This window comes from Ruegeria sp. AF3 (genome assembly GCF_056536285.1).
This window is the reverse complement of the sequence record NZ_JBQFJM010000001.1, coordinates 227,561-340,557: the sequence shown is the minus strand read 5'-3', so window position 1 is coordinate 340,557 and position 112,997 is coordinate 227,561. Positions and strand designations below refer to the sequence as shown.

Genomic DNA, 112,997 nt, shown 5'->3' with positions numbered 1-112,997 from the left:
AGTTCGCCACCTACAGTGCCACATATGCGGGTTTGGCCGGGGCAATGGCCGCGCTGATTTTCCTGTATCTGTGTTCTGCGATGCTGATCCTTGGCGCTGAATACAACGGCGCATTAATCGACCTTCGGAACGCCGCTGAAGGAGATATGGCATGAGATTTGCCATTCTGGCGGCTTGTTTAACCCTCGCAAGTGAAGGGCAGGCGCAGTCACTGGAATATGTGGGCTCAGATCAGTGTTCAGACTGCCATCAGCACGAGGCCGAGGCATGGGCTTCGTCTCATCATGCCTTGGCCTGGACAGAAGTTGGCGACGGCCATCTGGTCGCCGATTTCGATGGAACCCGGTTCGTGCAGAACGGGATGACGGTTGAATTTACAAGACAGTCAGACAGGTTCACAGCTCGTGTAACGGAAAAAGACGGTGCGACGACGGCATATGATGTGCATTCCGTCGTTGGAATCGCACCTCTGCAACAATTTCTGTTTGAAACCGAACCGGGGCGGTTGCAAAGCTTTGATGTGGTTTGGGATACCGAGCAGAAGCGCTGGTATTACTTATACCCCGATCAGGATCTGCCACCAGAAGACGGGCTGCACTGGACGGGCCCTTACAAGAACTGGAACGCGCGCTGCGCCGAATGTCACGCCACAGGGTTTGAAAAGAACTACGACGCGCAATCCAGAACATACTCTTCCCGACAGGCCGAGATTGGTGTTGGCTGCGAAGCCTGCCATGGACCGGGGTCAGCTCATATCGATTGGACCAAAGGGCAGAGCGTTACTGAGGGGCTGAGTGATACAGGCTTTTCGATGAGCTGGGGAAAAGGTCAGACCGAGGCCGAGATCCAGCAATGCGCCGGGTGTCATTCGCGGCGCGAGGCACATGGCAACGGAAACCCTTTGCCGGGAACCTCGTATCATGATGCCTATAACCTGGCTGTGTTGCGGCCCGGTTCGTATCATCCGGACGGGCAGATACTGGATGAGGTCTACGTTTACGGCTCATTCCTGCAATCCAAAATGTATGCCCGAGGGGTCGGGTGCATGAACTGCCACGAGCCACACAGTGCGCAGTTGAAGGCCGAAGGCAACGGTATTTGTACCCAATGTCATTCCACGGCCGGAAACCCTGATTTCCCGACGCTGGCGAAACAGGAATACGATACACCCAATCACCATCATCACGTTACGGATAGCGCGGGTGCCCAGTGCAAAAGCTGCCACATGATCGAACGTACATATATGGGCGTGGACGGTCGCCGGGATCACAGCTTTCGCGTGCCGCGACCGGATTTGGGATTGGGGGCTGATGCCTGCACTGATTGCCACCAGAAAAAGGATCAGGTCTGGGCTGCCAGCCGGATCAAAGGCTGGTTTCCTGACACAGCCAATCGGGCCCCGCATTATGGCACGGTGTTCAAAGCTGCTGCCGATGGCCATTTGAACACGCCAGAGGGTTTGATTGCTGTCGCAACGGACCCCTCGCAACCCGCTATCGTGCGGGCAACAGCAGCGTATCTGCTGCAACCTTTTGGCTCGCTTGAGGTTGCCGCGTATACAGCGCCACTGTTGCAGGAAGACGATCCGCTGATACGCGCAAATGCAGCAGCCTTGCAGCGTCAGGCGAGCGCTACGGATCGTGCCCAAAGGTTAGAACCCCTTTTGTCTGATCCGTTTCGCAACGTTCGCATTGCCGCCGCCAAGGAGTATCTGAGTATCCCTCCTCAATCCCTGACACCTCAGCAACAGGATCTGACCGAGCAGGGGATGGCCGAGTGGCAGGCGGCGATCTCGAACAGGCTGGATGCCCCGGAAACACATCTGGTTCTGGGGGGGATGGCCTTGACGCTGCGCAACGCCCCGGCTGCCGAACGAGCATTTCGCGAGGTTGTAGCGCTGGATCCTCAGCGCGCCGAAGCGTGGCCCATGGTGGTGCAGCTGGCACAGATCAATCGCGGCCCGGAAGCCGCACGTATCGCCCTGCGAGAAGCCTTGGGCAGATTGCCCGATGACCCGGCCTTGCTGCAATTGCTGCAACAACTGGGGCCCTGATCCGGCACAGGTTTGCCCGATTTGTTCCAACTTCACGGCAAAATTTCACGCTAACAGCATTTCAGATTTGCTGTTTTGAGGTGATGTATGTCCGCGGATTCAACAAGACAGAAAGCAACCGGGACGAACCCCGCTACGCTGGCGCAGCGCATTGAAGAGCTGCGCAATCGCGAGCCTGTATATGTTTCGCACGGGGATACACTGATGTTGCAGGGTATGGCCGCGACGTCGCTGCGCGAACAACGGCTGACCGGGAACCGTATCCGATTGGAAGATTAAGTTCAGCCGCGAAACCCGGTTGCCACAACAAATTTTTCTGAACTGTCCGAACGTGATGCGGGCGGTTTCACATGCGCCACTTTCTGAAATTTCTGCTTCAGAAGTTTTTGCAAATCGCCCTCGGCACCGCCGGCAAGAACCTTGGCTACGAATGTGCCACCTTCTTCCAGCACGTCAAACGCGAAATGGGCCGCAGTTTCACACAGTGCGATGATCCGAAGATGGTCGGTCTGCTTGTGACCCGAGGACGCCGCTGCCATGTCTGACATCACCACATCCGCTTTGCCACCCAGCCAGTCCTTGACCTTCTGGTCGGCGTCATCCTCCATGAAGTCCAGCACATGGGTATCGGCACCCGCAACCGGTTCCACTTCCTGCAAGTCGATGCCCAGCACCGTTCCGATCCGTTTTCCTGACTTTTCGCCAAGCGCGTTTACCCGTTTGACTGCGACCTGGCACCAGCCACCGGGCGCGCACCCCAAGTCAACAACCCGTGCTCCGGGTACGAGAAAGCGGAACTTGTCGTCAAGCTCCATAATCTTGTACGCCGCCCGCCCCCGGTATCCTTCGGTCTGGGCGCGCTTGACATAGGGATCGTTCAGCTGTCGTTCGAGCCAGCGGGTCGAACTCAGCTTGCGACCACGTGCGGTTTTTACCTTTACCTTCAGGTCACGCTGACCACGCCCCGAGTTGTTTTTGCCAGTTGGTGTCTTCGCCATCAGAACGGTCCGTCTTCCAGTACCCCGTCCGCGCTCATCTGTGCATAAAGCAGGCCCTCGCGTAGCCCCCGATCTGCCACGGAAAGGCGATCAGTGGGCCAGCAGCGCAACAATGCCTGCAAAATGGCTGAGCCGGACATGATCAGTGCCTGCCGGTCTTCACCAATCCGAGGATCCCGGCGGCGCCCATGAGGGCCGAGTTCTAAATACCCGCGTATCACTTTGTCAATCTGATCACTGGTCATGCGCAGCCCGTCAACCTTGGTCCGGTCATAGCGCTTCAGGCCAAGATGCGATGCCGCAACCGTTGTGACAGTTCCGCTGGTGCCGACGATCTGAAAACCTTCGCGGGTCTGTTCATCTTTGTAAGGTGCGAAATCGGCCAGGTTTTCTTCGAAAAACCAGCTCATCAATGCAAAGCGAGCGGCGTCGTTTTCGACGTCATTGAACTGATCCCGCAACGTGGCAACACCCAGCGGTACGCTGATCCAGTCTACAACTTTTGCAGCCGGAAAAGGGCTGTCGACCGTGTGAAACCCGTTGTGCAAACGCATGATCGCAGCCGGGCGGTCACGGCGAGGGACGGACGAAATGTCGATCCAGACCAGCTCGGTCGAACCGCCGCCAATATCGACAACCAACAGCTGTTCGGTCTTGGTGGACACCAGCGGGGCGCATGAAATCACCGCCAAACGGGCTTCTTCTTCGGGTTGGATGATTTCAAGCGTCAGCCCGGTTTCGCGTTTGACCTGTCGGATGAATTCGCGGGAATTCTTAGCGCGGCGGCAGGCCTCGGTTGCGATCAGACGCATCCGTTTTACTTTGTTCCGCTTCAGCTTTTGTTGACAGATTCTCAGCGCCTGGACGGTGCGTGCCATCGACGCCCGCGACAGACGTCCGGTGCGTTCCAGACCCGCGCCCAATTGCACGGACTTGGAGAAGCTGTCAACCACATGAAACCCGCTGCCCTTGGGCTGGGCTATTAACATGCGGCAACTATTTGTTCCCAAATCCAGAGCCGCATACAGGGCATCCGGATCGGGTCTTGCCGGCGCGGGGCTTTCGACCGCTTTCGGGAACGCGCCCGCACCTTTGGGACGCTTGGGCGCCATCGTAACGCCCTCCGATTTTCGAGTTGATTTGACCCTAGGCGGGGCGTCGTCGACGTGCAAGCGATTTCCATTTCAAATTTGGCTTGGATGTCACACGCCGTTCATACTGAGGTGCGATTTGATCTTTGATCCCGGTTGAGGGATTCTTGATCGCAATCAGCCGCAGACGGAGCCTGCCATGAAAGATAAACGTGTCCTGACCTTTGACGAATTCGATGAAATGGTGAACCCGCGCCCAGAGGAATGTGAGTTTGACCGCGTCGTTGAACGTGCCCTGTCACGTCGTGGATTTCTGGGCGGCGTATTGGCGGTGGGAAGTTTCACGGCTTTGGGCGGGTCGCTGCTTCCGACTGGTGCGCGCGCAGCCGCAGATCGATTTGCGTTTGAGGCGATTCCGGCGTCAACTGCCGATGACGTCATCGTGCCGCCGGGCTACAAGGCCGAGGTGATGGTGCGCTGGGGCGACCCGCTTTGGTCTGATGTGCCCGAATTTGATCCGGCCACCCGTGGAACCGCTGCCAGCCAAGAGCGCGCATTTGGTGATAACACCGACGGTCAGGATGTGTTTTTGCACGAGGGTCACGTTCTACTGGTCGTGAACAACGAATACACCAATCGCGATATCCTTTGGGGCAACAACCCGGACGCCAAAGCCGCCTCGGATGACGATGTCGCCAAAGGCATGATGGCGCATGGTGTGACGGTGGTCGAGATTGCGGTTACCGACGGCAAATGGGGCATCGTCAAGGATAGCTCGTATAACCGCCGCATCACGCCGCAGACAGACATGTCATTGACGGGGCCTGCCGCTGGCCATGATCTGCTGAAAACTGCCGCCGATCCGACAGGCACCATCTGTAAAGGCACCTGGAACAACTGTGGTAATGGCATGACCCCATGGGGGACGTATTTGGCCTGTGAAGAGAATTTCAATGGTTACTTCTCGACTGAGGACGAAAACCATGAGGTCAGCGCCGAACTTCAGCGCTACGGCGTTTCGTCCAAGGACTGGGGATACGGATGGGCCGGAATTGACGAGCGTTTCGACGTCTCGAAAAACCCTAACGAACCGAACCGCGCAGGCTATGTTGTCGAAATCAATCCGACCGAGCCAACCTCGACCCCTCGTAAGCTGACCGCGCTCGGTCGGTTCAAGCACGAAAACGCCGAGGCCATTGTGAACAATGACGGTCGTGTCGTTGTCTACATGGGTGATGATGAACGGGGCGAGTTCCTGTACCGCTTTGTCTCGGAAGGTTTTTATGCCGCTGGGGTGGACACGCATGCGCTGCTTGAGAACGGTACGTTGTCGGTTGCAAAGTTCAACGACGACGGGACTGGTGAGTGGCTGGACCTGACCCCCGAAACAACTGGTATGACGTCGCAGGCCGAAATCTGCATCCATACGCGGCAAGCAGCATCGGCTGTTGGCGCGACCACCATGGACCGCCCGGAATGGGTTGCGGCCAACCCGAACGCGCCCGAGGTCTATTGCTGCCTGACCAACAACAAGAACCGCGGTGTGAAACCGAATGCCGGTGGCGACGACACTTCGGTCAACGGGCCGAATCCGCGCGAGGCGAACAAATACGGTCAGATCGTGCGCTGGCGCCCTGAAGGCGGAGACCATGGCGCATCGGGTTTCGAATGGGACCTGTTTGTACTGGCCGGAAACCCGACCGTGCATCAGGATGCGTATGGCGGTTCGGACAATGTCAACGCCGACAACATGTTCAACTCGCCCGACGGTCTGAAGTTTGACAGCAACGGCCTGCTGTGGATCCAGACCGACGGCAAATACAGCAACGAGGGCGACTTCGAAGGGCAGGGGAACAACCAGATGCTGGCAGGCGACCCGGTTACCGGTGAAATCCGTCGTTTTCTGGTTGGCCCGAACGAGTGTGAGATCACTGGGCTCAGCTGGTCGCCGGATCGCCGCACCATGTTTGTTGGTATTCAACACCCCGGTGAAGACGGTAATAGCCACTGGCCCGACGGTGGTAACTCGGTTCCACGTTCAGCCATCATTGCGGTTACTCGTGAAGACGGTGGGTTGGTCGGTTAACCTTGGCAAGACGCGTTGAAACAAGCCTCGGGCGGGTCATGCCGTCCGGGGCTTTTTGTTCATTATGCAATGCTCTCATAGTGACAATGAGAATTTTGGTATGCGTTTTTGCCGCGAGACGGGTTAAAACCCCGCCACGCCACCGTGGGCGAAAACGTCGCTTGAAAAGCGCCGGGTGTCGAAAACCGACCGACCAATCCCCACATTGAAGTTTAGAACCGGCCCATCGGGTTAGGAGGAATCACAGTAATGCCTGACGTCACCATCGTGTACTGGCGCGACATTCCCGCTCAGGTCATCGTCGGCAAAGGCCGTCGCGGCGCGAAGCGGCAACTGGAAGAACGGTTCGAGCAAGCCATCGACCGCGCCGCCATGAAGGTAAACGCAAAGGATAGTGATGCCTATCTGGCTGAATGGCGCAAAGCCGAGCCTTTTGCGGTCGAAGGCGATCCGGCAGAAGTAGCCGAGGCCGAGGCCCTGCGTCTGGAAAAGGAATACGATCAGGACCGCATTAAGGCGCTGATCGCAAATGACGGTTGGGCATAAGCCCGGATCTTAATGGGAGGCCTCAATGGCTTTGCTGAACTTCAAGAAACGTGATGTGGTCGAAAACAGCCCTGTGAACCCGACTGTCGAAGCCTTCCTGCAAGGCTATTCGATCGAGGTCATGCCGCGGACTGCCGAAAAGGTCGAGGATTTCCGCGCGCTGCTGCCCGAGGGCACACGCGTCTACATTGCCCATATCGAGGGCACCCCGATTGAAGATATGGTCAAGACAGCCAAGCGGATTGCAGCCGAAGGCTATCCTGTCATGCCCCACTTTCCGGCGCGGATCATCAAGGATGCGGCGACGTTGGAAAACTGGATCTCGATGTACCAGGGCGAGGCGGGCGTCGAGCAGGCGCTGTTGCTGGCCGGTGGTGTGACAAAACCGCATGGCGATTTCGACAGTTCCATGCAGCTGATGGAAACCGGTCTGTTTGACAAGGCAGGGTTCAAGCGTCTTCATGTTGCCGGTCACCCCGAGGGTAACAGGGACATCGATCCCGATGGGTCCACCAAGAACGTCGATGACGCCCTGCGCTGGAAACAGAAATTCAACGAAACCACGGATGCCGAGATGGCCCTGGCAACTCAGTTTGCCTTCGATGCCAAGCCGATCATCGCCTGGGCGGATGGTCTGAAAGAGGCAGGTATCGACCTGCCCATCCACATTGGTATCGCCGGTCCGGCCAAACTGCAGACCCTGATCAAGTTCGCAATTGCTTGCGGCGTCGGCCCGTCGCTGAAAGTTCTGCAAAAACGCGCCATGGATGTGTCGAAGCTTCTCTTGCCCTATGAACCGAACGATGTTGTGACTGAATTGGCCAACCACAAAGCGGCCAACCCGGATTTCAACATCACCAACGTGCACTTCTTCCCGCTGGGCGGGATCAAAACCAACGCCAACTGGGCGATCAATAATGGCGGTGCCTCGGCGCAGCCTGCAAACTCCTAAGGAACGGACATGACCCGTACAGTCTTAGAATCAAAAACAAAAACTGCCGTTCTGGGCTTTGATGAACCGTTCTGCGTGATCGGAGAGCGGATCAACCCGACCGGTCGGAAAAAGCTGGCGGCCGAACTGGAGGCAGGCGATTTCTCGACCGTCGAGAAGGATGCGCTGGCGCAGGTGATGGCGGGCGCGACCGTTCTGGATATCAACGCGGGCGTCGTCTACAACTCGAACCCCAACCCGAACGAGACCGAACCGCCACTGATGCGCAAGATCGTTGAGCTGGTACAGGGTCTGGTCGAAGTTCCGCTGTGTATCGACTCGTCGGTACCCGGTGCTCTGGAGGCGGGTCTTGAGGCGGCGGAAGGTCGCCCGCTGCTGAACTCGGTCACCGGTGAGGAAGAGCGCCTGGAACTGGTTCTGCCGCTGGTCAAAAAATACAATGTTCCTGTTGTGGCAATCTCGAACGACGACACAGGTATTTCGGAAGACCCCGATGTCCGTTTCGAAGTGGCCAAAAAGATCGTTCAGCGTGCTGCCGATTTTGGAATCCCCGCGCATGACATCGTTGTTGACCCGCTGGTCATGCCGATTGGCGCGATGGCAACAGCTGGTCAGCAGGTGTTTGCTTTGGTTCGCCGCCTGCGCGAGGAACTGGGTGTGAACACCACCTGTGGCGCATCCAACATCTCGTTCGGCTTGCCGAACCGCCACGGCATCAACAATGCCTTCCTGCCGATGGCAATGGGTGCCGGCATGACCTCGGCGATTATGAACCCGGTGGCTCTGCCAGTGACGCAGGCAAAAATTGCCGAGAAAAAAGAAGCCCTTGCCGCAGCTGGCATCATTCTGCCAGAAGGTATGGATGACGAGGCGTTCGTTCAGATGTTCGGCCTGGGCTCCACCAAGCCGCGCGCCGGAAAAGAGATGGAGGCCATCCGCGCTGCCAACCTGCTGACCAACAACGACCCGCATGGTGGTGAGTGGATCCGGTTCAACAAATCACCTGACGAGGCTGGTGGCGCAGCCAGTGGTCGTCGCGGCGGTGGCCGTCGTCGCCGCGCCTGATTGCATCAACAAAGACAGCTAAGGCCGGGCACTGCGCCCGGCCTTTTCGTTTGACCCTGATCAATGTCGATTTTGCGTAATGGTTCAGGATATCCTGATCCGGGACGCAACGATCAGGTGGCACGATGAGCAAACATCACCCCCCGAAACTCTCAGAAGCGGATCTGACCAAGCGGTTGGGCAAAAAGGAGTATTTCGAGCAACTGATTGATCTTCAGGCCAAACTGGCCAGGATTCAGCAAGCTTATCTGTTTCACGGGCTAAAGGGTGTGCTGGTGTTCGAGGGTTGGGATGCGGCAGGCAAGGGGGGAACCATTCGCAGGATCAGCCAAGCTCTGGACCCGCGCAGCTTTAAGGTCTGGCCAATTGGGGCACCCCGGAACTACTACCTCAACCGGCATTACCTGCTGCGGTTTTGGGAACGTTTGCCACCGTCCGGTGCGATATCAGCATTTGACCGCAGCTGGTACGGGCGCGTGTTGGTTGAGCGGATCGAGAACCTGACCCCGGAAACGCGCTGGCGCGCTGCCTATCAGGAAATCAATGATTTCGAACGCATGCTGGTCGACGATGGTGCCCGGATCGTCAAGCTGTTCTTCCACATCTCTGAAGATGAACAGATGCAGCGGTTTACAGAACGGCTCAGAAACCCGTTGAAGCGCTGGAAGCTGACATACGAGGATTTCCGGAATCGCGAGAAATGGGATGTTACCGAGGTCGCCGTGGATGAAATGCTGGCCCGGACGTCAACCGATCTGGCGCCGTGGCACGTAATACCGGCCAATAACAAAAGATATGCGCGCATCAGCGCCATGAAGGCCATTGTCAAAGCGTTTTCAGCAGGGGTCGATCTGAACCCGCAACATCTGGACAGCCGTACGCTTGAGGCGGCCATCCAGGCTTTGGATGTTGAAGACTCGCTGATCGACAGTCTTCGTGCGCGGACTGAGTGATGTTTTCCGGGCGAGCTGAAACGATCCGGCTTGCGCGTCAGGGAACTCTGGTTATATCTCAGAGGTGCGGCGGGTATGATGTAATGGTAGCCTGTCAGCTTCCCAAGCTGAACGCGCGGGTTCGATTCCCGCTACCCGCTCCAGAACTCTCAGGTCAGACGGCGATTTCCGGTGAAGGCCTGCTCTGGCAGGCATGGGGGTCTTTTCGGGACGTTCCACCAAATTGATTTATGCCTGTAGATAGTCCCGGTTTGGGGCATCCCCCTTGCGATTGGTAGGATTCCGGGCGTCTTATGATAGAGTGACCCCATCACTGTTGAGCAGAGCCCAACTATGCGGGAAATTGATCAGACCGGCACGAGAACACCCCAAGAGCCTTGCGCAGGTGATGTTCATGCCTTTCTGGAGAGCCTGACCGGCCCGTCCCGTGGAACGGTTTCCTGGCTTGTCGACAGCGCATTGACTGTTTCTGTTGGCGAAGGCCGTGCGCTAGGCCTACGCCTGAAAGACAACACACCGCCCCATGACGAAGATATCGCAACGCTTCAGTGGACCGAGGGGGGCTATGTGCTCAACGCGCTGGCAGGGCAAGACATCTGGGTCAATGGCCACAAGATTGTGTCGGCAACGCTGAAACACGGCGACATGATCGAGTTTGGCGAATTGGGCCCGATCTCCCGATACCGCATATGTACTCAGAGGTTTCCCATTCGTCATACGGTCGAGGATATCCTGAGCGACGCCTATGCCTATGCGCGGTCAAGTCGCCGACCCTTTGCCCAAAGAATGTCGGGTGCGCTGCGTGAGAGTGGGCGAAGGCTTGTTTCTCAAACCACTATGTTCTTCAGGATTACGGTGGTTGCAGCGATTGCGCTGATCGCAGGTCTGCTGTTCCTGCTTTATCAAAACGACCGGAGACTGGCCGACAGCCTGCAACAGGAAGCTCGCAAGATTGAAGCTGTGGCGACCATGCTTAGCCAGACGCGGGAAGATGTTCTAACCCCCGAAGACCTTGTGGCGTTGAGGGAAGCCTTTCAGAACCAGCTGATATCAACCGAGCAGCGGTTGGGTACCCTTGAACAACGCGCGGGGGCGTCTACGCGGGTCATCACCGCCTCTACTCAATCCGTGGCTTTCATTCAGGGCGCCTACGGATTGCGTCATATCGAAAGCGGTAAACTGCTGCGCCACGTGTTGGGGCCGAACGGAGAGAAGTTGCAAACACCCTTCGGACAACCCTGGATCGAACCGGACGCAACAGGCGAGCCCGCGGAGTTCCAGTTCACTGGCACCGGATTTCTGCTGGAGGGTACGCCGCTGATGGCCACCAACCGCCACGTTGCCTTGCCCTGGACATCCGGCGACCAAGCTCAGGCACTGAAAAACGCAGGTCTTGAGGCCGAGATGCTTCGGTTGCTGGCCTATCTGCCAGGTCAGACCGATCCGATCGAGGCTACTTTGGACCGGTTCAGTGAAACCGCTGATCTGGCACTTTTGTCGGTTGATCCAAACCGTATCGAGGGGCTGGGATTGCCACTGGCGGAAGATCTTCCACGAAGCGGTGACGAAGTCTTTCTGCTGGGGTATCCTACTGGCCTGAAAGCGTTAATTGCGCAGGCGGGGCCGGAATTTCTGAAAACGCTCGAGAAAGACGGGTCCGTCAATTTCTGGACGATCGCCGCACGGTTATCTGCGCAAAACCAGGTTCAACCTCTCGCCAGCCGAGGAATCGTGGCGCAGACAAGCCCGGGTGCAGTCGTTTATGACGCGGAAACAACGTCAGGAGGAAGCGGAGGGCCGGCCCTGAACCGCAAGGGAGAGGTGGTCGCGATTAACGCCGCGATCCTGCCAGAGTTCGGGGGCTCGAACATCGGGGTTCCGGTTTTGCACCTGAAAACCTTGCTGAGAGAAACTGTCAGCCAGTAATCAGTCGTTGGTCTGGAACGGCGATTTTTGAACAAGGAATACGACCACCAACGGAACGATCACAGAAATCAGGCCCACGGCGATCAACAGGTGCCCAAGTTGGCCGTAATCGGCAATCGATGTGACGACACCGGTTTCCGGGTCGGTTACCGCGCGCGACACCACGAAAATCTGGTTCAGGTATTTCGTTGCCAAACTGCTGGCCGACAAGGCCATGTTGGTGAATGACGCCATGACGGCAAAGAAAGTTGCCTTCAGATGCACAGGAGCATTACGTGCGATCCAGGCCAGCATCGGAACCATCGCGATTTGTCCCAGCGGAGATTCAACTGCGGTGTCAAGGACTGCGATGAACCTTGCGTCTACGATCCCGCCGGTATGCGCAGATGTCCATTCATGCACGCCGTAATACAGCGCAAGGTTGGGCAGGGCGAGGACCCCCGACGCGATGGTCAGAATGATGACGACCTGAGCAATCGAGCGGTTGGCCATAAACGGTCTCAGGACGATGAGCCCCACCAATGCAAGCAGGGACGTCAGAAGCGCCAGGATTGCCAGGAACTGCTCGTCAAACCCCAACTCGTCGATTTCGAACCAGGTCAACCCCGGCCCGGGCAGAGGAACCGCACGAAACACGAAAATGATTATCGCCGTACCAATCAGGGCCTTTGCCTGATTTGGGTTCAGTTCCTTCACCAAGCGTGACATCAGGTACAAGATCACACTCAGAGAGACTGCAAAAATAGTTTCCTGGGCGAGTTGGAATTTCGATGTTCCCAACACAATGCTCAATACAACAAAGGCGAGACCGCCCAGCAGGATCGGCCATTTGACCTCGGTGGTTTCGTCATGAGTATGAGGGGGATGACCTTGGCAAAGACGTTGACGCTGTATCAAACTATGCAAAACCACACCGCTGACGGACAGCAGTGGAATGACAAGCGCGATCAGGTAGACGTTGCCATACAATGCAAGGCGGTCTGATTTCTGCATGCCCTCGGTTCCCGAGAACACCCAGATATTGACCGCGGCAACGGCTGCAAAACCGGAGAAAATGGCGATCCTGCCCAGTGTTTGCATAGTTGTATGCTGTGCACGGGTTTCCTCGGGCGAAAACGGCTGCCCGTCGGGATTGATCTTTGGAACGGCTTCGACTGTCATCGCGTCGGCGACAACATCCTGAATGGCATAGCCGGAAGGCGCCAAGAGCAGGGCAATGATGTACCAGTGTTCCAGCGGCATGACATCAGCCATATGTCCGGGAAAGGCTACAAGCCCATACATGGTGAGCAGGGACAAGGTGATCAGGGTTGCCCCCAATAGGATCAGCAATGACTTCCACCGCCAAAACAGATCAACAATATGACCCAGCGGCATCTTCAGGATCCAGGGAAGCCCGGCCCAAAACGCCAGCCCGGCAACAAAGGATGCGGATAGGTTAAGGTAGTCCTTAAGAAAGAAGGCACCGACGACCGATGTCAGACCAGAAACACCGGCGGCAAAATAGACCATGAGCGGTGGCAGGTAGGACCATTGCATCTGTCGGGCCAGATCAACAAAGGTTCTATGCCACCATGCAGAAAGCCGCACTCTTGTAGAAGGCTGGTCAGTGGTCATGTTCACGTAAATCGCATCGCAGGATTTCCTTGACCTAATGACACAGGGTTACAGAAATGCGGACGCAAAAAGCAACAAACTGGTCACCACCCCAAAGAGGGGAACAACAAGAGGCACGCGGAACTGCGGTTCATCGGTTTCAGCCCGGGTCTTCAAAAGGATCAGTGACAGATTGACCAGCACAAAGACTCCCAGAACAATTTGCGACGTCCGCTCGGCCAGAATGGCGATTGGAAGCGTTTGGGTCAGCAACAGGATTATCGCCGTGACCATGATTGTCGCTACCGTTGGCGTCTGAGTGACCTGAGACACCTTAGCCAGAAACTTTGGCAAATGATCCCGATCCGCGAGCCCGTAAATCACGCGGGATGCCATGATCATCTGGATCAGAACACCATTGATCGTCGCAACGATGGCAATGGCTGAAAACCCCTGCTGGATAACATCGGGCGCGTCTGTAAAAATCAGGGCCAGCGGCGCGGCGGACGTCGAAAGGACATCGATCGGCACCACATACAGAACAGTCATGGACGTACCAAGATACAAGACCGTGGCCAGAATAAGCGTCAACAGGATCGCTTTCGGGATTGTTCCGGCGGGGTCTTTAACTTCTTCAGCGACATTCGCCATGTCCTCGAAACCCACAAAGGCGAAAAACGCCAGAAGCGAAGCGGCAAAAATCCCTCTCCAGGCGTTTGGGTCCAGCCCGGGAACCATCTGGGTGAGCGCATAGCCCTGAGGCTCAGGAAGGGACAGGCCCCAACCAATAACGACGAGTAGCCCGCTTATTTCTATGACAGTAATAACCGCCGCCACCATTACCGACTGCGTGATCCCCCATAGGGCGATCAGCCCCATGACCAGAACTACACCGATTGTCAGACTTGAAATGCCTAAACCTGTAAGCGTTTGAAGGTACGACGCGGCCCCGATAGCCACGGCCGAGGCCGAGATGATGCCCGAGGCGGCCACGGCGAGACCGACCAGCACGGCCATCCAGCTTTTCTGAAACCCTGCTTCGACATAAGCGGCTTCACCCGCACTCACAGGATATCGGGTTGCCAGTTCTGCGTAGGACAGGGCAGTCAGCGCAACAACAAGCGCGGCAATCAGGAACGAAACAGCGGCAAATGGGCCCGCAATCCCGGCCGTCGCACCAACAAGCACGTATATTCCAGCGCCGACGGTTACCCCAAGCCCATAGAGCGTGAGCAGCGGGGTCGTCAGCGCCCGTCGCAGCTTTGGTGTATTTTGTTCAACGATGGACATCATCTATCCGCCAATTGGAATGCGTTGCGTGTCTTGGGTTGGCATTAAAGTTTCTCTGCTTGGTCCCGTTGCCTCGATCATATGAGTGACTGACGTGCGTTTTGTCCCGAGAAGCCAGAGCGTAGTCGGCAGAAGAGCGCGCCTCGCATTTGCCGCGCCCGTGGAGTGAAACCTTCGCGCCGTTGAAATACTGATCACCGGTAAATTTGCTTGGGGTCAGGCAGGTGAGCGTCGGGCCCGTTGATATATTCGTACTTCACTATGTGGTCACTTTGCGTGCTTTGATTCAGGTCAATGAAAGCGGATCGTCACACTGAATCGTAGACCGGTGCGCCTTTTACACGCAATGAACCGCCGAACTTTCTGAGCCTTAAGGAATGCGGTCAAGCAGGGAGTCTCGGGTGACCAAATAGGTCGAAAGCTCCAAAGACTGGCCCGCAGAGTTCGTTTCGATCATCCGTATCAACTCCTGCGCAGCTTTTTGACCCATTTCACGGTGGGGTACGTGAACCGTTGTCAGGGCAGGGCTGACAATGCGCGCGATTTCGATGTCGTCAAAGCCGGTAATCGACACGTCTTCGGGCACTCGGAGCCCCATTTTTTGCGCCTGTCTCAATGCGCCGACAGCCAGAACATCGTTTCCGCACAAAACGGCGGTCGGCGGCGTGTCAGTCGCCATGAGATCCCTGAACGCCGTCGCGCCATTTTCGAATTCATACGTGGTTTCGATCACCATTAGGTCATCCGGCTGCAAGCCGTGGTCAGCCATGGCGCTTTTTATCCCTGCGATCCTGAGCCGCGCCCGATCATTGCCCGAACTGATACCCGATATCGTCGCAAGACGCGTATGCCCCTGTCTGATGATCTGGTCTGCCAGCGCTTTCATGGCTTTGCGGTTGTCAAACCCAACGGACGGCACAGGTTTGTCCGGCAGAAAGGACCAGGCAACCAGCGCGGGCACTTTCCGTCTATCCAGGTAATCATAGATATCTGCGTCCCTGTCATGACCGATCAGCAACAGCCCGTCTGCACCCCGTGCAACCAATGTTCGGATCTGATCCTTTTCCGCTTCGGGCTCATAGGCTGAACTGGAGACCAGCAATGTGTAGCCACGCTGATGTATCGCTTCCTGAAACGCTTGCAACCCCCTTGCGAATATAGCGTTTTCCATGGTTGGGATGATGGCGCCAATGGTAAATGACCGCTTGGCCGCCATCACGCGGGCCGCGAAATTTGGCGTGTACCCCAATTCTTCGACCGTCGACAGGACACGCTTGCGCGTTGCTTCAACAACTTGCTGCGGGTTGTTCAGACACCGGGACACTGTCGCGGTCGAAACGCCCGCGGCCTTGGCAACGTCATCCAGTGTCGGAGCAGACCGATGTTTTGACATTCTCGAACTCTCAATTCTGGTTGGCTTAAGTTAATCGCATTTTTCAGATGATGAAAGGGTCAATGTAAGCGCTTGCAATATTGATGTAAGCGCTTACAAAGGTGTTGAGCCGATTCTGAAAGGGAGTCCCGGAAATGGTCCTTGCTGCATCTATCGTCGTTTTCGCGATCTATTTCGCCAACGTTGCTTTGGGTGCTTTCGCAGGCCGCGCGTTTCTTGGCGACGTAGGAGAGATGTTGGTTCTGTTCGCGGCGTCGATTTTGTTCGTTGTCGCAATTCTGAAAAAGGAAGCTGACCGAAACGCAACGAACGGCAGCTGAACTTTTGCTTGGGAGGGCAATTCATGAACAACGACAAGATTGAACTGGCGTCAGCAGAGCGTCGCAACTTTCTGAAGCTGAGCGCAAGTGGCGCGTTCACAGCCGCATTGGTTGCCGGGGCTGGGGGTGTTTTGTGGTCTTCAGAGGCCGCCGCGCAAACCGCAAAAGAAGAGAGTGAGCGTGAGAAGGCCGCTGACCATGTTATGACGGTGGCGACAGCCTATGTGCTGGGCGCGTCGCGCAGCTATCCCATCATGCAGTTGGACCTGAAGGAAAACATCCAGAATGCCACCAACGGCAAGGTCTATGTCAAATTGGCCCCCGGTGGCCAGCTAGGCGCGGGCGGCGCGCTGGTGCAGAAAGTACAGGGTGGAACGATTCAGGCCGCGCAGCATTCTCTGTCGAATTTTGCGCCTTTTGCGTCCACGGTCGACCTGATCAACATGCCGTATCTGTGCGGGTCGAACCAGCGCTTCACCAACCTTGTCCATTCAGACACGTGGAAAAGCGAAGTCCACCCCAAGGTCGAGGCGGCTGGCTTCAAAGCCTTGTTCTACGTGAATATCGATCCGCGTGTTGTCGCAGTCCGGCAGGGTGGCAATGCGGTCATAACACCGGGGGACATGGGCGGGATCAAGTTCCGCGTTCCCGGTTCGAAGATGCTGCAACAATACTATCGCATGGTTGGTGCCAACCCGACGCCTGTGGCATGGGGTGAAACACCTTCGGCGATCAAGCAGGGTGTTGCCGACGCGCTCGACCCGTCAGTTGGAGCACTGTATGTCTTTGGTTTCAAGGACATCCTCAGCCATGTGACCTTCACGCAGGCCGTTCCGGACAGTCAGGTTTATTCCTGTAATCTGGAGTGGTTCAACTCGATGCCTGCAGACGTGCAGGAAGGCATCATGTGGGGTGCCGAGATGACCGGGCATCAGAACCTGTCCAAAGTTCCGTCGGCCCGCGCCTATGCCATGGCCGAGTTGAACAAAGCTGGTGTTGAATTCCATTCGCTCAGCGATGATCAGCTGGCGGAATGGCAGGATGCCGGTGGGTATCAGCGTTCGGAATGGGATCCGTTCAAGACGGAACTGGCCGGTTCGATGGACAACTTTGAGAAGCTGGTCGAAGCGGCTGGTACGCAGGGCAAATACTACGTCCACGACGCCTAAGGTGAAACCCGTGGGCGCCTGTCGGCGTCCACGATTCTTGTACCGCGCGGCCGACAGTGGCCCGTCAAGGCAGGTACGGACTGGGCTGTCCCATCGCCGGAGGATCAGATGACCGTTCTTCAGAACATTGACCGAAACGCCGAACGCTGGTTGCTGCTGGTGTTCTACGTGATGCTGGTGATCACCATGGCCATCGAGGTGCTGCGGCGCGAGATATTCGCCTATTCCTCGATCTGGGGCGAGGAAATCGTGCGGTATTCCTTTATCTATCTGGCTTGGATCGGTGCTGCTGCCGCGGTGAAAGAGCGCGCTCATATCCGGATCGATGTGATCATGCACTATGTCGGGCCGCGCCCCAAGGCACTGCTTTATATCTTCGGCGATCTGGTGATGTTCCTGGTGGCGATCATCGCACTCTATTGGTCGTATGAAGCCGTGCACGTTTCAGCCAAGTTTGGTTCCGTTACGGACGGATTGCGGATTTCCAAGGTTTGGTTCCTGATGGCCGTGCCGACCGGGTTTGCCCTGATGATCTGGCGGCTGATCCAATCCCTGTTGCGCGATCTGAAATGTCTTCGCGACGGCACGCCCGTCTTCGAAGGCGACAAACTGTTTGACTGAGGAGAGACCGGATGCTTTGGAACTCCCTCAATCAAACCGTTGAACTGGGCTGGGATTTTTATCTGCCGGTGATCCTGTTTGTTGCCCTGATCGCTTTGGCCGTACCGGTTTGGGCGGCCATTGGAATGGCTGCGATCGTAATGCTGATCATGTCCGGTGACCTTCCTCTCAGCCTTGTCGGAGAGAGCCTGTTTACCGGCATCGACGCTTTTGCCCTGACTGCCGTGCCCCTGTTTATCCTGACCGGGGATGTTCTGGTTCGGACGGGGTTGTCACGCAAGTTTCTGGATGTTGCCGAGGCTTTGACATGCTTCGCCAAGGGCGGCTTCGGATCGGCCACGGTGCTGGTCTGCGGAATGTTTGCCGCGATTTCGGGATCGGACGCCGCCGGGGCTGCTGCGGTTGGCAGGATGACCATCAACCGGTTGGTGGAAAGCGGGTATCCGCGCCCCTACGCCTGTGCTCTGGTCGCGGCCGGTGCCTGCACCGGCATCCTGATACCGCCCTCGATTGCCTATATCATCATCGGCCTTGTGCTGGGTATTTCCGCATCGACTCTTTTTCTGGCCGCCCTGATCCCGGGTCTGGCTATCCTGGTGTCGATCCTGATCACCAATATCATCATGAACCGCCTTTATGCATACGAAGGCGGCGGCATGATGACCATGGGGGAGTGGTTGGCCAATCTGGGCAAGGCGCTCAGGTCTGGCTGGTATGCCTTTATCGTGCCGGGGATTATCTTTTATGGCATCTTTTCGGGCCGACTTACGCCGACTGAGGCTGGTGCCACGGCTGTTGTTGTCACCATCATCATGGGCTTCATCTTGCGTACGCTGACATTGGCGGATTTTCCGTCGATGCTGGTCAGCTCTGCAAAGGTGAACGGGGTGATCCTGCCGATCATCGCGTTTTCAGCTCCGCTGGCCGAGGCGCTGGCGATCATGGGTGTTCCTCAGGGGTTTGTCACTTCGGTGACCTCGCTGACAGACGACCCATATCTGCTGATCCTGTTGATGATCGGCATCCTGATCGCAGCGGGCTGCGTCATGGAGACGACGCCGAATATCGTCATCCTGGCACCTATCCTGAAACCACTGGCGGACAATATCGGCATGAACGAGATACAGTTCTGCATCATGATGATCACCGCGCTGGGAGTGGGTTTTATCACCCCGCCGCTGGGGCTGAACCTGTTCGTCGTATCTGGCATTACCGGTGAATCCATTCTGAAGATTGCCGCCCGAGCCGTGCCTTTCGTATTGACCATGCTGATCGTGGTGATCCTGATCGCCTACGTGCCAGCCGTGTCGACAACATTGCTCCCTGAAATCTACCAATAGGACCTGCTGAACATGCCTCGTGAATATCTGAAAAAGGCAACTTTAACGGCTCAATCACACGCCTCAGAGGTGCATGATACGGTGAAGACAATTCTGACCGATATCGAGGCGGGCGGTGATGCAAAGGCAAGAGAATACGCCGCCAAGTTCGACAAGTACGAAGGGAATGTCTTGCTGACCCCGGCTGAGATTGAGGCCGCCTGTGCAAAAGTTTCCGAAAAGTTGAAAGCCGACATCCGTTTCGCTCACGACAATGTTCGGCGCTTTGCCGAGACGCAGAAAGCGACCGTTTCGGACGTCCAGACCGAGATTGTGCCAGGCTTCGTTGCTGGGCAGAAGGCAATCCCAGTGGACGCTGCGGGGTGTTACGTGCCGGGGGGGCGATACAGCCACATCGCCAGTGCGATTATGACAGTGACCACCGCGAAAGTTGCGGGATGTCGCCACATCACGGCCTGTTCGCCCCCGCGTCCCGGCGAAGGGGTCGCGCCTGCCATCGTTTATGCGGCGCATATCTGCGGGGCCGACAGCATTCTGGCCATGGGGGGCGTGCAGGGCGTTGCCGCCATGACCTACGGCCTGTTTGGTCTACCGCGCGCCAACATCCTTGTGGGTCCCGGCAATCAGTTCGTGGCCGAAGCCAAGCGCATCCTTTACGGCAAGGTCGGTATCGACATGATCGCAGGTCCGACCGACAGTTTGATCCTTGCCGATCAGTCTGCCGATGCGCATGTCGTCGCCACCGATTTGGTCAGTCAGGCCGAGCACGGATACAACTCGCCGGTCTGGCTGGTCACCGATGATCGCGACCTTGCGCAAAAGGTGATGGAACTGGTACCTGCGCTCATCGCCGATCTGCCGGAACTGAACCGCGAGAACGCCTCGGCCGCATGGCGCGATTATGCCGAGGTTATCGTCTGTTCCAACCGCGAAGAGATGGCCGCCTGTTCCGACGAATATGCACCTGAGCATCTGACGGTTCAGGCTGAGGAACTGGATTGGTGGCTGGAACGACTGACCTGTTATGGATCGCTGTTTCTGGGCGAGGAAACAACCGTGTCGTACGGAGATAAGGCGACCGGTACGAACCATGTTCTGCCAACCTCGGGCGCGGCCAGCTATACTGGCGGGCTGAGTGTCCATAAATACATGAAGATCGTGACGTGGCAGAGGGCCACCCGCGAAGGGTCAAAGCCCATCGCCGAAGCGACCGCGCGGATATCGCGGTTGGAAGGAATGGAAGGTCACGCCCGCGCCGCAGATGTGCGTCTTGCGAAGTATTTCCCGGACGAGCAGTTCGACTTGACCGCCGATGGATGACCCGCGCTCATTGTTTGACCTGACTGGCCGGGTGGCGTGTATCACCGGTGCCAGCTCGGGACTTGGGCGGCAAGTGGCACGGACTCTTGCCGCGGCAGGTGCGCGTGTTGTCGGCGTGGCCCGGCGCGGCGAGGCATTGGCGCAGATGCAGGCAGAGATTGGCACGCGCGCTGCAACGGTTGTTGCAGACGTTGCAGATCGCGATGGGGCAGATGCGTTGACACAGGCCGTCGCTTCCAAGTTTGGCCCCCCCGACATTCTGGTCCATGCGGCTGGGCTGAACACGCGTGAGGCCGCCGATGATGTTACTCCTGAGGGGTGGGATGCCACGCTTGCCCTGAACCTGAGCGCGCCGTTCTTCCTTAGCCAAGCCATGGTGCCGACAATGAAGGAAAAGGGGTGGGGGCGAATTGTAAATTTCGCCTCGCTGCAAACAACACGGGCATTTCCAGGTGGTATCGCCTATGGCGCGTCCAAGGCGGGGATCGGGCAGTTGACACGCGCCATGGCCGAGGCGTGGTCGCCCTTTGGCATAAACGCCAACGCCATCGGACCGGGGTTCTTTCCCACCGAACTGACGCAGGCTGTGTTCGACGACCCCAAGCGCGCGGAACGGAACGCCGCGCAAACCTGTATCGGACGCAATGGGCGGATGCAGGATATCGACGGGCCGATCCTGTTCTTATGCTCTCGGGCGTCTGACTATGTCACGGGACAGGTTCTGATGGTTGACGGAGGGTTTACTGCCAAATGAAGGCTCTGGTTTACAAAGGTGTTGAACACATGGTGTTTGACGATGTGCCGAATGCCGAACCGGGCGCATCGGAACACCTGATCCGGGTCGAGGCGGTTGGCATCTGCGGATCGGACATGCACGCCTATCTGGGCCATGATGCACGTCGCCCAGCGCCCCTGATCCTCGGGCACGAGGCAGCCGGTGTCATAGCTGATGGTATCCGCGCCGGTGACCGGGTGACGATCAACCCGCTGGTAACCTGTGGCCAATGCGCGGAATGTCGGGCGGGTCGCGAGAATCTGTGCCCGGACCGCCAGATCATCTCGATGCCACCGCGCGAAGGGGCGTTCGCGCAATATGTCTCAATGCCAGGCAGAAATCTTGTCGACGTGCCCGATGATGTCCCTTTCGCCAAGGCTGCGCTGGCTGAACCTCTGGCCGTAAGCTGGCACGCAGTCAGACTGGGGATCGAGGCTCTGCTTTCAGCGATGGACCGCCGCGCCTTGGTGATTGGCGGAGGGGCCATTGGCCTTGCGGCGGCCTTGGCCCTGCGGGCGCAGGGTATTGAAGACGTTACAATCGCGGAACCAAACGCGTTGCGCCGGACTTATCTGGCGGAAATCGAAAGTTTTGCACTTGTGGATGCGCCCAATGGGTCTTTCCCGTTGGTCATTGATGCTGTTGGATATGCCGCGACACGGTCGGTCGCTTCGGCTCTGGTCGCGCCGGGTGGCGTGATCGCGCATGTCGGATTGGGTGAAGATGCCGGAGGTCTGGACGTGCGTCGCATGACCTTGCAGGAGATCACCTTTATCGGAACCTACACCTACACCGCGCAGGATTTCCGCGAGACGGCTCAGGCGATCTTTGACGGCCGTCTTGGCGCACTGAATTGGGTTGAAGAGCGTGCACTGGCCGATGGCGCGCAGGCGTTTCGCGATATCCGCTCTGGCTCCGTAGCCGCACCAAAGATTATCCTGAGACCCTGGGGATAAACCTGACAGAACTGGAGGCCACCATGTACAAGAAAATTCTGGTCCCGATGGCTTTGGATCACGGCATTTCACAGCATACGCTGGAAGTCGCGCGTGCCTTGTCCGAAAACGGGGCCGAGATCATAGGCTTACATGTCTACGAAATGCCACAGGGATCGGTCAGCGCCTATCTGGACAAGTCCGCAGTGGCCGAAGGGTTCGAACGTGCGAGGGGGGCATTGTTGCAAAAGGTTGACGGGCTCGACGGTGTGAAAGCCGAAATCATCAAAGGGCACACCGCCCGCACCATCATTGACTACGCGACCAGCAACAATGTGGACTGCATTGTTATAGGTTCCCACAAACCGGACCTGAGCGACTATTTTTTGGGATCGACAGCGTCACGCGTCGTTCGTCATGCCCCCTGCGCTGTACATGTACACCGCAGAACCTGATTTCCTTCATCGCGCCATGCGCCCCAACAGGACCAACAGCCCGACCATGAACATAAACAAGAAGATAACCGACGATCTGGTGGCCAACGATATCTCGTTCGTCACCACCGTCCCCTGCAAGCAACTGGCAGGCGTAATCGCTGAAATCGACCAGCGAGAGGACATCTATCACATCCCGTCCAACAAGGAAGACGAGGGGATGGGCCTGTGCGCTGGGGCATGGATGGGCGGCAAGCGTCCCGCGATCATCATGCAAAACACCGCAATCGGAGTGACGATCAACACGCTGGCGACACTGATCCAGTATTATCGCATGCCTTTGCCCATGCTGATTTCCTATCGCGGAGAGCTGCGCGAACCGGTTGCCTGCCAGGTTGAAATGGCTGTGCATACAAAAGCGCTGTTGGCTCAGTTGAATATCCCGACTTATCACTTCCACCATCAGTCAGATGTTGAGGAACTCGACGCGATCCTCAAATACACCTTTATGTGCAACAAACCGGTCGCCATTTTGACCGATGCCAGTTTCTGGGGAGGCTATGGCGACCAATGATCCGTTCTGAAATTCTGAAAGAAATCGCTCCGATCCTGCGCGATCAGCTTGTTGTTTGTAACATCGGCATTCCAAGTCAGGAACTGCATGCCATCGACGACCAGCCCACCAATTTCTACATGCTGGGCACGATGGGGCTGGCCTCATCCATCGGTCTGGGTCTGGCCTTGTCGCAGCCCAAGCCTGTTATCGTGATCGATGGGGATGGGTCGGTCCTGACCAATCTGGGTACCTTGCCGACCATCGCCAATAACGTGGCGGACAACTATATCCTGTTGATCGTCGACAATGGGTCGTACGGGTCCACTGGGGATCAGCCGACATATGCGGGGCAGAAGACCTCTCTGGCGAAAATGGCGGAAGCCGCAGGATGCGAGCGCGTAATCGAATGTCAGGCCGAAGATACCGGCCGCGTGCTGCAAGAAGCGCTGGATTCGAAACAGATGACCATCATCGTGGCCAAGTGTGAAAGCGGAAATGCCAAGATGCCGGTTATCACGATGGATCCGGTGGTGATCCGCGACCGGTTCATGAAGGCCGTACAGGCCTGATGCTATCCAGCGCTATCCACAGTTCCGAAGACGCGCGCCGCCTGGCCCGGCGGCGCCTGCCGTGGATGGTGTTTGACTATATCGATGGGTCTGCCGGGGCCGAGGTTGGCGCAACCCGAAACAGGGCTGCACTGGATGCGCAGATCCTTCGTCCACGGATTCTGAAAGACGTCAGTGAAAGGTCGCTTGCTTGTTCCGTCTTTGGCAGGTCGACCCAGCGCCCGTTTGGCATCGCACCGATGGGTATGTGCAACCTGTCGGCCCCCGGTGCAGACCTGATGCTGGCACGTCTTGCGGCGCGGTACGAGGTGCCGCTTGGGGTATCAACCGTCGCATCGACTCCGATGGAAGACCTGATTCTCGAGGCAGAAGGACATGCCTGGTTTCAACTGTATTTCAGCGGTGATGGCAGTGGTACATTCAAGCTGGTCGAGCGCGCAAAGTCAGCGGGGTACGAAACACTGGTGCTGACGGTGGACGTGCCCGAAGTGGGGCGTCGCCCGCGTGAATTGCGCCATGGGTTCAGGATGCCGTTCAAAATGGGCCTGAAACAGGTGCTTGATTTTGCGCTTCATCCGCGGTGGTCGCTGTCCACGCTGCTGCGGGGCAAGCCCGGTATGGCGAATTTCCTGATGGGCGGATATGATTTTGATCGTCGGGAAAGCCGGGCCAAGGCGACTTGGGAGACTTTGGCCCGTCTGCGCGAACAGTGGGCCGGGAAGCTGGTGGTCAAAGGCGTTCTGGATGCTGAAGACGCGTTGCGCCTCAAGTCGGCAGGTGTCGATGCCATTCAGGTCTCAAGCCACGGAGGGCGCCAGTTGGACAGTGCGCCAGCGCCGATTGCCGTATTGCCGGAAATTCGGAACGCCGTCGGTCCGGATTATCCGCTGTTTTACGACAGCGGTTTGCGCTCGGGCGAGGATGTTTTGAAAGCCTTGGCAAACGGGGCAGATTTTGCCTTCTTCGGCCGCATCCTGCAATTTGCAATCGCGGCAGAAGGGGAAGAAGGGCTTGAGCAGCTGTGGTCTGTGCTGAGTGATGAAATGAGTATTGCCATGGCGCAGATGGGCGTTTCGTCGCTGGACGAGGTGCGACGCGCAACCTGAACCAAATATGGAGAACGACCCGAGGCGTACCTTCGAGTCTTTCCTATGCTGGTTTAACCGCGGCGTCTGCGGCGGCGTCCACCGCCTGTTTCGCTTTCTCCGCCTGTGTTGAAGCTTGGATTGGGCAACGTGACAACCTGCGCCAGTTCCGGGAACGGATCGGTCTTGTGCGGGATCGCGTTGGCGGCCACGAAATGATCTTGGAACTTCGGCTCAATTGCGGTTTCGATCTTGGTGATCTCGCGCACGACGCGTTCGATTTCAGCGCGTGATCCGATATTGCACAGCGCAATCCGCGCGCCTGTACCAGCGGCGTTACCCGCGCTGGTGACCTTGTCCAGCGGAGCATCAGGGATCATGCCCAGAACCATTGCGTGCTTGGTTGAAATATGGGCGCCAAAGGCACCGGCCAGAACCACTCGATCCACCTTGTCGACTTCCATCTCGTCCATCAGCAGACGCGCACCGGCATAAAGCGCGGATTTGGCCAGTTGGATGGCGCGGATGTCGCCTTGCGTGACAGTGATGCGGGGGCCACCTTCGGCGCTGGCATCGTGAATCAGGTAAGCGTGAGTGCGGCCTTCGGGGATGCAGCGGGCCGTTCCAGTCTGCTCGGCCGATCCGATCAGGCCGCTTTCATCCAGAAGGCCGGCCATACGCATCTCGGCCACAGCTTCGATAATGCCCGAGCCGCAGATACCGGTGATACCAGTGGTGGCGACATCAAGGTCAAAGCCGTCTTCGTCCGACCATTTCTCGGACCCAATGATGCGAAAGCGGGGTTCCTTGGTGAGGGGATCGATTTCGATCCGCTCGATCGCGCCGGGTGCTGCGCGCTGGCCAGAACTGATCTGAGCGCCTTCAAACGCAGGCCCGGTGGGTGAGGAACAGGCCAGAACTCGGCTGGTGTTGCCCAGCAGGATTTCGGCATTGGTGCCCACATCGACGATCAGAACCAAATCCTCGGAAATACCGGGTTCCTCGGACAGGGCAACCGCCGCACAATCCGCGCCTACATGGCCCGCGATGCAAGGTAGGATATAGACCTGCGCGCGAGGGTTCATGTTGGTCAGTTCCATCTCGCGTGCGGGCAGGGACATCGACTCGGACGATGCCAAGGCAAAAGGCGCCTGACCCAGCTCCACCGGGTCCAGACCCAGAAGCAGATGGTGCATGACCGGGTTGCAGACAAACACCGTTTCCACGATCAGCGCGGTGTCAATGCCGGCTTCTTCAGCGATTGAGGTGGTCAGATCATTGATCGCCTCGCGCACGGCTTTTGTCATTTCCTGATCCCCGCCGGGGTTCATCATGGAATATGAAACACGGCTCATCAGGTCTTCGCCAAAGCGGATTTGCGGGTTCATCAGGCCCGATGAGGCCTTGACCTCGCCGGTTTCCAAGTCGGTCAGGTGAGCCGCAATCGTAGTTGAGCCAAGGTCGATGGCCAGCCCATACAGCCCGCCTTCGTGCAAGCCGGGCCAGATTTCGACAATGCGTGCGACGCTGTCCTTGTGACCTTTGTGAACGGCCACAGTGACTTCCCATTTGCCTTTGCGCAGAACCGGTTGCAACTTGGACAAAAGTGACAGGTCCGCCGTGACCGCGTCAATATTCCACTGTTCGCGCAGCGCGCGTTCAAGGCGCTCCAGATCACCGGTTGGCGAATGCATGTCGGGTTCTTCGACCACCACGAAATACAGACGAGTTGCCGGATCCATGGTGATGGCGCGTGCGGTGGCGGCTTTGCGAACGACCTGACGATGTACCTGGCTTTCCGGCGGCACGTCGATCACGACATCGCCCTGAACCGAGGCCTGACAGCCCAGACGACGACCGGGTTTCAGGCCACGCTTGTCGTCATATCGCTGCTCGACCGCGTTCCATTCGCTCAGCGCATCCTGGGCCACCGTGACGCCGTGCTTGGGAAACTCGCCATAGCTTGGGGTGATCTGACACTTTGAACAGATACCACGGCCCCCGCAGACCGAATCCAGATCCACTCCCAATTGGCGGGCTGCGGTTAGAATTGGCGTGCCGACAGGAAAATGCCCGCGTTTGCCGGACGGGGTAAAGACGACAAGTGGGTCGGTGGTCATGAGTGACATGCCTTTTTGTGTTCGCGCGTTTTCCCGGCAAGATATGGGTTTGAGCGCAAAGGGAAAGGGCCAACAGCGGCACGATTTGCGCGGCATGCGTCGTTTTCTTTGGCTGTATAGGCAACTGGAGCCACAGAGTTGCCCCCAAGGGCTTTTCCTTTGGTTCAATCCATGCAATAGGGTCACCGCCAAACGGGCTTTTGCATGGGGTATTCAGATGCAGATTCGTGAGGCACTCACCTTTGACGACGTTCTTCTGGTTCCGGCCGCATCTTCAGTGCTGCCGGCAACAGCGGACACAACCACGCGTGTTACGCGTGAGATTACCATGAACATCCCGCTGCTGAGCTCGGCTATGGACACGGTAACCGAGGCGCGCATGGCCATTGCCATGGCACAGGCAGGCGGTATTGGGGTCATCCACAAGAACCTTTCCGTAGAAGAGCAGTCTCGCGAGGTTCGCCGCGTCAAACGGTTCGAGTCGGGTATCGTCTATAGCCCTGTTACCTTGCGCGCGGATCAAACCCTGGCCGATGCGAAGGCTCTGGTCGAGCGCTATAATTTCACCGGCTTCCCGGTAGTTGACGCGGATGGCCGCGTGGTTGGTATCGTAACCAACCGGGATATGCGCTTTGCCAATTCCGACGACACGCCGATCAAGGCGATGATGACCTCGGAAAACCTGGCAATGCTGAAAGAACCCGCCGATCTGGAAGAAGCCAAAAGCCTGATGCGGGCCCGTCGTATCGAAAAGCTGCTGGTGGTCGACGGCACGGGAAAACTGACAGGTCTGCTAACGCTGAAAGACACCGAACAGGCGGTTCTGAATCCAACTGCGTGCAAAGACCGGCTTGGCCGCCTGCGAGTGGCTGCCGCGACTTCGGTTGGGGACGCGGGTTTTGAGCGGTCCGAGCAGCTGGTGGCTTCGGGCGTGGATATCATCGTCGTCGATACGGCGCATGGTCATTCTCAGGGCGTGCTGGATGCGGTCAGACGGGTCAAGACTCTGTCGAACGAGGTTCAGATCATTGCCGGAAACGTGGCCACAGGCGAGGCGACCAAGGCGCTGATCGACGCGGGTGCTGACGCCATCAAGGTGGGCATTGGCCCCGGCTCGATCTGTACAACTCGCATGGTGGCGGGCGTTGGTGTCCCTCAGCTGACCGCGATCAGTGATTGTGCGGCTGCGGCGGGGGATGTTCCAGTCATTGCGGATGGTGGCATCAAGTTCTCGGGCGATTTTGCCAAGGCAATTGCGGCCGGCGCGTCTTGCGCCATGGTCGGTTCGATGATCGCGGGCACAGATGAAAGCCCGGGTGAGGTCATTTTGTATCAGGGCCGGTCGTTCAAATCCTATCGCGGTATGGGCAGTCTTGGTGCGATGGCGCGCGGATCGGCGGATCGGTATTTCCAGAAGGACGCGGCAAATGACAAGCTGGTACCCGAAGGGATCGAAGGGCAGGTTCCTTACAAAGGATCAGCCAGCGCAGTGATCCACCAGCTTGTTGGTGGTTTGCGCGCTGCGATGGGATACACCGGCTGCGCGACTGTCGAAGAGATGCGCAGAAACTGCCAATTCGTGAAGATCACGGGCGCAGGTTTGAAAGAGAGCCACGTACACGATGTTCAGATCACACGTGAAAGCCCGAACTACCGACTGATGTAAGCCGTTGCGCATGACATACGGCACCCATGCACGGGGTGCCGTAGTGATTTTGGATTGGCCTGTCACGGCCTGTTTCAGCCAAGGTAATCCGTGATGACACCTGCTGCCCGCGTTCAGGCCTCGATTGAAATTCTGGACGACATTCTGGCCGGGGCCCCGGTTGAAAAGGCGCTGACCGGCTGGGCACGGCGCAGCAGGTTTGCGGGCTCCAAGGATCGGGCAGCTATTCGCGATCATGTGTTTGATGCTTTGCGTTGCAAACGCTCGTTTGCTGCGTTGGGTGGTTCCGGAACTGGCCGCGGCCTGATGATCGGCGCAATTCGCGCATCGGGTGAAGATCCGGTTGAGTTGTTTACCGGCGACCGCCACGCGCCCGAAGCCCTTAAAAATGACGAAGTATCAAGGGATTTTGAATCCGAAGCCGAGAGATATGATTTTCCTGACTGGCTGTGGCCAAAGCTCGTCGCGTCCTTGAACGATGCCGCCGTGCCTTGCGCATTGGCATTGCAAGAGCGCGCCCCGGTTTTTCTGCGGGTCAATCTGTTGAAAACGGATGTAACCCGGGCGATTGATGCTTTGGCGACCGACAGTATTTCAGCCCGTCCAACACCGTTATGCGAGACTGCTCTGGAGGTGACAGAAGGGGCGCGTCGGATCGCGCAAAGTCAGGCTTACGCTCAGGGTTTGGTCGAGCTTCAGGATGCGGCAAGTCAGGCTGTCGTTGCTGCCTTGGATCTGCGCCCTGGAATGCGCGTTTTGGACTACTGCGCCGGAGGCGGTGGCAAGTCGCTTGCGATTGCGGCCAACAAGGGTGTCGAAGTGTACGCTCATGATGTGAATGCGCGCCGAATGAAGGATGTTCCGGCGCGGGCAGAACGGGCAGGGGCCAGAATAACCATCCTGAACAGCGCCGAACTAGCTGGTCACGGGCCTTTTGACGTCGTTTTGGCTGACGCCCCGTGTTCTGGCAGCGGTTCGTGGCGGCGCGCACCGGCAGGCAAATGGGCGTTGACTGAAGAACGTTTGCAAGAACTCACGGTCATTCAGGCTGACATTCTCGCAGATATCACGCCGTTGGTCCAAGCAGGTGGAGTGCTGGCTTATGCAACGTGTTCGGTTCTAGCCGACGAGAACGATGCGGTTGTCGACAGGTTTCTGGCGCAACATGCGGGCTGGCGCGAAACCTTCCGGCACGCATGGCAGGTAACGCGCGGGTCCGATGGGTTCTTTGCGTCACACTTGACGCGCTGATCTTTCAGTAAATACAACCTTGGGTAGCTAACTTGTTTTTTAACGCCGTTAGGCGAGTGTTAACCAATTCTACCTGTTATTACCGCAAAACCTGTGCCCGAGCCGTTTATGCCTGACATTACTGAATTTGTTCCAGCCCCTTCAGCCGCCAATACTCCATCGGTGTTTCGGATCGGGTCGTTGGTGTTTGTGGCGCTGTTGATCAGCCTGGCACCTGCGGTTGGGTTTCTGCCGTCGGATTGGACAAAAGGTTTGCTGGCAACAGGCATTTCACTTTTGGTTGTGGCGCTTTTGTTTGGGATCAAGGGGGCGATTGCAAACAGGCATTTGCATCAGATATCGGCCCTTTTGGCCGCTTTCGCAGAGCGCGAGGATGCTCCGGTTGTGATCTCGAACAGGTATGGTGACATATTGGCCGCGAACGTCCTGGCGGAGAAAAAGTTGGGGGCCGTACGGGGCGAAACCCTGGCCCACTGTTTACGCTCCAAGTTTGCCAATCCATCGGCGATCTTACTGACCCTGCAATCACGTGCGCAAGCTGCGGGACGCGCCCGGAGCGAGTTTCCCGGTGGCGACCGGTCCATTTCAGTTTCCGTGCATCGATTGAGGCCGGGGCTGTTCTGCTGGAGCTTTAACTGCGTTCAACAGGATAGCTGGCAAACCCTTGGCTTGCCGGTTGTAACCATTGGACGCGCAGGAGATGTATTGCGCGTCAATGCCACGGCCGAGCGTTTGTTTGGTGCGCACCCTGCCGGAGTGCAGGATATTTTCAGCGAAGCAGAACCGCGGATTGGGGCTGTCAACGCGGTCAGGACCCGCGATGGTCATATTCTGGCAGCCGTGTCCGAATTTTCTCAATCCGGGTCGGAACGAAGCCTTTGTTTGTTACCGATTACGCAGATGCCCGCACAGGATGCGGTCATGTCCTTCTCTGACCTTCCGGTTCCAATCCTCAGACTTTCCGAGGACGGCATCATTCTGGACAGTAATCGGCTGGCGGCGAAACTGTTGGGAAAGAAGCAGCTTGAAGGCAGTAACATCAGCGACATCATGCGGGGCGTAGGGGGCCCTGTGCTGGATTGGTTGAAACGAACCGAGGCGCATGAAGAAACGCAGCGATCAGAGTTTTTGCAGTTCATTAGGGACGACAAAGAAATCTTTGTTCAAGTCACCCTGAGCCGTGTGTTTGTCGATGGAAAGATATGCCTGATCGCGGTTCTGAACGATGCGACTGAACTGAAGACTCTGGAAGCTCAATTCGTTCAGGGCCAGAAGATGCAGGCCGTAGGGCAATTGGCCGGAGGTGTTGCACATGATTTCAACAACCTGCTGACGGCCATTTCCGGTCACTGCGATCTGCTGCTGTTGCGCCATGACCAGAATGACCCGGACTACGGGGATTTGGTGCAGATCAATCAGAATGCCAACCGGGCCGCCGCGCTGGTCAGTCAGCTTTTGGCGTTTTCGCGAAAACAGACCCTCAGGCCGGAAGTGTTGGATCTGCGTGACACGATCTCGGACCTTATTCACCTGCTGAACCGTTTGGTTGGCGAGAAGGTGCAATTGACGCTGAGCCACGATCCGGTGCTCAAACCCGTGCGGGCGGACAAGCGTCAACTTGAGCAGGTGCTGATGAACCTTGTCGTTAACGCACGAGATGCCATGCCGGACGGTGGTGAAATTCGCATTGAAACCAGTGTGTTGACCCTTTTGCAGCCTCTCATGCGGGACAGGGCAACCGTACAACCGGGCGACTATGTGACAGTCAAGGTTGTGGATGGCGGTGTTGGTATCCCAGCAGATAAGCTGCAGAAGATTTTCGAACCCTTCTACACCACGAAACGAACTGGTGAGGGCACCGGGTTGGGGTTGTCAACAGCCTACGGGATCGTAAAGCAAACCGGTGGGTTTATCTTTGTCGACAGCGCAATTGGACGGGGCACCGAGTTCACTGTCTTTCTTCCGGTTTGCGCGACGACGTCCGAGGTCGAAACTGAATCGCCAGTCCAGCCCGAAGCCCGGAGCGCCAGGCAGGGCGAAGGCGTGGTGCTGCTGGTCGAGGATGAGGCGCCTGTTCGCGCCTTTGCGACCCGCGCCCTGCGACTGAAGGGTTACACCGTGCTCGAGGCGGACTCGGCGGAAGAGGCGCTTCGACTGCTTGAAGATTCCGCGTTAAGTGTTGATATATTCGTCACAGATGTTGTCATGCCAGGAATGGACGGGCCCACTTGGGTGCGCAAGGCCATGGAGACGCGCCCGGATGCGCGTGTGATTTTCGTGTCCGGGTATACCGAAGGCGTTTTCGGTGATACCGGTCCGGATATTGCCAACTCAACCTTCCTGCCCAAACCGTTTTCCCTCAACCAATTGACAGAGGCTGTGTTTCAACAACTCAATTGATGGATCATAATGCGGCTTTGTGCAGCGCAAATTCTTCCGGTAAGGCATTTCGAAACTTCTGTTCGGTCGCAGGTGACAGATGCAAATCTCCCGGAGGCGATACGTTTTCGCGCTTCAGGTCGATCTGCATGTCCAGACGTGTTTGCAGAAAGTCCAACACCTTGTCCTGATGTTCGTATTTGAAGATATGACGAGCGCCAGAACTGTCGTTGCGGGTACGGAAAAATTGCGCCTGGCTGCCGACGTTGGCAAATTCGGGACGTGTGTCCTGCAAATAGGCTTGCACGAACGTGTCAAAACTCATGTCACGTGTCGAGCGTAGTTGACCTATCAAATCTTCGCGACTGCGGAACCGGTACCAGCTGCCCAGCCAATCCACCGGCTCGCGTACAACGGCCATAATTTCCATCTCGGTATCAAACAGTTTTCGAAACATGGTCTGGAAAAACCGGTCATACCGACGCACCGGGGCGTGTTTAAGCTCTGGTGGATGTGAAACGATGAGATCTGCCCGGTCACGCAACGCCGTATGATAAGCCGTGCTTCCAGTCTTGGGGACAGAAAGAAAAGCCAGTCGTTCTTTATAAAAAACAAGCATTTACCGATCCCCAAGATTGCCATGTTACTTGTGCAGATTGTCGTAAACGACTCTTTAACACAATTGCAGAAGACTGATTTCTGTAAGTTTTGGTTGAAATGTTCTCTTTTTGATCTCATAAGGAACAAGAGGCGAACAAAGCAGCGATTGCCGCCCGATTAAGGGTGTGACAAAAGGGAAGGCGACAGGACAATGGCGGATCTTCTGACAATGAGCGACAAGAAAAACGCAGACAAGCAAAAGGCGCTCGACAGTGCGCTGGCCCAGATCGAACGGCAGTTCGGCAAGGGATCGATCATGAAGCTGGGTGAAGATGCCCGGCAGGACATCGAGGCGAGCTCGACCGGGTCGCTGGGTCTGGATATCGCGCTGGGTATCGGCGGACTGCCGATGGGGCGTATTGTTGAGATTTATGGGCCTGAGAGCTCGGGCAAAACCACTTTGACCCTTCATTGCATTGCTGAGCAGCAAAAGCGGGGTGGAGTTTGCGCGTTCGTGGATGCGGAACACGCGCTGGACCCGCAATATGCACGCAAGCTGGGTGTTGATCTGGATGAGCTTCTGATCTCGCAGCCCGATACCGGTGAGCAGGCGCTTGAAATCACGGATACTCTGGTGCGCTCGGGCGCGGTCAATATGGTTGTTGTCGACTCGGTCGCTGCCCTGACGCCGAAATCGGAACTCGAAGGGGACATGGGCGACAGCAGTGTCGGTGTGCAGGCCCGACTGATGAGCCAGGCGATGCGCAAACTGACAGGCTCGATCAGCCGCTCGAACTGCATGGTCATCTTCATCAACCAGATCCGGATGAAGATCGGCGTAATGTTCGGCAGTCCGGAAACCACAACCGGTGGCAACGCGCTGAAATTCTATAGCTCGGTTCGGCTGGATATCCGCCGGATTGGCGCGATCAAGGACCGGGATGAGGTGGTCGGGAACCAGACCCGCGTAAAAGTTGTGAAGAACAAGGTGGCCCCGCCGTTCAAGCAGGTCGAGTTCGACATCATGTATGGCGAAGGCATCTCGAAGATGGGCGAATTGCTGGATTTGGGTGTCAAAGCCGGTGTTGTCGAAAAGTCCGGGTCTTGGTTCAGCTATGGTGATGAGCGGATCGGGCAGGGGCGTGAGAACGCCAAACAATACCTGCGGGAAAACAGCCGGGTGGCGTTGGATATCGAAGACAAGATCCGCGCGGCGCATGGGCTGGAATTCGACTTGTCGCCAGGGTTTGCCGAGGATGACGATATTCTGGAGGCCTGATGCCCTGAGGCGGGTGATCCGTAGCCTCTGCGTAAAGACTGCAACAGTTGTAACAAGGCGGCCTGATCGGGTCGCCTTGTTTCGTTCCAGAGTGCCTCTGCTGTGGACACTCACTTGACGGGGGGCTAAACCAACGGAGACCAAGATATATGTGCGCCGAGAGAGCCCTATGCCAACCCTGAACGACATCCGATCGACTTTTCTGAACTACTTTGAAAAACAAGGGCATGAGGTCGTCGCGTCCAGCCCGCTGGTGCCGCGCAATGACCCGACGTTGATGTTCGTGAACTCAGGCATGGTGCAGTTCAAGAACTTGTTCACCGGTCTGGAAACCCGCGATTACAAACGCGCCACAACGGCCCAGAAATGTGTGCGGGCGGGCGGCAAGCACAACGACCTCGACAATGTTGGCTATACGGCGCGTCACCACACGTTTTTTGAGATGCTGGGGAACTTCTCATTCGGGGATTACTTCAAACATGAAGCGATCCCTTTTGCATGGGAGCTGATCACCAGGGAATTCGGTATCGACAAGACCCGCCTGTTGACCACGGTCTACCATACCGACGATGAAGCCTTTGAAATCTGGAAGAAGGTCGGTGTGCCCGAGGACCGGATCATCCGCATCGCCACCAATGACAATTTCTGGCAGATGGGCCCGACCGGACCTTGCGGTCCGTGCACTGAGATTTTCTATGATCACGGCGATCACATCTGGGGTGGCCCTCCGGGATCACCCGAGGAAGATGGCGACCGGTTCATCGAAATCTGGAACGTCGTTTTCATGCAGAACGAGCAGTTCGAAGATGGCTCGATGGTCGAGCTTGACTTGCAGTCCATCGACACCGGTATGGGGCTCGAACGGATTGGGGCGCTGTTGCAGGGCAGCCATGACAATTATGACACCGACCTGTTCAAGACCCTGATCGAGGCTTCGGCGGATGCGACCGGTGTCGATCCCTATGGCGACCAGAACGTGCATCACAGGGTGATCGCGGATCACCTGCGTTCGACCTCGTTCCTGATTGCAGACGGTGTGATGCCCAGCAATGACGGCCGCGGATACGTTCTGCGCCGGATCATGCGCCGTGCCATGCGCCATGCGCACCTGCTGGGTGCCAAGGATCCTGTCATGCATCGCCTGGTGCCTACACTGGTGCAGCAGATGGGCGGGCATTATTCTGAACTGAAACAGGCGCAACCGCTTATCGAAGAGACGCTGCTGCTGGAAGAAACCCGGTTCAAGCAGACACTGGACCGTGGTCTGAAGTTGCTGGATGATGAGGTTTCGGGGCTTTCCGAGGGGGCACCCCTGTCAGGTGAAGCGGCCTTTAAGCTTTACGACACTTATGGCTTCCCACTGGATCTTACGCAGGATGCGCTGCGTGAAAAGGGCCTGAGCGTCGACACGGACGGTTTTGATACCGCGATGGCCGAACAAAAGGCCAAGGCACGTGCCGCATGGGCCGGGTCAGGTGAAGCGGCGGATCAGGTCGTATGGTTCGATGTGCTGGATACCGCCGGTGCGACGGATTTCCTGGGCTACGATACCGAGAAAGCCGAAGCGCAGGTTGCTGCCCTCGTTGTTGATGGTGCACTGGTCGACAAGATCGACGCGGGCAGCAGCGGTTGGGTCGTCGTGAACCAGACCCCGTTCTATGGAGAGGCCGGTGGTCAGGTCGGTGATACTGGCGCGTTGCGTCGGCTGGAGGATCGCGATCACCTGAGCCGCGTGGAGGACACGAGGAAGTTTGCTGACGGCAAGGTCTATGCTCATAAGGTGGCGGTTCAAAGCGGAGTCATTTGCAAGGGCGACGCGGTAGAGCTTGAGGTTGATCATGCCCGCCGTTCCGCCATTCGCGCCAATCACTCGGCCACGCACCTGCTGCATGAAGCATTGCGCGAAACGCTGGGTGATCACGTGGCGCAGCGCGGTTCGCTGAACGCGGCGGATCGTCTGCGGTTCGACTTCAGTCATTCCAAAGCGCTGAGCCTGGAGGAAATCCAAAAAGTCGAACGTGAGGTGAACGATTTCATCCGCCAGAATTCGACTGTTGAAACCCGGGTCATGACACCCGACGACGCGCGCGCATTGGGTGCCCAGGCCCTGTTCGGCGAGAAATATGGTGACGAGGTTCGTGTTGTCTCTATGGGCAAGGCGCCAACAGGAAAAGGTCATGACGGAGATACGTGGTCGATAGAACTCTGTGGCGGCACACATGTGAGCCAGACAGGTGATATCGGCACCTTTGTTGTGTTGGGTGACAGCGCCAGCAGTGCTGGTGTGCGCCGGATCGAAGCGCTGACCGGCGATGAAGCCTTCCGCTATCTTTCGGCGCAAGATCAACGTCTGGCTCAGGTCGCATCGGAACTGAAAGCGCAACCGGACGACGTGGTGGCGCGCGTGAAAAGCCTTCTGGACGAACGCAAGGCCTTGCAGAACGAAGTGGCTCAGTTGCGCCGGGATCTGGCTATGGCTGGCGGGGCCGGTCAGGGCGGTGGTGCCGAGGCGCGGGATGTAAATGGCGTGAAATTCCTAGCGCAAGCCCTCAGCGGTGTTTCAGGCAAGGACCTTCCTGCGTTGATCGACGAACACAAAAGCCGACTTGGATCGGGTGCGGTGCTGCTGATTGCGGATACGGGCGGCAAGGCGGCCGTTGCGGCAGGTGTGACAGAAGACCTGACCGGACGGATTTCGGCGGTGGATCTAGTAAAAGCGGCCGTGATCGAGTTGGGCGGAAAAGGTGGCGGCGGCCGTCCTGACATGGCCCAGGGCGGTGGCAAGGATGCATCAAATGCAGATGCGGCAATCAAGGCCGCACAACAGGTTTTGGGAGGATAATATGCCTGCTCTTTGGATTGCGCATGTCACGGTGACAGACGCCGAGGCTTACGGCAAATACGCCGAACTGGCCGGACCGGCCATCGCCAAGCACGGGGGCGAGTTTATCGCCCGTGCTGCGCGATACGTTCAGCTGGAAGGCAAGGAACGTCCACGAAACGTAGTGGCGCGCTTCCCGTCGCTGGAGGCTGCGGTTGAATGCTATAACTCGGATGAGTACCAGCAAGCCCTGAATCACGCGCGCGGCGCAAGCGAGCGTGAACTGATTGTGGTAGAAATCACTGAGTGACATTTGGGCCTTGCTTCCAAGGCACTGATAATTTCAAGAAAACCGGCAGTGGATAAGCAAGATTCGGCTTATGTCATGTTTGGTTGATGCCGATCAGCCCGCGATAGCGGGCTGTTTTTTATATAATTGTTAGGTTTCAATATCTTATCTTCCGGTTCTCACGTTCTACCGAATGGTTCCTGACCAAATTGTGGCCGCGCCAACAAAATTCTTACGTAAAATTGTCAGATTCTCGGACGAATTTTTGCCCTGTTTCCCTTGCAGGTTCTCAAAAGATTGCGCGTAACACCTGATCACAGATAGTTTCAAGAAACAGAATGTGGTGCAGTTGGACATGCAATCGCTCGAAGAACATCGGATCGGGGACCTCGCATGATTTCATTAACGAATTTACCCAAGAGGTGTGTTGCAGTGCTTGCATTGGTTGCGTCGCGCGCATTGGGCATCTGCACCGTGTGTATCGGTGTCATAGCGTCCGCACCTGTCGCGCAGGCATCCGACGGCGTTTTTATCCCTATCGTTGCGTCTTCGCCTCCGCCTTCAGGCGCAATCAACCTATGCAACCAATATAACTGGGCTTGCACTGCGAAACGTTCGGTAACGTTGTCCAGCCACCAAGAGCTGACGGTGGTAAATCAAGTGAATCGTCGCGTGAATGCGTCGACCCGGGAAGTTACGGATCAGTCTCAGTACAAAACGCGCGAGCGATGGGCATTGCCAACACCCAGAGGCGGTGATTGTGAAGACTTTGCATTGTTGAAGAAAAGAGATCTGATCCATGCGGGGGTTGATCCAAGTAAGCTTTTGATTGCAACCGTTTTGGATACGCGTCGTAATTCTCATGCTGTTCTGGTATATCGGTCCCAGCAAGGCGATCTGGTGTTGGACAATCAGACCAACAGAATCAAACCCTGGTCAAAGACAAGATACCTATTTCTAAGAATGCAGGATCCCAGTCAACCCAAGAGATGGGTTGGGATATACGGAGAAAGCTAGGTCTTGTTCCAATAAAGCGCTTGGCCACGATGGCGATGTTGTCAGTCGGATCGGTCAATCGCCACTGAGAACTACCACGCCGTAAGCCAAAAGGTCGCCGGACAAACGTTTCGGCGACCTTTTTTTTCGGTCGGGCTTTTTAACGAAGGCCTATACCGTCACCGGGGTAGTCGTAATCCGGATTATGTGGTTCGGGATCATCTTGCGGATCGGGATCATCTTGGGGATCGGGATCGCCTTGCGGGTCAGGATCGCCTTGGGGATCGGGATTACCCTGCGGGTCAGGATCACTTTGTGGGTCAGAGCCGCCTTGTGGACCGCCAAAGTCAGGCCTGTTGTTGTCGTCTGGTTCATTGGCGGGACCATCCCCCGAGCGTGAATCTGGTGAACCGATCGACGCGGTGGGCAGGTCGGTGAGCAAATCTGCGAGCGGCGAGCACTCGGCACCCAGGCGTGCTACAATCTTATCAAAGTCAGCACGACGCTGGATGTACCTCAACATCCCAGTTGTGACAGAGTCACATTCACAAAGAACTCCTGGGGACCCGGCGGATTGTCGTGCTGTAGCAACCGTACACGTCCCGGCGGCAAAGGTTTCACCGGCAGGTGAAAGCAGAAAAGTTGTCGCAATAAAAAACAGTGGAAACTTGCGAGCTCTATTACCCATTTTTAACTCCTTGGAACTCGATAACTAAACTACGACCCTCTATGCACCATTCCCGTATCGGTGTTTGTGAAGGACGTCACACTTCTGACGTGTTTTGACCATAATTTGAGGGCGTCTACAATATCTTGTTGATGAGGTTTGCGTCAGAAGTCTTCAACCATGTAGAGAAAAGTGTTATTTTTCAAGTAAAAACCGGGCAGGGCGCCCGGTTTTTCTGATTTCGTCTTTTGTCATACTGGAAGCAAAAATGCCACAATAATGCCATTGTTTCCGTTTGGTCAGTTTGCAACCTGAGGGTGTTCTAGGCGGATTTGGCCATCCGCTTACGCTCGTGCGGGTCAAGAAAACGCTTCCGCAGCCGCACCGCGTTTGGTGTGACTTCCACCAGTTCATCATCGTCGATATAGGCAATTGCCTCCTCCAATGAGAACTGGATATGCGGCGTCAAGCGGACCGCGTCGTCGGTTCCACTGGCGCGCACGTTTGTCAGCTTCTTGCCTTTAAGAGGGTTCACTTCCAGATCGTTGTCGCGTGAGTGTTCGCCGATCACCATACCCTGATACACGTCTGTTTGCGGACCAACAAACATGCGGCCACGCTCTTCCAGGTTCCACAGCGCATAAGCCACAGCCTGACCTTTCTCCATCGAGATCAGAACGCCTGCGCGACGGCCCGGAATTTGCCCCTTATGCGGTGCCCAATCATGGAACACACGGTTCAGTACACCGGTACCGCGCGTGTCGGTCAGGAATTCGCCGTGGTAACCAATCAGACCACGGGACGGGACATGGGCGATGATCCGCGTCTTGCCCGTACCGGCCGGGCGCATCTCGACCAGTTCACCCTTACGCGCGCCGGTAACCTTCTCAATAACGGAACCAGAATATTCGTCATCCACGTCAATGGTGACTTCTTCGATGGGCTCAAGCCGCTGCCCGTCTTCCTCACGGAACAGAACCTGAGGGCGCGAGATGCTGAGTTCAAAGCCTTCTCGGCGCATGTTCTCGATCAGAACGCCCATTTGCAGCTCGCCGCGGCCCGCAACCTCGAACGCCTCACCGCCCGGGGTGTCGGTGACACGGATGGCGACGTTCGATTCGGCTTCCTTCATCAGGCGGTCTCGAATGACGCGTGATTGAACTTTCTTGCCATCACGGCCCGCCAACGGAGAATCATTGATACCGAAGGTCACGGTGATGGTCGGCGGATCGATGGGCTGCGCGGGCAGGGCCTCAGTGACCTGAGGAGCTACCAGCGAATCCGCTACGGTGGCTTTGCTCATGCCAGCGATGGTCACGATGTCGCCTGCTTCGGCCACGTCAATGGGCTGTTGACCCAGGCCCCGGAACGCCAAGATTTTCGTGGCACGGAAGTTTTCGATGACCGAACCATCGCGGCTAAGCGCCTTGAGGCTGTCGCCAGCCTTCAGCGTTCCGCTTTCGACGCGGCCAGTCAGGATACGGCCGATGAAGGGATCGCTTCCCAGCGTCGTGGCCAGCATCCGGAAGGGTTCATTTTTGTGTTCGATCTGTTTCGGGGCAGGGACATGATCGACGATCAAGTCGAATAGTGCGCTCAAGTCCTTGCGGGGGCCGTCCAGCTCCATATCCGCCCAGCCAGAACGGCCCGAGGCGTACATTGAAGGGAAATCCAACTGGTCGTCATCCGCACCGAGATTGGCGAACAAGTCAAAGCACTCGTCCAGCGCGCGGTCAGGTTCGGCGTCCGGCTTGTCGACCTTGTTCAGGACCACGATCGGACGCAAGCCCAACGCCAGTGCCTTGGACGTTACAAACTTGGTCTGGGGCATCGGGCCTTCTGCGGCGTCCACCAACAGAACAACACCGTCGACCATGCTGAGGATGCGCTCGACCTCGCCTCCGAAATCGGCGTGACCAGGGGTGTCTACGATATTGATGCGCGTGTCTTTCCACTCGACCGACGTGGCCTTTGCCAGGATGGTGATGCCGCGTTCACGCTCCAGGTCGTTACTGTCCATGGCACGTTCCGCGACGGCCTGATTTTCCCGGAATGCACCGGATTGTTTGAGCAGCTCGTCGACCAGGGTTGTTTTGCCGTGGTCCACGTGAGCGATGATTGCGATGTTGCGCAGGTCCATGAGAGGTCAGCCTTTGAACGGGAAGTTGCCGCGCGCATAACGTGGCGCGGCAAGATATACCAGCCCTAACCGTGGTTCAGTGTCCGGCAGTCCTTGAAAAGAGGTGAATGATCAGGATTCCGGACAAGATCAACGTCAACCCCAGGATCGCAGGCCAATCCAGCCTTTGGCCGAACACGATGAATCCGATCACGGCGATCAGGAATATACCGAGACCGGACCAGATTGCATAAACGATACCGACAGGCATGACCTTCAGCGTCAGCGCCATGAGGTAAAATGCAAACGCATACCCAACGACAACGATCACGGATGGCCAGAACCGCGAAAACTGCTGGCTGGCTTGCAAGGCCGTCGTGCCAATGGTTTCCGCCAGCACAGCCAGCAACAAATACAGATAGGCTTGGGGCATTTGAGTACCTCGAAAAGGGTGGGTCGGGTGGCTAGATGGCGATTTGCGTGAGTGAAATACGTCGACCGCCATGCAGTCTACAAGATTACCTTGGGTCAGGTATACCTGACTGTTTTTTCAGTCGAATGAATGTAATATTTGCCCTATATTTTTTAATTTTGTTAACGAGTTTTGAGCGATGACGTTATTTGCGAAATCAATCATATTTGCTTCGGCTCTGATAGTGGCGATTGGGTGGCTTGCTGACGGGGGGTCCGTCGAAGTGAATGCAGCCAACTTGGTTCAACAGTTTGATGGTAGTAGTGTTTTTTGAACGCCGCTAAAAACCAAGCAAGAAAAAAGGAGCCTTCAGGCTCCTTTTTTTATGCCTGGGGATCGCGTGTTTCACCGTATTCAAAATGCGCAACCAGTTGGGGTTGCAGCCAGTCCCACAGCTGAGGCGCTCCCGCTGCAATTGCGGGTCGGACACGCGTGACAATCTGATCGAATTTAACACTGTATTCGACCCATGACCCGCCACCTGTTTCCAGATTTGCTATGGGTGTCTGAAAACGATCAACAGCCTTTGCAAATCTGGCTTCTGTGGTCTCAGCCGCCTCAAACTCGTGCCATAGTTCAGTAAATGACCGGTGTTGACAGTCCGGCAGAAGGCCAAACAATCGTTTGGCGGCGGCCTGTTCCTTGGCTTCCTGTTCCGCGTGGTCGACATGACCGTGGATCGGGTGGTCGCCCGCGTCGATTTCGACAACATCGTGCAAAAGCAACATCTGTAGTATTCGGTCCAAATGAACATCCGAATGCGCGTATTCCGCCAATACCCAGGCATAGAGCATGACATGCCAAGAATGTTCCGCCGAGTTTTCGAACCGGTCGCTGGCCATCAGGCGTGACGCGCGCAGAACGGATTTCAACTGGTCCGCTTCTGTAAGAAACGCCAATCTTCTCGTGAATGCGTCATCCTGAGGGGTCGAGTTATTCAAGAGGTTTGTGGCATGTTGGTGGGCCAGTGGAAACGCAAGGGCCAGATACGATGCGCGCCCGTCCGCCAGGTTCGACCGCGCAATTTCTACATGATCCTGCCGCGGGTCGGTGGCGCACAGAACCTGAAACAGCGGCTGGCAGCGATCCAGAATCTTGGCAAACCGGGCATCCGGGGTCTGGTCCGCCTCGAATTCGTGCCAGAGAGAAAGAAAATCCTGTGCCTGTTCGTTGGGCAACAGGCCAAACAATTCCTGTGCTGCGGCCTGTTCAGCCTTGGCCACGGTATCCCAATCCGTGTTGAGGTGAATCGGGTGATCACCTGTCACGATCTCGACCAGATCATGCAGCAGCAACATGCGGATGACCCGGTCGACCGAGATGTCCGGCCCGGCCAGTGGCGCCATGACCATTGCCCACAAAGCCAAGTGCCAGCTGTGTTCGGCGGAGTTTTCGGGCCTTGACTGGTCAAGCAGGACATTTGCCCGCTCGACCAGTTTCAGATTGTCGGCCCGTTTCAGAAATGCGACCTGCGCAACCAGGCGATCGGTCATTGCTTTTCAATCGCCTTGAGTTTCGCGCGATGCGAAGCGAGGCGCTTGATCACGAATTGTCTGGCCTTGCGTTCAGCCAGACGCACGCGGATTTCTGTCAGGAAAGCCTCTTCCAGAGATTGAGACGCCGCACCAAGAACTTCACCCACTTCCACAAAGAACCGGTCTTCGCCGGTTTCGTCCATGACCTTCATCGTATCTTCGGCCAGTTTGGCCGCGAGCGATGTGATGGTGTCGGACATTAGCGGGTGTTCTCAGTCAGCCGACGTTTCACATAGTCGCTGACATCTGTGATCAGCGTGTCCATGTGGCGATCCTGGAAGAAATGATCCGCGCCCTCAACCTCGTTATGGGTGATCGTGATCCCTTTTTGCTCGTGCAACTTGTTGACCAGCGCGGTGGTATCCGCTGGTGGTGCCACACGGTCAGCCGATCCGTTGATGATCAAGCCCGAAGACGGGCAGGGCGCAAGGAAGGAAAAGTCATACATGTTGGCAGGCGGCGACACGCTGATGAAACCCGTGATTTCGGGGCGGCGCATCAGCAACTGCATTCCAATCCACGCCCCAAACGAAAAGCCCGCAACCCAGCAGTGTTTCGAGTTGTTGTTCATGGATTGCAGGTAATCCAGCGCAGATGCCGCATCGCTCAGCTCGCCAACACCTTGATCATATTCGCCCTGACTGCGACCGACGCCGCGGAAGTTAAAACGCAGCACTGTGAAGCCCATGTTGTAAAAGGCATAGTGCAGGTTATAGACCACCTTGTTGTTCATGGTCCCGCCGAACTGAGGATGCGGGTGAAGCACGATGGCGATCGGTGCGTCTTTTTCCTTTTGCGGGTGGTAGCGGCCTTCCAGGCGGCCTTCGGGTCCGGGAAAAATCACCTCGGGCATGTGTGCTTTGGTCCTGTCATTTTCGTGCGGGCATCCGGATATACTTGACTATAATCGTCGGACACCTTAGAACGGTTCTAATTACATTGCTTGGCGCAATCGCGCTGTCAGTCGGAGATACGCACTGGCAGCGTCGGCGTCAATGATTTCGCGCAGATCCGTCTAAAAGGGGGCAGAGAATGAAGCTTTCGACCAAAGGGCGTTACGCAATGGTCGCTTTGGCGGATATTGCACTTCAGCCGACAGATCGGCTGGTAACCTTGGGCGAAATCTCGGAACGGCAGGACATTTCTCTGCCGTATCTTGAACAGCTCTTCGTCAAGCTGCGTCGCGCGGAACTGGTTGCGTCTGTCCGTGGGCCCGGAGGGGGGTATCGTCTTGCACGTCCCGCCTCCGAGATTCGCGTGGTCGAGGTTCTTGCGGCCGTGGATGAGACGGTTGATGCCCTGCAAAAAGGGGCCGGAGCATCCGGTGCGTCATCGGGCAGCAGGGCGCAATCCCTGACGAACCGTTTGTGGGAAAGCCTGAGCGCGCATGTTTATGTCTTTTTGCACCAGACGCGTCTGTCGGATGTGATCAGGAATGACCTTGCGCCTTGCCCGGCAGTTCCAAGCCTGTTTTCCGTCGTCGATGAATGAGCTGGGCAAGTCGAACATGCATATGACTACTGTGCGGGAAAAGATGTATCCATGAAACGTGTTTATCTGGATCATAACGCGACCGCACCGCTGCGACCCGAAGCACGCGAGGCGATGATCGCGGCGATGGATGTGGTCGGGAACCCGTCATCTGTTCATGCAGAAGGGCGTGCCGCAAAAGCGTTGGTCGAACGCGCGCGGGCGCAGGTCGCCGAGGCCGTCGGTTGCCGTCCGCAAGAGGTCATATTTACCTCTGGCGCGACCGAAGCAGCGAGGGTTCTGCAAAACCGCCCCGAAGGCTGCGACGTCTTTGTCGACAGCACCGCCCACGATGCGCTGTGGTCGCATTTCGACTTGACCCATTGCAGCGAGCATCCCTTTGGCCCCGGACACATATTGGCGATGGGGCTTGCGAACTCTGAGACCGGAGTCATCACGCATCCGCCTCAGAAAGTTGAGAACCAGTGGCCCTATGGCGCGCGACGCGCGGACTGGCTGTTGCTGGATATTACGCAGGTTGTTGGACGCATTCCGTTTTCCTTTGCTTGGAGTGGCGCAGATATGGCGATCCTATCGGCGCATAAGATTGGCGGGCCAAAAGGTGTTGGCGCTTTGATCCTGCGGCAAGGTATCGATATCGAACCTTTGGCCAGCGGTGGCGGTCAGGAGATGGGGCGAAGATCCGGCACTGAAAATGTGGTGGGTATTGCCGGTTTTGGCGCGGCTGCCGAGGCAGCTCAACGCGATCTGGCTGATGGAGTATGGGAAAAAGTCAGAGAACTTAGAAATATTCTAGAAAACGCCCTTGAGGCTGGTGCAATATCTACTATTTTTGTCGGGAAAAATCAGGAGCGACTCCCGAATACCCTGTGTTTCGCGACGCCCGGCTGGAAAGGCGAAACGCAGGTGATGCAGATGGACTTGTCTGGCTTTGCCATCAGTGCGGGATCCGCCTGTTCCAGCGGCAAAGTCAAAACCAGTCGGGTTCTGACGGCAATGGGATTTGATGAGACGGTGGCCTCATGCGCAATCCGCGTTTCGTTGGGGCCAGAGACGACGGAAGAAGATGTGCTGCGTTTCGCCGAAACGTGGCTTGAAAAAGAGAAAAAGCATCGCGCGCGGGCTGCGTGATCTGACGGAGGGTAAGTCATGGCCACTTTGGACCAGACCCAGGTGAAAGAAGGTGTCGATCAGGAAACCGTGGATGCGGTTCGTGAGGTCGGCACATATAAATATGGCTGGAATACCGATATCGAGATGGAATACGCCCCCAAAGGCGTGAACCCTGATATCGTCCGTCTGATCTCGGGGAAAAACGATGAGCCTGAGTGGATGACCGAATGGCGTTTGGCCGCGTTCGAGCGTTGGACCAAAATGGAAGAGCCCAAATGGGCGATGGTTCACTATCCGCCAATCGATTTTCAGAACCAGTATTACTATGCCCGCCCCAAATCGATGGAAGAGAAACCCAAATCTCTGGATGAGGTTGATCCAAAGCTGCTCGCCACTTACGAAAAGCTTGGTATCCCTCTGAAAGAACAGATGATTCTGGCTGGTGTCGAAGGTGCTGAGGATGCTCCCGCCGAGGGCCGCAAGGTTGCGGTCGATGCAGTGTTTGACTCGGTTTCCGTGGGTACCACCTTTCAGGCCGAACTGAAAAAGGCAGGCGTGATCTTTTGCTCGATCTCTGAGGCAATCAAAGAGCATCCTGAGCTGGTCAAGAAGTACCTGGGAACCGTGGTTCCCGTATCGGACAACTTCTATGCAACGTTGAATTCAGCTGTATTCTCGGATGGCTCATTCGTCTACATCCCGCCGGGCGTTCGCTGCCCGATGGAACTAAGCACGTATTTCCGCATCAACGCCGAGAACACCGGTCAGTTCGAACGCACCCTGATCATTGCTGACAAGGGCTCGTACGTCTCATATCTGGAAGGCTGTACCGCACCCCAACGTGACACGGCACAACTGCATGCTGCCGTGGTCGAGATCATCGTCGAAGAAGATGCCGAGGTGAAATACTCGACTGTTCAGAACTGGTTTCCGGGGGATGAAAACGGCAAGGGTGGTATCTATAACTTCGTGACCAAACGCGCCGACTGCCGGGGTGACCGGTCGAAGGTGATGTGGACGCAGGTGGAAACCGGATCGGCCGTGACATGGAAATACCCGTCCTGCATCCTGCGCGGCAATGAAAGCCAGGGTGAGTTCTATTCGATCGCGATTGCCAACAATTATCAACAGGCCGACACCGGCACCAAGATGATTCATCTGGGCAGGAACACCAAGTCGCGCATCGTGTCCAAGGGCATCAGCGCGGGCAAGGCTCAGAACACCTATCGTGGGCTTGTGTCGATGCACCCGAAAGCCAAGGACAGCCGGAACTACACACAGTGTGACAGTCTGCTGATCGGCGACAAATGCGGTGCACATACGGTTCCCTATATCGAGGTCAAGAACAACTCGAGCCGCGTTGAGCACGAGGCGACGACGTCAAAAGTGGATGACGATCAGCTGTTCTACTGCCGTCAGCGCGGCATGGACGAGGAAGAAGCCGTGGCCCTGGTGGTCAACGGGTTCTGCAAGGACGTGCTTCAGGCGCTTCCGATGGAGTTTGCGATGGAAGCACAGCAGTTGGTGGCCATCTCACTTGAAGGGTCGGTTGGGTGATGACGCAGTCACCCAGAACCCGCATCCGTAAGGATGATGTGTTGACTTGGCTTGGGTACGCATTGCCGGTTCTGGGCGGTCTGCTTGGCGTGGCCTACGTCAACACCCATTACATGGAATTCATCAACCCGGTTTGGGCGGTAGGTGGCGGGGCGGTCCTGGGTTGGATCCTCGCCAGACTGATCCGCAGATTACTGGGCTAGAACAATGCGGGGCCAAGACGCCCCTTGCGATACGCAAAAGGACAAAAAATGCTGGAAATCAAAAACCTGCACGTACAGCTTGAAGAAGAAGACAAGCAGATTCTCAAAGGTGTGGACCTGACGGTCGAGGCTGGCAAGGTACACGCGATCATGGGTCCAAACGGGTCGGGCAAATCGACCCTCAGCTATGTTCTGTCGGGGCGCGACGGGTACGAAGTTACGGAAGGTTCGGCCACTCTGGACGGTCAGAACCTGCTGGAGATGGAACCGGAAGAGCGCGCGGCAGCAGGTGTTTTCCTGGCCTTCCAATACCCGGTTGAAATCCCCGGCGTTGGCAACATGACGTTCCTGCGCACCGCGGTAAACGCGCAGCGCAAGGCCCGTGGAGAAGAGGAACTGTCTGCCGCAGACTTTCTGAAAGAGGTGCGTGCCAAGGCAAAGACGCTAAAGATCGACGCGGATATGCTCAAGCGCCCGGTCAATGTTGGTTTTTCGGGCGGTGAGAAAAAGCGCAACGAAATCCTGCAGATGGCCATGCTTGAACCCAAGATGTGCATCATGGACGAAACCGACTCGGGCCTTGATGTGGACGCGATGAAACTGGTGGCCGAAGGCGTGAATGCCCTGCGGGACGAAGGCCGTGGGTTCCTGGTGATCACGCATTATCAGCGCCTGCTGGATCACATCAAACCGGATGTTGTGCATATCATGGCCAATGGTCGCATCGTTAAGACGGGCGGACCTGAACTGGCACTTGAGGTTGAAAACAACGGTTATGCCGACATTCTGGCCGAGGTGAACTGATGGCTTTGCCGCAAGCGAAACAATCCGCAACCGAGGCGCGTCTGGCTACGTTGATCATGCCCGATGCGGGCTGCACCCGTGGTGCACGCGAAGACGCTTTGGCGCGTGTTCTGGAATCCGGCCTGCCGGGGCGCCGGGATGAGTATTGGAAATACACTCAACCCGATAGTCTGATTTCTGCCGAGGCTTTGCCTGCGGCGGTGTTTATCAATGATGAACCGGTGCTTTTCAACGACCTTGACCGTTTGAAAATTGTTTTTGTCGACGGGGTGTTCAGCGCCGAGGAATCCGATGACCTGTCGCTGGACGGTGTCAAGATCGACCGGATTGAAGACATCTGCTGCAAAGACATTCATTGGGCAAAAGACCTGTATGGCGTTCTGGAAGCGCGCGGCCAGTCCCCGGTTCAACGCCCGTTGGCTGCATTGAACACGGCTTTTGCGTCGGACGGCGTCGCCATTCACGTTACGGGCAAACCCTCCAAACCAATCAACCTGATCTATCGTCATGCCTCGCCGACATCCGACGCGATCCTGCATCACGTTATTCGCGTGGAAAGCGGGGCCGAGGTGACTATTCTTGAATCCGGCCCGGCGGCGTCGCGTTTCAACAAATGTACAGAGATTGAAATTGCCGACAAGGGGACGCTGCATCATGTGCGGGCGCAGGGCAGGGACCATGAACGTCGCGCCGCGACCCATATGTTCACTCGTTTGGGGGCAGAGTCGGTCTACAAGTCCTTCACCTTGACTGCGAATGGGGTGCTGACCCGTAACGAACAGGTCGTTGAACTGACCGGCGACAATGCGGTGGCGCATGTGGCCGGGGCCTGTGTTGGGGATGGTGATTTCCACCATGATGACACGGTGTTCATCACCCATGACGCGGTGAATTGCGAAAGCCGTCAGGTCTTTAAGAAAGTGCTGCGCAACGGTGCGACCGGAGTGTTTCAAGGCAAGATCCTTGTAAAGCAAGGGGCCCAGAAAACCGATGGCTACCAAATCAGTCAATCGCTGCTTTTGGATGATGACAGCCAGTTCCTCGCCAAACCGGAACTTGAGATTTACGCCGATGACGTGGCGTGTTCCCATGGCTCAACTTCGGGTGCGATTGACGATACGGCGTTGTTCTATCTTCGGTCACGGGGTGTACCGGTCAAGGACGCGACCAACATGTTGACGCTGGCATTCCTGGCCGAAGCAGTGGACGAGATCGAAGACAGCACATTGGCAGATGAAATCGTAAGCCGTCTGGAAGGGTGGCTGGCGCGCCGAAGCTGATGGCCCTGTCGTCGGATATCCTGGCAACGTACAAGGGGCCGGGGCGCGTGGTGCGCAGGCTTCTGGATATGGGTCAACGAGAAGACCGGGCGCTGATCTTTGTTATGGCGTTTTGTGTGGTGGCATTCATCGCCCAGATGCCTGGCCTTGCGCGCAAAGCGCATCTGGAAGGCGTTGAGCTGAACATGCTTTTGGGTGGTGCTCTGCTTGGATCCGTGTTCATTCTGCCCTTGGTCTTTTACACGCTGGCACTGGTGTCTCATTGGGCGGCGCGCTTGTTTGGCGGTCAGGGAAGCGCTTATGGTGCGCGCCTGGCGCTGTTCTGGGCGCTGTTGTCGTCTGCACCGCTGGTTCTGCTGAACGGCCTTGTCGCCGGGTTTATCGGACCAGGGCCTACATTGACGATTGTGGGTCTTGTCTGGGTTGCTGTTTTTGTCTGGTTCTGGGTATCCGGTCTCAGACAAGTGCAAAGGTCCGTCGCATGAATTCGAGTTTTCTGGGAAATATGGCTGTCCTGACGATCAGGAACCCGGCCGAAGCGGCGCGACGGCTGATGGCGCTCAAGCTGGGGCGAGAAGTGCTTTGGCTGGCATTTGCACTGGCGGTCGTTTTGAACTGCGTTGTCCAATTGGGAATAGGTTTGTCAATAACAATGGCGGCAGGCCAACCCTCTCCGGCGCTCGAAAGCATTCCCATGGTTTTGGTGCGCTCGGCCGGGGCCATGATGCTGAGCATCGTCGCATTCCTGCTGGTCGGGCGAATGCTTGGAGGTCTGGCGAAGTTCGATGATCTGATGGTTTTGACGATCTGGCTGCAATTCCTGCAAATAGCCGCCTTGGTCGTGACGCTGATCTTGAGCCTGACCCTACCGTTCCTGATGATGATGTCATTGTTGGCGACAGCAATCCTGAGCCTTTACGTCACGCTTCATTTTCTGAACGAAGCGCATCAACTCGGGTCGCTCTGGAAATCCTTTGCGGTAATTGTGTTGTCAGCCCTTGTCGCCATCCCCTTCGTTCTGTTTCTAAGCCCAACCGGGCCCGTCTAGGAATACCTCTCTTATGTATGATGTGCAGAAAATCCGCTCTGACTTTCCGATCTTGTCGCGTCAGGTGAATGGCAAGCCTTTGACGTATCTCGACAATGGTGCTTCGGCTCAGAAACCTCAGGTGGTCATTGACGCGGTGACGCGGGCCTATGCCGAGGAGTATTCGAATGTCCATCGTGGACTGCATTTCCTGTCCAATCTTGCGACAGAGAAATACGAGGCCGTTCGTGGCACGATCGCGCGGTTTCTGGGGGCATCGAACGAGAATGAGATCGTCCTGAACTCTGGTACGACCGAAGGGATCAACCTGGTCGCCTATGGCTGGGCTATGCCGCGACTTGAAGCGGGCGATGAGATTGTTCTGAGTGTGATGGAGCACCATGCAAACATCGTACCCTGGCATCTCCTGCGCGAACGACAGGGCGTCGTACTGAAATGGGTCGATGTCGACGCAGAGGGCGGGCTTGACCCGCAGGCGGTAATCAATGCAATCGGACCGAAAACCAAGCTGGTTGCAGTGACACACTGCTCGAACGTGCTGGGTACGGTCGTGGATGTGAAAGCCATAACTGATGGTGCCCACGCCAAGGGCGTCCCGGTTCTGGTTGATGGCAGTCAGGGTGCCGTTCACATGCCGGTAAATGTCGAAGAAATCGGGTGCGATTTCTACGCGATCACAGGCCACAAGCTTTATGGGCCGTCAGGGTCGGGTGCGATTTACATCAAATCCAAACGCATGGCCGAAATGCGCCCCTTTATCGGTGGCGGCGACATGATCAAAGAGGTCAGCAAGGATCAGATCATCTATAATGACCCGCCAATGAAGTTCGAGGCCGGCACGCCGGGGATCGTTCAGATCATCGGTCTTGGCGTGGCGCTGGAGTATATGATGGACCTGGGGATGGAAAACATCGCAGCTCATGAATCCAGCTTGCGCGATTACGCGATGCAACGTCTGACTGGGCTGAACTGGTTGCAGGTTCAAGGCACTCGCCCGGACAAGGCCGCGATTTTCAGCTTTACGCTGGACGGTGCTGGCCATGCTCACGACGTCTCAACCATTCTCGACAAGAAAGGTGTAGCGGTTCGCGCCGGTCACCACTGTGCCGGGCCGCTGATGGACCATCTGGGGGTGACTGCAACATGCCGCGCCAGCTTTGGTCTCTATAACACTACCGATGAAGTTGATACACTGATCGAAGCGCTTGAATTGGCGCATGATCTGTTTGCCTGATTTTGGTCTTGATAAGGGTGCGGCAATCGCGATTTGCAGTTGCACCCGGATTGGAACAAGGTTAGCTAACGGCCAAGGCACCTGTAGCTCAGCTGGATAGAGCGCTGCCCTCCGAAGGCAGAGGCCAGAGGTTCGAATCCTCTCAGGTGCGCCACCCTATATTCAACGTCGGATTGAATTCGGAAGCCCTGAACAGTGGGCTTGTCATTTGGCTTTCTTAGCGCATTGATCGTGCAGTCATTGCAACGGCTCACAAGCTAATAATCATAGCTGAGTTGCAGTGCTTGAGGGAGAGATATTCTGTCAGGTGCCGAGAATAACAAATTAGCACACTTGGCGGCTCTGCCGCCAATCGCTACGACTACGAGAAAACCGACCGGAAGATACAGTCAGAATAGGTTCTGAACAGACCAAAAGCGTCCGGGCGTTACCCGCGCCAGGTGCGAACCACGCCACAATCCATGTGTACGAAGTTCGATCCATAATACTGACCAACTCCGCCTGCGCGGCACGACATCGCTGCCTTGGCCATCTGTGAAACCGAGCGGGAGGCAAGGCGCAGATCAGCTGCTTGCCCTTCCATATGAAGCGAATTGCGCGCCACACGGCGCGACCGGGAACGCAGCATTGCGTTGGTCTGAGGAGAGCGATAGCCTGACAACAGCATATAGGGTTCGTTGACATCCAGCAGGTTGTGTGATGCCGCCATGATATCAATCGTGCGCAAATCGATGGATTTTACCTGATCTGTGCGCCAATCACGCATGAAGTTGTTCACTTCTTTGACAGCGTCCTTGATATACTTACCATCGACCCAATAGATCATATCCAACCGTTCGCCAGTGCGACCGGAATACATACGAATGCGACGAATATCGCCGCCACCGCGTAAAAAGCCTGCTGCGTTGGAGTAGGTGGGTGCTGCTACGACTGCCGTTGCTGCAAACGCTCCCAATAGGGCACGCCGGGTCAAGCCCGAGGAACTGCTCTCTGTCATTTTAGTTTCGTCCCGTACTGTTCCTGCCTGCACACGATGTTACGTGCACTGTCTTAATTATTCCCATCCCAGATGCGGAATGTATGGCACAATCGGAATCGACGGCCAAGAAGTGTTTCAATTGCACCTTTTCAAGGGGGAAATTTCGGCAGTTTTTTGCGCATATGTCACAGCGAATCACGAAAATTTCGCAGTTGTGGGCTTTGGGTCACCCTGCCGATGCAAACGCGCATCAGGCCCACGAAGAAGCGAATTGGTAAGGATTTCGTGAGTGGACAAGCGTTCTGACGCGACTGCATAATCGTGCGACGTATCAATCACCAGTTCAAGCTATTGAATTTCAAGGCCATCCTATGCTTTCCGTTCTCCGCACCAGTACCAGCATCCTGTTTGCCGCGTGTTTCGTGGCTACTGCATCTGTCGCCAATACGTCGCCTGAAGCGGTGCCAGGGACTGCGTTTCAGATGGCGATTGCTGAACATACGCCGCAGGCGCCGCAATTGGTCGATTTCTACCGGGCGAACGGGTTTTCGCCAGTTTGGGTGGGTGATACGCCCGAACACACACGGCGCCGGGCGGCGCTGATCAATGCGCTTACGAATGCGCATCTGCATGGTCTGCCACAGGCCGAGCCAACTGTTGCCGCCGTGATGGAGAAGATGGAAAAGGCCCGTTCGGTGCGCGATCTCGGTGCTGTTGAAGCAGAGCTGAGCCGTATCTTTGTCAAATATGCCGACGCGCTTTACGCAGGCTTAATCAGGCCTGGCAGTGTCGATGAGGGGCTGGTTCGATCCGTAGAACGTCGCAGCGCGGCCGAGCATTTGCAGGGAATAAACACGCAGGGCGCGGCCTACTTTGCAGCCCTGTCACCGCAAACACATCAATACCGGGCGCTGATGAAGCAGAAGCTGGTTCTGGAAAAACTGGTGTTCCAGGGCGGATGGGGGCCAACGGTGCCCGAAAACAAGCTGGAATACGGTGATACCGGACCGAATGTCGTCAAGTTGCGCGACCGTCTGGTGGTGATGGGTTACATGAAACCATCCGCCAGCCCGTCTTTCGACAACGCGTTGTTGGAAGGTGTACGCACCTTTCAAACAGCGCATGGGCTTGAACCCGATGGCGTGGCGGGCAAGGGGACGATTGCCGAGATTAACCGTCCAGCCACAGACCGGTTGAAAGCCGTTTACGTTGCGTTGGAACGCGAACGCTGGCTGCCTCGGGAACGAGGTACGCGTCATATCCTTGTGAACCAAGCCGATTTCTCAGCCAAGATCGTGGACGACGGGCAAGTCACTTTTGAAACCCGCGCAGTCATCGGTAAAAATGCTCATGATCGCAGAAGTCCAGAGTTTTCGGATGAGATGGAGCATATGGTGATTAACCCAAGTTGGCATGTTCCCCGCTCGATCGTGACCAAGGAATACCTGCCGAAGCTGCAATCAAACCCGAATGCCGTGGGCCATATTCTGATAACTGACAGAAGCGGCAGGCAAGTCGATCGGAGTGCGGTGGATTTTACCCAGTTTACGACCAGAAATTTTCCTTTCGCAATGCGCCAACCGCCCAGCCAAAGCAATGCGCTGGGTCTGGTGAAGTTCATGTTCCCCAATAAGCACAACATCTATCTGCATGATACTCCACAGAAAAACCTGTTCTCGCGTGAGGTTCGGGCCTTTTCACATGGGTGTATCCGCTTGGCCCAGCCCTTTGAATTTGCTTACGCCTTGCTGGCCAAACAGGAGGAAGATCCAAAGGCATTCTTCCATCGCGTTCTGAACACCGGAAAAGAAACCAAAGTCAATCTGGAGCAGAAAGTTCCGGTGCATCTGATTTATCGCACGGCCTATATCGGGCCCAAAGGCGAAGTGCAGTATCGCCGCGATGTTTATGGGCGGGACGGCAAGATTTGGGAAGCCTTGCAAAAGGCAGGGGTGGCCCTGCCGGACGTTCAGGGGTAAGCACAGGGCAAATCCTGCCAAAAGGAAGCCCGCCATGCAGTTTACCATACAACAGATCGCCGAGTCTCTGGGGGCAGAATGTCAGGGCGATGGCGGCCTGACGATCGTGCGCGCCGCCGAACCGGGCGACGCAGGTCCGACAGATTTGGCGATGGCTATGTCTCCGAAATATGCCGAGGCGCTTGCCAACGGAGCCGCACGTGCGGCTGTCCTTTGGGAAGGGGCCGACTGGCAGGCGATGGGACTGCGTGCCGCGATCTTTGTCAAACGTCCCCGCATGGCCATGGCTGGCATCACGGCCATGCTGGATCGGGGGCAGGGAGTTGAACCCGGGATTCACCCCTCGGCCGTGATCGACCCGACCGCTGAAATCGGTCGGGATGTGGCGATTGGTCCGTTGGTTGTTGTGGGCGCGCGCGCCCGTATCGGCGCAGGCTCTGTCATAGGGGCACAGTGCGTGGTGGGAATGGACGCCATATTGGGCGACCAGGCGGTGTTGCGCGAAATGGTCAGCATTGGCGCACGGGCGCGGATCGGAGATCGCTTTATCGCGCAACCCGGTGCTCGGATCGGAGGGGACGGGTTTAGCTTCGTAACACCCGAAGTCTCGGGCGTCGAAAATGTACGCAAGACAATGGGCGATCAGGGTGAGGCCAAAGCACAGAGCTGGCTGCGCATTCATTCGTTGGGTGCGGTGGAAATCGGTGATGACGTCGAAGTCGGCGCGAATTGTACAATCGATAATGGCACGATCCGAAACACTTGTATCGGCAACGGATCCAAGTTGGATAATCTGGTCCATGTCGGGCACAACACTCGCGTCGGTCAGGACTGCCTGCTGTGCGGTCAGACTGGTGTGTCGGGATCGGTTGAGATCGGAAACAACGTGGTTCTGGGCGGTCAGACCGGCGTTGTCGACAACATATTCATCGGGGACGGGGTTATTGCCGGAGGCGGCACCAAGATACTGTCCAATGTTCCCGCCGGCCGCGTGATCATGGGGTATCCCGGCGTCAAAATGGAAACGCATACGGATATCTACAAGGCGCAACGACGCTTGCCCCGCATGGCCCGCGACGTCGAGGCACTCAAAAAGGCTGTTTTCAAACAGACCCCGAGCGATTAAATCAACTTCAAACTGATAATCAGGGGATCGACATGAGCATCAGCGACCGCGTCATCGCGATCATTGCAGAGCAGGCCGTTCTGGAGCCATCGGATGTAACGCCCGAAAGCACGCTGGAAGATCTGGGTATCGACAGCCTTGGACTGGTCGAAAGCATATTTGCCATCGAGGAAGAGTTCGACATTTCGATTCCTTTCAATGCCAACGAACCCGAGGCCAGTGATTTTGATATCTCGAATGTAGCTGCGATCATCTCTGGGATCGAAAAGCTTGTGTCGGAAAAGGTCTGACAAACGCTCATGAAACGCGTTGTCATAACCGGAGCGGGTACGATCAATTCGCTGGGCCATTCGGTCCCTGACACGCTGGAAGCCATGCGCGAAGGTCGTTGTGGTATTTCCGATCTGGAATTTCGGGATGTCGACCGGTTGGCCATCAAGATCGGCGGACAGGTCCGGGGGTTCGAGGCAGAAGGGCGGTTCAACCGACAGCAGATGTCGCTGTACGACCGCTTCACCCAATTCACCCTGACGGCAGCCAAAGAGGCGATTGAGCAGTCGGGTATCGAGTTTCATGGCGAACTTGCAGCCAGATCAGGTGTTGTTCTGGGGACTGCGGGCGGTGGTGTTTCGACTTGGGATGACAATTACCGTTCGGTTTATGAGGATGGAAAAAACAGGGTACATCCCTTTGTCGTTCCAAAACTCATGAACAATGCTGCCGCAAGCCACGTTTCCATGGAACACAACCTGAAGGGCCCAAGTTTCACGGTCTCGACAGCATGTGCGTCGTCAAATCATGCGATGGCTCAGGCTTTTCAGATGGTGCGTAGTGGCGCGGCTCCGGTCATGGTAACGGGGGGCTCGGAATCCATGCTGTGTTTCGGCGGTGTCAAAGCCTGGGAAGGGTTGCGCGTGATGTCGAAAGACGCATGTCGCCCGTTCAGTGCCAACCGCAACGGAATGGTGCAGGGTGAAGGGGCAGGCGTCTTTGTTTTTGAAGAATACGAACACGCCCGGGCCCGAGGTGCCGAAATTCTGTGCGAAGTTGTCGGCTTTGCCATGTCATCGGATGCCTCGGACATTGTGATGCCCAGCAAACAAGGGGCCGCGCGTGCCATGGCTGGTGCCTTGGCCGATGCGAAGCTGAACGCAAAAGATGTGGGCTATATCAACGCGCATGGCACCGGAACGGCTGCAAATGACAAAACCGAATGCGCGGCTGTGGCCGACGTATTTGGCCCACACGCCGACGATCTGATGATCTCGTCCACGAAATCCATGCACGGTCACCTGATTGGCGGGACCGGCGCGGTTGAGCTGCTGGCCTGTATCATGGCGCTGCGGGACGGTGTCATTGCACCGACGATCGGATATGAGGAACCGGACCCGGAATGCGCGTTGGACGTCGTACCGAACGAAGCGCGCGAGGCAAAGGTCGACGTCGCTCTCAGCAACGCATTCGCCTTTGGTGGGTTAAATGCCGTACTGGCCCTGAAGCGGGTTTAGTGAAAAAGCCGCCGTTACTAATACGGCGGCTTCCACGGATGTTTTTTTCTTAGTTTGTGTTGACGTTCAGAGCGTCAAAGCCCGATGTGAAGCCGGAGAGCGACATGTCCATTTCAAGAACCTGATCCGGGAAACGGGCTGGAACCAGCGAAAACGTCGCTTTAGTGCCAGCTTTCATCGCATCGATATCCCCTTGGCTAAGACCTAATTGCGCGATGCAGCCCACGGGAACGCATTGGTGATAGTTGTACAATTTACGCGGAGCGCCATCGATTGACAGGGCCAGTTGCGCTTGCAGCAGTGTTTCCAGGGGTACGATGACGTTTGCCCAAGCAACGGCGGCACCACCTTCCGGCAGTTTCCCGATCGATACTTCTGCGATCGGATCACCATTGTTGCCTTCGAGAACCTGAACGATGGCACAAGGATCCTCGCCTTCCTGTGCCTTGATACAGGATACGTCCCAATCGCCGAATTCTTCCTTTACGAACTGTTCTCCGACCCGGGGTCCTTCCTGACCTAGGTCCAGACCAGCGTCTGGCGCGGTTGTGGTTGTGTCTTGTGCATACGCTGCTCCGGACAGCAGAACGGCGGCGACCGTGTTGAACGAAAGGATTTTCTTGAACATGAATGCCTCGGGTTGATGATTGATCTTTTTGCTTCGTTTAACACTCTTCTGAACCAGTGTCAGGCACTAACAGAACAGCCTTTGCGAAGGTGAACGGATTCTTGCCTGAGGGCTGGAACCGCACCTTCGGAGATTAGAAAAAGGGAGCTGTTCGACCAGCTCCCTTCCCCATAAGTTTCTCCCCGTCGGACTGGCCGACTTATTTATGCGCAAACCCTACGTAAGGGGCGCACACGGGTCAACAGCTATCCTCAATTTTTAATCTATGCGCCAGAATAATAATCCAGTGGCCGAACCAAAAGGGCCGTGCCAGCAGGCACGGCCAGTCGACAGGGAGGAAGTCTGCCCCGCAATGCAAGGCAAATAGACTATCGCAGTCAAAGGTTAACTTTGTATGCTGGCGGCGGATCGGTGAACAATAAGGCAATGTTAATGGGCACGAATATCTTTTTGGGCGGTGGCGGTGAAAACTATGGCCAGCCGCAGGAACTGGCGTTGAAATATGCGAACCGCCATGGGTTGATTGCCGGGGCAACTGGTACCGGCAAGACTGTGACATTGCAGATTCTTGCAGAAGGGTTTTCTCAGGCGGGTGTCCCAGTTTTCCTCTCGGATGTGAAAGGGGACCTGTCTGGGCTGGCCCTTCCGGGCAGCGAGACGCACAAACTGCATCAGGCGTTCCAAGACCGGGCTGGTCGGATCGGGTTCGATGATTTTGCCTATTCTGCCTGCCCAGTGACATTCTGGGATCTGTTTGGCCAACAGGGCCATCCCGTGCGCACGACAGTGACGGAAATGGGCCCGCTGTTACTATCGCGGTTACTGGAGTTGAGTGAGGCGCAGGAAGGTATCCTGAATATCGCATTCCGCGTGGCCGACGAAGAAGGGATGCCGTTGCTGGACCTTAAGGACCTACAGGCGCTGCTGGTCTGGATCGGAGAGAATCGGGCGCAACTGTCATTGCGATACGGCAATGTATCTACATCCTCGATCGGTGCGATTCAGCGACGTCTGCTGGTCCTCGAGAATCAGGGCGGTACAAAGCTGTTTGGAGAACCGGCGCTGGATCTGGCCGATCTGATGCGAACAGACGAAAACGGGCAGGGGATGGTGAACATTCTGGCGTCAGACCAACTGATGGCCGCCCCAAGACTTTATGCAACGTTTCTGTTGTGGCTGTTGAGTGAACTGTTCGAAGAGCTGCCAGAGGTTGGAGACCCCGAAAAACCAAAGCTGGTGTTCTTTTTTGATGAGGCCCATCTGCTGTTTGACGATGCGCCAAAGGTACTGGTGGACAAGGTCGAACAGGTCGCCCGCCTGATCCGTTCAAAGGGGGTGGGGGTATACTTCATTACTCAGAGTCCCGCCGATATCCCGGAAGATATTCTGGGTCAGCTGGGTAACCGTATTCAGCACGCATTAAGGGCATTCACGGCGCGGGACCGAAAGAACCTGAGGCTGGCCGCTGAAACCTATCGCGAGAATCCGACTTTTGACACGGAAACGGCAATTCGCGAAGTCGGCGTGGGGGAAGCCGTTACTTCCATGCTGCAAAAGAAAGGTGTTCCGGGCGTGGTCGAGCGCACGCTTATTCGCCCGCCGGGATCTCAGCTGGGGCCAATTTCAGATGCCGAACGCCGGGACATTCTAGCAGTTTCACCAATGGCGGGGAAATACGACAAGAACATAGATCGAAAATCTGCCTTCGAGATTCTTCAGGCGCGGGCCCAAGCTGCGGCCAATGCCGCAGAACTGGCCGAATCCGACGAAGTTTTTGAAGCGCAATCGCCGATCGAACGCGAATACTCTTCGGCCCGCAGATATTCGGGCAGCCGGGTTGACCGGTCCTCATCCCGGGTTGAGCGCAAGCAGGACACCTTTGCCACAGCGATGACCGAAGCGGTGATCAAAGAGCTTAAAGGCACTACCGGGCGCCGGATCGTGCGCGGTATCCTCGGCGGTTTGTTCCGCAACAGGTAAGAACGCAGCGCCCGTTGGGGGCGCTGTCGCGTTTACTTCAGTCGGCGTTGGCCTTCCTGACGGCAATAGGCGTCAGCCTCGGGGACAGACATCTTTGTGGCTGGGAAGTCGATTGCGCGGTCCCAGGTCACACGATCCTGACGATAGAGCTGGCAGGTCACAACACCTTTAGGAGTCTGTACCTTGACCGGCGTCGTCTCAAGATCTTCGGGGCTGGGAACGCATGCGGATACTACAACCGCAATAGCCGGAAACAGAATGAGTGATTTCAGATGTGGTGCTTTCATTTTCTACTCTTGTCTACTCGTCTTGTTGATCGATTGAAACGGCATAGGCGAGGGTGAGTGCCAGCAACCTGCCGCAAATCAAAAACACTGTGGTGGGTCCGTTTATTCAGAAAAACCTTAAGAATCAAGAAACCGCGCCAGATTAGTGGCGCGGTTTTGTGTATTGGAACGTGGCGTCGGTCTATTTCTCGGGGATCAGACCCCTTGGGCTGAATCTGAGAACAATCAACAGGATCAGGCCCATCGTGAACAGACGCATATGTGCGGCACTATCAATAAGATGTGACTTCAGCGCGCTGCCATCCGGTAAGCCTGCGGTGATCACACTCATCAACCACAAGCCAATCGGCTCGACCTGAACCCACAAGAGCCAAATCAGGAACGCGCCCAGAACGGCTCCGAAGTTGTTGCCGGAACCACCAACGATCACCATGACCCAAACCAGGAAGGTAAAGCGCAACGGATTGTAGGTGCCCGGTGTCAGCTGTCCGTCCAGGGTGGTCATCATCGCGCCAGCGATGCCGCAAATGGCCGACCCTAATACGAAAATCTGCAAGTGGCGACGGGTGACGTCCTTGCCCATTGCTTCGGCTGCAACTTCATTGTCGCGGATTGCGCGCATCATGCGGCCCCACGGGCTTTTCAGCGCCATCTGCGCCATCCATAGCAGCGCCAGAAGAACCAGCATGAACAGCAGCGAATACCCAAGTTTCACCGAAAGGGTGGATGCAGTGACCGGATCCAGCCCCAGCCATTCGGCGCGGGCAAGAAAAGCCGGATCTTGCTGCAAGTCAACTTCATACCCGACAACCGGCGAGGGGCGCGGGATGCCATAGACGTTCTTCACGCCGCGGGCCAGCCAGTCCTCGTTCTTCATGACGGCGATGATAATCTCGGCGATACCCAGCGTGGCAATCGCCAGATAATCTGACCGCAGCCCAAGCGCGGTTTTGCCAATCAGCCATGCCGCCCCGGCAGCCAGCAGACCTCCGGCAGGCCAGGCCAGCAGAACGGGCAGGTTCAGTCCACCGATGTTACCGGCAATCGCCGGGTCAATGGCTTCAACTGCGGCAACATTGGGGTCGAACACGGCCCGGTAGAGGAAAAAGCCGACGATAAGGACAGTGATTATTGTCAGCGTCTGCACCCGGCCTTTGGGCATTCTTGTTGCCACCAGTACGGCTGCAACAACAGTGGCAGCCCCCAGTAGCAAGGACAGAACGATACCATAACCGCCTGCGCCCCAGGCACCCGGGGTAGGCGCTGTTGATACTAGCACCACGGCCAGACCGCCCAGCGCGACGAAGCCCATGACCCCCACGTTAAACAGGCCCGCAAAGCCCCATTGCAGGTTCACACCGATCGCCATGATGGCCGAGATCAGCCCCATGTTCAGGATCAGAACGGCGGTGTTCCAGCTTTGCGTGAAACCGGTCAGCAGAATGAGGCAGCCAACAGCTATGAAAAGCAGAGTGTTTTTGACAGATTCGGTCATACTGCTTTTCCCTTGAACAGGCCCGTGGGCTTAAACAGAAGCACAATCAGCAGGATGACAAAGCTGACAGCGAATTTGTAATCGGTGGACAGGAGCTGAACCAATCCGGACGGCTCCAGGTTTTCGGGGGCCACATAGGTCAGTACTTTTTTCCAGGCATAGGTGATCGTCACTTCGGAAAACGCGATGATGAACCCGCCTGCAATTGCGCCCAGTGGGTTACCAAGGCCACCCACGATGGCCGAAGCGAATATCGGAAGCAGAAGCTGGAAGTAGACGAAGGGTTTAAAGCTTTTGTCCAGCCCATAAAGAACACCCGCTGTGGTCGCCAAGGCGGCTACGATGATCCAGGTGATCATCACAACACGTTCAGGGTTGATACCGGACAAAAGTGCCAGATCCTCGTTGTCGGAATAGGCGCGCATCGATTTTCCGGTTCGTGTTTTGTTGAGGAACCAGAACAACAAGGCCACGGCAATAACGGCCACTATCAGGGTGATCCCTTGCGAGGTCTTGATGGCCAGACCCTCCTGAAGGCCCGTGATGGACTTGAAGTCCCGCGCGGATATCAAGAATCTTGCACCGTCCGAGAACTTTTGATCATCCGGCCCGATGATAAAGCGCACCAGACCGTTCATGATGAACATTACACCCATTGAAACGATCACAAGGATAACCGGCTTGGCCTTTTGTTCGCGGTAAAAGCGGTAGACCAGTCTGTCTGTAACCAACACCAGCATGATGCAGCCAAGGATAGCAAAGGGCAGGGCGAGCAGGGCAGTTGGCAACGGCCCAAAGCTGACACCAGCGGCCTGTAAGCCCCAGGTGACAAGCACAGCGATCATCGCCCCAAAGGCCATGGTGTCACCATGGGCAAAGTTCGAAAACCGCAGGATGCCGTAGATCAGGGTCACGCCAAGCGCCCCCAATGCCAACTGACTGCCATAGGCAATCGCAGGCACGATGACAAAGTTGGCAAGCGCAACAAGCGCGTTGAGTAAGTCCATTATTTCTTCTCACTGTCCGGGTGCGACCTTATGGCATAACGGTCTGCGCGGGCACAATGTTTTGCACGCGGTTTATCGTCATATTTTCCTGCTGGTAGCGAAAATACCCTAGAAAAACTTTCAAGAAGGACGGACTTTCCACATCAAGCCCGGCTCAGTCACGCACCGGTCAATTCCGGTGCGTGGTCGAGATGGTCGGAAGGGGGCTCAGGCGTTTGTTTCAGTACAAGCGCCGCGATCAGTCCCCGCGTTGGGGCCTTTGACCGAAAGATCAAAGGTCATGTCGTCATAGTTCACGACAAAAGTCATGACCTCATCGCCCTGGATATAGACAAACGTTATGTTGCCAACGCCTTTGAAGACCATCGCGTCGCCAGAAACACTTGCGGTTTCGATGATGCCCTTGTCTCCTTCCGACGCCCGTTTGAGGCGCACTTCACTGCCGTCACGGTCTGAGACGCAGACAAAGTGGCGTTCTTCCGCAATTGCAGCGGTCGTGCACAAAGTGGCGACGGCCACCCATATCCATTTTTTCATTTTTGGGTCCTGAATAGAGTTTTTCATTCAGAAGGTTCGCTTGATTTCTCGGAATCAGATTTGTTTGTCCGGGAAACCGTTTCCTTCACAGCGCCGGGCGCTAAACGCACAATGTGACCGGATTGCAGCCGACGCGTGGAAATCTTGGGATGGCGGAATAATTTGAGCGTGGGCGAAACACATGCTCAGTCTTAGCCCGTTGGCTCAAAAAACAACGGGAAGAGTGAGGAAGCCCATTAATTGGGCACCTGACAAGCGCCACGATAAGAAGCCACAGACGGTATGCCGCTCGTAAGTTTCACGTGAACACTAATTCGTCCGTTATCTGACAACATGACGTTCCAGTTCTCAAATTCATCCAAAGGCGGTTGACCCTTCAGCAAAACCAAAACTACGTTCTGTTGGTTTTCCAGAGCAATCTTTGCGCCCGTTAAAACGAACTTTTCATGACCAGCAAACGCGAACATGCCATACGGTTTTTGATCGTTAGTATCTTCCGCCTTAAGAGGCTGAAATGCGAAGCTCAGGAGTCTTTGCAATACCCCTTGCGTTGTTTGCAGTCATTGAAATCATCGCCACCGCAATCAAGAGGTGGGTTGCAATCGTGTTTTGCGATACAGTGCATCTCGACACCGTTCGCCTTCAAACGCAGAATTTCTGCGAACCCGTTTCCGGGCACAAAAAAGAAGGTGGAAACCGCAAGGAATTTGGCAAGGTACTTCATTCTCACCCGCCCAAGAAACTCTTCCGCACTTCCGGATCAGCCAGCAATTCCTTACCTGTCCCGGTATAGGCATTTCGACCTTGAACCAGAACATATCCTTTGTCAGCGATTTCAAGTGCTTGGCGGGCGTTTTGTTCAACCATCAGGATCGGCAGGCCAGTGCGTGCGACCTCGATGATGCGGTCAAAAAGCTCATCCATCACGATGGGTGAGACACCTGCGGTGGGCTCGTCCAGCATCAGGACCTTGGGTTGCGTCATCAGCGCGCGACCCACGGCAACCTGCTGGCGCTGACCGCCAGAAAGCTCACCGGCGGGCTGGTTGCGTTTGTCGCGCAGGATCGGGAACAGGTCATAGACCTGCTCCATCGTGTCCGAGAAATCGTCGCGCCGAATGAAGGCACCCATTTCCAGATTTTCCTCGACAGTCATCGAGGTGAAAATGTTCGACGTCTGAGGAACAAAGCCCATACCGCGGATCACGCGGTCTTGTGGGGTGAGGCTGGTGATATCCTCGCCATCCAGACGCACTGAGCCGGCGCGCACATCCAGCATCCCAAACACGGCTTTCATCGCCGTTGACTTGCCCGCACCGTTGGGGCCGACGATAACGGCGATCTCACCCTTATCCACGGCAATGGTACAGTCGTGCAGGATATCCGGGCCTTTGCCATAGCCGCCAGTCATGGTGTCACCGATCAGAAACGGGCCGCCTTCAACGCGGTGTGTTGCACCGCTTTTACGACGGGCAGGCGTCATTGTACCGATACCTTGCGTGTTGGTAATTGATGCGTCCTTGTTGCCCTTGTCGTCCTGATAGGGGTTGTCGCTCATGCCAGCGGTCATGTCTGGGCCTCCAGCTTGTCTTTGTTTTTGAGGCCGGTGCCAAGATAGGCTTCGATAACGTGCTCGTTTGCCTTGATCTCATCCAGAGTGCCCTCGGCCAAAACCTTGCCTTCGGCCATGCAGATGACCGGGTCGCAGATCTTGCCGATGAAATCCATGTCGTGCTCGATAACGACGAACGTATAACCACGCTCTTTGTTCAGGCGCAAGATCGTATCAGCGATGGTCATCAGCAGGGTGCGGTTCACGCCAGCTCCGACCTCGTCCAGAAATACGATCTTGGCGTCCACCATCATGGTGCGTCCAAGTTCCAGAAGTTTCTTTTGACCGCCCGATACCTGACCGGCCTTGTGATCGGCCAGATGTTCGATGGTCAGGAATTCCAGCACCTCGTCTGCCTTGGCTTTCAGCGCGCGCTCTTCATCAGCGATGCGCTTGCGCCCGAACCAGGTATTCCACAGCGCCTCACCGGATTGCGCACCGGGCACCATCATCAGGTTTTCGCGGCAGGTCATCGACGAGAATTCATGCGCGATCTGGAACGTGCGCAGCAAACCCTTGTGAAACAGCTCATGCGGGGGCAGGCCGGTGATATCTTCACCATCCATGACCACCTTGCCGCTGGTCGGAGGCAGAACACCGGCGATCACGTTGAAAAGAGTGGTTTTTCCGGCCCCGTTGGGCCCGATCAGGCCGGTGATCGACCCTTTTTGGATTTCCAGCGACGCCCCATCCACCGCGTGAAATCCGCCGAAATGCTTATGCACGTCCTCGACGACGATCATGGTATCCCCTTGCCTTGTCCCCGTGAAACGAGGTGCAGCCTTTTGTCATTGAAACAGCCCGGACACAAGGCCCGGGCTGTCTGATTTTATGGCTTGATATGCGGGATCAACGGAAGTTGACGGTCTTGTTTTCGCCGTCGGTCACTTCGATCTCGCGGTACGATCCTGCGCTTTCGCCGGGGCCGATCAACTCGACACCGGACGCGCCGACATAATCGATGTCTTGACCGGCGGCCAGCAGTTCCAGACCTTTGGCCAGTTCACCCGGATAAATCTTTTCACCCGGTGCGTTGGCGACGTCCATTACTTTGCCCGCGTAATCTGCCGGGTTGGTCGAACCGGCGGCTTGCATGGCGAACATGAACAGCGCTGCCGCGTCATAAGATTCGGGCGAATAGGGCGACGAGCCGTCAAACCCGGCTGCTTCGGCCAGTGCAAAGTACTTTTCTGCACCTTCACCACCGGACCCGGCGATCTGACCGAACGAGCCGTTCAGGTCGGGGCCGACATTTGCGGGCAGCGAGTCACCGATCATGCCGCCGGGCAGACCAAAGGTGTCAAACGCACCGCTGTCCAGCGACGACTGGATGATGCCCAGACCACCCTGGTCCAGATAACCTGCGACAACCAGAATGTCGCCACCGGCCGAGGCCAGCGCGCCAACTTCAGCCGAATAGTCGGCCTTGCCGTCTTCGTGCGCCGTAACGATGGTCACTTCGCCGCCAACCGCTTCGAAGGACGTCTGGATCGCATCGGCCAGACCTTTGCCATAGTCGTTGTTGGTATAGGTCAGCGCGATCGAGTTGATGCCGCGATCCTTGAGGATATCAGCCATAACTTGACCTTCGCGCGCATCCGACGGCGCGGTGCGGAAGAACAGGCCATTGTCCTCCATGGTTGACAGGCCGGGCGAGGTCGCCGAAGGCGAGATCATGACCATGCCGTTAGGAATGGCAACGTTTTGCAGAATCGCGCCGGTTACACCCGAACAGTCGCCGCCGATGATGCCTGCAACGCCGTCAGCGATCATACGCTCGCCGTTCGAGGTGGACAGACCGTTGTCGATACAGCCGGTATCGGCACGTACACCAGCCACGCTGGCACCGTTCATGAACTTGCCGGATTCGTTGACTTCGGCGATTGCCAGCTCGGCACCCGATCCCATAGCGGGGGCCAGCGATTCAATCGGGCCGGTAAAGCCGATCAAAATCCCCAGTTTGACATCTTCGGCCATGGCTGCGCCGGCCAGCAATGTTGTTGCTGCAGTTGCAGTAAGCAGCTTTTTCATATGGTTACTCCCAGTTGTGAACGTATTCGTTCTGGCGACGACCCTAGGCAAGCTGTTCGGAAAAGAAAAGTCCTAACGCAAACGTGTTTTTTTCGTTTGAAATTCTATCTGTTTTGTTGGGACTCACCCCTGATTGTCACCGAAAGGGACCAGAATGCTCAGAACGGCGATGATTCTCTCTTTCTCACTGTGCGCCTTGAGTGCCGCGGCCCAGACGCTGTCGGTTTCAGCCGGGATGGTCCAACTGGAAGAAATGGTTGGCGGGTTGGAGACCCCATGGGCGATTGGCATTTTACCCGATGAAAGCTTCCTCGTCACGGAACGGGATGGAAGGTTGCTGTATGTTCGAAATAGACAAGTGGAGGATGTTTCAGGCGTTCCAAAGGTCGCGACTTTGGGGCAAGGCGGATTGTTGGACGTCACGATCTCACGCGATTTCAATCAAAGTCGAGAGGTCTTACTGACTTTTGCAAAACCGCAAGGCGACGGTGCAGGAACTGCTGTTGCGGTTGCGCGCCTGTCCAAGACTGGCAAAAACCTTCAGAACCTTCGAGTAATTTTCGAGGCATCGCCAGGTGGTAAAGGTGGTCGCCATTTTGGCAGCCGTGTGGTCGAAAAGCCGGACGGGACATTATTCGTGACCTTGGGCGACCGGGGACAGGCGGAGAATGCACAGGATCGGTCCAATCCCATGGGATCGGTCATTCGTATCAATCGCGATGGGACAGTTCCGGCGGATAACACCTTTGTCGGGCAATCGAATATCGAACCCGAAATATGGTCTTACGGCCATCGAAATCCGCAGGGCGCGGATTTGGACGCGCTTGGCCGACTTTGGATCTCGGAACACGGGGCGCGGGGTGGCGATGAAATCAACCAACCCCGTGCAGGGCGGAATTATGGTTGGCCGGTTATTTCATATGGCACGCATTATTCGGGTGAAAAAATCGGCGACGGTACAGCTAAAGAAGGGCTGGAACAGCCAGTTTACTACTGGGATCCTTCCATAGCGCCATCCGGTCTGCTGGTTTATTCCGGCAAGCTATGGCCGCAATGGAAGGGTGATATCTTCGTAGGGTCGTTGAAATTTGACTATATCGCACGGCTTCACGGTCAGCCGATGCACGAGGCCGAACAGATCAGAAGCCCTGAAACCGAGCGCGTCCGCGATATCGTCGAAGCGCCAGACGGGTCGATCTGGTTTATCTCGGTTGGGCAGGGAGCGGTTTACAGAATGGCTCCGGCGGAGTGACCTTACACCGATAGCCGCCCGCTCTGCGCTCCGCGTTCGCGATAGGGCGTGGTGTTGTAATGTGCGCGGTAGCATTTCGAGAAATGGCTGGGCGAGGCAAAGCCGCATGCCAGGGCTACGTTGATGACGCTCATATCCGTTTGCATCAGCAGGTTCCGCGCCTTGTGCAAGCGAAGTTCCATATAGTACCGCTTGGGCGAGCGGCTGAGATAGCGCCGGAACAGACGCTCAAGCTGGCGAGTCGACATACCGACTTCCTTGGCCAGAATCGAAGGAGAGATCGGCTCTTCGATGTTCTTTTCCATCATGAGAATGACCTGACTCAGCTTGGGGTGCCGGACCCCAATCCGCGTCGGTGTCGACAGACGTTGCGTATCCTGATCTGTCCGGATTGACGAATAAATCATCTGGTCCGCCACCGCATTTGCCAAGTCTTCGCCAAAATCGTCTGCAATCAACTTGAGCATCAGATCGATAGACGAGGTCCCCCCAGCCGTTGTCATCCGACCGCCATCAATCTGAAAGACAGCTTTCGTCAACTCGACCTCATCGAATTCTTCGATGAAACTGTCTGAGTTTTCCCAATGTATCGTCGCCCGCTTGTTGTCCAGTAACCCGGCCTTGGCCAGGGTATAAGCAGCCGTGCACAAACCGCCGATACGCAATCCGCGCCGTGCCTCGCGTCGTAACCAGTTCAGAATGCGTTTGGTGGTGGCTGCCTGTACGTCAACGCCTCCGCAAATCAGAACGACATCGTCGCGCTGCAACTCCTCAAGATCACGGTCCAGCTTGAATTCGGTCCCGGCCGAACATGAAATCGAGTTTCCGCCTTCACCGGAAAGTGTCCATGTATAAAGCTGTTTGTCCGCCATGCGATTTGCGATGCGCAGACTGTCGAGCGCTGACGCAAAAGACAGCAGCGAAAAATTGTCCAACAGGACAAAAACGAAATGGCGGGGCGTGGCCCCAGCATTTTCGACCGTGACTGCTTGGCGTTGCACTTGCATGACAAAATGTCCTTAATTCTGCGCAGGAAAACCTGGTATCCCGCAGCGTATTTGGCAGTCACCATGATCAAAGCTTGTTTGCGGCGTCAAGAGGCGCAAATGGGATATGGTCACTCTTCATTGCTTTTTGTATAGAGGCGACCTGAACACTTCAGCGGAGATCAAAGCTATGACCGAATGGCAAAAATCGAACTGGCGCAACAAGCCCCGGGTTCAGATGCCAGACTATACCGACGCGGCCGCATTGGCCAAGGTCGAGGCCCAGCTTTCGCAGTATCCCCCGCTAGTCTTCGCCGGTGAGGCGCGGCGCCTCAAGCAACATCTTGGTGCCGCCGGTCGCGGCGAGGCCTTCCTTCTGCAAGGCGGGGATTGCGCTGAAAGCTTTGAACAATTCAGCGCCGATGCGATCCGTGACACCTTCAAGGTGATGCTGCAAATGGCGATGGTTCTTACCTATGGTGCCAAGGTGCCGGTGGTTAAAGTCGGTCGTATGGCCGGCCAATTTGCAAAGCCACGCAGCGCCCCGACCGAGGTTGTGGATGGTGTCGAGCTACCCAGCTACCGCGGTGACATCATCAACGAACTGGCGTTCACGCCCGAAGCGCGGATTCCGAATCCCGAAAAGATGTTGCAGGCCTACACGCAGGCGGCGGCCACGTTGAACCTGCTGCGTGCTTTCTCAACTGGTGGCTTCGCCGACATGAGCCGCGTCCATTCGTGGACTCTGGGCTTTACCGACGAACAGGATGTTCAGAAGTACTCTGAGGTGGCAGATCGCATTCAGGACACCATCGACTTCATGGAAGCGGCCGGTATCACGGCAGACACGACACACGAATTCTCGACTGTTGAATTCTACACCAGTCACGAAGGTCTGTTGCTGGAGTACGAAGAGGCGCTGACCCGTCTGGATTCGACCTCGGGCAACTGGCTGGCCGGGTCTGGTCACATGATCTGGATCGGCGACCGTACGCGACAGCCTGATGGTGCACATGTCGAGTTCTGTCGTGGCGTTCTGAACCCGATTGGGTTGAAATGTGGTCCGACGACGACGGCAGAAGACCTCAAGGTTCTCATGTCGAAGCTGAACCCTGAAAATGAAGAGGGCCGCCTGACTCTGATCGCGCGCTTTGGCGCGGGCAAGGCGGGTGAACACCTTCCGCGTCTGGTCAAGGCCGTGAAGGAAGAAGGCGCCAAGGTCACTTGGGTCTGCGACCCGATGCACGGCAACACCATCAAGTCGGCCACGGGCTACAAAACCCGTCCGTTCGATTCTGTCCTGCGTGAGGTACACGATTTCTTTGGCGTGCATCAGTCTGAGGGCACGATCCCCGGCGGTGTCCATTTCGAGATGACCGGTCTCGACGTTACCGAATGCACCGGTGGTGTGCGTGCTGTAACCGAAGAGGATCTGTCGGATCGCTACCACACCGCTTGCGACCCGCGCCTGAACGCGTCTCAGTCGCTGGAACTGGCGTTCCTTGTGGCGGAAGAACTGACCAACCTGCGCCGCAACGGATCAAAACGCGCCGCAAGTTAAGCGTTCGAAAAGAAAGAAAAACAGCGGGCCATCGGTCCGCTGTTTTTTGTTCTGGGTGTTCAGACTGGTTCAGTCATCGCGCGACACGACCAGACGAAGGTGTTTGGCCGCGCGTTTGAAATCCGTTTGGTCTTCGGCAAAACCGTCAACGGTTTTAGGCGCAGCAGGAACCGGTGCCTGAATTTCCGAAAACGATTTGATCCGCGTATCCGTAATCGAAAATCTGCGTGGGGTTTTACCAATCGCTCCATCCGCGACCATGACCCCCAGAACCCGGCTGACGTCGCCCAGATCACTTTTGAGCGGCAAAAGGATCATGCAGGCCTGCATCCGGGTACGCCCCAGTATCCCGCTCGAATCCAGACCCAGTTCGGCAACGGCGGGTGCTGCAAATACCTGCTCCAGAACATCCTTAATCCTGGCGCGGTCATCGGGCTGAAAAAAGGACGTCACAGGCATGCCACGAACCTCCATCCCCGCAAGCCCGTTCAGGTGACTTCCGGCAAGGCGAAACCGAGCCAGTCCAGGGGCGATCCGTTCAAGAATGAAAGTATATTCGAGTATGTTTTCCAGCCCGCGCGGGTCAACCTGGGACCGCATCGGTACGCCGTCACCGCTCAGCAATGCAGTCCAATACGCTTCGGCCTGGCGGATCGGCGTAAGGCTGCGCCCACTGTCAAAGCGATCCATTGCGACGATCTTTCCAAATTCTGACCCGGAACCAGTCCCGAAAAAGGTTTTCATTTTTTCACCCTTACGTCAATTGGCCGCCATTTTCATAAAATGCAACACAACCGGAGCATTTGTGGCCTGCAAGCCATTACCAGGGGTAGTTTGACTCGGGTTTATTCAATTTTGGAGCAATTCTTTAACGAATGGTTAACTTACCCCAAACAAATGCGGCCTCAGCCAACTCTTGCTCTGTACCGGTCAATCGCATTAGGTGCGGCAAACATCCAAAAGGGTGAGGCCACAGGAAAGGACAGTCATGATCAGATCCATGACCGGGTTTGCCTCGGGGAAGGGTGAATACGGACCGCATAGCTGGACGTGGGAGTTGCGCAGTGTCAACGGTAAAGGCCTTGATATGCGCCTGCGTGTCCCTGAATGGCTGACCGGGCTTGAGGTGGCCCTTCGGGCCACGCTGTCAAAATCCCTGAGCCGTGGGAATGTGACCCTTTCAATGCGTCTGAATCGTGAGGAGTCTGCCTCGGAACTGGCATTGAACGAGGTCGCTATGGCCGCTGCTCTGAGTGCGTTGGAACAAACACACAAGATGGCAGCTGCGCGCGGCATCGCTCTGGAACCCGCGCGCGCCTCGGACCTTTTGGCACTGAAAGGCATGTTGGATGCAACCGCAGATGCGGATGATCCCGCTCCGCTGGTGGCGCGCCTGACCGAAGATTTCAACGACCTGTTGGCCGCTTTTGTCAATATGCGCCGGGCCGAAGGCGAGGCTTTGGCGGCCGTGCTGAACACTCAGCTGGATCAGGTTGCGGCGCTGACAGCGCAGGCAGCCGATCTGGCCGTGCAACGCAAGGACAAGATGGCCGCGGCACTTCGGGACAATCTGGCGCACGTACTGGACAATGCGCAGGGCGCGGACCCGGATCGCGTCGCGCAGGAACTGGCTTTGATCGCGGTCAAAGCCGACATTACCGAAGAGATCGACCGCCTGTCTGCACATGTGGCCGCAGCGCGAGAGTTGCTTGGGCAGGAAGGGGCTGTCGGACGCAAGCTTGATTTCCTGATGCAAGAGTTCAACCGCGAAACCAACACGCTGTGTTCCAAGGCTCAGAGTACGGATCTGACGGCTGTCGGGCTGGAACTGAAGGCGGTGATCGATCAGATGCGCGAACAAGTGCAAAACGTAGAATAATGATGGGAACGACTGATATGGTGGATCGCCGAGGCCTTTTAATCATCCTGTCTTCCCCGTCCGGGGCAGGCAAATCCACCCTGGCAAAGCGGCTGATGGACTGGGACAAGGACCTTGAGTTTTCGGTCTCGGCCACAACCCGTGCCCCGCGTCCGGGGGAAGAACATGGGCGGGATTACTATTTTCTTTCTGAAGACGAGTTCAAGCAGAAGGTCGCCGATGGCCAGATGTTGGAACATGCGCATGTCTTCGGTAATTTCTATGGCTCACCCGCTGATCCGGTGCGTAGTTCGATCCACGCGGGTAAGGACGTGCTGTTCGACGTGGACTGGCAAGGCGAGGTTCAGATCCGCAACTCGGATCTGGGTAAGCATGCGTTGTCGATCTTCATCCTGCCGCCATCGATCCCTGAACTGCGCCGCCGTCTGGAATCGCGTGGACAAGATAGCGATGAAGTTATCGCAAGGCGGATGCTCAAAAGCTGGGATGAGATCAGCCACTGGGGCTATTACGATTATGTCCTGATCAATGACGATCTTGAGGCGACCGAAAAGAAGCTCAAGACCATCGTCAGCGCCGAACGGATGCGCCGTATTCAACAGCCAAATCTGCAACAACACGTGCGCAAACTTCAAAACGAATTCGAGGGGCTGTCATGACGATCTTCGCGTTAGGCGAGCACATGCCGGATATTCACGAGGACACATGGGTTGCGCCCGATGCCAACCTGATCGGCAAGGTTGTGCTGGAAAAGGGTGCCTCGGTTTGGTTCGGCTGCACGATACGCGCAGATCACGAGGAAATCCGCGTTGGTGCAGGCAGCAACGTTCAGGAAAACTGCGTCATGCATATCGATGCCGGGTACCCTTTGTCGATCGGTCCGAATTGCACTATCGGACACAAAGTGATGCTGCACGGGTGTACGATCGGACAAAATACTCTGATCGGAATGGGCGCGATTGTTCTGAATGGTGCCCGGATCGGACGGAATTGCCTGATCGGGGCAGGGGCCTTGATCACGGAAGGCAAGGAGATTCCGGATAACTCCCTTGTGATGGGGGCTCCGGGCAAAGTGGTGCGCCAGCTGGACGAGGCCGCAGCAAAACGGATTACCCTAAGCGCGCTGCACTATCAGGAAAACATGCGCAGGTTTCGGGACACCTTAAGACCTGTCCAGTAAGACGCGCGGATTGATCGGGGTTTGAAGCATGTCAGATAACCTTCTTGATGGATTTGTTCAGGCCATTCCTATGCCCGCGCTGATGGTGGATCAGACCGAACGGATCATTGCCGCCAATACGGATGCAAAAACCCTTCTGGGGCAGAATATTGTAGGGCGGCATTTTGCGACCATCCTGCGGCAGCCACAGGTTCTCGAAGCGATTGAGCAAAGCCTTCAGTTGAAGGGAACCAAGACGGCGCGTCATCTTTCCAATGATGGCGCTCAGGACACAACATTTGATGTGCAATGCCGATATATGAACGGGGTCGGAGCCGTGTCGGGTGGCGCCATTCTGGCCACTTTTCAAGATGTCACGCACCTGGAACAGGCAAGTCAGATGCGCCGCGACTTTGTTGCCAATGTCAGTCACGAATTGCGGACACCGTTGACGGCACTGATGGGCTTCATTGAAACCTTGCGCGGCCCTGCACGCAACGATCCGGCTGCGCGTGACCGGTTCCTGCAAATCATGGCCGATGAAGCCAACAGGATGAACCGGCTGGTTGGCGATCTTTTGTCACTGAACCGCGTGGAAAGCGAAGAAAGAGTTCGCCCAAAACAACAGCTGGAGCTGACAGGGCTGCTGCAGTCCACCCTTAACTCGTTGCGCCCCCTAGCGGAAGAGGCGGGTGTGACGCTGACGCTTGACGCACAGGACGGCCCGCTTGCAGTAACCGGAGACAGCGATCAGTTACGGCAGGTATTCACCAACCTGATCGAAAACGGAATAAAATACGGTGCCAGCGGTGGCAGCGTCACAGTCAGCGTTTTGTCATCAGAGCGTGACGCGGCGATGCGTGGGCCTGGGGTGCGGGTGAAGATCATCGACAAGGGGCCAGGAATTGATTCTGTGCATCTGCCACGCCTGACCGAGCGCTTCTATCGCGCCGACAATCACAGGTCGCGGCAGTTGGGTGGAACGGGGCTGGGGCTGGCCATCGTCAAGCACATCGTCAATCGCCACCGCGGACGGTTGCGCGTGGAAAGTGAGTTGGGAAAAGGTTCCGTCTTTACAGTCATCTTACCACGGTAGCCCTTCCCGCATTATCACCCTTCAAAATCTGCCTCGTTATGTTTTTTTGACCTGAAATCTCCGGATAAACGAGGGTTGTCATAAAAGCGTTACACACTTGTCACAAAAGGCTTACGCACGGCACCTAGGGGTGCACGCAGGATCATCATGGGGGTGATCAATCATACCTTTTCAAGGAGACTGAAATGTCCTTTGTAAAACTGTCGGCTTCTGCGCTGGCAATCACCGCCGTCTCGGCAACCACCGCTGCTGCCCGTGACAACGTTCAGGTTGCCGGTTCGTCGACCGTTCTGCCATATGCCTCGATCGTTGCGGAACTGTTTGGTGAGAACACCGACTTCCCGACCCCGGTTGTTGAATCGGGCGGTTCGTCAGCTGGTCTGAAGCGTTTCTGTGAGGGTGTTGGTGAAAACACCATCGACATTGCAAACGCATCGCGCGCGATCCGTGAAAAAGAAATCAAGGCCTGCGCCGAAAACGGTGTGACTGACATCATGGAAGTCCGCATCGGTTATGATGGCATCGTCTTTGCAAGCCAGCAGAACGGTCCTGCCTTTACCTCTTTTGAACCTGCCGACATCTTTAACGCACTGGGCGCAAAAGTCCTGAAAGACGGTGAAGTGGTTGATAACCCTTACACCACCTGGGCCGAATTCAACCCGGAACTGCCTGAAGTAGAAATCGCTGGCTTCATTCCAGGTACCAAACACGGCACCCGTGAAGTATTCGAAGAAAAAGTTCTGCTGATCGGTTGTGAAGCGACCGGTGCGATGGAAGCCATGATTGCTGGCGGCATGAGCGAAGACGACGCAGAAGATGCATGTCTGGCCGTTCGTACCGACGGGAAAGCGGTCGACATCGATGGTGACTACACCGAAACGCTGGCGCGTATCGACACCAACCCCAATGGCATCGGCATTTTCGGCCTGGCGTTCTACGAGAACAACACCGACAAGCTGAAAGTGGCAACCATGTCGGGTATCGCTCCTTCGACCGAAAGCATCTCGACCGGTGAATATCCGGTTTCGCGCCCGCTGTTCTTCTACGTGAAGAAAGCCCATATCGGCGTGATTCCCGGCCTGAAAGAATACGCCCAGTTCTTCACCCACGACGAAATCGCAGGTGCTTCGGGTCCCCTGGCAAATTATGGTCTGGTTGCGGACCCTGAGCTGGCAAAGACTCAGGATGCAATCGCCAACGAAGTTACCATGGGTTCGGGCAGCTAATCCCGCCTTTGGTTCGAAATACCGGGGGGCGGCATTCCTGTCGCCCCCACATTTTTTAGCTTTCCCGGCCAAGACCAAATGGGGGTTTCATGCCGATAGTATGGCTTGTTCTGATCGTGTTCGCGATTGCTGCAGTCGGTTACCTGTTGGGGCGCACACGCGCCCTGCAAAGCGCCACAGGAGATATCCGGGCTTTGCACTCGCTTCCGTCGTATTATGGCGCAAATGTCGCCCTCAAGACGATCGTTCCCGCATTTGGCCTTATGATCCTCTGGTTGCTAGTACAACCGCTTTACGTGAACTCTCAGGTTTCCGAAATGATCTCAGGTTCCGCCATCGAAGACGGCGCGTCCCTCAATCTGGTCATGGCCGAGGTCCGTCGCACCGCGTACGGCCTGGATAACGCAGTTGCCGCCGGGCAGATAGCCGAGGAACTGGCGCGCAACGCGCGCGCGGATGTGATCGACATGACCCAGCGTCTGAAGGATGCCGGGCAGGTGGTGACGTCGGACATCACGCAACCTGTGCTGCGCGCAGCGCAAAGCTATCGGATCATGAATGCGACCGGCTATTCGATCATGACAGTCGCCGTCATACTGACGGCACTCGCCGGTGCTGCGGTCAGCTGGCTTCAAACCCACGTGGAATACCGCGCGCGCAATGTGGTAGAGCAGGGCGTGCGGATCCTGTTGCTGGCAGCCGCGTCCATCGCAATTCTGACTACTGTCGGGATCGTCCTGTCCCTGGTTTTCAACACTTGGGAATTCTTCAAACTCTACCCTGCTACCGATTTCTTTTTCGGCACGACTTGGGCCCCCAGTTTTTCGGGGCGCGGCGGGTCGTCTGAACTTGGCATTCTTCCCCTGCTGTGGGGGACATTCTATATCTCGCTCGTTGCCCTTCTGGTGGCTGTCCCGATCGGGCTGTTCGCCGCGATTTACCTCAGCGAATACGCGTCACCCCGTGTCCGCGCCGTAGCAAAACCGCTGCTCGAGATACTGGCAGGTATCCCGACCATCGTTTACGGCCTTTTTGCGCTGCTTACCGTTGGTCCGCTTTTGCTTGGACTGTTCGGGGATGACGGTCTTGGCTGGATGAAGGCTGGCACGGCAGTCATGACCGCTGGGTTGGTCATGGGCATAATGCTGATCCCGTTTGTGTCCTCGTTGTCGGATGACATCATCAACGCGGTACCGCAGGCTCTGCGCGACGGTTCTTACGGATTGGGTGCAACGCAGTCCGAAACCATCCGTCAGGTTGTTCTGCCAGCGGCGCTTCCGGGTATCGTGGGGGCGATCCTGCTGGCCGCATCGCGCGCCATAGGTGAGACAATGATCGTGGTCCTTGGGGCAGGGGCCGCAGCGCGGCTGAGCCTGAACCCGTTTGAAGCCATGACGACCGTCACCGCAAAAATCGTGAGCCAGCTGACCGGAGACGCGGATTTTGCATCGCCCGAAGCGCTTGTAGCCTTTGCACTGGGCATGACCCTTTTCACCCTCACGCTTGGGCTGAACATCTTTGCCCTCTACATCGTGCGCAAGTATCGGGAGCAATACGAATGACCGACGCCAGCATGCAAAGCCCTGAAACAGGTCATCGCTCAGTCTCGCTGACTGTAGGGGATGCACATACCAAAAAACGTGCAAATGCAGAGAAACGATTTCGGGCATACGGGATTGTCGCTATTGCAACGGGCCTGTTCTTCCTGATCGTTCTGTTCGCCTCGATCCTGTCGCAAGGTATTCCGGCCTTTCAGCGCACTGTTGTCAGCGTGGATTTCACCTTGTCCGCTGCGCAGCGAGACGAGGCGGAAAGTACGTTGTTCAAGACCAAGGCCTATTCCAACCTGTTCATCGCTCAGCTGAGCAAGGAACTGGAGGACCAAGGGATCAGCGTTGATTTCGACGAAGCGGCCATCGAACGTCTTCTTGGTAAAATCGGCGGTACAATCCGAACTTACTATGCCGACAACCCCGGCAAGCTGGGTGATCCGGTCAAGTTTGATCTGGCCGCCTCCAGCCGGGTCGACGGGTATTTCAAAGGCCGCGTGTCCCGTGACACCTTGCAGGACAGCCGGTTTCTACAGCTAAGCGATCTGGATCTGGTTGATGCGCTGGAACAGGCGGGCATCATCAAGCAGGCCTTCAACTGGCCGTTCATCACCGGCGCGGATTCAGGCGTTGACAACCCGGGCGGTGCGGGCATCGGGGCCTCGGTCATTGGGTCGTTTTTCATGATGCTGGTGGTTCTGGGCCTGTCTTTGCCCATTGGTGTGGCAGCGTCGATTTATCTTGAAGAGTTCGCCCCGCAGAACAGGTTCACCGACCTGATTGAAGTGAACATCTCGAACCTTGCCGCCGTTCCGTCGATTGTGTTCGGTATTCTGGGTCTGGCCGTGTTCATCCAGTTCATGCACCTGCCACAATCGGCACCGCTGGTTGGCGGTCTGGTTCTGACCCTCATGACACTTCCGACGATCATCATCTCGACTCGCGCCTCGCTAAAAGCGGTTCCGCCATCGATCCGCGACGCGGCGCTGGGGGTAGGGGCCTCGAAAATGCAGGCGGTGTTCCACCACGTGCTGCCCTTGGCCGCGCCCGGCATTCTGACCGGTACCATCATCGGTCTGGCACAAGCTTTGGGTGAAACCGCACCGTTGCTGCTGATCGGCATGGTAGGTTTTGTGGCGCGGGGATATCCCGACGGGTTCCTTGCCGGCTTTACCGAGCCGAACTCGGCAATGCCCGCCCAGATTTACACTTGGGCCGCACGCGCTGATGTCGGGTTTTACGAAAAGGCCTGGGGCGGCATCATCATCCTTTTGATGTTCCTGCTGACCATGAATATCATCGCTATCATCCTGCGCCGCCGCTTTGAACGCCGCTGGTAATTGGGGGCAATAATGAACGACATGACACGAGTGGAGAGAACCGTGGACTCCAAAGAAATCAAGATCAACGCGAAGAAGGTTCAGGTTTACTACGGTGATACCCACGCCATCAAGGACGTGAGTGTTGAGATCGAAGACAAGACCGTCACGGCCTTTATCGGCCCTTCGGGTTGTGGAAAATCGACCTTCCTGCGGTGTCTGAACCGGATGAACGACACCATCGATATCTGCCGAGTCGAAGGTGATATCCTGCTGGACGGTGAAGACATTTATGACAAGCGGGTCGACCCCGTTCAGTTGCGTGCCAAAGTGGGCATGGTGTTCCAAAAACCGAACCCGTTCCCCAAGTCGATCTACGACAACGTGGCCTACGGTCCGCGCATCCACGGCTTGGCGAAGAACAAGGCGGAACTGGATGAGATCGTTGAGAAATCCCTGCGTCGAGGCGCGATTTGGGATGAGGTCAAGGACCGTCTGGATGCGCCCGGCACGGGCCTTTCAGGGGGGCAGCAGCAGCGTCTGTGTATCGCGCGCGCCGTGGCAACCGAACCGGAAGTCCTGTTGATGGACGAGCCGTGCTCGGCGCTGGACCCGATTGCAACCGCACAGGTCGAAGAGTTGATCGACGAATTGCGTTCCCGATATTCGGTTGTGATCGTCACCCATTCGATGCAGCAGGCCGCGCGCGTCAGTCAGAAAACGGCCTTCTTCCACCTGGGTAATCTGGTGGAATTTGGTGAAACCGGTCAGATTTTTACCAACCCGGTCGATCCGCGCACGGAAAGCTACATTACAGGCCGTATCGGCTAAACACAGGTATCAAACAATGAGCGAACAACATATTGCATCTGCTTTTGACCGCGACCTCGAAACAATCCAGGCGCATATCATGAAGATGGGCGGTCTGGTTGAGGCCGCTATCATGAGCGCGGCGCGCTCTCTAGAAAGCCGTGACGTTGAGCTGGCCCAGGATGTGCGGCAAGGTGACAAGGCCATCGACGCCTTGGAAGATCTGATTGATGAGGAAACCGCGCGTCTGATTGCCTTGCGCGCGCCCACGGCCAGTGACCTGCGTTTGGTTCTTTCGGTCCTGAAGGTATCCGGCAACCTCGAGCGGATTGGTGATTATGCGAAGAACATCGCCAAGCGTACGACCGTTCTTGCCAATGCGGGCGAGATCAGCGGTAGCGCCGCTGCCTTGCGCCGCATGGCGCGCGAGGTCGAACGTATGCTGCGCGACGCGCTGGACGCATATATTCAGCGCGACGCGGAATTGGCCACCGACGTCATCAACCGCGATGAAGAGGTCGACCAGATGTATAACGGCCTGTTCCGCGAACTCCTGACCTTCATGGCCGAGGATCCGCGCAATATTTCCGCCTGTATGCACCTGCATTTCATCGCCAAGAACATCGAACGTATGGGCGACCATGTAACCTCGATTGCCGAGCAGGTGGTGTATCTGGTCACAGGCGATCGCCCGACCGAGGCTCGGCCCAAGGCCGACATAACGTCGCAAACAGCGTAGGAGACGCTTCAGATGTCCGCAGATCAACCGACAGTATTGGTGGTCGAGGATGAGTTGGCCCAACGCGAGGTGCTGGCCTACAACCTTGAAGCCGAGGGTTTTCGCGTCTCAAAAGCGGCCAACGGTGACGAAGCTATGTTGCTGGTCGACGAAGACTGCCCGGATATCATCGTTCTGGACTGGATGATGCCCAATCTCAGCGGGATTGAGGTTTGCCGCCGACTCAAAAGCCGTCCGGACACACGTTCTATCCCGATAATCATGCTGTCGGCCAGATCAGAAGAGGTAGACAAGGTTCGCGGGCTTGAAACCGGTGCCGACGATTACGTGGTCAAGCCATATTCGATCGTCGAACTGATGGCGCGTGTTCGAACACAACTGCGCCGCGTTCGACCGGCAACTGTTGGCTTGCGACTGCAATATGACGACATCATTCTGGATTCGGAAACCCACAAGGTCAGCCGCGACAGCAAGCCCTTGAAACTGGGCCCAACCGAGTTCCGGCTTCTCAGCACGTTCATGGAAAAGCCGGGCAGGGTCTGGAGCCGTGAACAATTGCTGGATCGGGTCTGGGGACGCGACATCTATGTCGATACGCGTACGGTTGATGTTCATATTGGACGCTTGCGCAAAGCCTTGACGCAACATGGCGGGGTTGATCCTGTTCGCACAGTCCGCGGTGCTGGTTACGCATTGGGATAACACGCATCAGACTTGTTTTGGTCGAATTTGTTTGATCACTGATTGCGGTTGTATCTGAGTAATTCTCCGCCGTGTCATATAACGTATAATTGGTATTATGGTAAAATAGTAGGACTTGTAATACGGAACGCAAGCCAACACTTTGAAAACACTGTAACGAACCTGCCCGGAATACGCATGGAGCTTGAGAACAAAACTATCGTTATCACCGGCGCTGCCCAAGGCATTGGTCGTGGTCTTGCAGAACGGTTTTCCCATGAAGGAGCACGTGTTGTTTGCTCGGATGTCGATATCGCTGGTGCTAAATTGGTTGCGGAACAAACCGGTGGTCAGGCGTATCCCTGCGACGTTTCCAGCGAAGCGCAGATCAAGAATCTCATTGATTTTGTAGAAGAAACTGTCGGTCCAATTGACCTGTTTTGCGCAAATGCCGGAATTCTGACGCTTGGTGGTCTCGATGTTGCGGACGAAGATTGGGATCGGATCTGGAAGATCAATGTAATGTCCCATGTTTGGACTGCCCGCCATCTGGTTCCACGCATGGTTCGTCGCGGCGGCGGATATATTATGATAACTGCGTCTGCGGCAGGTTTGCTGAACCAACCTGGTGCAGCCCCGTATGGGGTTACTAAACACGCCGCTGTAGGATTTGCCGAATGGCTTTCGCTGACATATGGCGCTGAAGGATTGAAAGTCTCGGTCCTGTGTCCGCAGGCTGTGCGTTCAAGAATGACCGAAGGACATGAAATCTCAGTAGCTTCGATTGATGGAATGCTCGAGCCCAGCGATGTGGCTGACTCCTGCGTACAAGCTATTAGAAATCAACAATTTTTAGTTCTACCTCATCCACAAGTCGCTGACTATTTGCAGTTCAAGGCGGCTGACTATGACCGGTGGCTAAGTGGAATGCAGAAGTTAAATCAGAGATTTATAGACAACACTTAAGGTTGCGCGCGAACTCTGCGCATCAATCCTTCCTGTGCAACAGATGCAACAAGTGAACCGTCCTCGGAATAGATCGATCCACGGTTAAAGCTGCGTCCCTGCCCCGTCCACGGCGAATCCATCACGTACAGATGCCAGTTCTGAAAATTCACCGGCGCGTGAAACCATAGCGCGTGGTCCAGACTTGCGCCGTTGAACTCTCCGCTAAACCAGCTCAGACCGTGAGGCCGCAATCCAGAGGACATCAGGTTCATGTCAGACGCATAAGCCAGCAGTAAGTGCTGCGTTCTGGCATCGACCGAAGCGGCAGCGGGCATACGAAACCAGGTCTGGTTTCGATCATCAGAGACTTTCGGTGTGAATGGGTCCAGATGATCGACTTCCCGGACCTCGATCGGGCGTTCGCGCAGCAATTCGCCCCTCAACCTTTCGGGAACACGTTCAACGTATGTTTTACGCAATTCAGATCGGGACGGGTACGTTTTTGGTGCGTTCACGACGGGCATCGGATGCTGATGGTCCCAGCCTTCGTCCCGGACATGAAAGGACGCCGACATGTTCAGGATTTGTTTTCCATGCTGAATTGCAACCACGCGGCGGGTTGTGAAAGAACCTCCGTCTCGCGCTCGATCAACTTGATAAATAACGGGTTTCTCAGGATCGCCCGGGCGAATGAAATAGGCGTGCAGCGAATGACACAACCGTTCTTCAACAGTTCGATATGCCGCAGCCAGCGCTTGCGCAATGACCTGCCCGCCAAATATGCGTGTTGGCGTTTCACCGCCCGACCCCGTCCCGCGAAACAGATCGACCTCAAGCCGTTCAATATCCAGAAGATCCAGTAAGATACGTTCCGCTTCGGTCATCGTCTGCTCGCAAGTTGTGTCGTCCGGCACCGGGTATCAGTACAGGGGAAATCATTCAATCATGGCCGCATGAACCAGCGCCTTGAGTTCGGCACGGGATGGGTACGAACTTGACGGGGACAATTGGGTAAAGAAAATCGCCGTCAGGTCATTCTGCCAGTCAATCCAGAAATAGGTCGACGCCATTCCACCCCAACTGAAATCCCCGATAGAGCCGGGAACCCTTACCAGACCGGGATTCAGAACAACCGCACCGGCCAGCCCAAAGCCCATTCCTTCCATCGGTTGCTCTGCAAAACTCTGCGGACCCATTGATGCAATGTCGCCGGGAAGGTGATTGCGCATCATGAAATCAACTGTTTTCGGACCAAGTATACAGCACCCGTTCCCGGCCCCCCGGTTTCGAAGCATGTCCGCGAATTTTGCATAATCATCAATCGTCGAGATCAGACCGCCACCGCCGGAAAAGGTCGTCGTGTTTTCGAACGGGGATTCTAGGTGGGAATCGAATAGTCTCAGGCTTTCGCTGCCGTGATCCGCGGAATTCAGCGCCATCGCGTCGCCAGCCAATGGGGTGTAGAGCGATGCGAAACGATCCCCTGCCCCAGCGGGTACGGAATAACCTGTTTCTCGCATGTCCAGCGGCTCAAGGATTTCGCTTCGAAAGAACTGCTCCAATGACTGGCCCGAGACCACCTCGATCACACGACCCAGCACGTCAATACCGACCGAGTATTCCCAGCGTGTGCCGGGCTGAAACGCCAGTGGCAGCCCTGCCAGATCGCGCACAATATGTTCCAGAAGCCCCTGATTGGGTTTGAAAATAAGGTCTCGTTCATCCATCGCATGGGGTAAAAGCCCAGGGTTGAACGGATAGCTTAACCCACTGGTATGCGTCAGTAACTGATGCAGAGTGGGAGACGGTGCAGCCTCGGTCTGATCCAGTCTCTCCGCCCCCGGTACCAGCGCGTGCATATCTTTGAATTCAGGTAGAAATTCAGAAACAGGCGCGTTCAGGTGAACAAGTCCACGTTCGACCAATGTCATCAACGCGACTGATGTGACCGGTTTGGTCATGGAATAAATGCGCACCAGCGTGTCGCGTTGGAATGGCCGGCCAGTCTTCAGACTGCTGACACCACTGGCATGAAAAAAGGCTTCGTCCCCTTTGTGGCGCAGCAAAAAGGATGATCCGGCATATTTGCGCTGCTCAACATAGCTCTCCATCCAATGGCTAAGCCGATCCAGCCGGGTTTGATCAAACATGGATTGCCTGTGGGACATTTAGATATTTCCGTTCGGTGTTAAGCAGTGACTGTTTAAGCTTGTGACCTGAAATAACAGCAAAAAGCTGCGTGTTGCAGAGAAATTCGTGATCAGACTTCCTCAGCGTGCCTCACAATGAAATGTTAGACTGATTTCGACGCAGATTCGCCTGAAGTTCAATGAACAAGATTTCAAGGGACCGAAACGGAGGAACCCTATGACGCGGACCATAGATTTTATTTACGATTTTTGCAGCCCGAACGCGTTTCTCGCCCATAAAATGCTCCCCGATCTTGCCGAGCGCTATGACGTAAGCATTACTTATGTTCCTGTCCTGTTGCCTGCGGTGTTCAAAGCGACGCATAACCAAAGCCCGTTTCAGGCATATTCCGAAAACCGCCAGAAAACGGCCTATTTGACGCATGATCTGCATAGGTTTGCCCGCCGTCGTGGGCTGAGCTTTCATATGAGCCCGCATTTTCCGATCAATACCAAACTTGCCATGCGAGGCGCGTGTTTTGCTAATGGAAAACCTTGGGAAGTCAAATATATAAACGCGATTTTTGATGCTATTTGGGTACATGGTCAGAAGGCGGACGAGATCGGTGTCCTAACGGATATTCTGAACGAAAACGACTTGCCCGTTCGCAAAATTCGCGAAGCCATGACAAGTCCCGACGTTAAACTGAAACTGAAAGAGAAAACTAAATCGTCGGTTCGGCGTGGCGTGTTTGGGGTTCCCAGCATGTTCACCGGGGCCGAATTGTTTTTTGGAAAGAACAGTCTGCCAAACCTTGAAGTTGAGCTTTCAAGGCAAGATAGTGACATAAAAACAGCTTGATAGGTCGTCACTCTAATGTGGACTCAAGAGCTTTCAGGCCGTGCTGGGCGAATATAGGAACATATGCGCCAAAAGCCTTTGCGCGGTCGGGGTCTGACGCATTCCCATCCAGCGCGCGTTTGTAGACACCCTGTAGAATGCCCGCCATACGAAAGAAATTGAAGCCCAGAAAAAAGCCGAAATTGTCTATGCCATCCAGGCCTCGACGTTTGCAGTATTGGGCAATGAATGCCTCATCGCTGGGCAGGCCCAGACTATTTCGATCCACACCTGCCAGCCCCCGGCCCTGTTTTCCCGGCGGCAACTGCCATTGCATGATTACTGCGGCAAGATCCGAATAAGGGTGACCGATCGTTGACAGTTCCCAATCCAGCACCCCGATACAATCCGCCCGGTTTGGCGCGAACATCAGGTTGTCGATGCGGTAATCCCCGTGCACCAGCGTGCGCTGCCCGTCATCGGCCGGTACCGAGGTTTCGAGCGCAGTGGCCAGTGCATCCATTTCCGCAATGGCCGAGGTTTCGGACGCGCGGTATTGCCTGGTCCAGCGAGCGATCTGACGCTCGTAATAGTTGCCAACCGGCCCATAGTCAGACAGGCCAACGGCATCGATATCCATCATATGCAGCTGGGCAAGAACCCTGTTCATCTCGTCAATGATGGCGGCGCGAGTTTCGTTGCTTTCTTTGGGCAGGGTTGGGTCTGGAAACACCCTGCCCTGCAAACGCTCCATCACATAAAAGGCCGAGCCGATGACGCTGTCGTCTTCACACAGCAGATACATCTTGGGCACCGGAACCTCGCTTCCGGCAAGGGCGCTTTGAACCCGAAATTCGCGATCAACAGCATGTGCCGATTTCAGCAATATTCCGGCGGGTTTTCGGCGCAGCACATAGGCTTTCTCCGGCGTGCGTAACTCAAACGTCGGGTTGGATTGCCCTACGTCAAATTTCCTCGCCTCCAATGGCCCGTTGTAGCCGGAAAGATGCGCTTTCAGATACGTATCTACGGCTGCCAGATCCAGATTAGTCTCGGTTTTCATTGGCTGTCTTCCCGTCACAGGGCCTCGGCAAAGATGTTTCCGGCGGTCACAACGTTGATCCCACCCGAAACCGGGATCACTGCGCCTGTCACATAGCTGCCGCCGCGACCGCACAGGAACAACATACAGCCTGCAATATCCTCGTCCCGTCCGACGCGACCCAGAGGTACAGACTTGCCAACCCGTTCTCTGGTATCCTCATCGGCTGTCGCAAAGGCAGTCATGCGCGACACAAACGGCCCCGGCGCCAGCGCGTTCACTGTGATGTGGTGCGGTGAAAGTTCCTTGGCCAAGACCCTGGTCAGGTGCAAAACAGCAGCCTTTGAGGCCGAATAGCTGTAGGCCCCATCGCCCATAGGGACTTCACCCATGACTGACCCCACATTGACAACGCGCGCCGGGTCTTCGGCGGTGGCTGATTTCATTAGCATTGGCAAAAGCCGCTGGGTTAGTTCGAATACCCCTGTCACGTTGACAGACATGACCTTTTCCCATGCATCGTAGGGAAACTGCCCCAAAGGGGCACCCCAGGACACCCCCGAGTTGTTCATCAGGATGTCCAGTTTTTCCGTACGCTCCTGAATGTCTGAGACCAGCTTGCCTATACCGGCTGCGCTGCCAATGTCACCGGCAAAACCTTCGGCGCTGCCCGGCACGTCCAGCGCGTTCAGTTCTGCGGCGACCTCGGCACAGGCGTCTCCTTTTCTTGAGGCAATGAGCACGCGCGCGCCGGCCCGTACCAGCGCCTCGGCTGCCATGCGGCCAATACCTGTCGCTCCACCTGTTACCAAAGCGGTTTTGCCGTGAAGCGAAAAGAGGGTGTCGGGGGTCATTTTGTGCTCCTCAGTTTCTTTGGCACCAGTTCATCGTGATACATATTGCGTTCCTCTTGCCGTTGCGGCAGGCGTTGGACCGTAGCGTTGACAAAAAACCATGCTGCACCAAAACTTCCTCGACACAAAGTACAGGCAGATCAGAGGCGGTATGCAAGCATTACTCAGCGTCGCACCGGGCGGTCCCGAAACCCTGGAGCTTACGACCCTACCCGACCCGAAACCGGGCAAAGGTCAGCTTTTGATCGGTGTGAAAGCAGCGGGCGTGAATTTTCCGGACACGTTGATTATCCGCGATCTGTACCAGATGAAGCCGCCACGGCCTTTTGCTCCGGGCGGTGAAATTGCGGGTGAAGTTCTGGCTGTGGGCGAAGGCGTCAATGGACTTAAGCCAGGCGACCGTGTTTTGGCCCTAACCGGGCATGGTGGGTTTTCGACCCATGTCACACTCAAGGCGGACACTGCAATCCGAATTCCTGATGCGATGCCCTATGAAGATGCCGCCTGTTTCATTTTCACCTACGGCACGTCCTACCACGCGTTGAAGGATCGGGCGGAGATTCAACCCGGTGAAACCCTGTTGGTACTGGGTGCCGCCGGAGGTGTGGGGTCAGCCGCCATTGAACTGGGCAAAGCCATGGGTGCCAGGGTGATCGCGGCCGTTTCATCACCTGAAAAGGCCGAATTCTGTAGCCAGATTGGTGCCGATGACGTGGTGATTTACCCGCGCGACATGGACAAGGATGCGCAAAAAGCCTTCTCAACCGAAGTTAAGAAACTCGCAGGTTCTGATGGCGTTGACGTCGTCTACGACGCCGTTGGGGGTGCGCTGGCCGAACCGTCCCTGCGCAGCATGGCTTGGAACGGTCGTTACCTTGTCGTCGGTTTCCCAGCGGGCATTCCGCGGATTCCCTTGAATCTGGCCCTTTTGAAAGGATGTCAGATCGTTGGTGTGTTTTGGGGCGCGTCAGTATTCCACGATCCAATCGGCCATGCTGACAACGTCAAGAACCTGTTCGATCTGTACAGAGCCGGGAAAATCAAACCCCGAATTAGCGCCCGGTTCCCGCTTGCCTGCGCGCACGAGGCGCTTGAACAATTGTCGCAACGATCCGTTCTGGGAAAAATCGTTGTCACGATGTCGGTAAGTTAAGGCCGGGAATAAAATGGCGGCCCGCTTCGCACACCGGTTTTTCGACTGTACTCGATCCGGCAAAGGCAGGTAGACAACCCAACCTCAAGGCGTCTATGTACCATTAATGGGGATCGTGAAGACATGCACAACGTTTTGGTATTGAATGGCCCAAACCTCAACCTGCTTGGCACACGGCAGCCCGAGGTTTACGGCAGCACCACTCTGAAGATGATCGAGAAAGATTGCCTGCGCCATGGTGCGTCCATTGGCCTTGAAGTCTCGCATCTGCAATCCAACCATGAGGGTGTGTTAATTGATGCGATCCATGGCGCACGCGGTGCGCAGGATGGCCTTGTGATCAATGCGGGGGCGTTCACACACACGTCGGTTGCGTTGATGGATGCCATCGCGTCAGTTGAACTGCCGGTTGTCGAGGTTCACCTGTCCAACATCCATGCAAGGGAAGCATTCCGGCACAAGTCCTATATCGCGCCTGTCGCTCTGGGGCAGATCTGTGGATTTGGCGCCCAAGGTTATGTTCTTGCACTGGACGCACTGGCCGCCCATCTGAAAGCAGGTGATACGGCATGACCCTCAGGGAATATCTGCGATTTGTCAGCTATGCCAAAACCCTGGAAGACCTGTGGGATGCGCATTGCCGACAAATGGCGGAATACGGGCTTGATCGTTTAATCTACGGCCATACGCAATACAGGACGGCAACCTCATTGGGCGATCCAGAGGATTTTGTCATCCTGACCAATCATAACCGCGCCTATGTGGACGGTTTCATCAAGGACGGTTTGTATTTTCACGCCCCCATGTTGAAATGGGCGCTGGACAATGAAGGCGCCGCCAGCTGGAGAATGTTGCTGGACATGCACTCTCGCGGGTCGATGACCGATAAAGAGCGCGAAGTTTTCGAGTTCAACAAGTCCATGGGTGTTGTTTCTGGTTACACCATCAGCTTCAACTCAGTCTCGGTGCGCTCCAAAGGGGCGATTTCCTTGTCCGCCAAGGAAGGGATGAGCCAGGAAGACATTGACGCGGTCTGGCAGGAGCACGGCGAAGATATTCTTTTGATGAACAACGTTGCGCATCTGAAGATCCTGACCTTGCCTTTCAACCCTCCGAACCGGGCCCTGACAAAGCGTCAGCGCGAGGCGTTGCAATGGGTCGGTGACGGCAAAACCACGCAGGACATAGCCCTGCTGATGGGCCTGACAGCGGCAACTGTCGAAAAGCATCTTCGACTCGCCCGTGAGGCGTTGTCGGTCGAAACGACGGCTCAGGCTGTTTTAAAGGCATCTTTGCATAATCAGATGTTCATTATGGAAGTTTAGGAGTGTTTTTGTGACGCCATCCAGCGTCAGTTTACCCTAGGTAAGGAAATCACTACTTTTCAAATCTAACCTAAAAGTTGCAAAGTGAGAGTGTTCCGTGAGTGGTGGCTTTAGCCAGGGAACATTCGATTGGATCTTTGCGATTTCAAAGCTCTCCAATCACTCTGACAAGGGGGCGCGTATTCGTCCGCGTACCTGTGTCGGAATTTTGGGGGGCCTCGACCATCCCCATCATGCGGGGCCCTCCAATCCTTCACTTCTTTGCCAATTCTATGATGTACCACTAACAAAAAAGGGCTACGCAATGCGTAACCCTTTCATTTTGTTCAGCAAGGCCCCAGTCGGAGCCATTCTTTAGCCCTGAGCGGCTTTTGCGACTTCGGCAGCGAAGTCTTCTTTTTCCACAACGATGCCTTCGCCAACTTCCAAGCGAACGAAGCCGGTGATGGTTGCGCCTGCTTCTTTTGCAGCGGCTTCAACGGTCAGATCAGGGTTCACAACGAATTGCTGGCTCAGCAATGTCGATTCGGCGACGAATTTCTTCATGCGGCCTTCGATCATCTTCTCGATCACCTGCTCCGGCTTGCCGGATTCGCGGGCGATGTCCATCTGAACCTGCTTTTCCTTCTCGACAATTGCCGGGTCCATGTCGGCCTCAGATAGGGCAGCCGGGTTCACAGCGGCGATGTGCATCGCAACCTGCTTGCCGATAGCCTCATCACCACCCGACAGTGCAACCAGCACACCGATTTTGCCCATGCCGTTGGTCGCAGCGTTGTGCACATAAGACACAACAGTGTCGCCCGACAGCTTGGCCATGCGGCGCACCGACATGTTTTCGCCGATGGTGGCGATCTTGTCGGTCAGAGTGTCGGCAACGCTTTTGCCGCCCAGATCAGCAGCCAGCAGTGCTTCGATGTTGTCCACACCTTCAGCAGCGTTTGCGATCTTGCCGACCATTTCCTGGAACTCAGCGTTTTTAGCAACGAAATCGGTTTCCGAATTCACTTCGACAGCAACACCGTTGCCACCGCTAACGTGAACAGCAACCAGACCCTCTGCCGCGGTACGACCAGATTTTTTGGCTGCTTTGGCCAAGCCTTTGGTACGCAGCCAGTCAACGGCGTCGTCCATGTTGCCGCCGGTTTCGGTCAGCGCTTTTTTTGCGTCCATCATGCCTGCGCCGGTCGAGTCGCGCAGTTCTTTAACCATTGCTGCTGTGATTGCCATCTTTTGGCTCTCCTCAATTCAAACGGAATTGGGGCAGGTCATACCCTGCCCCATATGTCATTTACGTGACGGGCAGCTTACGCTTCGGCAGGGGCTTCTGCGGCTTCTTCCGCAAGAGCTTCTTCAACCGGAGCTTCTTCGAATGCGCCTAGGTCTACGCCTGCTGCGCCCATCTGTGCGGTCATGCCGTCCAGAGCGGCGCGTGCGACCAGATCGCAGTACAGAGCGATTGCGCGTGCTGCGTCGTCGTTGCCGGGGATGATGTAGTCAACGCCGTCGGGCGAGCAGTTGGTGTCGACAACAGCCACAACCGGAATACCCAGTTTGTTGGCTTCTGCGATGGCCAATGCTTCTTTCTTGACGTCGATGACGAACAGCAGGTCCGGAACGCCGCCCATTTCGCGGATACCACCTAGCGACGCCTGAAGTTTGCCCTGGTCACGTTCCATGCCCAGACGCTCTTTCTTGGTCAGGCCTTCTGCGCCCGATTCCATGGCTTCGTCGATCTGGTTCAGACGGTTGATCGACTGGGAAACGGTTTTCCAGTTGGTCAGCGTGCCGCCCAGCCAACGGTGGTTCATGTAGTACTGAGCCGACTTTTCGGCCGCTTCAGCGATCGGGCCAGCGGCCTGGCGCTTGGTACCAACGAACAGAATGCGGCCACCTTTTGCGACGGTGTCACGAACAGCCTGCAGAGCCTGATCCAGCATCGGAACGGTCTGGGTCAGGTCCATGATGTGGATACCATTGCGCGAGCCGTAGATGAACGGGCCCATGCGGGGGTTCCAACGCTGTGTCTGGTGACCAAAGTGAACGCCAGCTTCCAGCAGCTGACGCATGGTGAACTCTGGAAGAGCCATGCAATTTTCCTTTTCCGGTTTACGCCTGGGCGGGGGTGAAAGAAGCGGACGCTCCAACCGGCGGTCTTGATGAGGATGTCTCCCTCAAAAAGGCCAAACCCCGCCTGCGGGTTTGAATGGCGCGCGTATAAGGCAGGTTTGCGCGCTACGCAAGGGCCAATCGCCCCTATTTTTCAAGCTGCGCCAATGCGTGCGCATGCCTGACGGCGTCTTCACAATGGGCGGCCAGAGCCTTTCGGTTTTCAAAGTCGCTGACCCGCGCTGGCGCATGATAGATTAGTTCAACCGTTCCTTGCCGACGTGCGCCAAGGGTCTTCAGCAAATGCGGTCCGAACTCCATATCCCCCCACCAGCCATAAAAGCGTTTTGGCTGGCCTATGGGCGCGTGAAACACCACAGAAACGGGTTGGATATACATGAAATCACGCAACTCATCTGCAAAGAACGCGGCGAAAAGCGTTGTTTTGAAAGGTAAAATGCGAAGCCCGTCGGTTGAGGTGCCTTCGGGGAAAAACAACAGTTTGTGACCCACTTTCAGGCGGGTTTCAAACAGCTTGGTTTGTTCCTTGGCTTTCTTGCGATCCCGTTCGATAAACAGTGTCCCGGTCGCACGGGCCAGCCAGCCGATACCGGGCCATTTGGCAACTTCTGCCTTGGAGACAAAATAGACCCGCTTGCGCGCGTTCAGAGCAAAGATATCCAGCCAGGACGTGTGGTTTGCCACCACCGCCCCCCTCTCTTTCATCAGCGCGCCTGATGTGCGGAACCCGATGCCAAGAATTCGAAACGCGTTGCGGCAGACAAACTGCGTGATGAACGGCGTCACAGGTCGCCGGACGCCGAAAATCGGATACTCGATCAGACGAACGGCCAGAAGGATGATCAGGCCACCAAAGACAAGGGCCGCCAGCGGGACTCCGCGCAGAATGACCAGAACCCATCCGGTAACGCCCAGCTCGATCGGATCGGGCGCGTCTTCACTATTCCAGAGCGGGTCGTTCACAGCGTCACGCCCCGCCATAAATTCGACGCTGCCGTTCATTCATGCGCGTCGTGTCGAGGATCAGGCAAACATCCGTTGTGTTGAAGGTGTGGTCGATAAAGGCGCCCTCGCCCACGAAACCACCCAAGCGCAGGTAGGCTTTGATCAATGCTGGCACCTGAACCATGGCGGCGCGGCGGTCCAAAGCCTCTGGTTTCACTAGGTCCATCGACTGAAAAACATCGGGCTGCGCCCGTACGCGCAACTCTGGCGGAGCCAGATGGTTGTGGTGAAGCATCGACAAGGGCTGCGCCAATGTGGTCACGTCTGTTCCGTGAAAACTCGCAACGCCGAACAGCACCTCAATGTCACGTTCCGCTACATAAGCGGCCAAACCGTTCCACAGGTGGTACATTGCCGTACCCCCACGGTAGTCGGGGTGCAGGCACGACCGTCCCAACTCCAGCAGTTTGCGCCCGCTGTTCTTGAGAACGGTCAGGTCATACTCGTCTTCGGAATAGAATTGCCCCAGTTCCGCAGCACGTTCGCCCGGTAACATCCTGTAGACGCCAATGATTTCGCCGGTGTGATCATCATAGGCCAACATATGATCGAAATACGGGTCGAAACGGTCTTTCTCGAGGCCAGCATCGTGATCGACCATCTCTCCGCCGCCCCCCAACTCACGCACGAAGACGTCATAGCGCAGGCGTTGAGCTGCTTGCAGGTCGGCTTCGGTCTCGGCCAGTTTTACAGTGAAAGAAGGGCCAGTATCCGGCATATGGGGTGATCCGTGTTCTTTTGGCTGCTGATACCGCAGTTTTTCAGCCAAAGGCAACAAGCCCCGCTTCGGTCAGCGCTGTTAACCTTTCCTAAACCACTTTCACGGATCAAAGACCGGCATCAGGGCGATGCGCGTACCGTCGATCACCACTTTCCCCTGCTCGCGAAAGTTCACGGTGATCTTGCCTGCAATGTTGGACTGAACCTGTCCGACGCCCCATTCGGGAAAATCCGGGTGGCGGACAAACATGCCCGGTGCAAGTATAGCATTCATGTCTGTCATAGGGGCCTCCGGGACGTGCGGCAGATACAGTCGGAGGTACGCATGGGCGAGAGCAACGTCAACCTGGCCGAATTGATCGGTTCGCGGATTTGCCATGATCTGATCAGCCCGATCGGGGCGATCACCAACGGGCTTGAGCTGTTGGATATGGTGGGCTCCGTACAGGGGCCCGAGATGGAGCTGATCTCGGGCAGCGTCGGAAGTGCCGGGGCACGTATTCGCTTTTTCCGTGTTGCCTTTGGCTCGAGCAGTGATCACCCGCTTGGTCGGGCCGAAGTAACCGAACTGCTGAAAGATATCGAGCGTGCGGGGCGGATACGGGTCAATTGGAACCTGACCGGGCCAGTGCCCCGTAATCAGGTCAAACTGGCCTTTCTGGCGCTTATGTGCTGTGAAAGCGCCATGCCGCTTGGCGGCGCGGTCGAGATCGTTAATCAGGGCAACAATTGGATCGTGACCGGGGTTGCAGACAGGTTGAATGTCGATGGTGATCTTTGGAAGAACGTCGTGACAGGTCGTTTTCCCACCAAAATCACGCCCGCGCACGTTCAATTCGCGTTGCTGCCTAAAACGGCGGCTGCGATGGGTCGGCGGATTGCCGTTGAAACCTCGGCAACCCGCGTGTCACTTCGGTTTTAAGCCCGGATCGTTCCGTTCCCGCGTACGAGATATTTGAAACTGGTCAATTGCGCCGCCCCGACCGGCCCGCGCGCGTGCATCTTGCCCGTCGCGATTCCGATTTCTGCCCCCATGCCAAATTCACCGCCATCCGCAAACTGGGTCGAGGCATTATGCATCAGGATTGCGCTGTCGAGACGCTCAAAGAAACGGTCTGCTGCTGCGTCATCCTCGGTCATGATGCAATCAGTGTGGTTTGAGCCGTATTGCTGAATATGAGCAATCGCAGCGTCGATATCGGCAACGGGCTTCGCAGCGATCACGTTGTCGAGGAACTCTTTTCCCCAGTCATCCGCCGTAGCAGCAACTGTACTCTCTCCAGCGAGAACACCATCGGCGTGAACCTCGACACCTGACTGGACCAGTGCCGCAACGACGTCACGCCCCAGTGTGTCGGCGATATCCTGATGAACCAGCAAGCATTCAGCGGCTCCGCAAATACCAGTGCGGCGGGTCTTGGCATTCAGTACCACTTCCAGCGTTTTCTGCGGATCAGCAGCCTTGTCGACGTAAATGTGCACGATGCCTTCGAGATGAGCAAAGACCGGCACACGGGCCTCTCGTTGTACAAGGCCCACCAGTCCCTTGCCACCGCGTGGAACGATGACGTCGACATAGTCGGTCAGCGTCAGCAACTCCTGCACTGCAGCGCGGTCGCGTGTGGGCACCAGTTGGATGGCGTCTTCGGGCAGGTTCGCGGCCTTCAGCCCTTCGACCAGACAGGCATGGATCGCGGCTGAGGAATGAAAGCTCTCGGATCCGCCGCGCAGGATTACCGCATTGCCCGATTTCAGACACAGCGCCCCGGCATCCGCAGTCACGTTGGGTCGGCTTTCGTAGATCACGCCAATAACCCCTAACGGTGTCCGGACGCGTTGGATGTTAAGGCCCGTGGGCATATTCCATTCTGACAGAACCTCACCCACCGGGTCGGCCTGATCTGCGACGGTTCTCAGCCCGTCGACCATGCCCTGAATACGCGCCTCATCAAGCATCAGGCGATCCATCATTGCGGGGCTCAGACCCTTGTCGCGGCCGAATTCCAGATCTTTTTGATTGGCTTCGATGATCCGTGCCCGATTGGCCCAAACCGCATCTGCGGCTGCAATCAGCGCTGCGTGCTTTCGTTCAGCTGTTGCGAAAGCCAGTTCACGCGAAGCGGCTTTGGCACGTTTCCCAAGATCTTCCATCAGAGCAGGAATGCTGTCGAAGTCTTTCATATCGCGTGCCTTTCAGATCATCTTATTGAAAGTTAAAGGGCCAGGTCGTCCCGGTGGATGAGGGCTGCGCGGCCTGGATAGCCCAGCGTCGCTTCAATCTCAGAAGACTTACGCCCCTTGATCGCATCGGCTTCCTGCGCCGTATACCGGCTGATCCCCTGAGCCAGACGACGGGACTCCAGATCAAGGATGGCGACAGGATCGCCACGACCGAAATCTCCGGTCACTTCCACAATCCCGGCAGGTAGCAGGCTTTTGCCATTGGCCAGTGCCTTGGCCGCCCCCTCGTCCACTGTGATCTCACCCCGAGGTTTCATTGCCGAAATCCAGCGTTTGCGGGCTGCATGTGGATCCAATGTCGCAGTAAACCATGTGGAATTGGCACCGTTTTCGAGCATTTTCAAAGGGTTCAGAACCGACCCTTCAGTAATTGCCATGGCGCAACCACCAGCGGTTGCCATCTTGGCCGCCAACAGCTTTGTCTTCATCCCACCTTTGGATAGGCCCGATCCCGCATCACCAGCCATGGCTTCAATCTCGGGTGTGATCCTGTCGATTGTCTCGAAGCGCGTCGCGGAGGAATCTTCTTTTGGATTACCGGAATAGAAACCATCCACATCCGACAGCAGAATCAGTTGGTCGGCCCCTACTGTCACGGCGATTTGCGCGGCCAGGCGGTCATTGTCGCCATAACGGATTTCGTCCGTTGCAACCGTGTCGTTTTCATTGACGATCGGTACGACGCCTAACCCCAGCAGAGTTTCCAAGGTCGCGCGTGAGTTCAGATACCTGCGGCGATCTTCGCTGTCTTCAAGCGTCACCAGAACCTGCGCTGTAGTGATCCCATGGGGTGCCAACGCCTCTTCGTAGGCGCGTGCAAGCCGGATTTGCCCAACCGCAGCAGCAGCCTGCGACTGTTCCAAAGGCAGTGCCGCCATCGGCAGGCCCAATACTCCGCGGCCAAGTGCAATCGAACCGGATGAAACAAGGATCACATCTTTCCCCTGCCCCTTGAGCCAGGAAACATCTTGCGCCAACGACAGCAGCCAGTCAGACCGCAGCAGGCCAGTGTCGCGATCAACCAGCAAAGCCGACCCGATTTTTACCACCAGACGGCGTGCCGAGGTCAGGGTTGCCAAGGCTGTGCCTCCTCAGCGGGTTTCTGACGCACACGGTTGTCGTCAATCTGGCTGCGCAGCGCCCGCAGAACTTCGGTTACACCCAGATGCGCCACACCGGACATCGTCATGACGGGGCCGCCCACGGCCTCCTCAAGCTCTGCGACGGCAAGGGCACGTTCTTCGTCATCCAGCGCGTCGATCTTGTTCAGAACAGTGATCCTGGGCTTTTCAGCCAGCTCGCCGCCATAGGCTTCCAACTCGTGAATGATCGTGCGGTAATCATCGGCGACCGTCGCAGAGGTGCCGTCGACCAGATGCAACAACACGGCACAGCGTTCCACGTGACCCAGAAAACGGTCACCAATGCCACGGCCTTCATGAGCACCTTCGATCAGGCCCGGGATATCGGCCACAACAAATTCGACGTTGTCCACGCCGACAACGCCAAGATTGGGGTGCAGCGTGGTAAACGGATAGTCGGCAATCTTGGGCCGCGCATTCGACGTGGCCGCCAGAAAGGTCGACTTGCCTGCATTCGGCATACCCAAAAGACCCACATCGGCGATCAGCTTGAGCCGCAGCCAGATTGTGCGGTCAATCCCCGCCTGCCCCGAATTGGCGCGGCGCGGGGCCTGATTTGTGGCAGATTTGAAATGCAGGTTGCCAAACCCGCCATTGCCGCCCTTGGCCAGCAGAACACGTTGCCCGACTTCGGTCAGGTCGCAGATGACGGTTTCTTCGTCTTCGTCCAGGATTTCAGTGCCAACCGGCACACGCAGAACGATATCGTCCCCATCCTTGCCGGTGCGTTGCTGCCCCCGGCCCGGTTGCCCGTTTTTGGCGAAGAAGTGCTGCTGATAGCGGAAGTCGATCAGGGTGTTTAGCCCATCCACAACTTCGGCCCAGACAGACCCGCCTTTGCCGCCGTCCCCGCCATCGGGGCCGCCGTATTCTATAAACTTTTCGCGTCTGAAGCTGACGCAGCCGCTACCGCCGGCCCCGGACCGGATGTAGACCTTTGCGAGATCGAGAAATTTCATGTGTGTCCCCTACTGCAAAGGCCCCATCGGCCACAAGTCAGAGTTTTTTACTGTATGTCCAGGTGGGCACATTCGCATCGCGCGCCACCGAATAGCTTTCCGCATCGCCCAGATACTGGAACCCGCAATGGGTCAGGACCCGGGCCGAGGCCGGATTATCCTGAAACACACTGGCGAACATCGTCGCGTTCTCCAGCGGGTTGGCGTTAACAAGTGCTTCGACAGCCATCGAGGCAATGCCCGTGTTCCAATAGATCGGCGCGACCCAATAGCCGACTTCAGACTGATTCCGATCAAGTCGTTTCAGCGAAATCACACCGATCAGTTCCGGACCTCCGTCCTTGGTGGCATCCATGACCCAGACGTCTTCATCCCGGTTGTCGGCCATCGAACGGGTTACAAAGGCTTCGATCGATCCGGGGGCCAGTGGATGTGCAATACTGGTGGTCATCCGCGCCACGCGCTCATCACCTGCATAATGCTCGATAAGGCCCATGTCCGACCGGCGCAGGGGGCGCAGATCGAACCGCTCGGTTTCAATGACCGGCTGATTAATTATTGTCTCAAGCTTCATTGGTGTGTTCCTCCTCCGAACAACACGAATAGTACGGACGCGACCGTAAGACCCGCCAACGTCCACATCAGATATTTTTCCGCCGGGCGACCTTCAACCGCATGCGCGATTCTATCCCCGGCAAAAGTCCAGATCGGGTGCAAAACGATCTGGCAGATCAACAAACTAAGCGCGATCGTGAGCGTTGCATCAAAGCTGGACGTCCCCGCCGCGACAAAGCCGGTAAAACCCGCAACAATCATGGCCCAGGCTTTTGGGTTCAGCGGATGCACGATCAACCCCGCCCAGAATCCCGGAACATCACCGACCGCATTTTCGCGCGACAATCGCAAATTCGCGATCTTCCACGCCAGCCAGCAAATATATGCAGCCGAAGCATATTTCAGCGCCGCGAAGACTGTCGGAACCTGTTCCGCCAGTTGCAGCAGGCCAAAGCCTACGGGCCAGATAATCAGCTGCTTGCCAAGCACGACACCGGCCACAAATGGCAATGCGGCGCGAAACCCATAGCGCGCACCAGTTCCCAGCAGGACCATGTTGGCCGGCCCTGGCGTGCCGACCTGAGAGGCGGCAAATATCAGGAAACTGGTGGTTGCGACTGTCATTGGTTCTTTCGATCACGACTGCGTAAAAACGAGAAAGGGGACCGGCACTTTGTGCCGGTCCCCCATGAATTTTCTTAAACCTTCTGGGTCTCGGCTTACTCTGCGGCCTCCGCCACTGGCAGGACCGAAATAAAGGTGCGGTTTTTAAGTCCCTTGTGGAACTTCACGGCGCCATCGACAGTTGCAAAGATGGTGTGATCTTTGCCAATGCCTACGCCTTCGCCCGGCCAGAACTTGGTGCCGCGCTGACGCACGATGATGTTGCCTGCGATAGCGGCCTGGCCACCATACAGTTTTACGCCAAGGCGACGACCAGCTGAGTCGCGACCGTTACGGGAGGAACCGCCAGCTTTTTTATGTGCCATTCTCTCTCTCCTTAGCCTTTAGCCAATTCTTTGGCTTGCTCAACCCATTCGGGTTTCACTTTGACCGTTTCGATAGCAGCAATCTGCTCATCCGACAAGGCGGCCAGAGCGGCAAAGCTCGCGATACCGGCCTCAACCAGCTTCTTGGCGGCGGCAGGGCCGACACCGTTCAGTTGGGTCAGATCGTCAGCAGCGGCAGCAGCGGGTACTTCAGCCTTGGCTACTGCTTTCTTGGCAGGCTTTGCAGCAGGTGCCGCTTCGCCAGCCGGAGCTGAACCGGTTGCAGCTTTGATGCCCGATTTGTCAGCGCCCGACGCCAGAATGTCGGTGATTTTGACCAGTGTCAGTTTCTGACGGTGGCCAACGGTACGCTTCGAGCTGTGCTTACGACGGCGCTTGACGAACTTGATGACCTTGTCACCTTTGATCTGTTCGATCACTTCGGCCTGAACGCCTGCGCCTGCAACGAAAGGTGCGCCAACAACCGGAGCGTCACCGCCCAGCATCAGAACATCGTTGAATTGAACTTTTTCACCTGCGTCGGCAGCCAGCTTTTCAACGCGGAGGATATCGCCCGCCTGAACCTTGTACTGCTTGCCGCCAGTCTTGAGGACCGCAAACATGCGTTTTTCCTTTTCTAACCCGCGTTCTGTGGTCCCCTTTGCGGGTGTTTTGGCCCCAAGAAACTTGAAAGCCACCTCGAACAGCGCGCCCTTTTCGGGCTGTGTGAATGGCCCCTGACAATGTCATGCAGGCCAAATAATAACGATACCCGGCGCGGAAAACCGGCCGGGATGCGCGCTTATCCATAGAATGCAGGTAAAAGTCAACACCAAAGCGGCGTCAAAGATCGGACGCCCTCAGCGCCTGTGCAACCGCCTGCCCCAGGCGATAGGAGATATCATTAAACATACGGTCAAAGCCGTCAAACACGGCGTCATTCAGGGCCCGTCCCGTTTCGGTTCTGGAAAACGCGATATTTTCGCGCATCTGAGCCTCGTCCAACGGGCGGTAGGCCATAAGAAGAAACGAGAAAAGCCACTCTTCGGTGTCCTCGCTCCGACTGTCCTTCTGCAACAAAAGCTCGGCCAGCAGTTCCTGATCGTCGGTCCGCGCATCAACATCAAGACCCCGAAAGAAGCTGTAGTCTGACGTCAATGCCCCCTGAACATTCTTTTCAATCAGGTTATTTGCCTCGATATATTCCTTGACCAAAGCGAACTGAGCGGTGCTGCGTTCTGCGGACTTATAGGCTTCTCGGGCCATGTCTTCGATTGCCTGATCCGACATGGCGCGCCGGGCCGAATTTTCCAGCGTTACGATGGTCTGGCCAAGATCGCTTTCAAAAAACAAGATGGCCTGATCAAGCTGAACATCGGACATGCCCGCCACGAAGGCGTCCGTCAGATGTTTCCGCATCCAAAGGGGATCGTAGATACGATTGACCTGCGCCTCGAAATAAGCGCCGCCCTTGTTGTCCAAAAAGGTATCATCAAGAGTCTCGCGATGGCCCTGCCCCTCGTGAACAAGGATTTCCATCACCTGCGTCAGACGCATGGCTTTTGCCAGTCGGTCGACTTTTCCATCGGCATACAGCGGCAGGGCCCAACTCAGAGCGACCACAAATGCCAGAACTACGCGCTGCATCATATGTCCTGTGCCGGGTGCAATTCGGCCATCCGTGCGGCAAGAACCTCGAACCTCATGGCCATGATCTCATATTGGATGGCGTTCAACAGCTCGTAGACTTCCTGCATCAGCGGCTGTTCCAGCGCGTCAACATATGTATCCACATCAGCGTCGGAAAAACCTTGATAGGTGTAAGCCGCACCGGCCAGATTAGACAGTTGCAGCGACTGGCGCATTGCCGGTTCATTTTGCTTCATCAATTCGCGCAGTTCATCCCCGCCCAACTGCAGCTCGATGACCCCCGACGCGCTGGCCGCCAGAAGGAAACGCACCTGAATTTCCTGCAAGGCACGCAGTGCGGTGCCTGTGGAATCAATCGCGTTGTTCATGCGTTTAAAACTTTCGACCCGTTTCGACCCGCTCTTGATCAGGTCAGAGATAATCCTTTGACCTGCCAATTGCTTGACGTCATCGTCTTCTTGCATGTGTGAGGCATTCTCGGCCTCGACCAGACGTTGCCCCAGATCAGACGCGTAAAACTCGACAGCGTGTGCCAGGGCCTCGTCGCTTAGGGTCTGCTCCAGAATGGAAACAGCGGTGTCGTGCATTGCATCGACTTCAAAAACCTCGTCCGTCAAACGGGTCCAGTCCGAGCCGAACCCCTCTGGGTCAACACCCAACATCTGCGGCGCGGACCGTGAACTCAGGGCGATGCTTTCAAGAGCCACGTCAAACCCGGTTGTGGTCAGAAAGGCCTCGATCCGATCCCGGTTCGCTGCAGAAAGCTCAAGAGGAACCAGAACAAGCGCCAGAAACGGGGCAAGAAACCAAAAGGCGATGCGGTGTGCAAACTGTGTCATAGCAATCAGAGTAGGTGTTTTACGCTGGCAGGCAACGGAAAATCCCGGCATTCACGATTTCCGGAATTTTCTGCTTGCACCCCCGTTCGTTCCTGACTAAATCCCCCCCTCACAGACCCCCGCGGAGAGGTGCCGGAGTGGTCGAACGGGGCGGTCTCGAAAACCGTTGTGGGTGCAAGCCCACCCAGGGTTCGAATCCCTGTCTCTCCGCCAAAATTCCAATATCGAAAGCCGTTAGAAAACGTCTTCCGGTCGGATCTGGGTTCTCAGCAAAATTGCAAGTGGTCCGTTGTCAGAAACTGTAGTGGCCTAGGTCGCCCGGCGTGTTCTTGCCGTGAATTCGAGTGCAATCAGCGTAGCCCGGCTCAAACCTCTATTCTGCTGAGAATTCACAGGAATTCCCCTTTGTATATCCGCTATATTTAACGCATCCCGGCGACACATTTTCCAAAGGAGACACACATGTCGCGTATTCTTATCCTGATCATCATCGCCGCTGTCGGTGTTGGTAGTTACTACTATCTCAACCAGTCCGAACAAACCCCGGCTGAACAAGTGCAATCCGCAACGCAGGAGGCGGGCGATGCAGTGGCTGATGCCGCGGCAACCGCTCAGGAAGCTGCGACTGACGCGCTTGAAGACGCAACAGAACAGGCCAGCGAGGCAGCTTCATCCTTTACCGAACAGGCTCAGGAAGCCGCATCGTCGGTTGCCGATCAAGCCAGCGAGGCGGCTTCGTCTGTCGCGGAACAAGCATCCGAGGCAGCACAGCAGGCCGGTGATCAGGTGGCGGCGCTGGCGGGTCAGGGACAGGAATTGCTGAACTCCTGGATTCAGGAAGGCAAGCTGGACGCCACCAATTTCGACTATGAAGGCATCATGACCTCGATTCAGGACAGCACATTGGCCACGGATCTGAAAGAACAGGCGATCAAGATCGTAAATGACATTAAAGAGTCGCCTGAAACCATCGCCTTGAAGATTCAGGAACTGACCGCGCTGTTGACGCAGCAATAACAAAGTAGGGGCCGGTAGCCCGTTCCCGGCCCCTACCCCTCACGCCTATTTTTCGGGCGTGCCCTTACGTTATCGTTTCTCTGAATTGACCCAGTGTGCGGCATTTGATTGGCTGCTCCGACACGATATCCGCGCTCAATGTCACCAGTCGGCAGTTTCCTGTTTAGACAGGTGTGCGCTTTGAACACGCCATCTAGAGGATGATCCCATGACTGACCTGCCCAAAATAATGAAAGCTGCTATCCTGAAACACGGCGGGTACTCGGACACTTCGACCGGACCAGTCATCGAGGATGCGGCTGATTGGCTTGAAGCAGCGGAACTGCCCGTTCCCAATCCCGGCCCCGGTCAGGTTTTGATCCGCCTGCGCGCGTCGTCGGTCAATCCGTCCGACCTCCACTTTATCAAGGGTGAATATGGCCAGCCGCGCGTCAAAGGTGCCGCGGCCGGATTCGAAGGCTGTGGCGACATTGTTGCAACCGGAAAAGGTGCCGAGGCGCTGAAGGGGCTGCGTGTCGCTTTCGTGGCGGCTGGATCCGGTGCTTGGGCGGAATACGTCGTGACGCAGATGCAAATGTGCATCCCCTTGCGTCCGGATGTTTCAGATGATGACGGGGCCGCGCAAATCGTCAACCCGCTTACCGCGATGGCGATGGTGGACATGGCAAGGGAAGACGGCGATGCATTTGTGATATCCGCTGCGTCCAGCCAGTTGGGAAAACTGATGTGCAGCCTCGGGCGTGATCTGGGGTTGAAACCCATCGCGCTGGTGCGCCGGGCCGAGACAGTCGAAATGCTGAAAAGTCTTGGAGCAGCCGAAGTGCTTGTGACGTCCGATCCTGAAGTCGTCGAGAAGTTTGCCGCGATAAGCGCCACGCTGAAACCTCGGGTCTTCCTTGATGCGGTGACGGATCAACTGTCCGAGAAACTGTTCTGCACCATGCCAAACCGGGCGCGCTGGGTCAGCTACGGCAAACTTTCGACCCAAGCGCCAACGCTTTTTCAGACAGGTCAGCTGATCTTCATGGGAAAACGGATCGAAGGTTTCTGGCTGACGCAATGGATGATGTCGACACCGCCCGCTGACCAGATGCGGGTTGTGGCCGAAGTTCAGGCCCGCTTTGCCGATGGTCGCTGGAAAACGGATGTTTCCGAACACCTTACGCTTGAAAATCTTGTGCCGAATCTGGCTGACGCGCTGAAAAAGAGTGACGGAAAGGTGATTATCACCCCATAGTAGAACTCACCTGCGTTACCGGAGGATATACGCGGGCGGAACAAGACGCGGGAAAACCGGTGGAGGGAGGACAGTGTGGATAACGCGCAGCTGCTGATTAGCGGGCTGGCGAACGGGTGTGTCTACGGCCTGATCGCACTTGGCTTTGTTCTGATCTACAAGGCGACCGAAGCGGTAAACTTTGCTCAGGGCGATTTCATGATGCTGGGCGCATTTGTGACCATCGGCCTGACAAATACCGAATATATGGGGTTGCCGTTCTGGCTCGCTCTGCCGGTATCATTGGGAATAATGGCCGCGCTCGGTTATCTTCTGGATCGCCTTATCATTCGCCGCCTGTTTGGTGAAAGCCAGACCGCCGTTGTCATACTGACCATTGCTTTGGGCTTTGTGATCCGTTTCATTGCCGGTCTGATCTGGGGGCACGAGCCGCAAACGCTGCAGAACCCGCTTGCGGGCAAAGAAGTGCGCATGGGCGGTCTTGTGCTGGGGATGGAAGATGTCGCGATAATCGTCGTCACGGTGCTGCTGACATGGGCACTCTATGTTTTCTTTAGCCGCACCAAAATGGGGCTGGCGATGCAGGGCGCCTCGCAAAACCAGCTGGCAGCTTATTACATGGGCATTCCCGTCAGGCGTGTTCAGGGATGGGTCTGGGCTCTGGCCGGAAGTGTTGCGGGAATTGCCGGAATTCTCTTTGCTGCAAAAGGTGCTGTGGATCCGACAACCGGATTGCTGGGCATCAAGGCTTTTGCCGCGGCCGTGATCGGCGGGTTCGGCAGTTTGCCGGGTGCATTGGCCGGAGGGCTGATTGTAGGCGTTATCGAGCCATTCGCCAGCCGGTACATCGCGGCAGGCTACAGCCAGGTCGCGCCATACGCTTTGCTGCTTGCCGTCCTGATCTTCCGACCAAACGGGCTGTTCAGTCAGGTCCGGGTCAAGAAAGTCTGAGCCATGCGTATTGTTTTCAAAACCGATTACATGCAGGATATCCGCCCGTGGAAAGACGGGTTCCAGTTGCGCCTTTATCTGCTTCTTCTGTTTGTCGTCGCGGCTGCGCCTCTCGTGCTGGACGATTTCTATCTGGGTGAACTGACAAACGTTCTGATCTGGGCCATTGCTGGTCTGGGTCTGATGATCCTGACTGGACATACAGGGCAAGTCAGTCTGGGCCATGCGGCCTTTCTGGCCTTCGGCTGTTACGCCAACGTGGCCCTGATTGAGGCAGGCGCGCCTTTTCTGGTCGCGTTTCCGCTGGCCGGAATTCTGACCGGGATCGCGGGCGTGACCGTCGCAGTCCCTGCCCTGAGGCTTCATGGTATCTACCTGGCGATCTTTACAATGGCGCTGTCCATCCTGATGGATGACATCATTGTTCTGTCCGAGCCGATCACTGGTGGTGTCGCGGGTAAATATATCGGCGGGGTCGAGGTCTTTGGCCTTACGGTTGACCGCTGGGGGACGCCTGATCTTTTTTTCTGGCTGGTTCTGTCTGTCACCATTCTGGTCACGTTGGGTTACGTAAACCTGCTGCGTGCCCCTTTGGGACGCAGCTTCATCGCCGTGCGCGACTCCGAGGTTTCGGCGCAGGCAATGGGTATCGATATCGCGCGAACAAAGATGATTTCATTTGCCCTGTCCTGTGCGGTTACAGGTTGGGCCGGCGCGTTAATGGGGCTGTTTGCCGGTGCGTTTAACAACGAAACCTTCAGCGTCCTGATCTCGATCCAATTGCTGATGATGATCGTTATTGGCGGGCTGGGTTCGATCCACGGCGCGTTTCTGGGCGCGATTGTGATTGGGTTTTTGCCGCAGTTTCTATCGATTTCAAAGGAATATGTCGGCGCGATCATCGGCGGAAACACCGTTGCCATTCCGGGGCTGGAGTTCGGCATCTTTGGCATGATCCTGATCGGCTTCATCCTTTTCGAACCCATGGGCATCTATGGTCGTTGGCTGAAAATCCGCACCTGGTTCGAACTGTTTCCTTTCTATCGCAAGGACATGTTCAAACGGCAGAAATCCTATCTCAAGACGGAGCGTCTGAGATGAACTTGCTGGAATTTGAAAACGTTACCCTGAAATTTGGTGGTCTGACAGCCGTGGACAACTTGTCCTTCGAGGTTCAGCAGGGCGAAGTCTTTGCCATAGTCGGGCCGAATGGCGCGGGCAAATCGACGGTCTTCAATCTGATCTCGCGCTTTTACGAACCGTTTTCAGGGTCGATCCGGTTTGATGGTCACGATCTGCTTCAGGTTAAACCGTCTGGCGTGGCTGCCTTTGGGGTGGCGCGAACCTTCCAGAATATCGAGCTGTTCGAACACGCAACTGTCCTGCAAAATCTACTGGTCGGAAGACACAGGCATCGGACAACGAACTTGATTTCAGAACTTTTGTTCACCCCTGCGGTCCGACGGCAAGAGTTGGAGAGCCGGGAAAAAGTCGAACAGATCATCGATTTCCTCGACCTGCAGGCCTATCGCGACAAGATGATTTCAGGGCTGCCTTATGGCGTACGCAAAGTGGTCGAAGTAGCACGTGCCCTGGCGACCGATCCCAAGCTGCTGTTGATGGATGAACCAGCCTCGGGACTGTCGGTGGAAGAGACGACCGATATGCGCTGGTGGATCGACGATATCCGGCGCCAAATAGGAATTACCGTGCTGATGGTCGAACACGACATGGGATTGGTATCGGGCGTGTCCGACCGGGTCCTGGCCATGGCAGATGGGGCAAAGCTGGCCCTCGGGTCTCCGGCAGACGTGCAATCGCATCCAGCCGTGATCGAGGCATATCTGGGGAAAGCCTCATGAACGCCCCGATCTTGCAAGTCCGCAATATCGAAAGTTTTTATGGCCCCATTATGGCCATTCGGGGCGTTTCGCTGGATGTTCACGAAGGGAAAATCGTGTCGATCCTTGGCGCAAACGGCGCGGGCAAGACCACATTGATGAAAACCATCTCTGGCGTGATGGACCCGGAAAAGGGAACAATCACCTTTGATGGCGGCGACATTCAGGGCTGGGAACCGCACAAGGTTGTCCAGCGCGGGGTGGTTCACATCCCGGAAGGGCGCGAAGTTTTTCCACTGCTGACGGTTGATGAAAACCTAAGTCTCGGCGCCTACACCCGCAAAGACAAAGACCAGATCGAACAGGATCGTGAGCTGGTCTTCCGTTATTTTCCGATTCTGAAAAACCGTCGGTCGCAAGAGGCCGGAACCCTTTCGGGCGGACAGCAACAGATGCTGGCCATAGGGCGCGGATTGATGGCCCGGCCTCGTATCATGTTGCTGGATGAACCGTCTCTGGGACTGTCCCCTCTGCTGGTGCAAGAGATCTTCGGCATTCTCAAACGTCTGAACGAAGAACAGAACATGACAATGTTGCTGGTTGAACAGAATGCCAATGCGGCGTTGGAACTGGCACATCATGGCTATGTCATGGAGGTGGGTCGCATCGTCATGGACGGTGCCGCGGACGCGCTTTTGCAATCCGAGGATATTCAGAGCTTTTATCTTGGAAAACAGGAAGAAGGCGCGCGCGAAAGCCGCCGCTGGAAGCGGAAAAAGACGTGGAGGTAAGACGGATGGACGCCACGCCCCTACCCCCTCAGGTCATGATAAACGGCGTTCAGTTCAACGCAACGGCAGGGCAGCGCCCGGTACGCGTTGATGGCTGCATCACCATTGCAGAGTTGTTCCAAAGCCGATGTGCCGAACTGGGCAGCCGAACGGCGCATCGCGAAAAAGACCTGGGTATCTGGAGATCCTATTCCTGGGCCGATTACTGGCAGCATGCCAAATGGATCGGGCTGGCCTTGCGCAAGCTGGGACTGGAACGCGGCGACGTGGTCTCAATCCTGTCCGAGGACCGCAAGGAATGGGCATGGCTCGACATGGGCATTCAGGGCGTTGGCGGTATCGCTTCCGGCGTCTATACCACGGATTCCGCCAGTCAGTTGCAATACCTGGTCAACGACAGCGGCACCAGGTTTCTGATTGTCGAGGATGAAGAGCATCTGGACAAGTTTCTGGGAATTGAGGCCGAGGTTCCCGATCTGATCAAGGTGATCATCCTCGAGGACGAAGGGCTGCATGACCTGAACCATCCGCGCTGCATGATGATCGACGAGCTGTTCGCCTTGGGCCAAGAGGCGGAACTGGCCGAGCCCGGGCGCTTCGAAGCGGAAATCGCATTGGCCAAACCGCAGGACATTGCCTTGCTGGTCTATACGTCGGGTACAACCGGTCAGCCGAAAGGCGCAATGCTTAGCAATGAAAACATCCTGGCCGCCATCGAATCCGCTGCACGGGTGCTGCCAGCGCTGCCCAGCGATGAACAGCTGTGTTTCCTGCCTCTGTGTCACATTCTGGAACGTAATGTCTCGGTCTATTTCCCCTTGGCGGCCCGCTGCACTGTCAATTTTGCCGAAAGCCCTGAAACTATTTTCGCAAACCTTCAGGAGGTTTCGCCCTCAACCTTCACAGCGGTGCCAAGGGTTTGGGAAAAGATCTACTCACACGTCCAGATCCTGACACAGGAAGCCACGCCTTTGGGGCGGCTGGCATTCGGCCTGGCATTAAAAACTGGTGCGCGCCGTGCCGGATATCTGAGCGCAGGCCAACCAGTTCCATCCGGCGTCGCCACCAGATTCTGGTTCTGGGATCAGCTGGTTTTGAAAAACCTGCGCCGAATGTTGGGTCTGGACAAACTGCGACGAGGCGGAACAGGCGCCGCGCCAATCTCGACCGATCTGCTAAAATGGTACTGGTCCATCGGCGTGCCGTTGGTGGAAGGGTTCGGGATGACCGAAACTTCGGGCCTCGCCACGCTCAACACCACAGACAGCAATAAGATCGGAACCATAGGCAAAGTTGTCGAAGGGTGCGACATTCGCATCTCGGACGATGGCGAAATCCAACTAAAGGGCTTGAACATATTTCAGGGATACTGGCGCAACAACGCGAAGACAGCAGAAACCTTCACCGCCGATGGCTGGCTGCGTACCGGGGATATGGGGTCAATAGATAAGGATGGCTATGTCACCATCACGGGCCGCCTGAAGGATATCATCATCACCGCAGGTGGTAAGAACATCACCCCAGCCGAGATCGAAAGCCGCCTTAAGTTCAGTCATTATGTCGCGGACGCAATCATCATCGGGGACAGGCGCAAATTTCTGACGGCACTGATCATGATTGATCAGGAAAATGTCGAAAAATACGCGCAGGGCCATAAAATCCCCTTCTCGAATTTTGCCTCGCTATGCGCGGCACCGGAAATCAGGCAGTTGATCAGTTCGGAAATTGCCGCTGTTAATGCAGAATTTGCGCGGGTCGAACAGATCAAGGATTTCCGTCTGATCGACGTCCTGCTGACCGCTGAAGACGACGAACTGACTGCGACGATGAAGCTGAAACGCGGACTGGTTGAAAAGAAACACGGGCATCTGATCGAAGACATGTACACTTGACCAAAAGATTAACGGGAGGAAAGAGATGAAGAAATTACGCAACAGTCTGGCGGCTGCATCACTGCTGACAGCATCGGCAACACTTGGTTGGGCGCAAACACAGGGCGTGACCGATGATGAGATTGTCATTGGTTCTGTCAACGACCTGAGCGGGATATTCGCCGCAGTGGGTGTTCCGGCAACCAAAGGTGCAAATGTCGTCTTTGATCGGGTGAATGCAGCCGGTGGCGTGCACGGGCGAAAAATTCGTTACGTGGTCGAAGACAACGGCTATCAGATGCCACGTGCGATGCAGGGCTATAACAAACTGCTCAATCGCGACAAGGTATTTGCCATGCTGCAATCGCTTGGCACGCCGATGAACATGGCAGGGTTCAAGCTGTTGGATCCCAAAGGCATTCCCAACGTAGCGCCTCTTACAGCTGCGCGTCAGATGTTGCAGGAACCCATGCGGAACAAGTTCACCTCCTTCTCGACCTATTTCGATCAGGCGCGTGTCGGTGTGAACTATCTGGCTGGCGAGTTTGGCTCAAAGACGGTCTGCACCATGTACCTGCCGACAGATTTTGGTGAGGAAATTCTAGAAGGCAGCAAGGCCGGAGCCGAAGAAGCCGGGCTCACTTTTGGATCAGAAACCACCCATAAACCGGATGAGACGGATTTCGTTGGATCGCTGAGCAAGCTCAAGGAAGAGGGTTGTGATATCGTCACCATGGCGCTTGGGGTGCGGCAGGCGATCACTGTCGTGGGCACCGCTAAGAAAATGGGTCTGACCGATATGAAATTTCTCGGCACCTCGGCCAGTTTCCTGACGGTCGTGGCGCAGGTGCCCGGTGGCGTGACCGATGGATTCTACGCGGCAGCTTCGTGGCAGGATCTTTGGGCGCGTGCGGATCAACCTGCCCCGGCCGCATTTATCGAGGAATACAAGGCAGCCACAGGCGAAGATCCGGTCGGATTTGCCATGCTGGGTTATTCGGCGGCTGAAATGATGGTTAAGGCGTTGGAGGCCGCAGGCCCTGATCTGACGCAGGACAGTTTCATCGCAGCGATGGAAACGCTGGATTATCAGGACGATCTGGTTGGCAACCACATAACCTATGGTCCTGAAGACCATCAGGGCGCGGATACTGTGTTCGTCAACGTTGTTGAAAACGGTGCGTGGAAACTCGTTTACGAAGAATGAATCCCTGACCCGCGCAAAGCAAAAGGGCTCGCAAGTGCGAGCCCTTTCTTTTGGGTATTCCCGGCGAATTAACGCTTCGAGAACTGGAACGAACGGCGGGCTTTGCGCTTACCGAATTTCTTACGTTCCACAACGCGGCTGTCGCGGGTCAGGAAGCCAGCGGCTTTCAGTGCGCCACGCAGGTTCGGATCATAGAGTTGCAGCGCTTTCGAGATGCCGTGCTTAACCGCACCGGCCTGACCGGTCAGGCCACCGCCTTTGACGGTTGCAACAACGTCGAATTCACCTTCTACGCCGGCAACCTGGAACGGCTGGCGCAGGATCAGCTGCAGAACGGGGCGTGCAAAATAGACGTCCTGATCTTTGCCGTTTACGGTGACTTTGCCGGAACCCGGCTTGATCCAAACGCGGGCAACAGCATCTTTACGCTTGCCAGTGGCATAGGAGCGGCCCAGCTCGTCACGTACGGGTTCACGTACGATCACTTCTTCGGCCACGGTTTCAACGCCTGCGACGGCGCTCAGCTCTTCGAGAGTATTGATCTGATCAACCATCGGTCATTAGCTCCGGGTGTTTTTCTTGTTCATGGACTTGACGTCCAGAACTTCGGGGGCCTGGGCCTCGTGCGGGTGCTCGGCACCGGCATAGATACGCAGGTTGGTCATCTGCTGGCGCGACAGGCGGTTGCCTGGCAGCATACGCTTGACGGCCTGGAAGACAACACGCTCGGGGTGTGCGCCATCCAGGATCTGCTGTTTGGTGCGCGATTTGATGCCGCCCGGGTGGCCAGTGTGCCAGTAGAAGTTTTCTTCGCGCTTCTTGCCGGTCATCTGGATTTTGTCAGCGTTGATCACAATGACATTGTCGCCCATATCCATGTTCGGAGTAAACGACGCTTTGTGCTTGCCACGCAGGCGCATGGCGACGATCGAAGCAAGACGGCCCAGAACAACGCCTTCGGCGTCGATCAGGATCCACTTCTTGTCGATGTCTGCAGGTGTTGCAGAAAAGGTTTTCATGGCAGGATAGTCCTGTTTGATGTGAAAGACCGCCCCAGCGGAGCGGCCCGAATTCGATGGACGGGTTTTATGAGGTGCCTGCACGCAGGTCAAGCGGCATTAGTCTTATTTATGCACGTAAAACCAAATACTTAGAAAATAGGTATTATATTACCCCATATTCAAACGCTGATTTGTTCAGGCGGATTGTCCAATAGAACACGCAGGCGCTGCATCGCGTCCTCGAACCGTTCCAGTGACACATGACCATTCATGGCAATACGTACCGCGTTCGGCGCGCGCCCATCGCGCAGCGCGAACTCGTCGGCGGATCGGAGTTGTATCCCTTCCCGCTCGGCCGCGCGACTGAATGCAGCCGACCGCCAGCCAGACGGAAGGCTCAGCCAGACAAAGGGAACGTCCGGGGCCCAGTTCAGATCAAACCCACCCAGGGTATTGACAGCAACGCGTAGATAATCCCCCATCCGCGTGCGCACATCCTTGGCGATCTGACGCGTACGCGGATCGGACAGCAGAAGGCGGGTCAATTCCGCCAAGGGCTGGGCCAATCCGAAATATCCGTATTCAGCGGACCGGCGCAGATCCACACTTTTTTCTCTGGGGGCGATAGCAAAACCCACACGCAATGCCGGTGTCAGAATCTTCGAGATTGATGACACATGCCATCCCCGTTCAGGCGCCAGTGCCCGAAAGCTGGGCTCTCGGGCATCGCCCATGCGATAGCAATCATCTTCAATGATCTGCAAATCAAAGCGACGGGCAATCTCAACGATCTCTTTCCTCCGCTCCAACGGTGTGTGTGCGCCCGTTGGGTTTTGAACTTCTGGCGACACGCAGACGGCCTGCGCTGTCGTGTGGCGCAGAACATGTTCTAACGCTGCCGGATCGACACCCCATCTGTCCATCTTCACACCGACCACTTCCGCGCGCATCAGTTCGCCTGCGCGACGGAACCCGGCATAAGACAGGTCCTCGACCAGTACGACAGGTTTGGGCCCGCGCAGGATCGTTTGAAACACAACGCAAAGCCCGTTCTGGCCGCCATGTGTCAACACAATATCATCATGGGTCAGTGCGCCCAGCGGAAGGTCTGACAACCAGTCCACAACCGCCTGTCG

The 112,997-nt window shown here is 56.3% G+C and carries 113 protein-coding genes and 3 tRNA genes (2 of these 116 running past the window's edge); 70 read left to right on the top strand and 46 right to left on the bottom strand.

The genetic code is table 11. The annotated features are described in order from the left end of the window. The 3 genes from ACR3FC_RS01700 to ACR3FC_RS01690 all read left to right on the top strand — a co-directional run. On the top strand, positions 1-155 hold the 3' portion of the coding sequence (locus ACR3FC_RS01700) for a YihY/virulence factor BrkB family protein (RefSeq protein ID WP_480472895.1). The gene continues 712 nt to the left of window position 1, outside the view; the window shows 155 of its 867 coding nt (coding positions 713-867); its start codon lies off the left edge, out of view; it ends in the stop codon at positions 153-155. Next, the gene (locus tag ACR3FC_RS01695; protein WP_480472893.1) at positions 152-2,053 is read left to right on the top strand and encodes a cytochrome c3 family protein; all 1,902 of its coding nucleotides are present in this window, start codon (positions 152-154) and stop codon (positions 2,051-2,053) included. Before ACR3FC_RS01700 ends, ACR3FC_RS01695 begins: the two co-directional genes overlap by 4 nt. 87 nt (positions 2,054-2,140) lie before the next feature. Further along, positions 2,141-2,332, top strand: a complete 192-nt coding sequence (locus ACR3FC_RS01690; RefSeq protein WP_480472891.1) for a hypothetical protein — start codon at positions 2,141-2,143, stop codon at positions 2,330-2,332. 2 nt (positions 2,333-2,334) lie between these two features. Here the strand turns inward: ACR3FC_RS01690 and ACR3FC_RS01685 are convergent, their stop codons facing one another. Both ACR3FC_RS01685 and ACR3FC_RS01680 read right to left on the bottom strand, forming a co-directional pair. Next, the gene (locus ACR3FC_RS01685) at positions 2,335-3,051 is read right to left on the bottom strand and encodes an RlmE family RNA methyltransferase (RefSeq protein ID WP_480472889.1); all 717 of its coding nucleotides are present in this window, start codon (positions 3,049-3,051) and stop codon (positions 2,335-2,337) included. Next, the gene (locus ACR3FC_RS01680) at positions 3,051-4,163 is read right to left on the bottom strand and encodes a Ppx/GppA phosphatase family protein (RefSeq protein WP_209503859.1); all 1,113 of its coding nucleotides are present in this window, start codon (positions 4,161-4,163) and stop codon (positions 3,051-3,053) included. The genes ACR3FC_RS01685 and ACR3FC_RS01680 overlap by 1 nt, the downstream gene beginning before the upstream one ends. Before the next feature lie 178 nt (positions 4,164-4,341). On the opposite strand from ACR3FC_RS01680, the gene ACR3FC_RS01675 reads away from it, so the two are divergent. From ACR3FC_RS01675 to ACR3FC_RS01645, 7 genes are all read left to right on the top strand, one after another. Further along, entirely contained in the window at positions 4,342-6,228 is a 1,887-nt protein-coding gene (locus ACR3FC_RS01675) for a PhoX family protein (RefSeq protein WP_480472887.1), read from the top strand. A gap of 249 nt (positions 6,229-6,477) precedes the next feature. Beyond that, complete coding sequence (locus ACR3FC_RS01670) at positions 6,478-6,774, top strand: virulence factor (RefSeq protein WP_480472885.1); 297 nt, start codon at positions 6,478-6,480, stop codon at positions 6,772-6,774. 25 nt (positions 6,775-6,799) lie between these two features. Further along, a complete protein-coding gene (locus ACR3FC_RS01665) occupies positions 6,800-7,726 on the top strand; it encodes a methylenetetrahydrofolate reductase (RefSeq protein ID WP_480472883.1) in 927 nt (308 codons plus the stop codon). A 9-nt stretch (positions 7,727-7,735) separates the two neighbouring features. Further along, positions 7,736-8,791, top strand: coding sequence for a methyltetrahydrofolate cobalamin methyltransferase (locus ACR3FC_RS01660; protein WP_480472881.1), 1,056 nt, complete (start codon positions 7,736-7,738; stop codon positions 8,789-8,791). A gap of 125 nt (positions 8,792-8,916) precedes the next feature. Continuing rightward, positions 8,917-9,744 carry a polyphosphate kinase 2 family protein gene (locus tag ACR3FC_RS01655; RefSeq protein WP_480472879.1) on the top strand — a complete coding sequence of 276 codons (828 nt, stop codon included), beginning with the start codon at positions 8,917-8,919 and terminating at the stop codon, positions 9,742-9,744. 69 nt (positions 9,745-9,813) lie between these two features. Continuing rightward, a tRNA-Gly gene (locus ACR3FC_RS01650) sits at positions 9,814-9,887 on the top strand. Positions 9,888-10,077: 190 nt separating this feature from the next. Continuing rightward, entirely contained in the window at positions 10,078-11,670 is a 1,593-nt protein-coding gene (locus ACR3FC_RS01645; protein ID WP_480472877.1) for a trypsin-like peptidase domain-containing protein, read from the top strand. Here the strand turns inward: ACR3FC_RS01645 and ACR3FC_RS01640 are convergent, their stop codons facing one another. The 3 genes from ACR3FC_RS01640 to ACR3FC_RS01630 all read right to left on the bottom strand — a co-directional run bounded on the left by ACR3FC_RS01640 (position 11,671) and on the right by ACR3FC_RS01630 (position 15,949). Next, positions 11,671-13,209, bottom strand: coding sequence for an MFS transporter (locus tag ACR3FC_RS01640; protein WP_480472875.1), 1,539 nt, complete (start codon positions 13,207-13,209; stop codon positions 11,671-11,673). Between the two features lie 126 nt (positions 13,210-13,335). Next, the gene (locus ACR3FC_RS01635; RefSeq protein WP_480472873.1) at positions 13,336-14,556 is read right to left on the bottom strand and encodes an APC family permease; all 1,221 of its coding nucleotides are present in this window, start codon (positions 14,554-14,556) and stop codon (positions 13,336-13,338) included. 370 nt (positions 14,557-14,926) lie between these two features. Then, positions 14,927-15,949: a LacI family DNA-binding transcriptional regulator gene (locus ACR3FC_RS01630; protein WP_480472870.1), complete on the bottom strand. Its 1,023-nt coding sequence runs from the start codon at positions 15,947-15,949 to the stop codon at positions 14,927-14,929. Positions 15,950-16,083: 134 nt separating this feature from the next. On the opposite strand from ACR3FC_RS01630, the gene ACR3FC_RS01625 reads away from it, so the two are divergent. The 11 genes from ACR3FC_RS01625 to ACR3FC_RS01575 all read left to right on the top strand — a co-directional run bounded on the left by ACR3FC_RS01625 (position 16,084) and on the right by ACR3FC_RS01575 (position 25,094). Continuing rightward, complete coding sequence (locus tag ACR3FC_RS01625) at positions 16,084-16,269, top strand: hypothetical protein (protein ID WP_480472868.1); 186 nt, start codon at positions 16,084-16,086, stop codon at positions 16,267-16,269. A gap of 23 nt (positions 16,270-16,292) precedes the next feature. Next, positions 16,293-17,438 (top strand): TRAP transporter substrate-binding protein, encoded by a 1,146-nt coding sequence (locus ACR3FC_RS01620; RefSeq protein ID WP_480472866.1) that lies wholly within the window; start codon positions 16,293-16,295, stop codon positions 17,436-17,438. 108 nt (positions 17,439-17,546) lie between these two features. Beyond that, a complete protein-coding gene (locus tag ACR3FC_RS01615; protein ID WP_209503870.1) occupies positions 17,547-18,059 on the top strand; it encodes a TRAP transporter small permease in 513 nt (170 codons plus the stop codon). 11 nt (positions 18,060-18,070) lie between these two features. After that, the gene (locus ACR3FC_RS01610) at positions 18,071-19,399 is read left to right on the top strand and encodes a TRAP transporter large permease (protein ID WP_480472864.1); all 1,329 of its coding nucleotides are present in this window, start codon (positions 18,071-18,073) and stop codon (positions 19,397-19,399) included. Between the two features lie 12 nt (positions 19,400-19,411). Continuing rightward, the gene (gene hisD, locus ACR3FC_RS01605; RefSeq protein ID WP_480472862.1) at positions 19,412-20,719 is read left to right on the top strand and encodes a histidinol dehydrogenase; all 1,308 of its coding nucleotides are present in this window, start codon (positions 19,412-19,414) and stop codon (positions 20,717-20,719) included. Continuing rightward, positions 20,712-21,473 carry an SDR family NAD(P)-dependent oxidoreductase gene (locus ACR3FC_RS01600; protein WP_480472860.1) on the top strand — a complete coding sequence of 254 codons (762 nt, stop codon included), beginning with the start codon at positions 20,712-20,714 and terminating at the stop codon, positions 21,471-21,473. Before hisD ends, ACR3FC_RS01600 begins: the two co-directional genes overlap by 8 nt. After that, positions 21,470-22,450, top strand: coding sequence for an alcohol dehydrogenase catalytic domain-containing protein (locus ACR3FC_RS01595; RefSeq protein ID WP_480472858.1), 981 nt, complete (start codon positions 21,470-21,472; stop codon positions 22,448-22,450). Before ACR3FC_RS01600 ends, ACR3FC_RS01595 begins: the two co-directional genes overlap by 4 nt. Before the next feature lie 23 nt (positions 22,451-22,473). After that, positions 22,474-22,884 carry a universal stress protein gene (locus ACR3FC_RS01590; protein ID WP_480472856.1) on the top strand — a complete coding sequence of 137 codons (411 nt, stop codon included), beginning with the start codon at positions 22,474-22,476 and terminating at the stop codon, positions 22,882-22,884. Between the two features lie 46 nt (positions 22,885-22,930). After that, positions 22,931-23,437, top strand: a complete 507-nt coding sequence (gene comD, locus ACR3FC_RS01585) for a sulfopyruvate decarboxylase subunit alpha (RefSeq protein WP_480476743.1) — start codon at positions 22,931-22,933, stop codon at positions 23,435-23,437. After that, positions 23,434-23,988 carry a sulfopyruvate decarboxylase subunit beta gene (gene comE, locus ACR3FC_RS01580; protein WP_209503877.1) on the top strand — a complete coding sequence of 185 codons (555 nt, stop codon included), beginning with the start codon at positions 23,434-23,436 and terminating at the stop codon, positions 23,986-23,988. Before comD ends, comE begins: the two co-directional genes overlap by 4 nt. After that, on the top strand, positions 23,988-25,094 hold the full coding sequence (locus ACR3FC_RS01575; RefSeq protein WP_480472854.1) for an alpha-hydroxy acid oxidase: 1,107 nt from the start codon (positions 23,988-23,990) through the stop codon (positions 25,092-25,094). The genes comE and ACR3FC_RS01575 overlap by 1 nt, the downstream gene beginning before the upstream one ends. A gap of 53 nt (positions 25,095-25,147) precedes the next feature. On the opposite strand, the gene ACR3FC_RS01570 is transcribed toward ACR3FC_RS01575, so the two are convergent. Continuing rightward, positions 25,148-27,193, bottom strand: a complete 2,046-nt coding sequence (locus ACR3FC_RS01570) for an ASKHA domain-containing protein (protein ID WP_480476741.1) — start codon at positions 27,191-27,193, stop codon at positions 25,148-25,150. Positions 27,194-27,410: 217 nt separating this feature from the next. On the opposite strand from ACR3FC_RS01570, the gene guaB reads away from it, so the two are divergent. The 3 genes from guaB to ACR3FC_RS01555 all read left to right on the top strand — a co-directional run bounded on the left by guaB (position 27,411) and on the right by ACR3FC_RS01555 (position 32,510). Further along, on the top strand, positions 27,411-28,859 hold the full coding sequence (gene guaB / locus ACR3FC_RS01565) for an IMP dehydrogenase (RefSeq protein ID WP_480472852.1): 1,449 nt from the start codon (positions 27,411-27,413) through the stop codon (positions 28,857-28,859). 93 nt (positions 28,860-28,952) lie between these two features. Further along, the gene (locus tag ACR3FC_RS01560) at positions 28,953-30,110 is read left to right on the top strand and encodes an RsmB/NOP family class I SAM-dependent RNA methyltransferase (protein WP_480472850.1); all 1,158 of its coding nucleotides are present in this window, start codon (positions 28,953-28,955) and stop codon (positions 30,108-30,110) included. A gap of 108 nt (positions 30,111-30,218) precedes the next feature. After that, the gene (locus ACR3FC_RS01555) at positions 30,219-32,510 is read left to right on the top strand and encodes an ATP-binding response regulator (protein WP_480472848.1); all 2,292 of its coding nucleotides are present in this window, start codon (positions 30,219-30,221) and stop codon (positions 32,508-32,510) included. Between the two features lie 4 nt (positions 32,511-32,514). Here the strand turns inward: ACR3FC_RS01555 and ACR3FC_RS01550 are convergent, their stop codons facing one another. After that, on the bottom strand, positions 32,515-33,108 hold the full coding sequence (locus ACR3FC_RS01550; RefSeq protein ID WP_480472846.1) for a sulfotransferase family 2 domain-containing protein: 594 nt from the start codon (positions 33,106-33,108) through the stop codon (positions 32,515-32,517). A gap of 192 nt (positions 33,109-33,300) precedes the next feature. On the opposite strand from ACR3FC_RS01550, the gene recA reads away from it, so the two are divergent. The 4 genes from recA (at position 33,301) to ACR3FC_RS01530 (ending at position 38,495) form a co-directional block, all read left to right on the top strand. After that, positions 33,301-34,368: a recombinase RecA gene (recA, locus tag ACR3FC_RS01545; protein WP_480472844.1), complete on the top strand. Its 1,068-nt coding sequence runs from the start codon at positions 33,301-33,303 to the stop codon at positions 34,366-34,368. 169 nt (positions 34,369-34,537) lie between these two features. Further along, positions 34,538-37,210 (top strand): alanine--tRNA ligase, encoded by a 2,673-nt coding sequence (gene alaS, locus ACR3FC_RS01540; protein ID WP_480472842.1) that lies wholly within the window; start codon positions 34,538-34,540, stop codon positions 37,208-37,210. A 1-nt stretch (position 37,211) separates the two neighbouring features. Continuing rightward, on the top strand, positions 37,212-37,499 hold the full coding sequence (locus tag ACR3FC_RS01535) for a DUF1330 domain-containing protein (RefSeq protein ID WP_480472841.1): 288 nt from the start codon (positions 37,212-37,214) through the stop codon (positions 37,497-37,499). A gap of 372 nt (positions 37,500-37,871) precedes the next feature. Further along, positions 37,872-38,495, top strand: a complete 624-nt coding sequence (locus ACR3FC_RS01530; protein ID WP_480472839.1) for a transglutaminase-like cysteine peptidase — start codon at positions 37,872-37,874, stop codon at positions 38,493-38,495. 150 nt (positions 38,496-38,645) lie between these two features. On the opposite strand, the gene ACR3FC_RS01525 is transcribed toward ACR3FC_RS01530, so the two are convergent. From ACR3FC_RS01525 to ACR3FC_RS01500, 6 genes are all read right to left on the bottom strand, one after another. Further along, complete coding sequence (locus ACR3FC_RS01525) at positions 38,646-38,849, bottom strand: hypothetical protein (RefSeq protein ID WP_480472837.1); 204 nt, start codon at positions 38,847-38,849, stop codon at positions 38,646-38,648. A 614-nt stretch (positions 38,850-39,463) separates the two neighbouring features. Next, positions 39,464-41,281: a translational GTPase TypA gene (gene typA, locus ACR3FC_RS01520; protein WP_480472835.1), complete on the bottom strand. Its 1,818-nt coding sequence runs from the start codon at positions 41,279-41,281 to the stop codon at positions 39,464-39,466. A gap of 76 nt (positions 41,282-41,357) precedes the next feature. Then, a complete protein-coding gene (locus ACR3FC_RS01515) occupies positions 41,358-41,693 on the bottom strand; it encodes a DMT family transporter (protein ID WP_480472833.1) in 336 nt (111 codons plus the stop codon). A gap of 362 nt (positions 41,694-42,055) precedes the next feature. Then, on the bottom strand, positions 42,056-43,225 hold the full coding sequence (locus tag ACR3FC_RS01510; RefSeq protein ID WP_480472831.1) for an HD domain-containing protein: 1,170 nt from the start codon (positions 43,223-43,225) through the stop codon (positions 42,056-42,058). Further along, positions 43,222-43,467, bottom strand: a complete 246-nt coding sequence (locus ACR3FC_RS01505; RefSeq protein WP_267366187.1) for a hypothetical protein — start codon at positions 43,465-43,467, stop codon at positions 43,222-43,224. Before ACR3FC_RS01505 ends, ACR3FC_RS01510 begins: the two co-directional genes overlap by 4 nt. Beyond that, positions 43,467-44,120, bottom strand: a complete 654-nt coding sequence (locus ACR3FC_RS01500) for an alpha/beta hydrolase (protein WP_170424714.1) — start codon at positions 44,118-44,120, stop codon at positions 43,467-43,469. The genes ACR3FC_RS01505 and ACR3FC_RS01500 overlap by 1 nt, the downstream gene beginning before the upstream one ends. Positions 44,121-44,299: 179 nt before the next feature. Here ACR3FC_RS01500 and iscR point away from each other — a divergent pair, with 179 nt between their 5' ends. From iscR to ACR3FC_RS01450, 10 genes are all read left to right on the top strand, one after another. Continuing rightward, complete coding sequence (iscR, locus tag ACR3FC_RS01495) at positions 44,300-44,758, top strand: Fe-S cluster assembly transcriptional regulator IscR (protein ID WP_209596301.1); 459 nt, start codon at positions 44,300-44,302, stop codon at positions 44,756-44,758. A gap of 51 nt (positions 44,759-44,809) precedes the next feature. Beyond that, a complete protein-coding gene (locus ACR3FC_RS01490; RefSeq protein ID WP_480472829.1) occupies positions 44,810-45,889 on the top strand; it encodes a cysteine desulfurase family protein in 1,080 nt (359 codons plus the stop codon). A gap of 18 nt (positions 45,890-45,907) precedes the next feature. Beyond that, entirely contained in the window at positions 45,908-47,428 is a 1,521-nt protein-coding gene (gene sufB, locus ACR3FC_RS01485) for a Fe-S cluster assembly protein SufB (RefSeq protein ID WP_480472827.1), read from the top strand. Further along, complete coding sequence (locus ACR3FC_RS01480; protein ID WP_480472825.1) at positions 47,428-47,631, top strand: hypothetical protein; 204 nt, start codon at positions 47,428-47,430, stop codon at positions 47,629-47,631. The genes sufB and ACR3FC_RS01480 overlap by 1 nt, the downstream gene beginning before the upstream one ends. 48 nt (positions 47,632-47,679) lie before the next feature. Beyond that, complete coding sequence (sufC, locus tag ACR3FC_RS01475) at positions 47,680-48,435, top strand: Fe-S cluster assembly ATPase SufC (protein WP_480472823.1); 756 nt, start codon at positions 47,680-47,682, stop codon at positions 48,433-48,435. Next, positions 48,435-49,715, top strand: coding sequence for a Fe-S cluster assembly protein SufD (gene sufD / locus ACR3FC_RS01470; RefSeq protein WP_480472821.1), 1,281 nt, complete (start codon positions 48,435-48,437; stop codon positions 49,713-49,715). Before sufC ends, sufD begins: the two co-directional genes overlap by 1 nt. Next, the gene (locus ACR3FC_RS01465; RefSeq protein WP_480472819.1) at positions 49,715-50,200 is read left to right on the top strand and encodes a YIP1 family protein; all 486 of its coding nucleotides are present in this window, start codon (positions 49,715-49,717) and stop codon (positions 50,198-50,200) included. Before sufD ends, ACR3FC_RS01465 begins: the two co-directional genes overlap by 1 nt. Positions 50,201-50,220: 20 nt before the next feature. Next, positions 50,221-50,763 carry a YIP1 family protein gene (locus tag ACR3FC_RS01460; RefSeq protein WP_480472817.1) on the top strand — a complete coding sequence of 181 codons (543 nt, stop codon included), beginning with the start codon at positions 50,221-50,223 and terminating at the stop codon, positions 50,761-50,763. A gap of 13 nt (positions 50,764-50,776) precedes the next feature. After that, on the top strand, positions 50,777-51,997 hold the full coding sequence (locus ACR3FC_RS01455; protein ID WP_480472815.1) for a cysteine desulfurase: 1,221 nt from the start codon (positions 50,777-50,779) through the stop codon (positions 51,995-51,997). A gap of 77 nt (positions 51,998-52,074) precedes the next feature. Beyond that, positions 52,075-52,151, top strand: a tRNA-Arg gene (locus tag ACR3FC_RS01450). A gap of 273 nt (positions 52,152-52,424) precedes the next feature. Here ACR3FC_RS01450 and mepK read toward each other — a convergent pair. After that, on the bottom strand, positions 52,425-52,994 hold the full coding sequence (gene mepK / locus ACR3FC_RS01445; protein WP_480472813.1) for a peptidoglycan L,D-endopeptidase MepK: 570 nt from the start codon (positions 52,992-52,994) through the stop codon (positions 52,425-52,427). Positions 52,995-53,347: 353 nt separating this feature from the next. Here mepK and ACR3FC_RS01440 point away from each other — a divergent pair, with 353 nt between their 5' ends. From ACR3FC_RS01440 to ACR3FC_RS01425, 4 genes are read left to right on the top strand one after another with little or no spacing between them, the layout of a single operon-like run. After that, complete coding sequence (locus ACR3FC_RS01440; protein WP_480472811.1) at positions 53,348-54,955, top strand: L,D-transpeptidase family protein; 1,608 nt, start codon at positions 53,348-53,350, stop codon at positions 54,953-54,955. 34 nt (positions 54,956-54,989) lie between these two features. Next, complete coding sequence (locus ACR3FC_RS01435) at positions 54,990-56,081, top strand: UDP-3-O-(3-hydroxymyristoyl)glucosamine N-acyltransferase (protein WP_480472809.1); 1,092 nt, start codon at positions 54,990-54,992, stop codon at positions 56,079-56,081. A 32-nt stretch (positions 56,082-56,113) separates the two neighbouring features. Next, on the top strand, positions 56,114-56,371 hold the full coding sequence (locus ACR3FC_RS01430; protein ID WP_480472807.1) for an acyl carrier protein: 258 nt from the start codon (positions 56,114-56,116) through the stop codon (positions 56,369-56,371). Between the two features lie 9 nt (positions 56,372-56,380). Next, positions 56,381-57,589 (top strand): beta-ketoacyl-[acyl-carrier-protein] synthase family protein, encoded by a 1,209-nt coding sequence (locus tag ACR3FC_RS01425; RefSeq protein ID WP_480472805.1) that lies wholly within the window; start codon positions 56,381-56,383, stop codon positions 57,587-57,589. Between the two features lie 49 nt (positions 57,590-57,638). Here ACR3FC_RS01425 and ACR3FC_RS01420 read toward each other — a convergent pair whose 3' ends face one another. Then, positions 57,639-58,217 (bottom strand): invasion associated locus B family protein, encoded by a 579-nt coding sequence (locus tag ACR3FC_RS01420; protein WP_480472803.1) that lies wholly within the window; start codon positions 58,215-58,217, stop codon positions 57,639-57,641. Positions 58,218-58,649: 432 nt separating this feature from the next. Here ACR3FC_RS01420 and ACR3FC_RS01415 point away from each other — a divergent pair, with 432 nt between their 5' ends. Continuing rightward, entirely contained in the window at positions 58,650-60,197 is a 1,548-nt protein-coding gene (locus ACR3FC_RS01415; RefSeq protein ID WP_480472801.1) for a helicase HerA-like domain-containing protein, read from the top strand. Positions 60,198-60,229: 32 nt separating this feature from the next. Here ACR3FC_RS01415 and ACR3FC_RS01410 read toward each other — a convergent pair whose 3' ends face one another. The 8 genes from ACR3FC_RS01410 to ACR3FC_RS01375 all read right to left on the bottom strand — a co-directional run bounded on the left by ACR3FC_RS01410 (position 60,230) and on the right by ACR3FC_RS01375 (position 67,165). Further along, a complete protein-coding gene (locus tag ACR3FC_RS01410; protein ID WP_480472799.1) occupies positions 60,230-60,484 on the bottom strand; it encodes a hypothetical protein in 255 nt (84 codons plus the stop codon). Positions 60,485-60,665: 181 nt separating this feature from the next. Further along, complete coding sequence (locus ACR3FC_RS01405) at positions 60,666-61,979, bottom strand: branched-chain amino acid ABC transporter permease (protein WP_480472797.1); 1,314 nt, start codon at positions 61,977-61,979, stop codon at positions 60,666-60,668. Further along, positions 61,976-62,986, bottom strand: coding sequence for a branched-chain amino acid ABC transporter permease (locus ACR3FC_RS01400; protein ID WP_480472795.1), 1,011 nt, complete (start codon positions 62,984-62,986; stop codon positions 61,976-61,978). The genes ACR3FC_RS01405 and ACR3FC_RS01400 overlap by 4 nt, the downstream gene beginning before the upstream one ends. 207 nt (positions 62,987-63,193) lie before the next feature. After that, positions 63,194-63,523 carry a hypothetical protein gene (locus tag ACR3FC_RS01395; protein ID WP_480472794.1) on the bottom strand — a complete coding sequence of 110 codons (330 nt, stop codon included), beginning with the start codon at positions 63,521-63,523 and terminating at the stop codon, positions 63,194-63,196. Positions 63,524-63,759: 236 nt separating this feature from the next. Beyond that, positions 63,760-64,062: a hypothetical protein gene (locus ACR3FC_RS01390; protein WP_480472792.1), complete on the bottom strand. Its 303-nt coding sequence runs from the start codon at positions 64,060-64,062 to the stop codon at positions 63,760-63,762. A gap of 187 nt (positions 64,063-64,249) precedes the next feature. Beyond that, a complete protein-coding gene (locus ACR3FC_RS01385) occupies positions 64,250-65,080 on the bottom strand; it encodes an ABC transporter ATP-binding protein (protein WP_480476739.1) in 831 nt (276 codons plus the stop codon). Positions 65,081-65,088: 8 nt separating this feature from the next. Next, positions 65,089-65,877, bottom strand: a complete 789-nt coding sequence (locus tag ACR3FC_RS01380; RefSeq protein ID WP_209596275.1) for an ABC transporter ATP-binding protein — start codon at positions 65,875-65,877, stop codon at positions 65,089-65,091. Between the two features lie 106 nt (positions 65,878-65,983). Further along, complete coding sequence (locus ACR3FC_RS01375; RefSeq protein WP_480472790.1) at positions 65,984-67,165, bottom strand: ABC transporter substrate-binding protein; 1,182 nt, start codon at positions 67,163-67,165, stop codon at positions 65,984-65,986. Between the two features lie 169 nt (positions 67,166-67,334). Between ACR3FC_RS01375 and ACR3FC_RS01370 the strand changes: the two genes are divergently transcribed. Further along, positions 67,335-68,417, top strand: coding sequence for a PQQ-dependent sugar dehydrogenase (locus ACR3FC_RS01370; protein ID WP_480472788.1), 1,083 nt, complete (start codon positions 67,335-67,337; stop codon positions 68,415-68,417). 2 nt (positions 68,418-68,419) lie between these two features. On the opposite strand, the gene ACR3FC_RS01365 is transcribed toward ACR3FC_RS01370, so the two are convergent. Then, on the bottom strand, positions 68,420-69,424 hold the full coding sequence (locus ACR3FC_RS01365) for a GlxA family transcriptional regulator (protein WP_480472786.1): 1,005 nt from the start codon (positions 69,422-69,424) through the stop codon (positions 68,420-68,422). Between the two features lie 169 nt (positions 69,425-69,593). On the opposite strand from ACR3FC_RS01365, the gene ACR3FC_RS01360 reads away from it, so the two are divergent. Beyond that, a complete protein-coding gene (locus ACR3FC_RS01360) occupies positions 69,594-70,964 on the top strand; it encodes a class II 3-deoxy-7-phosphoheptulonate synthase (RefSeq protein WP_480472784.1) in 1,371 nt (456 codons plus the stop codon). A 69-nt stretch (positions 70,965-71,033) separates the two neighbouring features. On the opposite strand, the gene ACR3FC_RS01355 is transcribed toward ACR3FC_RS01360, so the two are convergent. Next, the gene (locus ACR3FC_RS01355; RefSeq protein ID WP_480472782.1) at positions 71,034-71,708 is read right to left on the bottom strand and encodes a PAS domain-containing protein; all 675 of its coding nucleotides are present in this window, start codon (positions 71,706-71,708) and stop codon (positions 71,034-71,036) included. A 244-nt stretch (positions 71,709-71,952) separates the two neighbouring features. Here ACR3FC_RS01355 and ACR3FC_RS01350 point away from each other — a divergent pair, with 244 nt between their 5' ends. From ACR3FC_RS01350 to ACR3FC_RS01300, 11 genes are all read left to right on the top strand, one after another. Continuing rightward, positions 71,953-72,843, top strand: coding sequence for a YicC/YloC family endoribonuclease (locus tag ACR3FC_RS01350; RefSeq protein ID WP_480472780.1), 891 nt, complete (start codon positions 71,953-71,955; stop codon positions 72,841-72,843). A gap of 17 nt (positions 72,844-72,860) precedes the next feature. Then, a complete protein-coding gene (gene gmk / locus ACR3FC_RS01345) occupies positions 72,861-73,502 on the top strand; it encodes a guanylate kinase (protein ID WP_480476737.1) in 642 nt (213 codons plus the stop codon). Continuing rightward, positions 73,499-74,023 (top strand): gamma carbonic anhydrase family protein, encoded by a 525-nt coding sequence (locus ACR3FC_RS01340; RefSeq protein WP_480472778.1) that lies wholly within the window; start codon positions 73,499-73,501, stop codon positions 74,021-74,023. The genes gmk and ACR3FC_RS01340 overlap by 4 nt, the downstream gene beginning before the upstream one ends. 28 nt (positions 74,024-74,051) lie before the next feature. After that, on the top strand, positions 74,052-75,098 hold the full coding sequence (locus ACR3FC_RS01335; RefSeq protein WP_480472776.1) for a sensor histidine kinase: 1,047 nt from the start codon (positions 74,052-74,054) through the stop codon (positions 75,096-75,098). A gap of 185 nt (positions 75,099-75,283) precedes the next feature. Then, the gene (locus ACR3FC_RS01330) at positions 75,284-76,324 is read left to right on the top strand and encodes a substrate-binding domain-containing protein (RefSeq protein ID WP_480472774.1); all 1,041 of its coding nucleotides are present in this window, start codon (positions 75,284-75,286) and stop codon (positions 76,322-76,324) included. 89 nt (positions 76,325-76,413) lie between these two features. Beyond that, complete coding sequence (pstC, locus tag ACR3FC_RS01325; protein ID WP_480472772.1) at positions 76,414-77,886, top strand: phosphate ABC transporter permease subunit PstC; 1,473 nt, start codon at positions 76,414-76,416, stop codon at positions 77,884-77,886. Beyond that, a complete protein-coding gene (gene pstA, locus ACR3FC_RS01320) occupies positions 77,883-79,214 on the top strand; it encodes a phosphate ABC transporter permease PstA (protein WP_480472770.1) in 1,332 nt (443 codons plus the stop codon). Before pstC ends, pstA begins: the two co-directional genes overlap by 4 nt. A gap of 12 nt (positions 79,215-79,226) precedes the next feature. Then, positions 79,227-80,024, top strand: a complete 798-nt coding sequence (gene pstB / locus ACR3FC_RS01315; protein WP_480472768.1) for a phosphate ABC transporter ATP-binding protein PstB — start codon at positions 79,227-79,229, stop codon at positions 80,022-80,024. Positions 80,025-80,040: 16 nt separating this feature from the next. Further along, the gene (gene phoU / locus ACR3FC_RS01310) at positions 80,041-80,742 is read left to right on the top strand and encodes a phosphate signaling complex protein PhoU (protein ID WP_480472766.1); all 702 of its coding nucleotides are present in this window, start codon (positions 80,041-80,043) and stop codon (positions 80,740-80,742) included. Between the two features lie 12 nt (positions 80,743-80,754). Beyond that, a complete protein-coding gene (gene phoB, locus ACR3FC_RS01305; RefSeq protein ID WP_480472764.1) occupies positions 80,755-81,444 on the top strand; it encodes a phosphate regulon transcriptional regulator PhoB in 690 nt (229 codons plus the stop codon). Between the two features lie 177 nt (positions 81,445-81,621). Then, the gene (locus tag ACR3FC_RS01300) at positions 81,622-82,389 is read left to right on the top strand and encodes an SDR family oxidoreductase (protein ID WP_480472762.1); all 768 of its coding nucleotides are present in this window, start codon (positions 81,622-81,624) and stop codon (positions 82,387-82,389) included. Here the strand turns inward: ACR3FC_RS01300 and ACR3FC_RS01295 are convergent. Then, positions 82,386-83,255: an acyl-CoA thioesterase gene (locus ACR3FC_RS01295; protein WP_480476735.1), complete on the bottom strand. Its 870-nt coding sequence runs from the start codon at positions 83,253-83,255 to the stop codon at positions 82,386-82,388. The two genes, ACR3FC_RS01300 and ACR3FC_RS01295, sit on opposite strands and share 4 nt — an antisense overlap. Before the next feature lie 51 nt (positions 83,256-83,306). Continuing rightward, the gene (locus ACR3FC_RS01290) at positions 83,307-84,521 is read right to left on the bottom strand and encodes a serine hydrolase domain-containing protein (protein WP_480472760.1); all 1,215 of its coding nucleotides are present in this window, start codon (positions 84,519-84,521) and stop codon (positions 83,307-83,309) included. A gap of 217 nt (positions 84,522-84,738) precedes the next feature. On the opposite strand from ACR3FC_RS01290, the gene ACR3FC_RS01285 reads away from it, so the two are divergent. Next, entirely contained in the window at positions 84,739-85,362 is a 624-nt protein-coding gene (locus ACR3FC_RS01285; RefSeq protein WP_480472758.1) for a DsbA family protein, read from the top strand. A gap of 7 nt (positions 85,363-85,369) precedes the next feature. On the opposite strand, the gene ACR3FC_RS01280 is transcribed toward ACR3FC_RS01285, so the two are convergent. Next, a complete protein-coding gene (locus ACR3FC_RS01280) occupies positions 85,370-86,404 on the bottom strand; it encodes a phosphotransferase family protein (protein ID WP_480472756.1) in 1,035 nt (344 codons plus the stop codon). Between the two features lie 14 nt (positions 86,405-86,418). Further along, positions 86,419-87,237, bottom strand: a complete 819-nt coding sequence (locus tag ACR3FC_RS01275; RefSeq protein WP_480472754.1) for an SDR family NAD(P)-dependent oxidoreductase — start codon at positions 87,235-87,237, stop codon at positions 86,419-86,421. Between the two features lie 151 nt (positions 87,238-87,388). Here ACR3FC_RS01275 and ACR3FC_RS01270 point away from each other — a divergent pair, with 151 nt between their 5' ends. The 3 genes from ACR3FC_RS01270 (at position 87,389) to ACR3FC_RS01260 (ending at position 89,715) form a co-directional block, all read left to right on the top strand. After that, positions 87,389-88,390, top strand: a complete 1,002-nt coding sequence (locus tag ACR3FC_RS01270) for an NADPH:quinone oxidoreductase family protein (RefSeq protein ID WP_480472752.1) — start codon at positions 87,389-87,391, stop codon at positions 88,388-88,390. Between the two features lie 123 nt (positions 88,391-88,513). Continuing rightward, entirely contained in the window at positions 88,514-88,963 is a 450-nt protein-coding gene (aroQ, locus tag ACR3FC_RS01265; RefSeq protein WP_480472750.1) for a type II 3-dehydroquinate dehydratase, read from the top strand. Continuing rightward, positions 88,960-89,715 (top strand): autoinducer binding domain-containing protein, encoded by a 756-nt coding sequence (locus ACR3FC_RS01260; protein WP_480472748.1) that lies wholly within the window; start codon positions 88,960-88,962, stop codon positions 89,713-89,715. Before aroQ ends, ACR3FC_RS01260 begins: the two co-directional genes overlap by 4 nt. A gap of 354 nt (positions 89,716-90,069) precedes the next feature. Here the strand turns inward: ACR3FC_RS01260 and tsf are convergent, their stop codons facing one another. The 5 genes from tsf to ACR3FC_RS01235 form a co-directional block, all read right to left on the bottom strand. After that, a complete protein-coding gene (tsf, locus tag ACR3FC_RS01255) occupies positions 90,070-90,945 on the bottom strand; it encodes a translation elongation factor Ts (protein ID WP_480472746.1) in 876 nt (291 codons plus the stop codon). A gap of 77 nt (positions 90,946-91,022) precedes the next feature. Beyond that, positions 91,023-91,805: a 30S ribosomal protein S2 gene (gene rpsB / locus ACR3FC_RS01250; protein WP_480472744.1), complete on the bottom strand. Its 783-nt coding sequence runs from the start codon at positions 91,803-91,805 to the stop codon at positions 91,023-91,025. Between the two features lie 166 nt (positions 91,806-91,971). Then, positions 91,972-92,847 carry a lyso-ornithine lipid O-acyltransferase gene (gene olsA / locus ACR3FC_RS01245; RefSeq protein WP_480472742.1) on the bottom strand — a complete coding sequence of 292 codons (876 nt, stop codon included), beginning with the start codon at positions 92,845-92,847 and terminating at the stop codon, positions 91,972-91,974. Then, positions 92,813-93,568 carry an L-ornithine N(alpha)-acyltransferase gene (olsB, locus tag ACR3FC_RS01240; RefSeq protein ID WP_480472740.1) on the bottom strand — a complete coding sequence of 252 codons (756 nt, stop codon included), beginning with the start codon at positions 93,566-93,568 and terminating at the stop codon, positions 92,813-92,815. Before olsB ends, olsA begins: the two co-directional genes overlap by 35 nt. 102 nt (positions 93,569-93,670) lie before the next feature. Then, the gene (locus tag ACR3FC_RS01235) at positions 93,671-93,853 is read right to left on the bottom strand and encodes a DUF3553 domain-containing protein (RefSeq protein ID WP_050602459.1); all 183 of its coding nucleotides are present in this window, start codon (positions 93,851-93,853) and stop codon (positions 93,671-93,673) included. A gap of 42 nt (positions 93,854-93,895) precedes the next feature. On the opposite strand from ACR3FC_RS01235, the gene ACR3FC_RS01230 reads away from it, so the two are divergent. Then, on the top strand, positions 93,896-94,492 hold the full coding sequence (locus tag ACR3FC_RS01230; RefSeq protein WP_480472738.1) for a histidine phosphotransferase family protein: 597 nt from the start codon (positions 93,896-93,898) through the stop codon (positions 94,490-94,492). Here ACR3FC_RS01230 and ACR3FC_RS01225 read toward each other — a convergent pair. The 9 genes from ACR3FC_RS01225 to ACR3FC_RS01185 form a co-directional block, all read right to left on the bottom strand. Further along, positions 94,489-95,751 carry a glutamate-5-semialdehyde dehydrogenase gene (locus ACR3FC_RS01225; protein ID WP_480472736.1) on the bottom strand — a complete coding sequence of 421 codons (1,263 nt, stop codon included), beginning with the start codon at positions 95,749-95,751 and terminating at the stop codon, positions 94,489-94,491. The two genes, ACR3FC_RS01230 and ACR3FC_RS01225, sit on opposite strands and share 4 nt — an antisense overlap. A gap of 32 nt (positions 95,752-95,783) precedes the next feature. Beyond that, a complete protein-coding gene (gene proB, locus ACR3FC_RS01220) occupies positions 95,784-96,890 on the bottom strand; it encodes a glutamate 5-kinase (protein ID WP_480472734.1) in 1,107 nt (368 codons plus the stop codon). After that, positions 96,878-97,912 carry a GTPase ObgE gene (gene obgE / locus ACR3FC_RS01215; protein WP_209596239.1) on the bottom strand — a complete coding sequence of 345 codons (1,035 nt, stop codon included), beginning with the start codon at positions 97,910-97,912 and terminating at the stop codon, positions 96,878-96,880. Before obgE ends, proB begins: the two co-directional genes overlap by 13 nt. A 37-nt stretch (positions 97,913-97,949) precedes the next feature. Next, positions 97,950-98,486, bottom strand: a complete 537-nt coding sequence (locus ACR3FC_RS01210) for a GNAT family N-acetyltransferase (protein WP_480472732.1) — start codon at positions 98,484-98,486, stop codon at positions 97,950-97,952. Continuing rightward, positions 98,483-99,091, bottom strand: a complete 609-nt coding sequence (locus tag ACR3FC_RS01205; protein ID WP_480472730.1) for a LysE family translocator — start codon at positions 99,089-99,091, stop codon at positions 98,483-98,485. The genes ACR3FC_RS01210 and ACR3FC_RS01205 overlap by 4 nt, the downstream gene beginning before the upstream one ends. Before the next feature lie 95 nt (positions 99,092-99,186). Beyond that, complete coding sequence (gene rpmA, locus ACR3FC_RS01200) at positions 99,187-99,456, bottom strand: 50S ribosomal protein L27 (protein ID WP_050602452.1); 270 nt, start codon at positions 99,454-99,456, stop codon at positions 99,187-99,189. 11 nt (positions 99,457-99,467) lie between these two features. Next, positions 99,468-100,079, bottom strand: a complete 612-nt coding sequence (locus tag ACR3FC_RS01195; protein WP_480472728.1) for a 50S ribosomal protein L21 — start codon at positions 100,077-100,079, stop codon at positions 99,468-99,470. A gap of 220 nt (positions 100,080-100,299) precedes the next feature. Beyond that, on the bottom strand, positions 100,300-101,103 hold the full coding sequence (locus ACR3FC_RS01190; RefSeq protein ID WP_480472726.1) for a DUF2059 domain-containing protein: 804 nt from the start codon (positions 101,101-101,103) through the stop codon (positions 100,300-100,302). After that, positions 101,103-101,945: a DUF2059 domain-containing protein gene (locus ACR3FC_RS01185; RefSeq protein WP_480472724.1), complete on the bottom strand. Its 843-nt coding sequence runs from the start codon at positions 101,943-101,945 to the stop codon at positions 101,103-101,105. Before ACR3FC_RS01185 ends, ACR3FC_RS01190 begins: the two co-directional genes overlap by 1 nt. Before the next feature lie 123 nt (positions 101,946-102,068). On the opposite strand from ACR3FC_RS01185, the gene ACR3FC_RS01180 reads away from it, so the two are divergent. From ACR3FC_RS01180 to ACR3FC_RS01140, 9 genes are all read left to right on the top strand, one after another. Further along, a tRNA-Ser gene (locus ACR3FC_RS01180) sits at positions 102,069-102,158 on the top strand. Between the two features lie 249 nt (positions 102,159-102,407). Beyond that, positions 102,408-102,962 (top strand): hypothetical protein, encoded by a 555-nt coding sequence (locus ACR3FC_RS01175; protein ID WP_480472722.1) that lies wholly within the window; start codon positions 102,408-102,410, stop codon positions 102,960-102,962. Positions 102,963-103,170: 208 nt separating this feature from the next. Then, entirely contained in the window at positions 103,171-104,199 is a 1,029-nt protein-coding gene (locus ACR3FC_RS01170) for an alcohol dehydrogenase catalytic domain-containing protein (RefSeq protein ID WP_480472720.1), read from the top strand. Between the two features lie 75 nt (positions 104,200-104,274). Continuing rightward, the gene (locus tag ACR3FC_RS01165; protein WP_480472718.1) at positions 104,275-105,150 is read left to right on the top strand and encodes a branched-chain amino acid ABC transporter permease; all 876 of its coding nucleotides are present in this window, start codon (positions 104,275-104,277) and stop codon (positions 105,148-105,150) included. A gap of 3 nt (positions 105,151-105,153) precedes the next feature. Beyond that, positions 105,154-106,251 (top strand): branched-chain amino acid ABC transporter permease, encoded by a 1,098-nt coding sequence (locus ACR3FC_RS01160; protein ID WP_480472716.1) that lies wholly within the window; start codon positions 105,154-105,156, stop codon positions 106,249-106,251. Beyond that, positions 106,248-107,012 carry an ABC transporter ATP-binding protein gene (locus ACR3FC_RS01155; RefSeq protein WP_480472714.1) on the top strand — a complete coding sequence of 255 codons (765 nt, stop codon included), beginning with the start codon at positions 106,248-106,250 and terminating at the stop codon, positions 107,010-107,012. The genes ACR3FC_RS01160 and ACR3FC_RS01155 overlap by 4 nt, the downstream gene beginning before the upstream one ends. Next, positions 107,009-107,782 carry an ABC transporter ATP-binding protein gene (locus tag ACR3FC_RS01150; RefSeq protein WP_480472712.1) on the top strand — a complete coding sequence of 258 codons (774 nt, stop codon included), beginning with the start codon at positions 107,009-107,011 and terminating at the stop codon, positions 107,780-107,782. The genes ACR3FC_RS01155 and ACR3FC_RS01150 overlap by 4 nt, the downstream gene beginning before the upstream one ends. 5 nt (positions 107,783-107,787) lie before the next feature. Then, positions 107,788-109,674: an AMP-dependent synthetase/ligase gene (locus ACR3FC_RS01145; RefSeq protein ID WP_480472710.1), complete on the top strand. Its 1,887-nt coding sequence runs from the start codon at positions 107,788-107,790 to the stop codon at positions 109,672-109,674. Positions 109,675-109,699: 25 nt separating this feature from the next. Further along, entirely contained in the window at positions 109,700-110,860 is a 1,161-nt protein-coding gene (locus ACR3FC_RS01140; protein ID WP_480472708.1) for an ABC transporter substrate-binding protein, read from the top strand. Between the two features lie 68 nt (positions 110,861-110,928). On the opposite strand, the gene rpsI is transcribed toward ACR3FC_RS01140, so the two are convergent. From rpsI to ACR3FC_RS01125, 3 genes are all read right to left on the bottom strand, one after another. After that, a complete protein-coding gene (gene rpsI, locus ACR3FC_RS01135) occupies positions 110,929-111,414 on the bottom strand; it encodes a 30S ribosomal protein S9 (RefSeq protein WP_209503959.1) in 486 nt (161 codons plus the stop codon). A 6-nt stretch (positions 111,415-111,420) separates the two neighbouring features. Then, a complete protein-coding gene (gene rplM / locus ACR3FC_RS01130; protein ID WP_480472706.1) occupies positions 111,421-111,879 on the bottom strand; it encodes a 50S ribosomal protein L13 in 459 nt (152 codons plus the stop codon). Positions 111,880-112,040: 161 nt separating this feature from the next. Further along, on the bottom strand, positions 112,041-112,997 hold the 3' portion of the coding sequence (locus ACR3FC_RS01125) for an aminotransferase-like domain-containing protein (protein ID WP_480472704.1). 447 nt of this gene lie beyond the right edge of the window; 957 of the gene's 1,404 nt are visible here — the last part of the coding sequence; the start codon falls outside the window, past its right edge — the gene reads right to left on this strand; the stop codon is at positions 112,041-112,043.

Bases quoted from the DNA above. Each gene is read 5' to 3' on its own strand.
- ACR3FC_RS01695 (WP_480472893.1), top strand. From the start codon at position 152: ATGAGATTTGCCATTCTGGCGGCTTGTTTAACCCTCGCAAGTGAAGGG.
- ACR3FC_RS01690 (WP_480472891.1), top strand. From the start codon at position 2,141: ATGTCCGCGGATTCAACAAGACAGAAAGCAACCGGGACGAACCCCGCT.
- ACR3FC_RS01685 (WP_480472889.1), bottom strand. From the start codon at position 3,051: ATGGCGAAGACACCAACTGGCAAAAACAACTCGGGGCGTGGTCAGCGT.
- ACR3FC_RS01680 (WP_209503859.1), bottom strand. From the start codon at position 4,163: ATGGCGCCCAAGCGTCCCAAAGGTGCGGGCGCGTTCCCGAAAGCGGTC.
- ACR3FC_RS01675 (WP_480472887.1), top strand. From the start codon at position 4,342: ATGAAAGATAAACGTGTCCTGACCTTTGACGAATTCGATGAAATGGTG.
- ACR3FC_RS01670 (WP_480472885.1), top strand. From the start codon at position 6,478: ATGCCTGACGTCACCATCGTGTACTGGCGCGACATTCCCGCTCAGGTC.
- ACR3FC_RS01665 (WP_480472883.1), top strand. From the start codon at position 6,800: ATGGCTTTGCTGAACTTCAAGAAACGTGATGTGGTCGAAAACAGCCCT.
- ACR3FC_RS01660 (WP_480472881.1), top strand. From the start codon at position 7,736: ATGACCCGTACAGTCTTAGAATCAAAAACAAAAACTGCCGTTCTGGGC.
- ACR3FC_RS01655 (WP_480472879.1), top strand. From the start codon at position 8,917: ATGAGCAAACATCACCCCCCGAAACTCTCAGAAGCGGATCTGACCAAG.
- ACR3FC_RS01645 (WP_480472877.1), top strand. From the start codon at position 10,078: ATGCGGGAAATTGATCAGACCGGCACGAGAACACCCCAAGAGCCTTGC.
- ACR3FC_RS01640 (WP_480472875.1), bottom strand. From the start codon at position 13,209: ATGCAATGGTCCTACCTGCCACCGCTCATGGTCTATTTTGCCGCCGGT.
- ACR3FC_RS01635 (WP_480472873.1), bottom strand. From the start codon at position 14,556: ATGTCCATCGTTGAACAAAATACACCAAAGCTGCGACGGGCGCTGACG.
- ACR3FC_RS01630 (WP_480472870.1), bottom strand. From the start codon at position 15,949: ATGTCAAAACATCGGTCTGCTCCGACACTGGATGACGTTGCCAAGGCC.
- ACR3FC_RS01625 (WP_480472868.1), top strand. From the start codon at position 16,084: ATGGTCCTTGCTGCATCTATCGTCGTTTTCGCGATCTATTTCGCCAAC.
- ACR3FC_RS01620 (WP_480472866.1), top strand. From the start codon at position 16,293: ATGAACAACGACAAGATTGAACTGGCGTCAGCAGAGCGTCGCAACTTT.
- ACR3FC_RS01615 (WP_209503870.1), top strand. From the start codon at position 17,547: ATGACCGTTCTTCAGAACATTGACCGAAACGCCGAACGCTGGTTGCTG.
- ACR3FC_RS01610 (WP_480472864.1), top strand. From the start codon at position 18,071: ATGCTTTGGAACTCCCTCAATCAAACCGTTGAACTGGGCTGGGATTTT.
- hisD (WP_480472862.1), top strand. From the start codon at position 19,412: ATGCCTCGTGAATATCTGAAAAAGGCAACTTTAACGGCTCAATCACAC.
- ACR3FC_RS01600 (WP_480472860.1), top strand. From the start codon at position 20,712: ATGGATGACCCGCGCTCATTGTTTGACCTGACTGGCCGGGTGGCGTGT.
- ACR3FC_RS01595 (WP_480472858.1), top strand. From the start codon at position 21,470: ATGAAGGCTCTGGTTTACAAAGGTGTTGAACACATGGTGTTTGACGAT.
- ACR3FC_RS01590 (WP_480472856.1), top strand. From the start codon at position 22,474: ATGTACAAGAAAATTCTGGTCCCGATGGCTTTGGATCACGGCATTTCA.
- comD (WP_480476743.1), top strand. From the start codon at position 22,931: ATGAACATAAACAAGAAGATAACCGACGATCTGGTGGCCAACGATATC.
- comE (WP_209503877.1), top strand. From the start codon at position 23,434: ATGATCCGTTCTGAAATTCTGAAAGAAATCGCTCCGATCCTGCGCGAT.
- ACR3FC_RS01575 (WP_480472854.1), top strand. From the start codon at position 23,988: ATGCTATCCAGCGCTATCCACAGTTCCGAAGACGCGCGCCGCCTGGCC.
- ACR3FC_RS01570 (WP_480476741.1), bottom strand. From the start codon at position 27,193: ATGACCACCGACCCACTTGTCGTCTTTACCCCGTCCGGCAAACGCGGG.
- guaB (WP_480472852.1), top strand. From the start codon at position 27,411: ATGCAGATTCGTGAGGCACTCACCTTTGACGACGTTCTTCTGGTTCCG.
- ACR3FC_RS01560 (WP_480472850.1), top strand. From the start codon at position 28,953: ATGACACCTGCTGCCCGCGTTCAGGCCTCGATTGAAATTCTGGACGAC.
- ACR3FC_RS01555 (WP_480472848.1), top strand. From the start codon at position 30,219: ATGCCTGACATTACTGAATTTGTTCCAGCCCCTTCAGCCGCCAATACT.
- ACR3FC_RS01550 (WP_480472846.1), bottom strand. From the start codon at position 33,108: ATGCTTGTTTTTTATAAAGAACGACTGGCTTTTCTTTCTGTCCCCAAG.
- recA (WP_480472844.1), top strand. From the start codon at position 33,301: ATGGCGGATCTTCTGACAATGAGCGACAAGAAAAACGCAGACAAGCAA.
- alaS (WP_480472842.1), top strand. From the start codon at position 34,538: ATGCCAACCCTGAACGACATCCGATCGACTTTTCTGAACTACTTTGAA.
- ACR3FC_RS01535 (WP_480472841.1), top strand. From the start codon at position 37,212: ATGCCTGCTCTTTGGATTGCGCATGTCACGGTGACAGACGCCGAGGCT.
- ACR3FC_RS01530 (WP_480472839.1), top strand. From the start codon at position 37,872: ATGATTTCATTAACGAATTTACCCAAGAGGTGTGTTGCAGTGCTTGCA.
- ACR3FC_RS01525 (WP_480472837.1), bottom strand. From the start codon at position 38,849: ATGAACCAGACGACAACAACAGGCCTGACTTTGGCGGTCCACAAGGCG.
- typA (WP_480472835.1), bottom strand. From the start codon at position 41,281: ATGGACCTGCGCAACATCGCAATCATCGCTCACGTGGACCACGGCAAA.
- ACR3FC_RS01515 (WP_480472833.1), bottom strand. From the start codon at position 41,693: ATGCCCCAAGCCTATCTGTATTTGTTGCTGGCTGTGCTGGCGGAAACC.
- ACR3FC_RS01510 (WP_480472831.1), bottom strand. From the start codon at position 43,225: ATGACCGATCGCCTGGTTGCGCAGGTCGCATTTCTGAAACGGGCCGAC.
- ACR3FC_RS01505 (WP_267366187.1), bottom strand. From the start codon at position 43,467: ATGTCCGACACCATCACATCGCTCGCGGCCAAACTGGCCGAAGATACG.
- ACR3FC_RS01500 (WP_170424714.1), bottom strand. From the start codon at position 44,120: ATGCCCGAGGTGATTTTTCCCGGACCCGAAGGCCGCCTGGAAGGCCGC.
- iscR (WP_209596301.1), top strand. From the start codon at position 44,300: ATGAAGCTTTCGACCAAAGGGCGTTACGCAATGGTCGCTTTGGCGGAT.
- ACR3FC_RS01490 (WP_480472829.1), top strand. From the start codon at position 44,810: ATGAAACGTGTTTATCTGGATCATAACGCGACCGCACCGCTGCGACCC.
- sufB (WP_480472827.1), top strand. From the start codon at position 45,908: ATGGCCACTTTGGACCAGACCCAGGTGAAAGAAGGTGTCGATCAGGAA.
- ACR3FC_RS01480 (WP_480472825.1), top strand. From the start codon at position 47,428: ATGACGCAGTCACCCAGAACCCGCATCCGTAAGGATGATGTGTTGACT.
- sufC (WP_480472823.1), top strand. From the start codon at position 47,680: ATGCTGGAAATCAAAAACCTGCACGTACAGCTTGAAGAAGAAGACAAG.
- sufD (WP_480472821.1), top strand. From the start codon at position 48,435: ATGGCTTTGCCGCAAGCGAAACAATCCGCAACCGAGGCGCGTCTGGCT.
- ACR3FC_RS01465 (WP_480472819.1), top strand. From the start codon at position 49,715: ATGGCCCTGTCGTCGGATATCCTGGCAACGTACAAGGGGCCGGGGCGC.
- ACR3FC_RS01460 (WP_480472817.1), top strand. From the start codon at position 50,221: ATGGCTGTCCTGACGATCAGGAACCCGGCCGAAGCGGCGCGACGGCTG.
- ACR3FC_RS01455 (WP_480472815.1), top strand. From the start codon at position 50,777: ATGTATGATGTGCAGAAAATCCGCTCTGACTTTCCGATCTTGTCGCGT.
- mepK (WP_480472813.1), bottom strand. From the start codon at position 52,994: ATGACAGAGAGCAGTTCCTCGGGCTTGACCCGGCGTGCCCTATTGGGA.
- ACR3FC_RS01440 (WP_480472811.1), top strand. From the start codon at position 53,348: ATGCTTTCCGTTCTCCGCACCAGTACCAGCATCCTGTTTGCCGCGTGT.
- ACR3FC_RS01435 (WP_480472809.1), top strand. From the start codon at position 54,990: ATGCAGTTTACCATACAACAGATCGCCGAGTCTCTGGGGGCAGAATGT.
- ACR3FC_RS01430 (WP_480472807.1), top strand. From the start codon at position 56,114: ATGAGCATCAGCGACCGCGTCATCGCGATCATTGCAGAGCAGGCCGTT.
- ACR3FC_RS01425 (WP_480472805.1), top strand. From the start codon at position 56,381: ATGAAACGCGTTGTCATAACCGGAGCGGGTACGATCAATTCGCTGGGC.
- ACR3FC_RS01420 (WP_480472803.1), bottom strand. From the start codon at position 58,217: ATGTTCAAGAAAATCCTTTCGTTCAACACGGTCGCCGCCGTTCTGCTG.
- ACR3FC_RS01415 (WP_480472801.1), top strand. From the start codon at position 58,650: ATGGGCACGAATATCTTTTTGGGCGGTGGCGGTGAAAACTATGGCCAG.
- ACR3FC_RS01410 (WP_480472799.1), bottom strand. From the start codon at position 60,484: ATGAAAGCACCACATCTGAAATCACTCATTCTGTTTCCGGCTATTGCG.
- ACR3FC_RS01405 (WP_480472797.1), bottom strand. From the start codon at position 61,979: ATGACCGAATCTGTCAAAAACACTCTGCTTTTCATAGCTGTTGGCTGC.
- ACR3FC_RS01400 (WP_480472795.1), bottom strand. From the start codon at position 62,986: ATGGACTTACTCAACGCGCTTGTTGCGCTTGCCAACTTTGTCATCGTG.
- ACR3FC_RS01395 (WP_480472794.1), bottom strand. From the start codon at position 63,523: ATGAAAAAATGGATATGGGTGGCCGTCGCCACTTTGTGCACGACCGCT.
- ACR3FC_RS01385 (WP_480476739.1), bottom strand. From the start codon at position 65,080: ATGAGCGACAACCCCTATCAGGACGACAAGGGCAACAAGGACGCATCA.
- ACR3FC_RS01380 (WP_209596275.1), bottom strand. From the start codon at position 65,877: ATGATCGTCGTCGAGGACGTGCATAAGCATTTCGGCGGATTTCACGCG.
- ACR3FC_RS01375 (WP_480472790.1), bottom strand. From the start codon at position 67,165: ATGAAAAAGCTGCTTACTGCAACTGCAGCAACAACATTGCTGGCCGGC.
- ACR3FC_RS01370 (WP_480472788.1), top strand. From the start codon at position 67,335: ATGATTCTCTCTTTCTCACTGTGCGCCTTGAGTGCCGCGGCCCAGACG.
- ACR3FC_RS01365 (WP_480472786.1), bottom strand. From the start codon at position 69,424: ATGCAAGTGCAACGCCAAGCAGTCACGGTCGAAAATGCTGGGGCCACG.
- ACR3FC_RS01360 (WP_480472784.1), top strand. From the start codon at position 69,594: ATGACCGAATGGCAAAAATCGAACTGGCGCAACAAGCCCCGGGTTCAG.
- ACR3FC_RS01355 (WP_480472782.1), bottom strand. From the start codon at position 71,708: ATGAAAACCTTTTTCGGGACTGGTTCCGGGTCAGAATTTGGAAAGATC.
- ACR3FC_RS01350 (WP_480472780.1), top strand. From the start codon at position 71,953: ATGATCAGATCCATGACCGGGTTTGCCTCGGGGAAGGGTGAATACGGA.
- gmk (WP_480476737.1), top strand. From the start codon at position 72,861: ATGGTGGATCGCCGAGGCCTTTTAATCATCCTGTCTTCCCCGTCCGGG.
- ACR3FC_RS01340 (WP_480472778.1), top strand. From the start codon at position 73,499: ATGACGATCTTCGCGTTAGGCGAGCACATGCCGGATATTCACGAGGAC.
- ACR3FC_RS01335 (WP_480472776.1), top strand. From the start codon at position 74,052: ATGTCAGATAACCTTCTTGATGGATTTGTTCAGGCCATTCCTATGCCC.
- ACR3FC_RS01330 (WP_480472774.1), top strand. From the start codon at position 75,284: ATGTCCTTTGTAAAACTGTCGGCTTCTGCGCTGGCAATCACCGCCGTC.
- pstC (WP_480472772.1), top strand. From the start codon at position 76,414: ATGCCGATAGTATGGCTTGTTCTGATCGTGTTCGCGATTGCTGCAGTC.
- pstA (WP_480472770.1), top strand. From the start codon at position 77,883: ATGACCGACGCCAGCATGCAAAGCCCTGAAACAGGTCATCGCTCAGTC.
- pstB (WP_480472768.1), top strand. From the start codon at position 79,227: ATGAACGACATGACACGAGTGGAGAGAACCGTGGACTCCAAAGAAATC.
- phoU (WP_480472766.1), top strand. From the start codon at position 80,041: ATGAGCGAACAACATATTGCATCTGCTTTTGACCGCGACCTCGAAACA.
- phoB (WP_480472764.1), top strand. From the start codon at position 80,755: ATGTCCGCAGATCAACCGACAGTATTGGTGGTCGAGGATGAGTTGGCC.
- ACR3FC_RS01300 (WP_480472762.1), top strand. From the start codon at position 81,622: ATGGAGCTTGAGAACAAAACTATCGTTATCACCGGCGCTGCCCAAGGC.
- ACR3FC_RS01295 (WP_480476735.1), bottom strand. From the start codon at position 83,255: ATGACCGAAGCGGAACGTATCTTACTGGATCTTCTGGATATTGAACGG.
- ACR3FC_RS01290 (WP_480472760.1), bottom strand. From the start codon at position 84,521: ATGTTTGATCAAACCCGGCTGGATCGGCTTAGCCATTGGATGGAGAGC.
- ACR3FC_RS01285 (WP_480472758.1), top strand. From the start codon at position 84,739: ATGACGCGGACCATAGATTTTATTTACGATTTTTGCAGCCCGAACGCG.
- ACR3FC_RS01280 (WP_480472756.1), bottom strand. From the start codon at position 86,404: ATGAAAACCGAGACTAATCTGGATCTGGCAGCCGTAGATACGTATCTG.
- ACR3FC_RS01275 (WP_480472754.1), bottom strand. From the start codon at position 87,237: ATGACCCCCGACACCCTCTTTTCGCTTCACGGCAAAACCGCTTTGGTA.
- ACR3FC_RS01270 (WP_480472752.1), top strand. From the start codon at position 87,389: ATGCAAGCATTACTCAGCGTCGCACCGGGCGGTCCCGAAACCCTGGAG.
- aroQ (WP_480472750.1), top strand. From the start codon at position 88,514: ATGCACAACGTTTTGGTATTGAATGGCCCAAACCTCAACCTGCTTGGC.
- ACR3FC_RS01260 (WP_480472748.1), top strand. From the start codon at position 88,960: ATGACCCTCAGGGAATATCTGCGATTTGTCAGCTATGCCAAAACCCTG.
- tsf (WP_480472746.1), bottom strand. From the start codon at position 90,945: ATGGCAATCACAGCAGCAATGGTTAAAGAACTGCGCGACTCGACCGGC.
- rpsB (WP_480472744.1), bottom strand. From the start codon at position 91,805: ATGGCTCTTCCAGAGTTCACCATGCGTCAGCTGCTGGAAGCTGGCGTT.
- olsA (WP_480472742.1), bottom strand. From the start codon at position 92,847: ATGAACGGCAGCGTCGAATTTATGGCGGGGCGTGACGCTGTGAACGAC.
- olsB (WP_480472740.1), bottom strand. From the start codon at position 93,568: ATGCCGGATACTGGCCCTTCTTTCACTGTAAAACTGGCCGAGACCGAA.
- ACR3FC_RS01235 (WP_050602459.1), bottom strand. From the start codon at position 93,853: ATGACAGACATGAATGCTATACTTGCACCGGGCATGTTTGTCCGCCAC.
- ACR3FC_RS01230 (WP_480472738.1), top strand. From the start codon at position 93,896: ATGGGCGAGAGCAACGTCAACCTGGCCGAATTGATCGGTTCGCGGATT.
- ACR3FC_RS01225 (WP_480472736.1), bottom strand. From the start codon at position 95,751: ATGAAAGACTTCGACAGCATTCCTGCTCTGATGGAAGATCTTGGGAAA.
- obgE (WP_209596239.1), bottom strand. From the start codon at position 97,912: ATGAAATTTCTCGATCTCGCAAAGGTCTACATCCGGTCCGGGGCCGGC.
- ACR3FC_RS01210 (WP_480472732.1), bottom strand. From the start codon at position 98,486: ATGAAGCTTGAGACAATAATTAATCAGCCGGTCATTGAAACCGAGCGG.
- ACR3FC_RS01205 (WP_480472730.1), bottom strand. From the start codon at position 99,091: ATGACAGTCGCAACCACCAGTTTCCTGATATTTGCCGCCTCTCAGGTC.
- rpmA (WP_050602452.1), bottom strand. From the start codon at position 99,456: ATGGCACATAAAAAAGCTGGCGGTTCCTCCCGTAACGGTCGCGACTCA.
- ACR3FC_RS01195 (WP_480472728.1), bottom strand. From the start codon at position 100,079: ATGTTTGCGGTCCTCAAGACTGGCGGCAAGCAGTACAAGGTTCAGGCG.
- ACR3FC_RS01190 (WP_480472726.1), bottom strand. From the start codon at position 101,103: ATGCAGCGCGTAGTTCTGGCATTTGTGGTCGCTCTGAGTTGGGCCCTG.
- ACR3FC_RS01185 (WP_480472724.1), bottom strand. From the start codon at position 101,945: ATGACACAGTTTGCACACCGCATCGCCTTTTGGTTTCTTGCCCCGTTT.
- ACR3FC_RS01175 (WP_480472722.1), top strand. From the start codon at position 102,408: ATGTCGCGTATTCTTATCCTGATCATCATCGCCGCTGTCGGTGTTGGT.
- ACR3FC_RS01170 (WP_480472720.1), top strand. From the start codon at position 103,171: ATGACTGACCTGCCCAAAATAATGAAAGCTGCTATCCTGAAACACGGC.
- ACR3FC_RS01160 (WP_480472716.1), top strand. From the start codon at position 105,154: ATGCGTATTGTTTTCAAAACCGATTACATGCAGGATATCCGCCCGTGG.
- ACR3FC_RS01155 (WP_480472714.1), top strand. From the start codon at position 106,248: ATGAACTTGCTGGAATTTGAAAACGTTACCCTGAAATTTGGTGGTCTG.
- ACR3FC_RS01150 (WP_480472712.1), top strand. From the start codon at position 107,009: ATGAACGCCCCGATCTTGCAAGTCCGCAATATCGAAAGTTTTTATGGC.
- ACR3FC_RS01145 (WP_480472710.1), top strand. From the start codon at position 107,788: ATGGACGCCACGCCCCTACCCCCTCAGGTCATGATAAACGGCGTTCAG.
- ACR3FC_RS01140 (WP_480472708.1), top strand. From the start codon at position 109,700: ATGAAGAAATTACGCAACAGTCTGGCGGCTGCATCACTGCTGACAGCA.
- rpsI (WP_209503959.1), bottom strand. From the start codon at position 111,414: ATGGTTGATCAGATCAATACTCTCGAAGAGCTGAGCGCCGTCGCAGGC.
- rplM (WP_480472706.1), bottom strand. From the start codon at position 111,879: ATGAAAACCTTTTCTGCAACACCTGCAGACATCGACAAGAAGTGGATC.